Source organism: Cobetia sp. 2AS (genome assembly GCF_029846355.1).
Classification (GTDB): domain Bacteria; phylum Pseudomonadota; class Gammaproteobacteria; order Pseudomonadales; family Halomonadaceae; genus Cobetia; species Cobetia amphilecti.
This window is the reverse complement of the sequence record NZ_JARWKQ010000003.1, coordinates 1-114,100: the sequence shown is the minus strand read 5'-3', so window position 1 is coordinate 114,100 and position 114,100 is coordinate 1. Positions and strand designations below refer to the sequence as shown.

The window sequence follows — 114,100 nt, the reverse complement described above, 5'->3', positions numbered from 1 at the left end:
TCTACCGCCACTACAAGGGCGCGCAGTACGAAGTGATCGGCACCAGTCGCCACAGCGAGACCGAAGAGCTGCTGGTGGTCTATCGTGCTCTTTATGGTGAATGCGGGCTGTGGGTGCGTCCGCTGAGCATGTTCATGGAGAACGTCGAGATCCAGGGCGAGCCGGTGCCACGCTTCGCGCTGGTCTCGGCGTGGTCCTGCTGATCCGCGGCCTTGCCGCACCCACATCCTGACCGACCAGACAGGTACATGCCGCCTGTCGGTCGCGGTGCTATACTGCGCCGCTTGTTTTTCCAGACATACGCATTGAGCCGCTTGCGGGCATGATCTGCCCGCACGGCTCGGCCACGCCCACACAGCGCACTGCCCGGCACGTCTGGCAGGCACTGTGAGCTGGTTCATACCACGTCAAGAGCGGAGGAAGCATGAGCGCACTGGTTGGTGTCATCATGGGATCAAAATCGGATTGGGCGACCATGTGCCATACGGTCGAAACCCTGGAAGCGCTGGGGATCGAACACGAGGTCAAGGTCGTCTCTGCCCATCGCACGCCCGACCTGCTGTTCGACTATGCCGATACCGCTGCCGAGCGTGGCCTTGAGGTCATCATCGCCGGTGCCGGCGGCGCGGCGCATCTGCCGGGCATGTGTGCCGCCAAGACCTGGCTGCCGGTGCTGGGCGTGCCGGTGCAGTCCAGCATGCTGTCAGGTGTCGATTCCCTGCTCTCCATCGTGCAGATGCCCGCCGGCATCCCCACCGGCACGCTGGCCATCGGCCGCGCCGGTGCCGTGAATGCCGCGCTGCTGGCCGCCAGCCAGCTGGCCAACAAGTACCCGGCCATCCGCACCGCGCTGATCAACTTCCGTGCCGAGCAGACCGACCGTGTGCTTGACAATCCGGACCCGCGCCCCGACGCACCCAGCCTGTCCCACGGAGGCGAGTAAGCCATGAGCCAGCCGTTCCGCTTCGGTATCGTCGGCGGCGGTCAGCTGGGCCGCATGTTGGCTCAGGCCGGCGCCGCCCTGAATGCCCGCTTCACCTTCCTTGATCCTTCGGATTCGCCCTGCGGTCGCGTCCACGGCCATCATCTCTGCGCCGATTGGCAGGATGATGCGGCCCTGACGCAGCTGGTAGCGGCGTCTGACGCCATCACCTTCGAGTTCGAGAACGTGCCGGCGGACGCCGTCGCGCGTCTGGCAGCCGAGCGCCCGACCTTCCCGCCGGCTGGCGCCCTGGATACCGCGCGTGACCGCTGGAGCGAGAAGTCGCTGTTCATGCGTCTGGGCATCGAGGTACCGCCGCTGGCGCTGGTCGACAGCCAGGCGGACCTTGAAGCGGGCGTCGCGACCATCGGTCTGCCCGCCGTGCTCAAGACACGTACGCTGGGCTATGACGGCAAGGGCCAGAAGGTGCTGCGCGAAATGGCCGACGTCGCCGACACCTTCACCGAACTCGGCAGCGTGCCGCTGATCCTGGAAGGCTTCATCGCCTTCGATCACGAAGTCTCGGTGATCGCGGTACGCGGTCGCGATGGCGAGACACGCGCCTGGCCGCTGTCGCGCAATGAACATCGCAGCGGCATCCTGCATTGCTCCACGCCGCTCGACTCCCACGGCCTGCAGGCCGAAGCCGAGGCGGCTGCCTTCAAGGTGATGCACGAGCTCGACTATGTCGGCGTGATGGCCTTCGAATTCTTCGTCGTCAAGGACGCCGATGGCAGCGAGCGCCTGCTGGCCAACGAGATCGCACCGCGCGTGCACAACTCGGGTCACTGGAGCATCGAAGGCGCTGTCACCAGCCAGTTCGAGAATCACCTGCGTGCCGTCGCCGGCATGCCGCTGGGCGAGACCGCACTGCTCACGCCCTGCGCGATGCTCAACATCATCGGCCGCATGCCGGAACGTGACGCCGTGCTCGCCATCCCCGGCGCGCGTCTGCACGACTACGGCAAGGCGCCGCGTGCGGGGCGCAAGATCGGCCACATCACGCTGCTGGCCGCCGACAAGGCGAGCCTCGACGCCCGCATCGCGGCTGTCGAAGCGCTGCTGGTCAATGAACTGGGCAAGTAAGCCGGTTCTGCGCCACTGAAGACGAAACGCCCCCGCTGCCATCGGCAGCGGGGGCGTTTTCGTTTCGGCACGGCTCAGCGAGCCGCCACGGAATCAGTCGATCTCGTGGTGGATCTGCTTCTGCAGGTAGAGCTCGATGCCGACCTTCTCGATCAGACCCAGCTCGGTCTCCAGGTGATCGATGTGCTCTTCCTCGTCGTCGAGGATCTTGCGGAACAGATCACGCGAGGTGTAATCGCGAACCTGTTCGGCGTAGGCGATCGCTTCCTTCAGATCGCCATGTGCCTGGTGCTCCAGCGCCAGATCGCACTCGAGCATTTCCTTGGTGTTCTCGCCGATGCGCAGCTTGCCGAGGTCCTGCAGGTTGGGCAGACCTTCCAGGAACAGGATGCGCTCGATCAGGGTGTCGGCGTGACGCATCTCTTCGATGGACTCGTCGTATTCCCACTTGGCCAGGCGCTTGAGGCCCCAGTCCTTATACATGCGTGCATGCAGGAAGTACTGATTGATAGCGACCAGTTCGTTGGCCAGTATGGTGTTGAGATGCTCGATGATCTTGGGATCGCCTTTCATGTCGCCATTCCTCTCTTGTCAGGGTTGCTGCTTGCGTCAGGTTCTCTGCTGCGCCTGATGACGGCATGCATCAGCCGCAGCGCGGGCACGTCAGGCACGCCCTATCGATCAGGTGCGGCAAGTATGGCGCAAAAACATGAATTTTTCGAGATATACCAACAAGTTATCGACTTTTAGGCGCAAATGGGAAGGATTGGTATCCGCGTTGTCATGTGGCGACCGGTACCGGATTGCCTGGCGCCCATACGAAAACGCCCGCCACCCGGTCTTGAGACCAGGTGGCGGGCGTCAGGCAAGCGAGCACTTGCCGGGAGTCAACGGGAACGGATCACGCAACAATGGACGGCGCGGCGACTGGAATGTCAGTCGCCGGCAGGCGAGCCTCGGCTCGAGCCTGCATCACACCGCGTAGGCGAGATCCTCTGCCGGCATCATTTCACGCGCGACCGCTTCGCGAGTGATGGTCTTGGCCATGCAGGCACATTTGCCGCACTGGGTCGCGCAGCCGGTCTGCTCACGGACTTCGCGGAAGCTGCGCGCTCCCTGTTCCACGACTTCGCGGATCTTGTGGTCTGACACACCTTTGCACAGACAGACGTACATGGCTCACCTCGCTCACTCCAAGTGAGACAAATGTAAATGATTCGCAGAAACATGCGCAACACCTGACTGCAAAAAATTCTCATTCACACGTTATATCAAATACTTGGCGAGGCGATTTCTGGCCGGTTTGCGGTTGCGGAACACACGATGTCATAAGCAGGCCACATCAGCCTCACAAAGCGATTGCCGTAGGGAAAGCCAGCGCCGTATAAAGAATGATGGCCCGTGGCTGACAGAAAGGTAGGGTTGCGATTTCACACGAGGCCGCTAGTATGTATAACGATTTTTTATGTAATTCGAAAAACAATCGCACCAAAACATAATGAGTCATCGCTAGCCGATCACTCAGGCGGGTCACTCGAACGCAGCCCAGCTCCTCGCTCACGGGAAGCGCCGCGTCACGATGAAGGCAAATGACTGCCACGCCCCGCCAGGCAATCAGGAAAGAACATGAACAGGACACTGCAAGAGATTCCGTCGCTACGCCTCCTCATGGTCATGACCCGCATCGGCATGCCGATGATGGGCGCCATGCTGAAGCCGTGACCGGCCTGAATCCGTCTGCTGTTGCCCTATCTGCCGATTTCCGAACGCCAATCCGCAAGGAGCCCGATATCATGTCAGTACAACTCGCCACCGCCGATCATCACGCCACGTCCCACCTGCCACTTGATCTGGACGCCGTCCGCGACGCCGGCAGCTGCTTCGGTGACCACCACCGTCTGCCGCTGACCCCGCTGCTGCGCAATCTCTATCGTGAAGCCCGCCGTGAAGGCCTGGTGGATGAGCATTGCAACGCACGTGAACTGATGAGCCATATCGCTCTGCCCCATGACCACGTGGTCACCCAGGAAATTTCCGACCGCGTCTGGCGCTACAACGTCGGTTACTCCAACACCGGCGAGAGCGCGGAACAGGGCGACCTGAGCGCGGCGCTGGACTCCCTCAACGAGCGCACCCTGGATGAGCCGCTGCCGGGCGCCCTGCAGCGCCTGACCGAATCCTGGCTGTACCTGCCGGGCGAGCTGGAAAGCCCGCGTCAGGCCAGCGCCGACGTGCTGTGGCTCGACAAGCAGGGCCGTGCTCGCTACCGCCTGGATCAGGCACGCCACTGGTTCGCCACCCTGCGCGATGAAGCCGTTGACATTGATGGCTGGCTGGCATGGCGCCTGACACACCTGCCGCTGACCAGCGCGCCGGTGCTCGATACCGTCAGCGCCTTCACGCGTCTGGCGCGCCTCGATCACGATGGCCAGCGTCCGATCGGTCAGCTGTCCTTCGTGCGCTACCGTGAAGGCGTGCGCCTGGAAGGCATGGGCACCGCGGTGATCGACTTGCCGCGCGAGCTGCCCGAGACGGCGGCGCAGGAAGACAGCCTGGTGGTGTCACGCGCCAGCGTGGAACGCATCATCACGCGCCTGGATGGCCTGCTGGGCGTCTGATCACGCCCTGTACTCGCGGAAACACAACGCCCTGCCAGTCGATGACTGGCGGGGCGTTTTCTTGTCTGGCTGAGATCACTTCTGGCTGAGCTCACGTCTGGCTGAGATGACTTCTGGATGAGCTCACTGCTTTCCTGCATGGCGCACGCGCCAGAGGCTCCCTATTGGTGCCTCACTCGCGCCGCGGCTTGGGCAGCACCACCACGCGAGTGCCGGAGGCGATGTCCTGCCAGCTGCGCTGCTCAGGGTCCCACAGCTGCCAGACGTACCCCAGCCCGCAGGCGCCCAATGACAGCCCGGCAACCACGAAGCGTATCAGGCACTGCTGCAGCGTCGGGACATGACCCTGTGGCGTCTCGATGCGCAGCCGCCAGGCCTGCATGCCCAGCGTCATGCCACTGCGGCTCCAGCAGCCGCCGAAGAAGGCGAACATCGCCACCAGCAACAGACTGCGGAACAGCGGCGACTGATTGGCCTCACCGCCATTGACGGCAACCCCGATGAAGCCCAGCACGATCAACAACGCCATCACGAGGAAGGCGTCATAGACCACGCCGCCCAGACGCCGCATCAGACCCGCAGGGCGTGCTCCCTGCGGGTCGAGACGGCGGCGAGAGTGCGGGGCGCCCCTAGCCACTGCGCCGGATCAGCAGCAGGCCGATCACGTAACAGGCCAGCATCGGCGCCAGCACCGCCCAGATGGGCGCGAAGCCGAACACCACCGAGGCCGGGGCGAGCAGGTCCTGCAGATACTTGAACAGCAGGCCGACCACGATGCCGTAGAAGACCCGCGTCCCCGCCGCCACCGTGCGCAAGGGCCCGAACACGAAGGAGGCGGCCACCAGCACCAGCGCCGCCAGCGTCAGCGGCTGCAGAATCTTCTGCCAGAAGTAGAGCAGTGGCTGGTTGGCCGACAGCCCCTGGTCCTGCAGATAGCGGGAATAGCGCCACAGGTCGGAGGCTGACTGCTGCTTGGGGTCGCTGATGACCAGCTTGAGCAGGTCCGGCGTCAGCTGGGTGTCCCACTCGCGGGTCTCCTGCTGAGCCACCGTGGTGGCGCTCGGCTCACCATCCTGGGACTCGAAGGTGGTGGTCTGCACCGCCTCCAGCGTCCAGCCATCGCTCTCCCAGACGGCGCGCTTGGCGTAGAGCGCCTGGGTCAGGTGGCGCTCGTCATCGAAGCGATAGCGGGTGACGTTGAGCACCACATCATCGCTGCGAATCGAGCCGAATCGGTAGTAGTCGTTGCCCTCGCGCTGCCAGCCGCCACCCTCGGCATAGACGGCGCCTGCGCCCTGCTGCTTCTCGGCGCGCCAGGCGTCAGCCTGCAGTTCGGTGACAGGGGCGACGTATTCACCGACCGCCATGGTGATGGCGATGACCAGCCCCAGCGGCTTCATCACGCCCCACAGAATGCGCGTCAGTGAGCGACCGGCGGCGCGCATGATGGTCAGCTCATTGCTCGAGGCCATGCTGCCCAGCCCGATCAGGGCGCCCAGCAGTACGCCGACCGGCACGAATTCGTAGAAGCGCGACGGCAGACGCATCAGCAGATAGAGGAGCACTTCAAAGGCGCCGTAGTCGCCTTTCACATCCCCCAGATCATTGATGTAAGTGATCATCAGGTCGAGCCCGAGAATCAGTATCTGCACCACCAGCATGGCCACCAGCACATTGCGGGCGATGTAACGGTCGAGACGATCAAGCAGCATCAGCGGCCACCTCCGCGGTTGTCGCGCCAGCTCAGCCAGATGCCGAGCGCCAGATAGACGCCGTGAATGGGCCACAGGCCGATGGCGGCCGGGTACTTCTCGGATGCGACGGCATTCTGCGCCGCGATCAACAGGCTGAGATAGGTGATATGCACGAAGATGGCCGGCAGCAGGCGCGCGAAACGCCCCTGACGCGGATTGACGCGTGCCAGCGGCAGGCCGATCAGCATCAGGATCGGCACCATCAACGGCAGCGAGATGCGCCACTGCAGCTGGGCCTTGGCCTCCGGAAGATCGGAAGCCCAGAGCTGTGCCGTGGTCGCAAGCTCGATGTCCTCCTTGAGAGCCGCAGCGTCCTGGCCCTCGGTGATGCGCACGCCGTAGCGATCAAAGCCCAGTCGCTGGGCGATCGCCTTGCCGGGCTCCACCCCGTAGCGCGTGCCGTCGCTCAACACCAGATAACGACTGCCGGTCTCGGGGCTGACTTCCTGGAAGGCACGCTCGGCGCGCACCACCGATTGGCTCGGTTCGCTGTCGGGCGTGCTGGCGGCATTGCTGTCACCTGCCTCGGCAATGAAGACGTTTTCCAGCTCGCTGTTGTCATCGCTCATGCTCTCGGCATAGACGGTGCGATTGCCGATCTCCTGGAAGCGTCCCGCGCCGAGAATCGAGAAGTCGGTCTTCTGCTTCTGCTGCTCGAGCAACAGCTCATTCTTGAGCGCGCCGGCAGGCGTAAGATAGAGGCTGCAGGCCGCGACCAGCGCCGTGATCAACAGCGCCGGCAGCAGGGTGACACGCAGCAGGCGCTCCGGGCCGACACCACAGGCGACCAGCACGGTGATCTCGCTGTTCATGTACAGCTGACCGAAGGCCAGCAACACGGCGAGGAAGAAGGACAGCGGCAGCAGCAGTTCGAAGAAACCCGGCAGGTGATAGAGCATCAGGCTGCCGAGAATCGACGCCGGGAAATCCCCCTCCGCCGCATCACTGAAATAGCGGATGAATCGGCTGCCCATGATGACAAGCATCAGCACCCCGGCCACGGCGGCCATGGTGGTGAGTATCTCGCGTGTCAGGTAGCGGAAGATGATCAAGTGGAACTCCTGTTTCCCGCTCGCAAGCGAGCGTGTTGACCAGATCGATGATAGCCGGTGGAGGAATGGTCGTGATCACATGAAGGCATCATCCCCCTCATGCATGGTGCGCAGCCTTTGCGTACACTGGCGGCACGGGTCTGAAGACTGGACGGGAGCGGCCCCCCTCATGCAGCAGCATTATCCAGAAAGGATGCTGCCTTGTCGCGGCTGCAGGCATTGCACGTGGACAGCCTGACATGATGGACTGCCCTCACTCGTGCATGCCAGCTCAGCTTGTCATGAGCGGTCTGCGCCCCCATCCAGACCATGACCCCGATGTCGTCGCGAGCCGGGCACGCCTGGCCTGACGACATCCTTCATCCTTGTACTGTTCATCTTCGTACCCTCACTCGCGCGCGTGGAGTTGCCATGGAATTTCCTGTAGTCACTGCCAATCCGGCCCAGCTTGAAACCGCCTGCATCGTGGTACCTGTCATCGAGGGCGACCTCACCGGTGCTGCGGCACGACTCGACGATGCCAGCGAGAAGCTGATTTCCCAGCTGATCGAGCGCGGCGACTTCAAGCCCGAGCTCGGCAATACCCTGCTGGTGCCCTTCGCTCCGGGCCTCGGCGCTCAGCGCCTACTGCTGGCCGGTTTCGGCAGTGAGGAAAAGCTCGACGAAAGCCGTTACAAGCGTGGCCTCGACGCCGCCATGACCGCTCTGCTCAAGCTGCCCATCGAAGACGCGGCCTTCGCTGGCCTCGAGCTGAATCTCGAGCTGCGTGAGGCTGACTGGATGGCGCGCATGATCGCCGAGAGCGCACTGCGCACTGCCTATCGCTTCACCGAGATGAAGAGCAAGCCGGGCGAGCCCGTCTCTCTGACCCGCCTGAGCGTGGTTAGTGCCGACAAGCAGCGTCAGGCCGAACTGGAAGCCGGCCTGCGCGTCGGTGCCGCCATCGGCATGGGCGTCAATGAAGCGCGCACGCTGGGTAATCTGCCGGGCAACATCTGCACGCCGCGCTACCTGGGCGAGCGTGCCGAGCAACTGGGTGCCGCTTCGGATGGCGCCCTAAAAGTGACCGTGCTCGGCGAGGAAGAGCTCGAGGAGCTCGGCGCCCTGTCCCTGCTGTCGGTCGGCCGCGGCAGTGAAGAGCCGAGCCGCCTGATCGTGATGGAATACCGCGGTGCGGAAGACGAGAACGAAGCCCCGCACGTGCTGGTCGGCAAGGGCATCACCTTCGATACCGGCGGCATCTCGCTCAAGCCGGGCGCCGGCATGGACGAGATGAAGTACGACATGGGCGGCGCGGCCAGCGTGTTCGGCACCATGCGCACCGTGCTGGAACTCAAGCCCAAGCTCAACGTGGTGGCCATCGTGGCCAGCGCCGAGAACATGCCGGACGGCCGCGCCACCAAGCCGGGCGACATCATCAAGACCCTGAAGGGGCTGACCGTCGAAGTCCTCAACACTGACGCCGAAGGCCGTCTGGTGCTGTGTGATGCGCTGACCTACGCCGAGCGCTTCGAGCCGGCCAGCGTCGTCGACATCGCCACCCTGACCGGCGCCTGCGTCATCGCGCTGGGCAATCACGCCACCGGTCTGATCTCCAACGATGATGACCTGGCGCTCGACCTGCTCGACGCCGGCGAAGAAGCCTGGGACCGCGCCTGGCACATGCCGCTGTGGGACGAGTATCAGACGCAGCTGGATTCCAACTTCGCCGACATCGCCAACATCGGCGGTCGCGAAGCCGGCATGATCACCGCAGGTTGCTTCCTGTCCCGCTTCGCGGACACCTTCCCGTGGGCGCATCTGGACATCGCCGGCACCGCCTGGATGTCCGGCAAGCAGAAAGGCGCCAGCGGCCGCCCGGTGGGCCTTCTGACCCAATACCTGCTGGATCGCGAAGCGGAACTCAGCGCCCCGCAGGAAGAGACCGTCTGAGGCTTCGCATGCTCTCGATAGCGTGCTAGCGTTGAGACACGCGGGTCGCGACGCCACTCGGCACCGCTGACCCGAGAGGTCCTATAAAAATGATTCGACCCCCGGCGTTCCGCGTCGGGGGTCTCGCTGCTACGGAGACACCCACGTGACCAAAGGCTTCGACGTCCGCGCGTCCACGCAACCGGCGGATGCTGCCGTTCGTGACACCATTCTGGCCAATCCCGGCTTCGGCCGTCACTTCAGCGATCACATGGCCCATGTACGCTGGACCGCCGACGGCGGCTGGCACGGCCATGAAGTCCGCCCCTACGGCCCGCTGAGCCTCGACCCCGCCGCCTCGGTACTGCACTACGCCCAGGAAATCTTCGAAGGCATCAAGGCCTACCGTCATGAAGACGGCTCGGTGTGGACCTTCCGCCCCGAGAAGAACGCCGCACGTTTCCGTAACTCCGCCCGCCGTCTGGCACTGCCGGAGCTGTCCGACGAGGACTTCGTCGGCTCGCTCAAGGCCCTGCTCGCGCAGGACAGCGCCTGGGTGCCGACTCCGGCCAGCGTCAGTGACGAATGCAGCCTCTATCTGCGTCCGTTCATGATCGCCAGCGAAGCCTTCCTCGGCGTGCGTCCGTCGCGTGAAGTCGATTACTACGTGATCGCCTCACCGGTGGCGGCCTACTTCAAGGGCGGCATCAAGCCGGTCTCCATCTGGCTGTCCTCGCATTACAACCGTGCGGCCGCCGGCGGTACCGGTTTCGCCAAGTGCGGCGGCAACTACGCGGGTTCACTGGCCGCGCAGAGCGAAGCTTCCGCCAATGGCTGTGACCAGGTCGTGTTCCTGGACGCCGCCGAGAACAAGTGGGTCGAGGAACTGGGTGGCATGAACCTGTTCTTCGTCTTCAAGGATGGCCGCCTGGTCACGCCGCGTCTGACCGGCACCATTCTGGAAGGTGTCACCCGTGACTCCATCCTGACCCTGGCGACCGATCTGGGTCTGACGCCGGAAGAACGCCCGATCAGCATCGACGAGTGGCGTGAAGGCATCGCCTCCGGCGAGATCACCGAGGTGTTCGCCTGCGGCACCGCCGCCGTCATCACCCCGGTGGGCGAGCTGGTCAGTGAAGAAGGTCGCCTCGACCTGACCGCCAACGCCGGTGATGTCGCCATGCGTCTGCGCAGCCAGCTGCTGGATCTGCAATACGGTCGCGCCGAAGACACGCGTGGCTGGATGACGCGTCTGGCTTAAGTGCACTGACATGAGTGCGCTGACATGAGTGCACGGCAACAAGCCCTCGAGCCCGCCCCTGTGGCTTGAAGGATGACCGAAACCCCAAGGCCCGCCTCGAAAGAGGCGGGCCTTGGGGTTTCTGGCGCACGGATATCTGACTGCGGAAAGACGTCACGGGAGGCAGGCTGCATCGAAGCCGCGCGGCGAGTGCGGTATCCTGAGCGCTCGAGAATTCCTTGCCCGAGCGGTGCCCATGACCCAGATCGACTTCTACATCCTGCCCGACACCACGCTGGAAGCCCGGCTGGAATTCGCCTGCCGGCTGGCCGAGACCATACACGCCAAGGGCTTTCGCCTGCATGTGCATGTCGAGGACGAGGCGATGGCGCGTCAGTTCGATGAGCATCTGTGGCAGTTCCGCCCGGAAAGCTTCGTGCCCCATGCGCTGGATATCGATCTCGACATGGCCGCCCGCGAGGCCGAACACGCTGATGACGTGCCGCGCCCACCGGTCACCATCGGCTGGCAGGACGCCCCGGCGCCGGGTATCGAGGCGCTGCTCAACCTGCACCCCGAGATCCCCGAGTGGTTCTCACGCTTCGAGCGCGTCGCCGAGATCATCAATCAGCATCAGGATGTGCTGGTGACCAAGCGCGAATGCTGGCGCACCTACAAGTCACGCGGTTATGCCGTGCGCTCGCATCAGCTCAAGGGCGTCAGCTGAGCGACACGCCATGCGTCAGCGGTCCGTATCGCAGGCACGCTGGAAGCTGACCATCAGATGCGTCATCCAGCGCTCGATATCGTCCATGCCGGGCGGACTTTCACCACTGTCGAAGAAGGCCTCGGGCAGGCCGCCTGCGGCCTCGCTGGCGTCACGCTCCCCGATACGCACGGCCCACAACGGCAGTTCGCGCGGCATGCGCTGGATCTCGGCGAACAGCGCCGCCACGTTCATGTCCGGCACATCGCCGAAGATGACCAGACACGGGCTGACATCTCGCACCAGGCGCAACGCCTGGGCCGCACTGCTGGCGATGATGATCTCCAGATTGGCGACGTGACTGCCGATCACCTCGAGGCGCAGACGGTCCTGCGCCCGCGTGCTGATCACCAGCCAGCGACAGGGTACCGGCAGCACCTTCTCCGCCGACCACGCCGCCTGAACGACGCGCTCATGGGCGCTGACATCCGCCAGCGGCAACCAGACCCGGAAGCTGGCGCCCTCGCCCAGCTCGCCCCGCGCCGTGATGTCACCGCCCATGCGGCGGGCGAGCTCCCGCGACAGCGCCAGCCCGAGCCCGGTGCCCTCGATGCCTGAATCTTCACGCCCCAGACGCGAGAACGGCTGGAACAGCTGGACCGCCTGCGCGGAATCAAAGCCGAAGCCGCCATCGGTGATTTCCACCCAGCCCATCTCCACTCCGCTGGCATTGCGCTCCTGGCCGATGGCCAGACGAATCCAGCCCCCCTCGCGGTTGTACTTGATGGCGTTGCCCATCAGGTTGCCGAGAATCTGATCCAGACGACGCTGGTCGGCATTCAGCCACAGTGACTCGCCTTCCAGTGTCAGTGATAGCGTCAGATTGGCACTCTCCAGGCGCGGCTGATATTGACCCGCCAGCCGGATCAGCTTCTGACCCACCGAGAGGGGCTGGCAATCCAGCGGCAGATCACCGGCTTCCAGACTCGACATCTGTAGCACGTCCTCGATCAGCGCCGACAGCTGCGCCGCCGCATGACTGGCCTCATCCACGTAGCGGCGCTGCTCGCGGGTCAGGTCGGCTTCCTCGCAGAGCAGATCCGTGAAGCCCATGATGGCGTTGAGCGGGGTGCGAATCTCGTGACTGAAACTCGAGAAGAAACGCGACTTGGACTGGCTGGCCTCGGTGGCACTGTCGCGGGCCGCCTCCAGCAGCTTGAGTGACTGCTTGTGGCGCTGGATATCCAGCGCCAGCCCGGTGGCGCGCTGTGGCCGGCCCTCATGATCACGCCGGGTGATCTGGCCGCGAATCTGCACCCAGACCCAGTGACCACGCGCATGCCGATAGCGCACGTCACGTGCCTCGGCCCAGCTCTCACCGTGCATGACCCGCCAGCGCGCCTCGAGCAGATCGACGAGGTCTTCCGGGTGCGTCATGGCGTCAAGGTCCGCCAGATGCATGCTGGCGCGGACCGGAAGCCCCAGCATCAGGAAGAAATTCTCGTGCAGGTAGAGATCGTCCTGATCGAAGTCATAGCGCCAGGTGGCATCGCCGGAGGCTGCCATCACCATCTCGACGTGCCGCGCACCTTCGGCGCGTTCAAGCTCGATCTGGTCGCGCCGCTGGGCCGCTTCGCGCAGCGCCTCACCGGCCTGATCCAGCTCCTGCAGCTGGAAGCGCTCGCGTACCACGGGCTGGCCGCGACCGATGCGCAGCGCCATGTCGCTGAGGCGTGCCAGTGATTCGGACAGGGTGGCCGCCATGGCCTCGGCCCGCCAACGCATCACCACCAGCAGAGCGAAGAAGAACAGGATCAGCCCCACCAGCATCACGTAGCCCAGCTGATTGAAGCGTTCATTCCAGATATCGATGTCGCTGTTCACCTGCTGCGCATCCACCACCGCCAACAACCGCCAGTCGGTGCCCGGCACCGATTGCCAGCCGACCAGCCGCTCACCGGCGAGCAAGGAAACGCTGCGCACGCCCTGCGCCTCATCCGAGATGCTGCGCAGCAGGTGCGCCATGGCCGGGGAGTTCTCGACATCATGCGCCGTAGCGAGGAAGCGATCGTGCAGCAGCGGCATCGGCACCACTTCAGGGGCGGGCTGGGGGCCGAAATCCTGCTCGCCGACACTCGGCATGGCCATGACGACATCGTCACTCACCAGAATCAGATAGGCACCCCAGGGCAGCTCGGCATTCTCGAGCCGCTCGACCAGAGAATCGAGGGTGACGTCGATCCCGACCACGCCTTCGAGGAAGTCGCCGCGATGGACCGGCATCAGCGTCGAGACCAGCCAACCACTGCCGACCGGGTCCTGGTAGGGCGGCGTGATGACGGCGCCACGGCTCGGGTTGTTGCGGTCATCCGCCAGGTAGTAGAAGCCATAGCTGGTGAGGTCGACGCCGGGCGTGAAGATGTTGCGGGTATCGGTCCACGGCAACATGCGGAAGTAGCCGTCGTAGCCGGAGAACCAGATCTGGCGCAGATCGGGTTGCGTGGCGAGCATGTCCGACACCTGGGCGTCCATTGTCGAGAGGCGCACCACCTTGTCGTGGTCCTGCAGATAGCTGGGCACCAGCGAGGAGTAATAGGAGCCGGCGCCACCATCATTCTCGGCGACGTACAGGGTGCCGTCGCCCGCACTCATGTGGCGCTTTAGCTCCTGCTCGCGCTGGCGGGACGTCACGGGGGTGTCCATGTGACGCAGAGTGCTGCGCGCCAGCTGGCGGGCATCGCTGCGCCAGTCGTCCGCCAGCAGACTGATGTGCTCTGCCTCGTAATGGGTCAGCTGCTCGAGCTGGGTATTCACCAGCTCACTGCGCGTGGAGTCCTGCTGCCCGGAGACCAGCCAGTGCAACACCAGATAGCAGCCCAGCAGCGCCACCTCGAGCACCAGCAATGGCACCAGCGCATGACGCAGCAGTTCATGCCAGACCCAACGACGTGTCGGACGAGGGGCACCGTCCGTGGGGCGAGGCTTGGACATTGCGGCTCCGCGAGCGTGAGAGAATGGGAAGTGTGCGAGGCGGCAAGCCTCGGCTCATGAGGTCGCAACAGGATACGGCATCAGTGCGTGGATGTTGCCTGCTTTGTGAAAACAGGGTCTGCCAGACGCCACGAGGGCCTGCCCGCCAAGACCGAATGACGCCCGTCATCAGCGGCGCTATAATCGAGCCCATTTTCTGCCTGCGCTGACCGCTCCTTGAGCCGGCGCGGGACGCCCCGCCCAACCGGATCAATGCAGACCCATGGACAAGACCTACCAACCGAACGCCATCGAGACGCGCTGGTACGAGCGCTGGGAATCCGACAACCGCTTTGCGCCGTCAGGCCAGGGCGAGAGCTTCTCACTTGTCATCCCGCCGCCCAACGTCACCGGCTCCCTGCACATGGGCCACGCCTTCCAGGATTCCATCATGGACACCCTGGTCCGCTGGCGCCGCATGCAGGGTCGCAACACCCTGTGGCAGGTAGGCACCGACCATGCCGGTATCGCTACCCAGATGCTGGTCGAGCGCAAGGTCGCCGCCGAAGAAGGCAAGACCCGCCATGATCTCGGCCGCGAAGCCTTCACCGACAAGATCTGGGAGTGGAAGGAAGAGTCCGGCGGCAACATCACCCGCCAGCTGCGTCGCATGGGCACCAGCATCGACTGGAAGCGCGAGCGCTTCACCATGGATGACGGCTTCTACAAGGCGGTACAGGAAGTCTTCGTGCGCCTGCACAAGGAAGACCTGATCTACCGCGGCAAGCGTCTGGTCAACTGGGACCCGACCCTGCACACCGCGATTTCCGATCTCGAAGTCGAGAACCGCGATCAGCAGGGCAGCTTCTGGCACTTCCGCTATCCGCTGGCCGATGGCGTCAAGACCGCCGATGGCAAGGACTACGTCATCGTCGCCACCACGCGCCCGGAAACCCTGCTGGGTGACACCGGCGTGGCCGTCAATCCCAAGGATGAGCGCTACGCAAGCCTGGTCGGCAAGTTCATCGAGCTGCCGCTGGTCGGCCGTCGCATCCCCATCGTCGCCGATGAACACGCCGACATGGAAAAGGGCTCCGGTTGCGTCAAGATCACCCCGGCCCACGACTTCAATGACTACGAAGTCGGCAAGCGTCAGGGCCATCTGCTGATCAACGTGATGAGCCAGGATGCCACCATCCTGGAGCGCGCCGAGATCTATGACCTCCAGGGCCGTCCGCAGCCCCAGGAAGACGCCAGCCTGCCGGCCGCCTACGCCGGTCTGGATCGCTTCGTCGCGCGCGAGAAGCTGGTCGCCGACATGGACGCTCTGGGCCTGCTGGAGCAGGTCGAGGCCGTCAACAACACCCTGCCGCACGGTGACCGCTCCGGCGATGTCATCGAGCCGCTGCTGACGGACCAGTGGTTCGTGGCCGTCGAGGAGCTGGCGCGTCCGGCCATCGAAGCGGTCGAGAACGGCGACATCGAGTTCGTGCCCAAGAACTACGAGAACATGTATTTCGCGTGGATGCGTGACCTGCAGGACTGGTGCATCTCGCGTCAGCTGTGGTGGGGCCACCGCATTCCGGCCTGGTACGACAACGACGGCAACGTCTATGTCGGCCGCAATGAAGAGGAAGTCCGCGCCGAGAACAATCTGGGTGCCGACGTCGAACTGCGTCAGGACGAAGACGTCCTCGACACCTGGTTCAGCTCCGCGCTGTGGACCTTCGGCACCCTCGGCTGGCCGGCGGATACGGAAGAACTCAAGACCTTCCACTCCACCGACGTGCTGGTCACCGGCTTCGACATCATCTTCTTCTGGGTGGCGCGGATGATCATGTTCACCCTGAAGTTCAAGGGTGAAGTGCCGTTCCGCAAGGTCTACGTGCATGGTCTGGTGCGTGACAGCCTCGGTCAGAAGATGTCCAAGTCCAAGGGCAACGTGCTCGATCCCATCGACCTGATCGACGGCATCGGCATCGAGGAGCTGGTCGAGAAGCGTACCGGCAACATGATGCAGCCGAAGAAGGCTAAGGCGATCGCCAAGGCCACGCGCAACGAGTTCCCGGAAGGCATCGAGCCTCACGGTACCGATGCGCTGCGCTACACCCTGCTGTCACTCGCCTCCACCGGGCGTGACGTGAAGTTCGACATGGGCCGTCTCGATGGCTATCGCAACTTCTGCAACAAGCTGTGGAATGCGGCGCGCTACGTGCTGATGAATGCCGAGGACCAGGATTGCGGCATCAACGGCGAAGCCGTCGAACTGTCGCTGGCCGATCGCTGGATCATCGCGCGCCTGCAGCAGACCGAGCAGCAGGTCACCCGCGCGCTGGAAGAGTTCCGCTTCGACCACGCCTCCCAGGCGCTCTACGAGTTCATCTGGAACGAGTACTGCGACTGGTATCTGGAGCTGTCCAAGCCGGTTCTGTGGGACGACAACGCCAGCATCGAGGCCAAGCGCGGCACGCGTCGCACCCTGGTGCGCGCCCTCGAGACCATCCTGCGCCTGATCCACCCGATGATGCCGTTCATCTCCGAGGAGATCTGGCAGCGTATCGCACCGCACGCCGGCAAGCCGGTGGAAGGCGAGAGCATCATGAGCCAGGCGTGGCCGCAGGCCGAAGCCGACCGGATCGATGAGCAGGCCATCCGCGATATCGAGTGGCTGAAAGGCATCATCATCGCCATCCGCAACGTGCGCGGCGAGCTCAACCTGTCACCGGCCAAGCCGCTGGAAGTCTTCCTGCAGAACGGCGCGGCTGGCGATGCCGAGCGCCTGGAAGCCAACCGCCTGTTCCTCTCCAAGCTGGCACGTCTGGAAAGCATCACCTTCCTAGCGGCAGGCGACGAAGCCCCGATGTCCGCCATCCAGCGCGTCGGTGAGCTGGAAGTGCTGGTGCCGATGGCAGGCCTGATCGACAAGGAAGCCGAGCTCAAGCGCATCGACAAGGAGCACGAGAAGCAGCAGAAGGTCATCACCGGCCTCGAGAACAAGCTCGGCAACGAGAAGTTCGTCGGTCGTGCACCGGCTGATGTGGTCGAGAAGGAGCGCGCCAAGCTGGCCGACGCCCAGGCGGAACTTGCGCTGCTGGAAAGCCAGCGCGTCAAGATCGAAGCGCTGTAAGTCACGCTCGCGCTTCACGCAAGCAAAAGCCCCCTGCACCGAACGGTGCAGGGGGCTTTCTCGTTTCTGGCAGCCCGCTCGCGAATCGCCCTCACAAGCGCGCCGAGCAATTATTCGGCGGGGCCTGCCAGCGGCATGAAGGTCGCCAGCAGATAGCCGGTGTCATCCATCACGCGCAGCCGAGCACTCTCACCGCTGCCGATGATCTGGTAACTGGCCACGTCCTCGAGCATGCGATTGAAGGCGTTGGACTGCTCGGGGTTGGGGCACATCTTCATGGTCGAGGCCAGCGGACCGATGTCCAGCGTCTGACGCGACTCATCCAGCACCACCGGCCCCATCAGGCGATTGCAACCATTGCTGCCGACCAGGCGCAGACGGTCATCCTCCTCGTCTGCCAGCTGCTGCTGGCTGGGGGGCTGCAACAGGAAGTTGGCAGCCTCTTCACTGGCATCCGTGGCGGAGAAACTCCATTGGGTGCCCACCAGGACAGGAGCAGCGGCACCCGATGAGTCACTGCCCTGCGGAGGCTGTGTCATGGCCGCGCAGCCAGCCAGCAAGGAAATAGCGAACCCCACGGAGGTATAACGCGATAGACGACGCACGGTAACGGACATGGATGACTCCTGTGGCGCCCGCCAGTGGCATTGCCGGCAACGGCAGTCACCCGGCAGACGGAAAGAACGGTGGGTAAGGAACGGACATGACAGCAAGGGTAGCGATCATGCGCACGGCTGTCATGAACGACAGGCCCTCACGCCATGCGCCTGAATGTCACCTGCCGGACTGCCGCCAGCTTACCAGCAGCGCGATGGACGCAACCATCTGTCCACCTCGCCAACTTTGAAAACAGTGTTTTCAAAGCAAAGCCTGCACTAGAATTTCGACCAGATCGCCACTCAGCGTCGCCTGTCTCGAGCCCTCTGGCCACCGAGCCAACGAGCTACCGGCCTGAGTGCGCCTGTCCCGACATGAGCCCTGCAGAGCTGACACGACATGACTCCCGCCGCCCTCGATAGTCCTTCCATACATGCCGCTGATACTGCGTCTTCACAGCGAGTCATTGGTTCGCAGCAGGCCCCGCACGTGCAACCCTCGCCCCCGCTCCGCCCGCGCAGGGCGCAGACAGGATTCAACCTGCGACGACTGGTGCTCCTGAATGCGCTGGGTGTGGCGCTGCTGGCGTGCTGGTGGATACCGGCGCTGGATTTCTGGCCCACCCTCGACAGCGAGGTCTTCTGGGACTTCAACCAGTTCATCACACCGCTCAATCCGCACTGGGACACGCTGCTCGGCATTCTGAACACGCGCGCCTTCGACGCCGTGGCCTTCGCCATGATGGGGGTATTGTTCTGCTGGGCGATGCTCAATGATCAGCAGCCTGCCCGCTATCGCCGCTGGACCAGCATCGGCATCACCATGCTGCTGACGGCGGGCCTGCTCTCGCTGTTCGTGCTGCGCGCCATCAGCTATGGCCATGCCAGCCCGACGCGCTTCTTCAGCCACGCACAGCATCTCTCCGAGCTGGTGTCCTTCAAGACCAAGGATTCAGCGTCGAACAGCTTCCCGGGGGATCACGGCCTGATGCTGATGGTATTCGCGAGTTTCATGCTGGCCTTCGCACCGCGCCGCATCGCGCTGTGCAGCCTGGCGTTCGTGGTACTGCTGAGCGCTCCGCGGATCATGGTCGGCGCTCACTGGTTCAGCGATGTCTATCTGGGCTCGCTCAGCATTGCACTGATCGTGTTACCCTGGGTGCTGTGCACACCACTGGCGACCACCGTTGCCCGTGGCATGGAAAACGCGCTGGCCCGATTGAAGCAGCGCTCCTGAAGCAGCATTCGTGAACCTGCACTCAAGAACCTGAACTCAGGTCAGCCGACGAGGGGTGTCCGCGAGAAAGGGCTGGAGTCCTTGTGGTGCCGCTTTTCCTGGCGGTCATCCTCCTTGTCGCGAGCGCCCTCCTCCACGGCCTCTGCCTTGCCAAGTCCGCCGCCGTCATTGCCGGGGGGCGGAGGGCTGACATCGGGCGTGGCAAAGCCTGTCATCTCGTGTTCCCCACCGGCCACCACCTGATCACGCCCATTATGCTTGGCGTGATACAGCCGCCTGTCGGCCAGCTGCATCAGCTCATCCAGCGAATCGACCTCATGACTGATGGCAACGCCGATGGAAACCGTGACCGGCACCGGCGTGCCGGCGAAGACCGGAGGAGACTTGGCCAGCAGGGAGCGCATGCGTCCCGCCACGGAAATGGCCTCGGTGCGCCCGATACGTGGCAGCAGCACCAGGAACTCCTCGCCACCGACGCGTCCGGCGCGATCGCCCTGACGCAATGTGGCCGTCAGCAGTCGGCCCAGATGACGCAGCACTTCATCTCCGACGGCATGGCCATGCAGGTCATTGACGCGCTTGAAGTTGTCCGCATCCAGCATCAAGACCGCACAGGGCACTCCGTCACGCCACCAGTCCTCGGCGTGGCGCAATATCTGGCGGCGATTGAGCAATTCGGTCAACTCATCACGACTGGCATCCTTCAGATACTGGCGCTCGAAGTGTTCGGTAAGTGCCAGCATGCGCCACAGGAAGGTGACCATCATCAGGAAGACCGCGAACAGATTGGTCGATTGCAGCACCCAGGCCGACAGGACGCCGTCCTCTTGCAGGACTGGCGAGACCATCAGTGCCGAGACAGCTGCCATGAACAGCATCAGGGTCGTCACCACTCGAACACGCGCCGCCAGCGGGGCCAGGTGAATACCGGCCATCACGATGAAGAAATAGTACTCATAGCCCGCAGAGAGCCCGAAACAGAAAACCGAGAGCCAGGCCATCAGCGTCAAGGCGCTCATCATCAGGGCCAGCCCCAAGGTCAGCTGATGCGCCCGGTGCAGCATCACGCCCAGCACGGACACAAGCGCCATGATGCCGCTGACGAATGCCAGCCGCGGCTCGTTGAAGAGAGTGAAGAAGGGAACCCACACCACGAAGAGGCCCATCAGCATCAGATAGACCCAAAGATAGGCATGGTAGAAACGACGATGCTCCACGGCGAGCAATCGTGGTTCATGACGTAGCCAGGCGCTTATGACTCTCGGCATCAGGCAGTCCTTGCCAGCTAGGCAGTGTCCGCGTGGCGGTCCCTCACGCGACTCCAGAAGGTGCAACATCGCGGCAGGCGGGCAGCAAGAGAAAGGAAGAAGGTGTAGCTGCCTGCCGCGATGACACTCCACAAAGGCCGAGCACGACATGTCACACATCATGCTACGGGGCTTATGAACTTCATTACATCATAAGCCCTGCTGGGCGATGCACCAGTCATAATTCGGCTATTGCGTTGCCTGGATGCGACGCTTACGCACACGTCAACATGCGGCCTTGCTTGCTTACCAGCTGCCCGTGTTGCTCATGGAGGCCCAGGGTTCCTGCGGCGCAAGGGCGTCACCGGCCTGCAGCAGCTCCAGCGAAATCCCATCCGGGCTCTTCACGAATGCCATGTGGCCGTCACGCGGCGGGCGATTGATGGTCACGCCGTTGTCCATCAGATGCTGACAGGTAGCGTAGATATCCTCGACGCGATAGGCCAGATGGCCGAAGTTGCGCCCACCTTCGTATTCTTCCGGGTCCCAGTTATGGGTCAGTTCCAGCATCGGCGCCTGCATCTCGCGGGCACGTTCGGCATCCTGTGGGGCTGCCAGGAAGATCAGCGTGAAGCGGCCCTTCTCGGAATCCTTGCGCGAGATCTCGACCATGCCGAGCAGGTCACGGAAGAAATGCAGTGAAGCGTCGACATCACGGATACGCAGCATGGTGTGCAGATATTGCATGGATCACTCTCTTGAACGGTGGTTGGGGCAGCACTGAGGACGGAAAAGACGTGCGCCGAGCGTAGCTGGCTCGGCGCACGGGAATATTCTAGACACACGACTGCCGCGCGACGAGTCTCCTCGCGGCACGGCAGTGTGGTGATGCATGCACCCTGCTGCTGGCGTCTCGCGCCATCAGGCGATGCGTGAACTGCGCTCCAGACGCACGGGCACCGCCTTGGAGGATGGCGTACCGGTATCAGCGCCGTGGCTTTCCAACGCGACCAGCACGTTGGTTTCCGGATAGTAGGCCCCGATGCAACCGGCCGGGATGTCGTACTCGACCAGACGGAACTGTGGCGCACGTCGCTCGCTGCCGTCCGGACGCGGCTCGCCGAGCATGTCGACCCAATCACCATCGGCCAGCCCCAGCCGCGCCAGGTCTTCACCATTGATGAAGATCACCCGCCGCTGACCGGACACGCCACGATAGCGGTCGTTGTAGCCGTAGACAGTGGTGTTGTACTGATCGTGGCTGCGCATGGTCTGCAGCGTCAGCCAGCCGTCACGCCGCGCCAGCTGTTGATGCATCACCGACTCTGGCAGCGGCATGTGCGAGAACTCGGCCAGGCCGCTGGAGGTCGGGAAGGCAAGCTCGCGTACCGGATTGGCGAGGTGGAATCCGCGCTTGTGTGCCAGCCGTGAATTGAAGTCCGCGAAGCCGGGGATGACCGCCGCGATCTCGTCACGGATCAGATCATAGTTCTCGCTCAGTGCCTGCCAATCGACCGGATCACTGAAACCTCGCGCCGGCAGCACGCGCGCCAGGGTGGCACGCGCGATCGCCGCGATGATGCCGGGCTCGGAGCGCAATTCAGGGCTGGCCGGTGCCTTGATGCCGGCGCTGGAGTGCACCATCGACATCGAGTCCTCGACGCTGATGTGCTGGGAAGCCACCTGTGAGGAGCGATCGATCTCGCTGCGACCGAGACACGGCAGAATCAGCGCATCGGTCTGCTTGCCCATCACCAGATGACTGCGGTTGAGCTTGGTGCTGATCTGGACGTTGAGCTCGAGGTTGCGCATCGCGGCCTCGGTCCGCTCGCTGTCCGGCGTGGCGCGCGTGAAGTTGCCGCCCAGCGCGATGAAAGTCTTCGCCTTGCCCTGCTCCAGCGCCGCCAGGCTCTCCACGGTGTTGTAGCCCTGCGCACGCGGCATGCTGACGCCGTAGCGCGCTTCCAGCGCATCGATCAGCCAGGTGGGCGCCTTCTCGTCGATACCCATGGTGCGATCGCCCTGGACGTTGGAATGGCCACGCACCGGACAGGCACCGGCACCGGGACGGCCGAAGTGCCCGCCGAGCAACAGCAGATTGACGATCTCGCGCACACTCTCGACGGCATGCAGATGCTGGGTGATGCCCATCGCCCAGGTGCAGATGACGTTGCCGGCACCCGCGAAGATGGTCGCCGCCTCCTCGAGCTGAGCGCGCGTCAGGCCGGACTGGTCCTCGAGGGTTGCCCACTCGGTCGCCTCGACCAGCGCCTGCCAGGCCTCGACGCCCCGGGTATGCGCTTCGATGAAGCTGGCGGCGCGCATGAATTCGCCCCGCGCCTCCATCGCGAACAGCGCCTTGGCCATGCCGCGCACCGCCGCCATGTCGCCGCCCATGCGTGGCTGGTAATAGCGATGGCTGATGGGCTGGCTGGAGAGGGTCATCATCTCCAGCGGCGACTGCGGGTCGGCAAAGCGCTCCAGCCCCCGCTCACGCAGCGGATTGAAGCTGACGATGCGCGCGCCACGCCGTGAGGCACGCCGCAGATCACCCAGCATGCGCGGGTGATTGGTGCCGGGGTTCTGACCGAACACGAAGATGGCATCGGCGTGCTCGAAGTCCTCCAGCAGCACCGTGCCCTTGCCGACGCCGAGGCTCGCCTTCATGCCGACACCGCTGGCCTCGTGGCACATGTTGGAGCAATCGGGGAAGTTGTTGGTGCCGAACAGACGCACGAACAGCTGGTAGAGATAGGCCGCCTCGTTGCTGGCACGCCCCGAGGTATAGAACAGCGCCTCATCCGGCGATGTCAGCGCGCTGAGGTGCTCGGCGACAAGCTCGAAGGCCGCGTCCCAGCTGATCGGCATATAGCGATCACTGGCCGCGTCGTAGCGCATCGGCTCGGTCAGACGCCCCTGATCCTCGAGCATGAAGTCGTCCCAGCCCAGCAGCTCCGTGACGGTGTGCTGAGCGAAGAAGCGCGGCGTGACCCGCTTGGCGGTCACTTCCCAGGCCACCGCCTTGGCGCCGTTCTCGCAGAATTCGAAGGAGGAGCCGTGTTCCGGGTCCCCCCAGGCACAGCCGGGGCAGTCGAAGCCCTTGTCCTGATTGGCCTTGAGCAGGGAGCGCACGCTCTTCCACGGCGCCTTGGAGTGACTGACATGCTGACCGACGCTCTTGAGTGCGCCCCAGCCACCCGCCGGCCCGGAATAGGCGGCAATGCGCGGATGACGCGTCTGTTGCGCATCCTCGCGGGGCAGGCTGGCAGACGCAGGCGTCTCGATCTCGGGGGCAGCAATGTCGGTCATGTCAGGATCCACTGGCTAGGATGAACGGGGGCGATCAGCGTGACCGCTGAGCAATTCGAGTCGACGCCCGCGGTGGGCACAGATCAGATTGAGATCGCAGGCGCGGGCGGTCTCGACGGCGAGTCGCGAGGGCACCGCGAGGGTGATCAGGGTCGGAATGCGCGCACGGATGGTCTTCTGCACCAGCTCCAGGCTGCAGCGGCTCGACACCAGCAACGCCTCGGGCCACACACCACTGTCGAGGCTCATGCCGATCACGCGGTCCAGCGCATTGTGGCGACCGATATCGGCGCCCTGCGAGATCAGACCGCCTTCGGCGTCCAGCCCCAGCGCCAGATGCATGCCGCGGCGCGTGGCGCTCTCCAGGCGTTCCAGCCCACGCATCAGCGCATCGGGCGCCAGCGCTGTCCGTGGCGGCAGACGCATGAGTCCCGCCATCAGCTCCGCTTCGTCCTGCACGCCACAGGCGCCGCAACTCGAGACACTGCTCTCACGCCGCTGATGACGCTCAGCCTTGCGCGCCAGCGAGTCACTGACCTCGAGACGCACCGCCAGCCCATGACGCAGCCGCGAGAGATGGATCGCCGAGACCTCGTCACGCCGCGTGATCCAGCCCGCGGTGAAGGCATGCCCCAGCGCCAGCGGCTCAAGGGCCTCTGGGCTGGCCAGCAAGGTGCCCATCGCGGTGTCATTGAGCGCCAGGCTCACCGGTAGCTCCGATGGGCCATCCAGCTCGCGCAGCGGCACCTCGCGGGCATCCGCATAGCCTGCAGCGCCTGGCGCTTGTTGATAGAGCGAATCTTTCATTACGGCTCTCCGTGGCGCAGATGCGTGGCGAGAACGGTGCGCGCAACCCTCACCCGACCTCTGCGCAATATGGGAATATCCTACCGGCATGCCGTGAGGGCGACCAATTGAGCCGAGTCGCCAATTGATAGACACCGCCAATGAAGATGGCGTCCTGCCGGTGACAGGCATGCGGGCCATCGTGGTGGGCGAGAAATTCGCGCGCGAGTCGCGTAAAATGCGTCGCCGACCCTTGAGGGTGCTCCTGCTGTCGCGCTATCACCCGTCCGCCGGCCGCTCTCATCTCTCGATCATCCTGCTCCGGATTTACGTTCCGGCCCGCATGAGGACCCTTCGCATGACCGACACTCCCGACCTGACTGCCGCGTCTGATCAGGCCAGCGCCCCGCAGCTGACCAGCACGTCTGCCTCCGCCCGTCCCAGCCCGCTGGCGCCGCAGCATGTGGTCTGTGCGCTCTACAAGTTCGTCACCCTCGAGGACTTCGAGGCGCTACGCGACCCGCTGCTGGCGGTGATGAACGAGCACGCCATCCGCGGCACCCTGCTGCTGGCCCGCGAAGGCATCAACGGCACCGTGTCCGGCTCACGCGCCGGCATCGATGCGCTGCTCGCCTGGCTGACCAGCGACCCGCGCCTGGCCGAGCTCGACACCAAGCAGTCACTGGCCGAGCAGGCGCCCTTCCTGCGCGCCAAGGTCAAGCTCAAGCGCGAGATCGTCACCATGGGCGTCGAGGGCATCGACCCGCGTCACACCGTCGGGACCTATGTGGAGCCGAAGGACTGGAATGCGCTGATCTCCGATCCTGAGGTGCTGCTGATCGACACGCGCAATGACTATGAAGTGGAAGTGGGGACCTTCGCCGGTGCCGTCAACCCGAACACCACTGCCTTCCGTGATTTCCCGGACTACGTCTCGCGTGAGCTGGACCCGACACAGCATCGCAAGGTGGCGATGTTCTGCACCGGCGGCATCCGCTGCGAGAAGTCCACGGCCTATCTCAAGGAGCAGGGCTTCGATGAGGTCTATCACCTCAAGGGCGGCATCCTGAAGTACCTGGAAGAGGTGCCAGAGGAAGAGACCCTGTGGCAGGGCGAGTGCTTCGTGTTCGATGAGCGCGTCACCGTCGACCACCAGCTGCGTCCCGGCCAGTACGATCAGTGCCATGCCTGCCGCCTGCCGATCACCGAGGAAGACAAGCAGAGCGAGCGCTACCAGAAAGGCGTCAGCTGCCCGCGCTGCTACGACAAGCTGAGCGATGCCCAGAAGGCGCGCTTCGCCGAGCGCGAGAACCAGATCCGCCTCGCCAGAGAACGTGGCGAAGCTCATCTGGGCATGGATGCCGTCGCCCAGATGCAGGCACGGCGCGATGCCAAGCAGCAGCAGCGTGAAGCCGCCCGTCGTGCCGCGCTGGAGGCCAGCAAGAAGTCCAGCGAGAAGAGCTGATAGCGGCCAACGTCGCTTTCGCTACCCGAACACCCCGTCTCGACGGGGTGTTCTGCGTTGCAGGCTCACTCAATCGGCCACACCCGCCGAGTGAGGCAACGAACGCAGCAGTTCCAGTACGGCATTCAGGCGTCGGCTACGCTGCTGACCACTGCGCCACAACAGCCCGACCGTCTCGCCCTCGCCGGGCAGCCGACGCGCGATCAGCCCTTCACCAAGCCGCGAATCGGCCAGGTTCTCCGCCAGCACGCTGACTCCCAGGCCAGCCTCCAGCATCACGCCGAGACCGGAAATCGAATTGGCCTCCAACAAGGGCGAGGGCTGCAGCCCCAGCAGCTCGAACTGCTGATTGAGGCGTCGCCGCTGCTGCATCTCCGGCGTCAGCAACACCAGCGGATAGTCACGCAGACACTCCCACTGCGGCGCGTCGGGCAGGCGGAAATGCGTCTGACTGGCGATCAGCGCCGAATGCTCCTGATAGAGCGGCCGACAGGCAAAGCCGCTCATGGCCGGCGCCGCGGGGTAGCCGACCGCGAGATCCAGCTCGCCATCCTCGAGCCCCTGGGCCAGCGATGAGGTCGACAGCTCACGCAGGCGCAGCGAGAGCTGCGGAAAGGCCTCCCGCAGCAGCGGCAGAAACTCGCCGACCGCCGCCAGCGCCGACGGCACCACGCCCAATGACAGGCGGCCGGTCAGCACCGCGTCCGGCGACAGGTCTCCCTTCAGCTCATCCAGCTCGGCGAGAATGCGCCGTGCGTGGGTCAGCACGCGCTCCCCTTCCGGCGTGAAGCCCTCGAAGCGATGGCCGCGCAGTATCAGCGCCGTGCCCAGCTCCTCCTCGAGCTGCTTGAGGCGCGCCGACAGCGTCGGCTGGGTGACATGACAGACCCGTGCGGCGCGACCGAAATGGCGCTCACTGGCCAGCGCGACCAGAAAACTCAACTGTCGATGATCCATGTCGGGCCCTTGGCTCGCGGTGGCGGGAGTGACGCACGCTGGGGGCGCATGCCGTCAGCGCTATGATGACGCAAGGCGGCCCGTCAGTCAGCACGCCTGCATGTCTGGCGATCAGACACGAAAACGCCCGGCGCGATGGCCGGGCGTTGGATATCACCACTATCCGGGGCGTCGCTTATTGAGCGGCGTCTTGGACAGCTTCGCCAGCATGCTCGACATCCTGGCCGGCACCGTCAACGGTGTTGCAGCCGGAAAGCGCGGCCAGAGTGAAGAAAGAGGCGAAGATGAGTGCAATGGTGCGGGACATGGTCATGCTCCTTGCGGTAGTGAATATCGAGAAATCTCGTAAAGACGCCAGTTCCTGCGCCTCTACCCTCATACCTTGGGCCGCCCCATGGGCTTTCAAGGGGTGAGATTCATGTTTTGTTCACTCGCCGCCCATGCCATGGACAGTGCCATCAACTGGCCGATTCCTCGATGGAACCCCCAAGGTGTTCGAGATCTTCCCCGAAACCTTCCACGGTATTGCAGCCACCCAACAGCAGGCCGAACAGCAGCGCGGTGCCAGTCATCATCATGAATCGTCGCATGGGCATTCCTCTCTCTCGGGCAATCAGCTGGCGGCGTTGTCGATCGAACCGCCCAGATGCTCCAGGTCCTTGCCGAAACCGGCCACGGTATTGCAGCCGGCCAGACTCACACTGGCCACCAACAGGGCAGCCACCATCAAACGCGTCATTCTCATCACTTCTCTTCCTGATCAACGGCCAATGAAGGTAAGACACCCTCACTGACCGAAGGTGCCAATACTCAACGATTTACCAGCAGAATCTTGCCCAGCGCCTCGCCGGACTCCAGCAACTCATGCGCCTTGGCGACGTCACGGAAGCTGAACTGGTGCTCGTCGAGCAGCGGACGTACCGCGCCGGCCTCCAGCATCTCGCTCAGGGCGTTGAGCAGTTCCGGCTGGTCGTCCATGCCGATACCGGTCAGCAGCGGTACCGAGCGGAAGATGACGTGCAGCGACAGGTTCTTGGAGTGCAGCTGGGTCAGGTCGTGGGTCGAGCGGGTATTGATGGAGCACAGACGACCGGAGGTCGCGGTGGCCTCGATGGAGCGATCCAGATTGTCGCCACCGACGGTGTCGAAGACCAGATCGAAGCCACGCCCGGAGGTCAAGCGCGTCACGTAGTCCGCGACCGCTTCCTCGCGGTAGTTGATGATCTCGTCGGCGCCCAGCTGGCGCGCCAGGTCCGCCTTGGCTTCGCTGGACACGGTGGTGGTGACATGCGCGCCGAGATACTTGGCGATCTGAACCGCGACATGGCCGACGCCGCCGGTGCCGGCGTGGATCAGCACGTGCTCGCCTTCCTTGATCTGACCGCGCGAGACCAGTGCCGTCCAGGCTGTCAGGAACACCAGCGGCAAGGCCGCGCACTCTTCCAGCGTCAGCGCCGCCAGGCTCGGGCGCTTCACGATCACACGGGTGTCGGCGATCATGTAGTCCGCCAGAGCACCCTGCCAGCCCTTCACGCCACCGGCACAGCCCAGCACTTCATCCCCGACGGAGAAGTCCGACACGCCTTCGCCGACGGCATCGATCACCCCGGAGACATCGCCATTGAGAATGGCCGGGAATTCCGGGTGCGACTTGACCAGCCCACTGCGCAGCTTGGTCTCGATGGGGTTGATGCTGGAAGCCGTCACCTTGATACGCACCTGCCCCCGCGCCGGTGTCGGGGTCTCCAGTTCGCGCTCGACGAACACTTCGGGACCGCCGTACTGCTCGATGACCATGGCTTGCATGAGGAAAGACTCCTGAACGATGAAGGAAGAGACGCCATAGCCGGGCTCGGCGCCATCATGAATAGGGGGTGAGCGGCGTGCCGGAGTGTCGACTGGACAGACTGGCATTTCGCTCAGATTACCGCGAGCTTACTCCGTGTCTAACATAAGGTCAGCAACAGCTCAGCATCAGACCAGCATCAGGTCAGCGCCAGCTTGAGCACGATGATGAAGATGACCGCGACCGTCAGCCACTTGACCCACCGCGCGCCCGCGGGACTCATGTTGACCCGTGCGCCGAGGAAGGCGCCGCTCATGTTGCCGACCGCCAGCACCAGACCGTAGGCCCAGCGCACCTGACCATCGAACACGAACACCGCCAGCGCCGGCAGGGTATACATCAACACGATGAAGACCTTGAAGACGTTGACCTGGGTCAGGTCGATCTTGAGCAGCCGGTAGAGCACCACGATGAACAGCACGCCGACACCGACCTGAATGAAGCCACCATAAATGCCGATGCCGAACATCGCCAGCAACACCACGGGCGTGATGCGCTCCGGCGTCAGTTCACGGGTGTCGATGCGCGGCGTCGGCAGCAGCATCATGATCGAACACACCACCATCACCACGATCAGGACGCTCTCGAAGGCCTCGGCACTGATGCGGGTCGCCAGCCAGGCGCCCAGCATGGCGCCTGCCACGGCAGGCACGGCCAGTCGCCAGGCCACCCCCATGTTGTGCGCGCCCGCCTTGAGGAAGGTGCTGGTCGCGGTCGCACTCTGCAACGCGATCGCCACGCGGTTGGTGGCATTGGCCTGCGCAGGCGGCAGGCCGAGAAACATCAGCAATGGCAGCGTCAGCATCGAGCCACCCGCCGACAGCACATTGATGAAACCGGCCACGCCACCCAGTGCGATCAGCGCCACTACGCTGATCAGATCAAGGCCGCTGGTCAGCCCTGCAACATCCGACATCATGTCGACATTCCTTGTCCCGCCATCCCGTTGAGTGAAGACGCCCAAGGCGGACAGGCCCCAGAGCGCGCGATGCCCGACACACCACCCTCGCGTGACTGAGCGGGGGAAAGTGATGCCGGGCATCGTTCATAGCATATCGCGTCGCGTCACGCCTGCTTCAGCCACATCGGCTGACGCGTCTGGCGCTCATCCGACACGCCTGGCTCAGTGCGCCAGCGCTTCCTGCCGGCCACTCTGACGCACGCTGTAGGTCAGCACGCCCAGGAAGATGACCAGACCCGCGAGGTCGTAGGTCAGCTGACCATGCGGCCACAGCATCAGCGCACCCAGCGGGAACATCGCCAGACGCAGCCACCAGGGCAGCTCGTGCTCCAGATAGCCTTCCAGGCCCGCGACGATGGCGTAGATCCCGAACAGCGCGAACACGAACACCGTCAGCATCTCGCCGATGTCACCGGAGATCAGCGGGCTCCAGGCGAACAGCAGCGGCACGATGTAGAGGCCCTTGGCGATCTTCCAGGCCATCAGGCCGGTCTTCATCGGCGGTGTGCGGGCGATCGCGGCTGCCGCGAAGGCGGTCAGGCAGACCGGCGGTGTGACGTTGGAATCCTGGGACAGCCAGAAGATGATCATGTGGGCACTCACCAGCGCCATGGTCAGCACGTGCGGCGACAGCGCCTGCTCATACAGCTGGCTCTGGAAGGTATCCGGCACCAGCGCCAGCAGTTCGCGGGCGGCGTCCATGCTCATCGGCGCGCCCAGCAGGTCCAGCTTGTCCGGCGCTGCCAGCATGAAGATGGCCTTGGCCTGCTCCGGCAGGTTGCCCGCCGCCAGCAGATCCACCAGCTGGGAATGGGCGATCAGGTTGTAGAGCGCCGGAGCGGACAGCGTGCCCAGCACGATATAGGACGCCGTCACCGGCAGTCCCATGCCCAGAATCAATGAGGCCAGCGCGATCAGGATGATGGTGATCAGCAGGCTGCCACCCGCCCAGTCGGTGATCATCAGCGAGAAGGTGTTGCCGATACCGGTGGTGGAGACGACGTTGACGATCAGGCCGACGGTGATCAGCAGGATCGCCGTGGTGGTCATGTTGCGCACCCCGGCCAGCATCGCCTCGATGATGTCGCCGAGCTTCATCGGATTCTTCGACAGCCACGAGGCCGCGATGACGGACAGGATCGCGATGCCGGCGGCGTAGGTCGGCGTGAAACCGTAGATCAGCGCGCCGACCAGCACGAACAGCGGTGCCAGATAGTGCCAACCATCCTTGAGCACGTCCTTGAGGCGTGGACCCTGCGGGTCATCCAGCGCCGTGGCGTCGGAGCGCTTGGCCTCGATGCGCACGAACATGGCCACCGACAGGAAGTAGAGCAGCGCCGGCAAGGCGGCCACGCCGACGATGGTCAGGTACGGCACCTGAGTGTAGGACGCCATGATGAAGGCGCCCGCGCCCATCACCGGCGGCATCAGCTGGCCACCGGTCGAGGCGGCGGCCTCGACGCCTGCCGCGAAGCGCGCCGGGAAGCCGGCCCGTCGCATCAGCGGAATCGTGATCACGCCGGTGGAGACGGTGTTGGCGACACTCGAGCCGGACACCGAGCCCATCAGACCGGAGGCGAACACCGCCACGAAGCCCGGGCCACCCTTGAAGCGACCCGCCGCGCAGCGCGCCAGATCGATGATGAAGTCACCCGCGCCGGACTTGACCAGAAAGGCCCCGAACAGGATGAACATGAATACGTAGGACCAGGAGATGCGTGCGATGGAGCCCAGCATCCCTTCGCCGCCGATGAAGCTTCTGAACAGCACCGTCTCCCAGGTCAGGCCCGGGAAGTTGAACACGCCACCGACATACTTGCCCCACCAGGCCACGTAGGTCAGCGCGATCAGACACAGCACCGGGATGAACCAGCCGGTGGTGCGACGCGCGAACTCGAGGATCAGGCCGACCGCGACGATGGAGACCACCCAGTCCGCGGTGGAGAACACCACGCCGCGGTCATAGAGCGCATCCTCGAAGCCGATCAGGTAGAGGCCGCAACCCAGTGCCGCCAGCCCCAGCATGACATCCACGCCCAGCACCCAGCGCTTGGCACCATCACTGGCCGGCGTCAGCATCGGAATGGTCAGCGCGCACAGCAGACCGAACAGGCCGTAGTGCAAGGCGCTCACCCACAGCTCCGACAGGGTCGAGACGGTATTGAAGTACAGGTGCGCCAGACAGATGACGATGGAGATCACGAAGACGGCACGCCCCAGCCAGGGCAGCTCCATGCGCCACGGCGCAGCTTCGGCGGATTCGTCGCGCACACCGGAGAGATCCGGCTCCTGCGCTTCGCTATCAGTGGGACGAGAGGGCTCTGGCGAGCGGGAATCATGCATGGCGTTGCCTCAAAACGGGATCAGACAGCGATGGCGCAGCGGCGACTTGCGTCACCATGCGCCCGGGCTTGCGAGGAGAATACGGGCTTCTACCGCGATCATTCGTGGGCACTGCTCTGGTCCTGCCACTTTGCCCACGCGGGGCAGTGTCATGGCGCCGGACCGGCGGTGGTTTATTGGTCTGGGAAACTGCGCTGCCCTCACCGCCGCCAGAGGCGAGCGATGAGGGCAGCGGGAACATCAGATGTGGATCACTCGGCGATCAGGCGCGCCGGAATCTCGATGCCCTGCTCCTTGAAGTAACGTGCGGCACCCGGGTGCAGCGGCAGCGGCAGGCCCGCGATGGCCTTGTCGATGGCCATGGCCTTGGTGGCCGGGTGAATGTTGTTCAGGAACGGCAGGTTCTCGTACATGGTCTTGGTGATCTGATAGACGTCTTCTTCGGAGACATCGTCACGCACCACCAGGATGTTCGGCTGGGCGATGGTGTTGATCGCCTCGTCCTGACCCGGGTAGGTGCCAGCGGCGATTTCGTACGGAGTCCACAGCTCGAACTGGGAGTTGACCTTGGCCAGCTGCTCTTCGGTGAAGTCCAGCGTGGTGATCTCGCCGCCCAGGTTGGCGTAGGCACGGGTCACGGCGGAGGCCGGTGCGCCTGCCGGAATGTTCATGCCGTCGATGTTGCCGTTCTGCATCGCGTCGGCGCTCGGGCCATAGCCCATGTAGGCCAGATCCATCTTGTCGGCATCGATGCCCAGCTGCTCGAGGATGAAGCGACCCGAGCCTTCGGTACCGGAGTTCTTCTTGCCGATGGAGAAGCTCTTGCCGTAGAAGTTGGTCATGTCCTCGATGGTGCCGGACTTGACCTCATCATTGCGGGCCACGAAGTGCTCGACGTTCTGCCACAGCATCGAGATGCTGCGCAGGTTCTTGTGCGCCTTGTTGACCGGCGGGGTGCCATTCCATGCCCAGGCGCCGTAGAGGCCCTGGATGATGCCGAACTGGGCCTGGTCCTCTTCCATCAGCTTGAGGTTCTCGCCGGAACCGGCCGAGGAAATCGCGGACACGGAGATGCCGGCGGTCGGCTCGAGCTTGACCTTGATCAGCGTGGAGAGTGCCACGCCGACCGGGTAGAAGGTGCCACCGGTGGTGGCGGTACCCATGATGTACTTGCCTTCCGCCTGAGCCACGGCACTGAGACCAAGAGAGGCTGCGATGGCGAGACCGAGACCGGCCTTGAGGAACTGGCGCTTTTGCATGGAGTGACTCCTTGGCGAACCTGCCGGGCGCAGGTTGAGCATTCTTGTAATGTGGTTAGGCAGACGGACATTGCGGCTGAGCAGGCTCTGGCCCTGGACGGTGCTGGCCATGTCGCGACCGACAATGCGCAAGGTAGCCCTCTTTTGCGTGGGGCGTTCGTTGCGAGCCTCTGCTTCAGCGTAGGAAGAAGGTTAGCAACTGTCCGCGCGGCGCGGTATTTGGCGATGGGGGCATTGCGCAGCCTCCACAGCGCGCACGGGCAATCCGCAAAGTGGCAGGATTCTGCCGATCTGGTCACACTGAGGGCATCCGCGGGCGTTCACGCCAGGGAGTCCGCCACGATTCGGGTTACCCTTTGCCCTCGACTCCCGCCCGCCCTGCTCCATCCGATCAAGGAGAGACGATGACCCCCTTCAGCCTTCACCCGCAGCTGGACGCCGACACCCACTTCGTGGCCGACCTGCCGCTGTGCACCGTGCGTCTGATGAACGATGCGCGCTATCCGTGGCTGGTACTGATTCCGCGCCGCGATGCCGTCCGCGAGATCTACGAGCTGGACAGCAGCGCCCAGCAGCAGCTGTGGCAGGAAACCACGCAACTGGGCGAGCTGCTGATGACGGTAAGCGGCGGCGAGAAGCTCAATATCGGCGCACTGGGCAACATGGTGCCGCAGCTGCACATGCACGTGATCGCCCGCCGCAGCGATGATGCAGCCTGGCCAGGGCCGGTGTGGGGCGTCGGCACGGCAGAGCCCCACGACAGCGAAGCGCTGACGGTGCTGGTCGACACCCTGCGCATGAAGATCGCCGAGCTGCCGAGCTACTCCTACTGACTCAGCCTCCTGCCAGCTGCGGCGAATCAGCTGTCACCGATGCCGTCACCTGCACTCTCACAGACACTGTCATCTACAAGAACGGGGCCCAATGGGGCCCGTTCTTGTAACTTGCAGGTAGTGTGTAGCAGGTAATTAGCGGCGACGCCGCAGACCTCACTTGTCGCCTGAGCTCTGCCCTGATGACCTCGGGCCCAGAGGGCTCTGGAGGGAGGTGCCCGGCGCCGAGCGATCAAACGGCGAAGCACCGCGACCGGTGGGAGAGTCCAGCGCCTTGAGACTGCTGGCGACCAGCAAAGCGCCAAAGACCGTGATGATGATGCCGCCGAGCAGACCGACCAGGGCCGCCCACGGCCACTGACGACGCGCGCGGCTGCCCGGGTGCGACCCACCCAGGCGCGAGCCGGCCGCCGCCAGGCGTCCACTGGCCTTCATGATCAAGGTGGCCATCGCCACGCTACCCACCGTCAGCGCGGTGCCCAATGACATCGCCAGCACCGCCAGTACCCCACTGCCGACCATGTTCAGCGCCAGCGCGGCCAGCAAGACCAGAATCGCGCCGGAACACGGGCGCAGGCCGATCGCCAGCACCGCCATGCCCATGGTGCGCCAGTCGCCACTGGCCTGCTCCGCCGTCACGCCATGCGCATGGCCGCAACCACAGTCATGCCCGTGTGAATGAGCGTGGCCGTGAGAATGAGAGTGAGGGTGAGAGTGAGAGTGAGAGTGAGAATGTGAGTGGTCGCGGCCAGGCGACGGCTCGAACGCTAGCCCCTGCATCGCTGGCGCCTGCGGCGCTCCCACGCTAGAGACAGGCTGTGCCCTGACAACACGCCATAGCGTGCGAGCGGCGCGCCACAGTAGCAACAGCCCCAGCACCAGCACCCCGAGATGACTGAGCAGGGTGACCTTCTCGACCTGTCCGAGCACATCGCGCCCCGCCCAGTCGAGCAGCCCCGCCCCGAGGCCGACCAGCACCAGCGCACTGACGCCCTGCAGCAAGGCCGCCAGCAACGACAGCCACAGTGCACGGCGCCGAACGATGGGCTGGCTGACCAGCAGCGTACTGATGACGACCTTGCCATGCCCGGGGCCCGCGGCATGCAGCACGCCATAGGCGAAGGACAGCCCGATCAGCGCCCAGGGCGTGCCGGGATGCGCGGCAAGCTCACTCATGGCGCGCCCCAGCGAGCGCTGGAAACGCGATTGCTCGGCGAAGATCCATCCCAGCGCCTCGCCCCAGCCCTGCACCAGGCCTGGCCAGAGCGCCATGCCCAGCACGAGCAGCCCGCAGCCGACCGCCAGCCAGCCGGCCAGGCGCCGCCCCCGCGAGGAGGCGGGTTTGAGCAAGCCATCGCGCATGCCCTTGAGGCTCTTGATATCACCAAGCCCGCTGGTGTCCTTCGGCTCACTGCTCATCAGCCACCTCACAGCTGACACTGCCGACCTCGGCGAAGTACTGGCCGAGATCCATCGGTGCGGTGGCGTTGATATCCAGCATCGAGGCCTCGGCGACCTTGGACGGGTCCGGGTCGGCCGGCGTGATGCCCGGCGTGCAGCTCAGCGCCGAGTCCTGCCCTTCCAGCCCGCTCACCACCAGCCCTTGCTGCACGGCGATGGCATCCGGGTCATGCAGAATCTCGATGTAATAGGTGGGGTCGTAGATACGATAACTGAGGGTATGGCCAGCCATCGCCACCGGCTCGGCCAGCGGCAGCTCCATCTGGAAGGCGACACGCTCGCCCTTGAGCCAGGTGGTCTGGCGCGTCGCCTTGCCAAGCGCCACGGGCTCACCGTCCAGCGTGACATGGGTGTAGTAATCGAACTGCGACAGATTGGCCAGAATCTCGCTGCCCAGCACATCGAGGCGCTGCTCCATGCTGGTATCGTCCTCGAGCGCGGCCAGCTCCTGACGCAGCGTCAGGCTGTAGAAGGGGTCGAGCAGCCAATACTGGCGCATCGCGACGGCCCGCCCCTGGTCATCGAGGCGCAGCGTCACCCGCAGATCGACCCAGCCGTGCGGGTGCGCGGCGGCGGGCTGACTGGCCACCAGGGTGCCCAGCATCAGCAACGGCGTCAGCCAGGCTACAGAGCGCAGGCTGTGACGAGATGGGAAACGCGCCAGCGCGGACGACAGCGCCGCCACCAGGCGATGAACAGCAACAGACATCGGGAAACTCCGGCAGAACGTCACGGGGACGACAGGAAGGGATTGGCAGGATGTTACTTCATGACAAAACGGGCGGCATCCCGACGCGGCCCGAGGACACCTTCGACAGGCAACGGTGACGGTCAGTTCGCCGAATCATCATGGCCATGGCGAAAGTCTTCACGGCGCAGCCCGTATTTGTGCATCTTGAGATTGAGCGTACGCCGCGGCAGCGCTAACTCCTCCAGCACCTGGGCGATGTTGCCGCGTGCGCGAGTCAGGGCGGCGCGAATCAAGGTCGACTCGAACATCGCCACCTGTGCCGCCAGCCCATGCTCTTCGCTGCTTGCCAGCGCCTCGTCGCTCGCGCCATTGCCGATCTCGCCTGCGCCCTGCTCCGCTGAGGCGCTGACCGGCGCGGATGACTGCCGGCTCGCGGGCAATTCCCCAAGCACTACGCGGCGACTGGCGGCCTGGCGCAGCTGCCACAGATTGCCCGGCCAGTCCGCCGCCATCAACGCGGCCAGCTCACCGCTGGCGAAGGGTTGCGCCTCCACCTCATGCACCTCGGCGGCCTGACGGCTGAAATGCGCCATCAGCAACGGGATGTCCTCGCGCCGCTCGCGCAGGGCGGGTGTCGTCAGTTCGATCTCGGCCAGTGCATGCCCGAGAGTACGCGTCAGCGGCCCACTTGCCATCACGTCGCCCACGCTGCACTGCGCGCTGCACACCAGCCGTGGCGCCTGTCGGGCGCCGTCCTCACGCGCGGCGATCCAGCCATCCAGCCACTGCCATTGCGCGCCACTCAGGTGGTCCACCTCATGCAGCAGCAAGGTATTGGCCGCAGGACATGCCGCGAGTGCATCCTCGATCGCGCTAGCCAGTGCCTCCGCGCCCTCTGCCCTGGCTTGCGACAGGGGCGCGCATTCCACTCGCGCCAGCAAGGCCGTCGCCGCCGTCGGCATGGCGGCAGTTGAGGGCAATGCGTCGGCAGGTGGCGCATGCTCGGCCAGTGCCAGTGCCAGAGTGCTGCGCCCGCTGCCCGCCTCGCCGCTGATCCAGACCCGCGCCGGGTGCCCGCGCAATTCAAGCAGTCGCTCACGCAGCTGGCGAATCTGACGGCTCTCGCCCCGCAGCAGACCACTGAGGCCACGCACGCTCAAGCGGCGGCGCAGGCGTTGGTTTTCATCACTCAGACGCCGCCCCGCCAGCGCCTGACGCAGCTTCAGCTCCAGCGCTTCGGGGTCAAACGGCTTCTCGATGAAATCGCGCGCGCCGCCCTGCATCGCGGCAACGGCCGTGGCGACATCGCCGTGACCGGTCATCATCAGCACCGGCAGCTCCGGCGCCTTTAGTGCAAGCCGCGCCAGCAGCGTCAGGCCATCCATGCCCGGCATGCGGATATCGCTGATCACCACGCTGACCGGCTCGGCGGCGGCCAGGGCTTCCAGCAGCGCCTCGGCGCGCGAGAAGCAGCGCAGATGGATCTCGGCCAGCTCCAGCCACTGGGCGAGGGATTCGCGCACCGCCGGATCATCATCCACCAGCCATACCGGCGCCTCGCGGGTCAGATCGCTGTCCTGCTGCAGGCGGAGCTCTGCCGGGTCCAGGCCCGTGGCGGCAAACTCCTCTGTGCCCTCGAAGCCATCGCTGTCATGCGTATAGCCTGTCATTCGTGCGTATACCCCGTCATGTCACGGATTGCTGCCCGCTGCCTTGTTGTTCGGTGCCGTCGGCTGCATGCGTTGCCTCCGACGCCGGCGTGCGTAGCCACAATTCGAAGCAGGCGCCGCCCAGCGCAGAGCCCTCAGCCGGTTCAAACACAGAAGCGCCATCGGCCAGACGCAGCTGACCACCGAGGTCGCGCGCCAGGCCATAACTCAGAAACAGCCCCATCCCCATGCCTTCGCCGACCTCGCGTGTGGTGGTGAAAGGATCAAACAGCGTGGCACGCAGCGCAGGGTCGATGCCGGGGCCGTTGTCCTCGATGCGCAGACATCCGCCTGGCTGCCCCTCGAGACTGGCCACTGCCGGCCAGGCCTGCCAACTGAGGCGCAGTCGCGGGGCCGCGCGCTTGTCGTCCGGCTCGTCGCTCTGCTGATCGGTCTGTTGATCGACCTGCTGTGCTTTCTGCTCCCCTTCCAGCGCATCGAGCGCATTGCGGATCAGGTTGGTCAGCAACTGCTCGAGACGCACCTGTTCGCCCATCACGATGATGTCCCGGGGCAGCGCGTCCTGCTCCACCGTCAGGTCGAGGGCGGTGACTCGCTCGGCGAGCAGTTCCAGCGCGAAGTCGATGCGCGGCGCCAGCGCCAGGGCAACGGGCGCCTGCTGACTGGCCGGACGCACGAAGACGCGCAGCTGGCGAATCATGTCGGCCAGGCGCTCGGACAGCTCACTGATGCGCGTGAAGTTGCTGGCGGCGGATTCGGCGGCACGCGCGGTCAGCTCGGGGCGCGTTGCGGCAGAGGCGATGCCCCGCGCCAGCAGCTTGCCGCCGCTGGCGGCGTAGGTGCGAATGCCGACCAGCGGCTGATTGAGCTCATGGGCGATACCGGCCGCCATGGTGCCCAGCGCGGCCAGCTTGCCGGCCTGCACCAGCTCGTCACGCGTGGCCTCGAGTTCGCGAGAGCGCTGGGCGACCCGCTCCTCGAGGCGCTCGTTGATCTCGCGCATCATCACCGCTTCACGCCGAATCAGCCCCAGGCGCGCCTGACGCTCGCGCATCCACAGCGCCATCATCGCCAGTCCCAGGATCACGGCGAGCCCGACCAGCACCACATTGCGCGCCTGGATATAGAGTGGCCGCAGCGGCATCAGAAAATGCAGCTGCCAGCCCAACGGCCCGCTGGCCAGCGACTCATCCAGATAGCGCTGGCCCATCGCCGCCGTCGGCAGCCGCGCGATCTCCGATGCCGACAGTTCGTGGTTGTCGCCCAGCACCAGACTGCCGTCCTCCAGCTCCCGCGACAGCGGTGTCAGCGGCGCCCCGCGAAACTGCTGCTGTGCCCGAATGCTGTCCAGCGCCTGCGGCTCGATCGCCTCCAGCGCGCGATATTTCCAGTTGCGCCGCGAGGCCAGCAGCACGATGCGATTGGCATCGGCGAGCAGCACCGTCTCCCCCGCCTGGCGCCAGGTATCCTCCAGCGCTTCCAGCGAGACCTTGACCACCATGACGCCCAGCGGCTCGCCCTCGGCCCCGAGTACCGGCGCCGAGACGAAATAGCCGGGGCGCCCGGTGGTATTGCCGACGGCGAAGAACTCGCCGCGCCCGCGCGCCAGGGCATCGATGAAGTAGGGGCGGTAGTCGTAGCGATAGCCGACGAAGCTGTCGGGCTCATCGAAGTTGCTCGCGGCCACGGTCATGCCGTCGCGGTCGGTCAGGAAGATGGCCGCCGCGCCGGAGGCACGCGCGACACGCCGCAGATGCTGGTTGAGATCACTGCTCGAACCGAGGGGAGCGGCGGCATTGGCGGCGTCGCGTTCGTCTGAGGGGATAACAGGCGGCGTTGCCGCAGGCGGAACGCCCTGCTCGCCAAGGATGATACGCACACGGGCCTGGCGCGCCAGCAATTCCGGCAGCCACTGGAAGCGCGACAACTCGGCATTCAGGGTGCTGGCGTAGAAATTCAGACGAGTCGCCGCGTGCTGGCGAGCATCACGCTCGCCACGCGCCAGCTCCCAGTGCCAGAGAGCAAACAAGGCCATCAGCCCGGCCAGCAGACTGGCCGAGAGCGCCAGCCAGGCCAGACGCCGACGGCGCAGCGCACTCAGCGTCATGGGCCATCACACCGCGCGAGCGCGGGCTCGCCCGGGCTCCGGTACTGCCCGCCTGCAAAGTGGTGGACAAGGCCAGAGAGGCGACGCTGAGGGCCGCCTCGTGGGGTTGCCATGCGTGGGGTTGGCATGCGCGAGGCGGTCACGGCGCGCCGATCACCGGCACGGTGCGCGCATCCAGGGCCACGGCGACCTCCACCAGCAGGTTGTCGAGGCGGCCCGGCGCGATATCGGCACCATTGCTGTCACCGCTCACACTGAGACGAATCTGGCCGTTGACCTCGCTCACCCAGGCTTCCAGCGCCAGCGGCGGCCGGGCAGCGTAGCTGGCATCGAGGCGCTCGAGATCCGGGTCTGCGCGCTCGATGATGAAGCCACGCTCCGCCAGCGTCGTCAGCAGGGTGACGAAGACCTGCTGGGAGGTCAGGGTGCCGCTGTTGGGGGCGATCACCGCGGTGCGCGAGTCCGGCGCATGGGTCGGCTGGTTCATGCAGCCACCCAGTACCAGCAGACCGGCGAGCAGCGTCGCGAGCCCCAGACGTTGCCACAGCGAGCGTGGAGATGCCTTGCGCATGTTCATCAGCGAACCTCCCGTGGATCACGACCCGCCAGCGCGGCCTGAAGCTGACGCTCGATCTGGCGGCAGCTTTCGCTGTCATTGTGAGGGCGGGCATCGATGACGTAGCCGCCCTGATTGATGACCTGCTCATCGCGGATCACGCGCACGCGCTCATCCGGCGCGACCAGCGAGATGCGCTCGAAGCTGATCGGGTCATCCCGGAAGGTGTCGTTGCCGACGCCCACGCCGAAATCGTTGCCCGCCGCGACGCCATAGCCCACCGAGAAGCCGATGCGCGAGCCGAAGGGCCCATCGATCGCCCCCAGCCCCGGCTGGTCCACCTTGCGCTCACCCGTCACCACGCCCAGCGCCTGTTCGCTCTCGCGGATCTTGTAGCCACGGGCCTCGACGACCTGCGCCGCGGCACGCAACCACTGATTGGCATCGCCCTCACGCGGGAAGATGCAGGCTTCGGGCAGGCCAGCGCTGTCATTCGCGGCCAGCGGGTCCTTGCCGGACAAGGCCGAGCAGCCGCTCAGCAGCACCAGCCCCACTGCGAGCAGTGTCATGCGCGGCAGGCGTGAGCGCGCTGACGTGTCAGCCACGCTCGGCCGTGCGGGAAATTCGGGAAGTCGATGGAGCATGCGAACGTCTCCGGTCAGTCACTTGAGCCGGCGCTGCATCACGATTTTCACACCATGAGACACACCAGAGGCACTAGACTGACACATAAGTCTTGTAGGGTTTCTGCATAATTATGGTATCGAGACAGCGGAATACCCTGGATGCAGGAAGCCTCATCTTAGCGCCCAGCCATGCCAGCGCCTACCGTATCCAGCCCCCGACAATGCAAGCCAAGACCGTATCGCCATTGCCATTTCGCACGATGAACACGCAACGCCAGCGCTGCCAGGGCCGCTCGCTCGGCGCGCAAACCGCCGGTCAGCGCGCGCAACACTGGTTACATATGGAAACGATATCGCGCGGACAACTCACGACGCTACAGGTTCAATAAGTTACCATTATCGACGAATAGGCAATCAGGGAGAGAAATTTATGTCAGAAAATGCCGACCAGCCCACGGTCGCCAAGATCAATCCGCCAGTCTTCTTCGGCTCCGCCGTCGTGATTCTGGCGTTCGTGATCTTTACAGTCGCCATGCCGGATACCGCGCAGACCGCCTTCGGTCATGTCCAGACCTGGATCATCGACACAGTCGGCTGGTTCTACCTGCTGGCCATGGGCGTGTTCGTGATCTTCACGCTGGGTCTCGCCTTCTCGAGCTATGGCGACATCAAGCTGGGGCCAGACCATTCCGAGCCTGATTTCAGCTACGGCTCCTGGTTCGCGATGCTGTTTTCCGCGGGCATGGGCATCGGCCTGATGTTCTACGGCGTCGCCGAGCCTGTCTTCCACTTCACTGCGCCTCCGGTCGGCGATGCCGGCACCGTCGAGGCCGCGCGTGAAGCCATGAAGACCACCTTCTTCCACTGGGGCATCCACGCCTGGGGCGTCTATGCCGTGGTGGCGCTGGCGCTGGCCTACTTCAGCTTCCGCCACAACCTGCCGCTGCGCATCAGCTCTGCGCTGTATCCGCTGATCGGCAAGCGCATCCATGGCCCGATCGGCCATGCCGTCGATATCTTCGCCGTCTTCGGCACCATGTTCGGGGTCGCGACCTCGCTGGGTCTGGGCGTGCTGCAGGTCAGCTCCGGTCTGCATTATCTGTTCGATATCGACAACGACCTGACCACCCAGATCATCCTGATCGCCATCATCACCTGTCTGGCGACCATTTCCGTGGTCATGGGCCTGGACGGCGGCATCCGTCGTCTCTCCGAGCTGAACCTTGGTCTGGCACTGGCGCTGATGCTGTTCGTGCTATGCGTGGGTCCGACCATCTTCCTGCTGCAGACGTTGATCCAGAACATCGGTGGCTACCTCAGCGAAGTGGTCGACAAGACCTTCAACATGTTCGCCTATATCCCGGAAGATGGCCCGTCCAAGTGGCTGGGTGGCTGGACCCTGTTCTACTGGGGCTGGTGGATCGCGTGGTCCCCGTTCGTGGGCATGTTCATCGCACGCGTCTCGCGTGGCCGCACCATCCGTGAATTCGTCTACGGCGTGCTGTTCGTGCCGATGGGCTTCACCTTCCTGTGGCTGACCTTCTTCGGCGACAGCGCCCTGCACATGCTGCTGACCGATACCGCGGGCAACCTGGCAGAAGCGGTCTCCGCCGATGCGTCCGTGGCGCTGTTCAAGTTCCTGGAGCTGTTCCCGTTCGGTAGCATCACCTCCATGCTGGCCACCCTGCTGGTCGTGACCTTCTTCGTCACTTCCTCGGATTCCGGCTCGCTGGTCATCGACATGCTGACCTCCAAGGAAGGCGACGAATCTCCGGTCTGGCAGCGTGTCTTCTGGGCCTTCTCCGAAGGTTTCGTCGCCGTGGCGCTGCTGATGGCGGGTGGCTTGGGCGCTCTGCAGACCGCCTCGCTGGCCTCTGCCCTGCCGTTCGCGATCATCCTGATGTTCGTCTGCTATGGCCTGCTCAAGGCACTGCGTCTCGAGGGCGTCAAGCAACGCTCCATGCAGCACCTGAGCAACACGCCGGGCCACACCGCCGGTGGCGCACGCAGCTGGCAGAAGCGCGTCCAGACCCTGGTCGAGACGCCGCGCCAGAAGAACGTCGAGCAGTACCTGATCAACACCGTCACGCCGGCACTGGCGGATGTCGCGAAGGAATTCGAGGCCCAGGGCCTGGATACTCGCGTCAATGACGAGGAAGACCGCAGCTATCTGCAGGTCAGCCACGGCGAGGAAGTCGACTTCGTCTACGGTGTGCGGGTGCGCGAATATGCAGCACCGGCCTTCGCGCTGCGCAACGTCAAGCGCAAGGGCACCAGCGACGTGGAACGTCAGTACCGCGCCGAGGTCTTCCTTCGTGAAGGTGGCCAGACCTATGACGTCATGGGTTACACCAAGGAGCAGGTGATCGGCGACGTGCTGGACCAGTACGAGAAGCACATGCACTTCCTGCACATGGCGCGCAACTGACGCCTGAGCGTTGCAGAAGTGATGACAGCTGATGACATGGCTGTCGCAAAGGCCCCGCCCCGTGCGGGGCCTTTGCGTATGTGGCCGAAATCAGAATGTCCGAGCCGACGACATTGGCTGCAATATCCATGTGCGACCTTGAAAACCGCGTGCGCGCACCACATCTCTTACCAGGCATTCATCTACGGCTTGAGGGTGGTGCGCCGGCGACGATAGGGGTGGCCGATGAGAGCGATACAGTGAATTCGTTACCCTGCATCCCGCCCAGCCTCTACACTGGTGGCATACTGGCAGCACGGCTCGCCACCTGCATCTCCACTTTCCCCACAATGCCGTTCACTTCACATTTTTCAGGAGAGTCTTCATGTCCAACGATACCAATGCCATCGGCCTGCACACTGCCAGCGCCACTCAGCTGGCCGAGCACCTCAACATCCTGCTGGCCAACTACCAGACCTTCTACATGAATGCCCGTGGTTACCACTGGAACGTGAAGGGCAACCAGTTCTTCGAGCTGCACGTGAAGTTCGAGGAAACCTACACCGACCTGCTGACCAAGGTCGACGAGATCGCCGAGCGTATCCTGACTCTGGGTCACGAGCCGCTGCACGCCTACAGTGACTACGCGCGTGTCGCCACCATCAAGGAAGACACCCACGTCAGCGACGGCACGGCTTGCGTCAAGGGTCTGCTGACCGGTTACAAGTCCCTGATCGAACTGCAGCGCGAGATCATGTCCGTCGCGTCTGACGCCGACGATGAAGGTACCGCTTCACTGGTCGGTGACTACATCCGCGAGCAGGAAAAGACCGTGTGGATGCTGTCCGCCTACCTGGGCGAGTAAGCGCTCAAGCCAATGCAGCGCCAGGGCATGGCAGCGCGGATCTCTGATGCTGCTGTCTGACGCTGTACTTGACTGACACTGGGCCGCGAGGCATTCGCGCAGTGTGAACGCCGCCTTTCGACCCTGCACACGCGGGACTCGAAAGGCGGCGTTGTCATGTGGCCATGAAGGCCCGCCAGATACCGACCAGGAGGGTTGCATGTCACTGCCGCTGACACGTCTGCTACGCAAGCTGCTGCATGTGGCTGCCAAGCCCATGCGCCACGCCCAGGGCAAGGATGGCTACGTCATTCACGCCTATCGTGGCTACGGCTCGCACAGCGAAGCCTTTCTGATGGGGCGCATCTTCCGCCAGCCCGGCTCACGCAGCCAGCTGGCCCCCGGCGCCGGGCGCGACCTGATGGATGTCGGTCGTCGCATGCTGCGCTGGGGCAAGAGCGGCGTCGAGGTAGAGGTCGCGCTGGGGGACAACCGCACCACCGCCATCACCGACCGCGATGGCTACTTCAGCGTACATCTGCCGCTCGATGAGCCGCTGGAGCACCAGGGCCAGTGGCATACCGCCCGCATCACCGCGTGTCCGCCGAAGCAGCCCCCGGTGGAAGGCGAGGCGCAGGTCTATCTGCCGCCCATCAGCACACGCCTCGGGGTAATCAGCGATATCGACGACACCGTGATGTACACCGGCGTCGCCAACAAGCTCAAGATGCTTTACCGCCTGTTCATCGAGTCCGCCGAGCGCCGCACCGCCTTCCCCGGCGTGGCCGCGCTCTATCAGGCGCTGCATGAGGGTGATGACGGCCAGCAGCAGCGCCCGCTGCTCTATGTGTCGCGTGGCCCGTGGAGCATCTACGAGATGCTGGAGGTCTTCTTCCAGCACAACCGCATTCCGGTCGGGCCAATCCTGTTTCTGCGCGAGTGGGGCCTGACGCTGCAACGCCCGCTGCCCAGACGCTCCGAAGACCACAAGCAGGCGCTGATCGAGAAGATGCTCGGCCTGTATGACGAGATGCAGTTCCTGCTCATCGGCGACAGCGGCCAGCATGACCCGGAAGTCTACGCCGAGGTCGTGCGCCGCTATCCCGGTCGCATCTGCGCGATCTACATTCGCCAGATAGGCGATTCGGACTCGCGCAAGGCCGAGCTGGACCAGCTCGGCGAGGAGCTGGCCGCCCTCGGCTGCGTGATGCTGTTGAGCACCGACAGTCTCGACATGGCGCACCACGCGCATGCCAACGGCTACATCGATGCCGCCAGCGTCGAGATGGTACGTGCCGAGATCGAGCATCAACTCGCCGACGAGCCGGCCTGAGCGTCTCGATAGTCAGCGGATAGATAGCGGCACTATCGTGGTACTACAACGCAAGACGGAGACCCCAGGGTCTCCGTCTTGCGTTGTGCGCGACTGACATCTGCCTCACCGAACGACTCAGCCGAATGACGGCCTCAGGCGATGCGTGAGCGAATCAGCTGATCGAGCGACAGGCGTCCCGGGCCTTGCAGTACCAGCACCAGCAGGCTGGACAGCCACAAGCCGTGGGTCACCCAAGCATGGGGATAGACGAACAGCTGGATGGTCAGCGTCATGACGGCAAGCCCCAGCGCCGCGAAGCGCGTCCCCAGCCCCAGCCACAGCATCACCGGGAAGAGGTGCTCGGCGATGGTCGCCAGCCAGGCGGCCAGTATCGGCGAGACCAGCGGCAAGGCGTATTCGTGCTCGAACAGGAAGAAGGTGCTGTCCTTGATCGAGAAGCCGTCGACCTTGGTCTGCGCCGACATGAAGAATACCGCGCCGACGATGATGCGCATCAGGATCAGTACCGCATCCATGCGCAGGTTTTCCAGCCAGACGAACACTTTCAGGACCTGCCCCGCCACACCGGCACGAACCGCAGGCGTCGTTGATGATTCAAGGCTCATGATGAGGCCTCCTCAAGGGTGCGCCAGGGCGCTAAAAAGGGAATGATTGGCTTGTAATGACCTGCTTGATGCGCGACTAGTCCAGCGCCAGGAACACACCGCTTGCCAGCAGGGGGGCCAGCAGCGGCCCCAGCTCCTGCTCGGGGTGCGCGTCCGCGAGCCGCGCTGCCGCGTCCGCCAACGTCTGCCCCGCCAGCAGCAGTTCGAGCAGCAAGGCAGCGGCCTCGCACAGCACCGTGACCTGCATCTCCAGCGCCGGGCGCGTGATCAACACCCGCTCCGGCCGCGCGATAGCCAGCCCTTCAAGCGTCGCACCGGCATGCTGATGGCGCTGCCAGATCTCGAGCACCGCATGCTCCAGGTGCAGCAGACAAGCCGCGGGGTGCGCCGAGAACCTGAGCTCCATCACCGCCGCGGGCGGCAACCCCGCCAGCTGGGTCGGCACCAGGGCTCCGGCGTCCGCCGCGTGATAGGCCACCAGACGAGCGGCCTCGAAGCGGGCCAGGTCCACCGCATAGAACGGCAGCTGAGCGGCCGACACCTGACGCGTCTCGACCAGCGTGGTCAGGGTCGCGTGCAGGGTCTCGGCAAGCCCGGCCCCGTACTCCATCATCAGCGGTGAGCGCGGCAGATGCTGGCGGGAATGATCGTGGGCCAGGGCCGCAAAGAAGCGCTCGCCCACCACCTGACGGGTCACCGGATAGGCCTCTTCCAGCGCACTGATCAGGCTGGCCCAGACATTGTTGCGATAGACATCGAGGCGCTGCTGATGGCCTGCCTCGATACCCAGAAGCGCGGCATCGGGCTGGGTGAGTGCCTCGATGAAGGCGCGCTGCCAGTCGGGCTGGCGCTCAGCGCTGGCATGCCGCTCGAGAGAGGTCATCGGTCGCCCTCCATACCGGAGCGCGTCAGCTGCTGCGCCCGTGTGCTGTGCAGCAACGCCTGAGCGCGCGTGGTCTGCCCCAGCAATACCTCCAGCGCCGGCACCTGGGTATCCCACTCAATCAGCGTCGGACGCGGCCCGATGCGATTGATGAAGTCGGCATACAGCGCCCAGACCTCATCGCAGACCGGCGCGCCATGGTTGTCGATCAGCAGGCCTTCACGCGTGTCCTCGCCATGCCCCGCCAGATGGATTTCCCCGACGGCGTGGCCCGGAATTGACTCCAGCCAGGCCGCGGGATCGATCCCGATGTTGTGCGCCGAGACGAAGACATTGTTGACGTCGATCAACAGTCCGCAGCCACTGCGCTCGACCAGGCGAGTGAGGAAATGCGTCTCGGGAATCAGTTCCGCCCCCAGCTCGCGCGCATCGAAACGCAGATAGTGGGCGGGATTCTCGATCAATACCTGACGGCCCAGGGTGTCCTGCAACTGCATCAGGTTATCGCTGACCCGTGCCAGCATCGCGTCCGTCAGCGGTACCGGCAGCAGGTCGTTGTAGAAGTGGCCGCTATGGCCGGCCCAGGCCAGGTGTTCTGATACGCTGGTGGGCGGATGACGCTCGCAGAGCGTTCTGAGGCGCGCCAGATGCGTGGCATCCAGCGGGCGCTCCGATGCCAGCGACAGGCCGACACCATGAATCGAGAGCGGGTACTCCTGCAGCGCATCCAGCCGGGCATGGGGTGCCCCGCCGGCGCCCATGTAGTTCTCGGCATGAATCTCGAGAAACCCCAGCGCCGGGCGCGACGACATCAGCTCACGCACATGCTGCGCCTTGAGGCTGATACCGACGGCCATCTCGTCGAGGGACGGATAGGCCGTACCGAAATCCGGACTGCCGGAGGAAGGGGATGGCTGGTGCATGAAGACCTCTCGAGGCGGCGAACGTCCGGTGGCGGCGTGGCGCCAGGCCACCGGACGTTAAGTTCGGGGGGATGCCCGGGGAAGTCCGAGCCAGCCCCGAGGCGTGATGCTTACTTGATCTCTTCCAGGCTGCCGGTGCCATTCGGCGTCTCGATGGAGGTGCAGGTGCCTTCCGGAACCAGCTTCCAGGCATTGCCCTGATAATCGACGGTGGAAGTCCCGGCACACGAAGTGCCCGGGCCAGCGGCGCAGTCATTCTCACCGGCCAGCGACACGCCGTAGCACTTTTCCATGCCCGCCGCGTGGGCCGGGAGGGAGACGACAGCGGTAGACAGAGCGACAGCGGTTCCGAGTGCGGAGGCCAGGGCAAAAGCGGTCTTGGCGGACTTGTTCGTCTTGGTAGACATGGGCACATCTCCTGAGAAAATGCTCTTTAATGAGCCAAACGTTATTTATCTATCACTTTCACCCCTGCGCTGCGGGCTCAATCCAACTTACGGGGGGCTTGGGGAGATGGATGCAGAAAAGATCGAAATTCTTGCCGCGACTCGACAATATCGCGCTGACCGCACTCCCCTCATCGCATGCGGAAACGATACCCCGCGCTTGCGTTGACCTCTCCATGCAAACGCCAGCGGCCCCATATAGGGGCCGCTGGCGTCGACTGTCATCTGCTGTCTGAGGGCATGTCGCAACGTTTTCGTAACGTCAGTCGCAACGGCTGCCTGCAGTGCTGCAGGCGATGAGGCCGATCAGCTATCGCCCTGCCACTTGCGCTCCATGAGCTCCCAACGCGAGAGCGACGCAGGCGCCTGCCCTGACTCGGTGTCCAGTGTCTCTGTGTCCAATGCCTCGGCGCCCGGCGCTCCGGTGACATCCTGGCCTTCGCTGGCTGCCGATTCTTCACTGGCCGCCGCCTCTTCACTGGCAGGCGGCTCGGGCGCGGGCTGGCGATCAAGCGTCGGCGGCGCGGATGCCGGATGCTGATCCAGCGCCTGCTCGGGTTGATGCAGGGTGTCGCGCGACTGGCGCACCAGCGCTTCCGGCAGTGGCTTCTTCATACGCGCGCCGAGTTCCAGCAGCTCCTCGGCACGGCTGATCAGGTTGCCGCGCCCGCTGGCCAGCCGCTTCATGGCGGTATCATGCGCCTCGCGCGTGCGCCCCAGCTGAGTGCCCAGCTCCTCGAGGGATTCGGCGAGGCCGCGGAACTTGTCGAGCAGCGCTCCCGCGCGCTCCCCGATCACGCGCGCATTGTCGTTCTGGCGCTCCAGACTCCACAGACTCGCCACGGTGCGCAGGCTGGCCAGCAAGGTGGTCGGCGTCACCATCACCACGCCCTGGGTGAAAGCGTCCTGGAACAGGCTGTCATCGTGTTCGAAGGCCAGCGCGAAGGCCGGCTCCATCGGCAGAAACAGGAACACGAAGTCCGGTGAGCCCAGCCCCTCAATGGCGGGATAGTTGCGCCGCGCCAGTCCGGTGACATGGCCGCGCACCGAGGTCAGATGCGCGCGCAGTGCGCGTGCTCGCGTCACGTCATCCTCGGCATTGACGTACTCGGTGTAGGCGGCCAGCGAGACCTTGGCATCGATGATCAGATGCTTGTTGTCCGGCAGGTAGACGATGGCATCCGGACGCTGGCGTCCGCCCTCACCGGTGAACGACACCTCGCGCTTGAACTCGATGCCATCACGCAGACCGGAGCGCTCCAGCACGGTCTCCAGAATCATCTCGCCCCAGTTGCCCTGCATCTTGCTGTCGCCCTTGAGCGCCCGCGACAGGTTGGCTGCCTCCTCGGTGATCTGGCGGTTGAGCCCCGCCAGCTGGTCGAGCTGACTCTTGAGACTGGTGCGCTCACGCACCTCCTCGCCATGCAGCTGCTCGAGGCGCTGACGGAAGTCGCCGACCTGCTCACGAAACGGCTTGAGCAGCTGCTCGAGCTGGGCGCCACTGGCGGCGGTGAAGCGTTGCTGGCGCTCCTCGAACACCTTGCCCGCCAGCTGCTCGAATTCCTGACTCAGGCGCTCGCGCGACTCGTTGAGCAATGCCAGCTGCTGCTCGTGATGGCTGGCCTCCTGACGCTGACGCGTCACCAGCGAGGCATGCGTCTCGCGCAGCTCGGCGTAGCGCTCGGTCAGTGTCTCGAGACGCTCTTCACGCTCCAGCAGCTGCGCCTCCAGCACTTCCTGCTGGCGGGTCAGGCTGCGCGCCAGCGTCTGCTGCTCACTCAGGGCGCGTGACTGTTCATCCAGGCGCCCCTGCAGCGATTCGCGCAGCGTGGCGAGCTGCTCCGTCAGCGCATCGCGCGCCTGGCGCGCCTCCTCCAGCGACTGGCTCAGATAGCGTTGCTGCTGCTCCGCCTGCTGCTCATCCAGTGCGGCACGTTGCTCGATCAGGGCCGCCCGCTGATCGGCCTGTTGCTGGCGCTCACGCGACTCGTCCAGCGAGGCCTGCCACGTCTGCTGCATCGACTGTTGCTCCTCCTCACGGCTTTCCTGCAGCGCATGGAGCTGCTCGCGGGTTCGCCGCCAGCCCAGCCCCAGAGCCAACGACAGCATCAACAGCACGCCGACCAGCAACCACATCACGGCGGAAGATTCAGAAAGCAGCGACATCGGGCACTCCATGGCCTGTGAAAACGCAGCGGGGTCACCCCCCTTGAAAGTCAGTATCGCGCATCCATGTCTTGAGTGTCAGGGCACGAAAGGAAGGGAATTGCCTGCCATCAGCGTGCAGTGCTCACTGCGGTGAGTGACGCACACCGAGAGCAGAATTCTCCCCCACTCTGCCCAACACGCTCGCAAGAGCCGAAGCACGGAAAGGAGATTCGCATGACACAGCAGACCGATCAGCAGACACGTCAACAACTGCAAGGTAAGCGCGTGGCCATTCTCGCGACCCATGGCTTCGAGGAATCCGAGCTCGCGGTGCCGCGTGCCGCACTGCAGGAGGCGGGCGTCGAGGTAGACATCGTCTCGCCGGAGAAAGACGGCATTCGCGCCTGGGCCGAAACCGACTGGGGCGAGAAGTATCAGGTCGACACCCCGCTCAGCGATGCCAGCGAACACGACTATCACGGCCTGGTGCTACCGGGTGGCCTGTTCAATCCGGACACCCTGCGTCAGGACGAGAGCGCACTGAGCTTCGTGCGCAGCTTCTTCCAGGCCCACAAGCCGGTCGCCGCCATCTGTCACGCGCCGTGGATCCTGATCGATGCCGGCGTCGTCGAAGGCCGTCAGATGACCTCCTTCCCCTCCGTCGCACAGGACCTGAAGAATGCCGGTGCCGAGTGGCAGGACAGCGAAGTGGTGTGTGACAGCGCGCTGGTCACCAGCCGCAAGCCAGCAGACCTTGATGCATTCAATGCCAAGCTGCTCGAGGAACTGGCCGAAGGCAAGCACCAGCATCAGCACGCCTGAGGCCGCAAGCCAGAGAGCCGCAAGCCAGACAGCCGCAAGCCAGAGATCCGCAAGCTCTGAAGCTTGAACAGACAGACGCCCCTGCCACTTCGGCAGGGGCGTTTTCGTTGTCTCAAGGGCGCAAACCGGTGCCTTGGCGGCAGAAGTGAAGTGTCCTCGCAGCACTGGCTGAACCCCTCATCTCCGAGGTTCGTTGGCCATTCTGCAGCCGTGCGTTGTAGAACCTCATTGCGAGCAACCACTTACGCTACAGGCAACGCAATCTGGACAACTCAGTTCCACAACAACACGACAAGCGACTCACGGAGACATTAGCGAACGCCTTTCGTAAAAGGCGCTGCGACACGATATTCTGACGACAAGGATCCTCTTGGGTGACTGACCGACCATACGGGAGACCGCCCCATGCATATCTCTACCTTGAACACAGCCCTTACGTCTCTGCTGCCATCCCTGCTGCTGGGACTGACGCTGATGCTCGCCACGCCGACGCTGGTCGCCGCGGATGATCGCCATCGCGCACAGGGCCAGCACGGCGAGCGCCACAGCACGCCGCACAGTCGCCACGAGGCGATCAAGCGCCGCCATCTCAGGATGTTCGACGAGCCGCGCGTGGAGCGCCATCACTCGCGTCATGACATCCGCCGCCATGTCCCCAAGCGCCGCTACCATCAGCATGGGCGTCTTGAACACGACCGCTACCGCCCGTACTACTACCAGAACCATGACTCCGGTCGGCATGGCATCCGCCGCTACCATAACGGCGTGAGCATCGGCATTCCGGCGATCCGCATCAATATCAACTGAGCTTGCGCACTCTCATCAGGCCACGCCAGCGCCTGATGCCCAGAGATAACGACACCCAGAGATGACGACGCCCAGAGATGACGACGCCCCCGCAGGCTGACCTGCGGGGGCGTCGTTCGTCTACGTGACGAGTCTTGCCTGAGAGTTGATCAAGCGGCCTTGGCAGGCTCGGCAAGTTCCGTGATCAGGCCCTTGAGCACCTGCCAGAATTCACCGACCGACTCGATCTCGACCCGCTCGCTGGGCGAGTGGGCGCCGCGAATCAGCGGCCCGAAGGAGATCATCTCGAGCTGGGGATACTTGGCCCCCAGAATGCCGCACTCGAGTCCGGCATGGATGACCTTGATCTCCGGCGCACGGCCGGTGACGCTCTCGTGCAGGCTGCAGAAGCGCGCCAGCAGCTGCGCATCCGGCGCCGGCTGCCAGCCCGGATAGGCATTCTCGGCCACGGTGGTCGCGCCGATCAGCGCAAAGAGCCCACGAATGCGTTGCTCCATCATGGTCACGGCATCATCGCGCAGCGAGCGCACCAGCGCGCAGAGATGGAAGCGCCCCTCGCGCAGCTGCACCACGCCGAGGTTGTTGGAGGTTTCCACCACGCCTTCCACCGCCGCGCTCATGCGCTCGACCCCGTAGGGCGCGGCATCCAGCACCGCGACCAGCCGCTGGGTGTCCTCGACGGACAGCGCGTTCTCGGCGTTGCCACGGGTCACGCTGAGCGAGACATCCGGGTCCGTCTCGCGCAGCTCGTCGCGAATCTGGGCCTCGAAGTCCGCGAGGCGCTGGCGCGCGGCGGCGACGCGCTCGTCATAGATCACCACGCCGACCGTGGCCTCACGCGGCAAGGCATTGCGCAGCGTACCGCCAGACCAGCTGACCAGACGCGGCTTGAACTCGGCCAGCGCGACCAGCGCGCGTGACATCAGGCGATTGGCATTGCCACGCCCACGGTGGATATCGAGTCCGGAATGGCCACCGACCAGGCCGCCGATGGTCAGCTCCAGCTCCGCTTCGGCATCCTTCAGGGACGAGGTGGCAAACTCGTGGGCGACATTGATGTCCGCGCCGCCGGCACAGCCGATATAGACCTGTCCGCGATCTTCCGAATCCAGATTGAGCAGGTAGCGCCCTTCCAGCCAGTTCTCGGCCAGATTCAGCGCGCCGCCCATCGAGGTTTCCTCCTCGAGGGTGAACAGCGCTTCCAGCGGACCGTGCACGAGGCTGTCGTCTTCGAGAACGGCCAGCGCCGCCGCGACGCCGAGACCGTTGTCGGCCCCCAGAGTAGTGCCGCGCGCCTTGAGCCAGCCGTCTTCCAGATAGGTGTCGAGGGAATCACGGGTGAAGTCGTGATCACTGTCGCTGGCCGCCTGGGCGACCATGTCGAGATGGCCCTGCAGCACGATGCCCGCTGCGCTCTCGTGGCCGGGGGTGGCGGGCTTGCGCAGACGCAGGTTGCCGAAAGCGTCGCGATCATGGGCGAGACCACGCGCTTCGGCCCAGTCGATCAGATAGGCCACCAGCGCGGCTTCATGCCCGGACGGGCGCGGGATATTGCACAGAGTGCGGAAATGACGCCAGAGGATGGCGGGGTCCAACGTATCGATATGCTCATTCATGGCGAAGATTCCTGTTCTTGTCATCAATGAGCATACGGAACAGCGGACGGGCGTGGCTAGTGGTTGTCGACACCTATCGATCAGTGACTTCGAATATGCAAGGATGACAATCACGACCCTGCTGACAGCTGCATGCCATTCCCCACCTTCATCGGAGCCTTTTATGCCTCGTCGACTACTGCTGCTGACCGCCATCTCCGCCACTGCCGGCCTGCTGATGCTGAGTGGCTGCTCGCCGATTCCTGACATGCCCGGCCCGATCGGCATTCCGGGCCTCTGAGCCGCGAACGGCCGCTCTGCTCTTGTCTGACAGGCTTGACCGATGCTCATGTCAGATGAGCTTGTCAGACGGCCTTGTCATTCGCTCTGTTCGATCAGGCGCCCGGCGGCCGCTCGGCACCAGCGATCGCGCGCCTTGCGGCCCACGATGCCCTGCCCCTCGGCCCAGCTGACGAAGGCAGGCGCATCCTGTCCGCCCAGCGCCAGCACCAGCCCGTGACGTGACGCCTCATCGAGTCGTGCAGGCTCACAGGCCTCGAGTGCTGTCTCGAGCCACGGCCGCACCAGCGCCAGCCCCCCGCCACCACGCCGATACCAGTCCAGTCGCTGCGCGCATGCGGCTGGCGTCAGCGTGGCCAGGTCAGTTTCACTTCCCCGCTGCCTCAGCCTGTCGGCCAAGGCGGGCGGCAAGCCGTGCAGCTCATGCTTCAGCAGGCTGGGCAGCAGGCGCTGGAAGTCCTGCTGCAGCGCGCCGAGCAAGGCATCCTGCGCCAACTGCCCGCGCGGCGCAGATTCACCACTCCCGCTCTCGCCGATGGCCTTGCCCATCATCACTGCGTGCTCGCCACTGGCGGCATCGCGCTTGAGGCCCATGCGCAGCGGCACGAAACCCTGCGCCAGCCAGAAGGCGACCAGATCGGCCTCGGCCCCGAAGCTGGTGCCGAGCCGCGTGACGCCTGCCGCCAGCGCCTGCTGCTCCAGCGCCTGGAGCAAGCGCGCGCCCTGACCACGCCGCCACAGCTCGGGATGCACCGCGATACGCAGCACCCGCCACCAGCGGGCTTCGGCGGCGCCCTGGTGGCCTGCATGCGCCGCCAGCGACTGTGCCAGCAGATGCCCGCGCGGACGCCGCTTGCCGCACCAGATGTCATGCGCCAGGGGCGTCGGGAAGCCGCCCTCCTCGACGGCGGCCACCACCCCCAGCCAGGCATCACGCCCAGTCGTGACGTCGCGCTGACGAATCGCCATCAGCGTGAGCCCCGGCATGTCGAGCAGCTGGCGCAGGTCCGCCGGTGTGGTGCGGTAATGCGCCTGCACCAGCAGGCCGAACAGCTGCCGCAACGCCGCCTCGTCACGCGCCAATTCATCACGCTCCAGTACGACAATGTCGCAGCCCTCCAGCCACTGCTGAGCATTCTTCGCGCATGGCTCAGGCAGCTCAGGCGGCTGCGCCGAGAGCAGCAGCAGGTCATCGGTCAATGCTTCCAGCGGGTCGCCGGGCGCCCAGCGCACGGGCGTCGTCATCTCCAGCGCCTGCCAGCCGGGACACTGGCGCTCGAGGTGATGGCGAAACCGCAACTGAAAGCCGCGACCGGTGCCTTCATAGCCATGCACGGTGGTGGCGAAGGCGATGCGCGGGAAATGCGCCAGATAGCCTTTCAGCAAGGGCGTGGGGATGGCCGCGGCCTCATCGACGAACAGCCGCGGCAGCACCTCATCGTGGCAGGCGAGGCGAGCCGCCTCGATGGCATCCGGCGCCAGAAAGCGCAGTTCGCTGCCGGAAGCCGTGTCGCCCTCCGCCTGTCCAGCCGGCAAGCGAAAGACATTGCCCTCGCGCTGTCCCCGGGGCAGCAGGGCCGCCAGGCGTTCGAAGATCGCGCTGACCGCCGCAGGGCGTGGCGCCGTCAGCCAGACATCCTCCCCCGCCGCCAGACAGCGCGCCGCCGCGATGCCCAGCGCGCCACTCTTGCCACGCCCGCGATCGGCGCTGATCACCACGGGTCGCGCAGGCGCCAGTGCCTCCAGCGCAGCCACGCTGGCGGCCTGGTCCTGCGTCAGGCAGTCGCTGTCGGCGATGGCGTCTGCTCGCGCCGCCTGATTGCCGCCATCCAGCGATGGCGCAGGCAAGTGTCCTCCCTGTGGCCAGTGCAGCACACTGGCATGCGATGAGAGACGCCGCGCCAGCCGCGCCAGATAGCGTGCCGTCAGCTGCTGCCGCTCGAAGGGCCAGTGAGCCAGCCGCGCGTGATCGCCATCCGGCACTGGCGCAGGGTCTCCCGCGGTCCAGGCGGCAGGCGTCATCAGCACCAACAGCCCCCCCGCCTTCAGGGTGCCGACCACGGCGCCGAAGGCATCGGGGTCGAAGCCCGTCGCCGGCTGCGCTGCATCGAAGATGACCAGTGACTGCTCACCGCCCAGCTGGGTGGCGGCCTTGGCCATCGCCAACGCACGCACCGGCGTCGCGCCCTGTGTCGACAAGGCTTCACCTGTGCCCAGCCACAGCGGGGCAGGCTCAGGCGCTGGCCAACGCTCACAGATCGCCTGCGCGGCGCCAGTAGGGTCATCGCCGCTGATCCACAGGCAGGCACGCTGACGCCGCGCGAGCAGATGTTGATGCAGCGTTCGGCACCACGCCTCGAGGGCGGGCAGATCAATGCGAGAAGGAGAATCTGAAGGAGGAGTCGTCATGTCGCGCAGCATGCCGCATGGCAGCGTGCCAGACCAGATGAGCAGACCAGATGGCGCGAGAAAGTCGCGAGGCAGCCGTGTGGCAATCGTGAGGCCGTTGCAAGAAAACCGCGTTCTGCTCGGCGCGGCCGCCAGGCCTGCCACCCGCGCCTTTTACTTGAGAAGAAGCTCATGCTCATACAACGCCCCGTTGCAAGATGAGCAACGCAAGCGGCGCAGGGATGAGAATGGTTATATTTAGGCTTATCGGGATAATGAAGCTCCACTTCCCATCATTGCGAGCCCCCCCGATGCCACAGCGTCACTCCCTCACCACTGCTCTGCCCCGCGCGCTCAAGCCTTGCCTGCTCGCCCTGAGCCTGGCGGCAACATTCGTGGCGGGTCAGGCCTCGGCACTGGAATACCCGATCGGCACGCCGGTCAAGGAAGGCGGCATGGAAATCGCTGCGGTCTACCTGCAGCCGGTGGTGATGGCCCCGGCCGGCAAGCTGCCTGCCAATCAGGCCGATATCCACCTGGAAGCCGATATCCACGCGCTGATGGAAAACGACAACGGCTTCGCGCCGGGCGACTGGATTCCCTATCTCGGCATTCACTACACCCTGACCAAACAGGGTGGCGAGGCGCCGATCGAAGGCGAGCTGGTGCCGATGATCGCCAATGACGGCACCCACTACGGCAAGAACGTCAAGCTGGATGGCCCGGGCAAGTACCACCTGACCTTCGAGATCCAGCATCCGGACATGCCGCGTCATATCGACAAGGAAACCGGCGTCGCCGAGTGGCCGCAGACCATCACCACCGACTACGACTTCGTCTATGCCGGCGTCGGCAAGAAAGGCGGCTACTGAGCGCCGCTCTGCCCTTGCTGCATGACCCTGAATGTCTGCATCCCGTGAGGCGGCCATTGCCGCTTGCTCCTTCGATGGCCGCCTGTGCTGACCTGCACTCGCGGCCATTGGTCGCTCTACCACCAGCGCCTTGCGCTGGTGTCAGTGTGCGCTTTCCCTCATCGTCCGGAGTGTCCCATGCGCCAGACCTCTTTCTTGCCCTCCCTCTTGCCCTCACTCTTGCCCTCTCGCCCGCCCTGTCACCTGCCCCGTCGAGCAAGCGCCCAGCTGCCCGCGCTCGCCATGTTGCTCCTCGCCCTGCTGCCTCGGCCGGCGGCTGCCAGCGACATGCCGTCCTACGACCTGACCCTCGACAACGGCAAGCTCATCCCTGAGGTCCTTGAGGTGAAGGCGGGCGAGAAATTCGTCATCCAGCTGCACAACGCGGGCAATACGCCGGCCGAATTCGAGAGCAACTCCCTGCGCAAGGAGAAGGTGCTGGCGCCGGGCGTGAAGTCGTTCGTCGTCATCCATCCGCTGCGCGCGGGGAGCTATGACTTCTTCGATGATTTCCACCTGCCGGACGCGCGTGGCAAGGTCGTCGCCGAATAAGCTCGGCCACCCTGTGCCAATGACGCCTTTTTCGTCATCGATGGCGCGCACCGAACGTCAGTAGAAGAGAGTCCGCATGTTTGATCAGATCCTGTTTATCGTCTGGCGTGAAAGCGTCGAAGCCATTCTCGTCATCGGCATCATGCACGCCTGGCTGGTGCAGTCCGGCACCCGCGCGGGCCTGCGCTACCTGTGGGGTGGGGTCGTCGCCGGCCTGGTGCTGGCCGGCCTGATGGGGGCGGCGCTGATGGGCGCCAACACCTGGCTGACCGGCACCGCGCAGGAGGTCTTCCAGGCCGTACTGGTACTGACCGCTTGCCTGTTGATCACCCAGATGGTGCTGTGGATGCGCACCAAGGGCCGCACGCTCAAGGCAGAACTCGAGAGCGGCTTGGCCAGCGCCGTCTCCTCCGGCAGCTACTGGGGCGTGGCGACGCTGGTCGCCATCGCCGTGGCGCGCGAAGGCGCGGAAACCGTCGTCTTCCTCTATGGCATGGGCGCCGCCAGCCTGCAGTCCGGCGGCATCGCCAGCTTCGCGCTCGCCGCAGGCCTCGGCTTCGCCCTCGCGGTGGCGACCTTCATGGCGCTGCAGCTCGGTTCACGCCTGTTCTCGTGGAAGCTGTTCTTCCGCGTGACCGAAATCCTGCTATTGCTGCTGGCGGCGTCGCTGCTGATGTCGGGCCTCGAACAGCTGATCGGCCTCGGCTATCTGCCGGCGGGCCTCGACCCGCTGTGGGATTCCAGCTGGCTGCTCGATGATGGCAGCGGCCTCGGCGGACTGCTGGCGACCTTCGCCGGCTATCGCGCCTGGCCTGCCACGACAATGGTGGTCGGCTATCTCGGCTACTGGGTCATCGTCGCAAGCCTCATGAAGCGTCAGCGCAAGAGGGAGCGCGTCGACCAGCGCCGTCAGCTCACTGCCCGCGCGCGCAGCTGAGTCTTGTTCACGCGATCTGCCAGTCAGGAGAAACGATAGTCATGGCCAATTGCGGCTCCAGCCCCCACGGTGACATCGCCAACCTCATCGCCAGTGATGGCGGCACCTCGCCGGGCCGTCAGGCCACGCGCATCGCGCGCTTCGGACAGGCGATGCAGCAGCGGCGTGGTCTGATCCAGCTGGTGCAATGGCTGGTGGTCGGCATCTATGCCTTCCTGCTGGTAGTGCCGGCCCTGTTGCCGCTGCCGGATTACCAGGCGCATATCCTCACCAATCTGACGGTGTTCGCCGAGTTCGTGTTCTGGGGGCTGTGGTGGCCCTTCGTGCTGATCAGCATGGTGCTGATGGGCCGCGTGTGGTGCGGTGTCTTCTGCCCCGAAGGCACCCTGACCGAAGCCGCCAGTCGCATCGGCCTCGGTCGCCCGATTCCCGGCTGGATGCGCTGGGGCGGCTGGCCCTTCGTGGCCTTCCTCGGCACCACGCTGTATGGCCAGCTGGCCAGCGTCTATCAGTACCCGCTGGGCGCACTGGTGGTACTGGGAGGCTCGACGGTGGCCGCGATCATCGTCGGGCTGATCTACGGCAAGGGCACGCGCGTCTGGTGCCGTCAGCTATGTCCGGTGAATGGGGTCTTCAATCTGCTGGCGCGCCTGTCACCGACCCACTTCCGTACCGATCAGGCCCGCTGGAACGCCCATAATCAGGCCGTCCGTCAGGGCGACGCCGTACGCATGCACGCCCCTGACTGCGCGCCGCTGATTCCGCTCAAGCAGCTCGACAGCGCCGGTGACTGCCATGTCTGCGGACGCTGCAGCGGCTACAAGGACGCGATGCAGCTGGAGTGGCGTGCGCCGGGCGTGGAGCTGGTCGAGCCGCCGCAGCCGGTGCGCTTCACCCACTACTCGGTGCTGGTGTTCGGCCTGCTCGGCATCGCCATCGGCGCCTTCAGCTGGAGCGCCAGCCCGTGGTTCGTCGCCCTCAAGCAGCAGCTGGCCTTCTGGCTGATCGATCACGACCTGATGTGGCCGCTGACCACCACCCTGCCGACCTGGATTCTGACCAACTACCCCGAGCACAACGATGTCTTCAACCTGCTCGATGGCAGCCTGATCACGCTGTGGATCGTGGTCGGTGGCGGCCTGCTGGGCGCGCTCACCAGCCTGCCGCTGCTGCTGGGCAACTGGCTGATGGGTGGCAAGGCGACGCTGTCACGCCTGTGGCACCTCTCGCTGAGTCTGATTCCGCTGGGCGGGCTGGGCGTGTTTCTCGGCCTCTCCGCCACCACCATGACGCTGCTGCGCGGTGATGGCATCAATCTCACCTGGGCCAATGATCTGCGCGCCACCCTGCTGGCACTGGCCTGCCTGTGGGGGCTGCGGCTGGCCTGGCGCATTACCGGTGAGCAGCGCAACGGCGAGCAGCACAACGGTGAGCAGCGCAACGGCGGCCTGCTCGCCGGCAACGCTGCACGGCTGATCGGTACCGCGAGTGTCGCGCTGGCCTGCCTGCCCGCACTGGGCGTCTGGTATCTGATGTTCTGGGGCTGGTGACGCCCTGCTGGCTGGATGCTGACTGACTGACAGAGGCTCAAGGCCTGACACACCAAGGCTTGAAAGACAAAGACCCGCCGACTGGCGGGTCTTTGTCTTTCAGCGACATGTGACTTTTTCTCAAAGTACGCTCAAGGAGCCTTCAAGGCGCCATCAGTGCGCTGGGCTCTGTTCGCCACTTTCGCTGGCATCCGCCTTGTTGGCCGGGTCTTGCGGGCGACGGAACAGGAAGGCCGCCACGCTGCCGACTACATAGACCGCGCCCAGCCACAGGAAGATATTGTCGAAGGCCAGCACCTCGGCCTGGATACTGATGCGCTGGGCGATCATCTGCACACCGGCCTGCCACGGATCAGCCAGCCCCGCGAAGGTCGACTGATAGCTTGCCAGCTGATCGATCACCACCTGGCGGCTCTGGTCGATGGCCCCGATCATCTGGTTCCAGTGATAGTCCTCACGCAGCTCGCGGATGGTGTCGATCAGCGCCAGCCCAACCGCGCCGCCCAGGTTGCGCATCACGTTGAACAGGCCACTGCCGTTGCCTATCTCGTGGGGCGCCAGACGCCCCATCGCCAGCCGGGAGACCGACAGCAGCACCATGATCTGGCCCGCGCCGCGGATCACCTGCGGCCAGAAGAAGTCATCGAAGCCCGAGTCCGAGGTCAGGTGCACGTTCATGCCGGTGCCGAGGCCGGTCAGCACCAGGCCGATGCACAGCATCAGGCGCAGGTCGATGCGGTCGGAAAGCTTGCCCGCCACCGGCGCCATCAGGAACATCACCACGCCGCTGACGAACATCACCTGCCCGATCTGCACGCTGGAGAAGCCGGAAATCGAGCCGAGAAACAGCGGCACCAGATAGACCAGCCCATAGAGCACCACGCCGATCCAGAAGCCGATGATAGCCCCCAGCGCGAAGTTGCGGTCCCTGAACACCCGCAGGTCGACGATGGGGTTGCTGGTCGTCAGCACGCGCCAGAAGAAGCCGACCGCCGCGACCGCGCACACCACGCTCCAGAACAGGATCAGCGAACTGGCGAACCAGTCATCGCCGGGCCCCTCCTCGAGCACGAATTCGAGGCTGCCGAGAAAGACCGCCATCAGCGCCAGGCCCAGCGTATCCAGACGACTGAGCAGGCCGCGGTCGCCGCTGTCGATCTCCAGATTGCGCCACACCAGCGCCGCCACGATGATGCCCGGCACCAGATTGACCAGAAACAGCCAATGCCAGCTCATGTATTCGGTGATGTAGCCGCCGACGGACGGCCCGATGGAGGGCGCCATGGTCGCCACCAGGCCGATCACCGCCTGGATGCTGCCCATCATGCGGCGCGGGAAGATCGAGAAACTGGCCGCCTGGGTCAGCGGAATCATCGCCCCGCCCATGAAGCCCTGGACCGCACGCAGTACGATCAGGGCTTCCAGCGAGGTCGAGAGCGCACAGCCCAGACTCGCCAGCGTGAAGCCCAGCGCCGAGACGGTCAGCACCAGCCGCGTCGAGAAGATGCGCGCCAGCATGCCGGAGAGCGGAATCATCACGATCTCGGCGATCAGGTAGCTGGTCTGTACCCAGGAGATCTGGTCCTGACTGGCGGCCAGGCCCGCCTGCAGCTCGTTGAGCGAGCTGGACACGATCTGGATATCCAGAATCGCCATGAACATGCCGAACACCGCGGCCACGAAGCCGATCTGCTGGCGGCGCGTCGGCATGTCACTGGCGGTGCCCGCGGGGGGCTGGCTCGGGGTCTGGCTCGGGGGCTGAGCCGAGGACTGGGTCGTCTCGGCCATGCTTACTGCGCTCCGCGATCAGCGCTGGCGACCTGCGCGGCATCGGGCGCGATGACGTCCCTGGAGAGGCTATCGACGGCATAGGTGCCGGTGTCCGAAAGCTCTCGTGTATCGACGCTGGGGATGACCGACAGGCCGGCGCGCAGACGCGGCAGCGCATCCACTGGGCCGGTCAGGCGAATGCGCACCGGCACACGCTGGACGATCTTGTTGAAGTTGCCGGTGGCGTTGTCGGTCGGCAGCAGGCTGAACTCGGTGCCGGTCGCCGGCGCCAGGCTGTCCACCACGCCCTCAAACTCGATGTCCGGGTAGGCATCCACCTCGAGACTGACCGGCTGGCCGACGCGCATGCGCTCGGTCTGGGTTTCCTTGTAGTTGGCCACCACATAGGCGCTCTTCACCGGCACCAGCTGCATCAGGGTCAACGAGGCGCTGGCCATGGTGCCCACCTCGACACTGCGATTGCCGACCACGCCATCCTGCGGCGCGTAGATCGAGGTCTTCTCCAGCTGGTGGCGCGCGTAGGCGAGATCCGCCGCCGCTGACACCACCTGGGCACGCGCCGACTCCAGCTGCGCCTTGTAGACCTCAAGCTGCTGCCGGGCAGACACCAGCGCGGCCTGCTTCTGGGCAACGCTCGCCTCGGCGGTTCGCATGGTCACCTGATCATCCTCATAGGACTGACGCGAGGCGTAGCTGCGGCTCTCCAGACTTCTGGAGCGCTTGAGGTGCAACGCCGCCTGATCGCGTTCGGCCTTGGCCGAGGCCAGCGCGGCCTTGGCCTCGTCGATCTTCGCGTCTTGCAGGTCCAGCTGACGCTCGGCCTGGACTTCCCCGGTACGGGCGTTGTCCAGCGCGGCACTGGCCTGGTCCAGATTGGCCCTGGCATCTTCGTCATCCAGCTGCACCAGCAACTGCCCCTTCTTCACCGGCTGGTTGTCATGCACCAGCATGCGCGTCACCCGCGCGGTGATCTCGGAACGCACCGCGACGCTGTCGGTACGCACATAGGCGTTGTCGGTCTCCTGCATGAAGCGCCCGACCTGCCACCATTCGACCCCCATCACTCCGCCAGCGATCACGCCCGCCACCACGATGAGTGCCACGACACCCTTGCCTGCCTTGTTCATTCGGCGACTCTCTCTTGCTGCCTGTCGGTGACAGGCGTGTAATCTGTCTGACGCTGCGGATGAGGCGGCCACGGCGCTTGCGAGCGCTCAGGCCACGGCTGTCATCTTGCATCGCCACAAAGTGTAATGAATACTACACTTCATTGAGGCAGCCCCGACAGTTTCGACAGACAGCGTCTCTCGTTCGCAATATCGCAACCTTGCCTGTTTCAGGCGGTTCCCGGATCACAGACAGGACACTCACATGACTGATTCGCCCTCATCAGAGACTGCCCCTGACTCGGGAAGCACCACGACTCGCGCCTCACCGCGCGGGCAAGCACGCCGCAAACGCCAACTGGAAGTCGCCCGCGAACATTTCCTCGAACACGGCTTCGCCGCGACCAGCATCAATGAGATCGCCCGGCAGGCCGGCGGATCACTGGCAACGCTGTATCGTAATTTCGGCAACAAGGACGGCCTGTTTCTGGCCGTGATGCAGCAGGAGGCGCAGACGGTGTGGTCGGTGATGGACCACGAAGCCAACGAGACACGCAGCGTCGAGGAAGCGCTGGAAGACTTCGGCATGGCGATGCTGGCGCTGGCCCTCGCGCCGGAACTGATCCGCCTGTTCCGTGGCCTCGCCTTCGAGAGCGGCCGCAACCCGCAGCTCGGCAAGCTGTTCCTCGACAACGGCCCCAAGCTGACCCGACAACGCCTGGCAGGCTACCTGTCGCGTCAGATCGCCCAGGGCCACCTGCCGTCCACCGGCCTCGGCCAGGAACCGCTGGCCGCCGCCAACCTGCTCACCGGCATGCTGCTCAACCCGCTGCATGTCGACGCCCTGCTCGGCTGCCCACCCGATACCGCAAGTCCCGAACAACTCCGCCCACATGTCAGACGCTGTGTGCGCGTATTCCTGGCAGGTTTCGGTGCCAGTTAGAAAGCTTGCTGGCTTCGGGGGCAGTTAGAGAGCTTGCTGGCTTCGGAGCAAGTTAGAAAGCTTGCTGGCTTCGGAGCAAGTTAGAAAGCTTGCTGGCTGAGGTGCCTGATCATCGGCCCACAGACACAAAGACGCCGAGTCGACTGACTCGGCGTCTTTGTGTGCTTTCTGCGGGAAATCAGCGATGGCCGCCAGGCGAGTGGCCTCAGGCGGGCCTTGGCTGGCGCAGGCGCGCCAACCACCCGCCGCTGCGTGCCTGGGCGCGTACGCCGGGGAAGTTGAGTTCGACCTGACGCAGGCACAGGGTCAGCAGGATGGTCAGCACGAGGTAGATGGCGCCGATGAACAGCAGCGGCTCATAGGTGAGGAAGTTCTCGTCGCGGATGATGTTGGCGACCTGCAGCAGGTCCATCATGGCGATCGTCGAGACCAGCGGCACCGACTTGAGCAGCAGGATCATCTCGCCGGTCAGGGTCGGCAGGCACAGCTGGATGGCGCGCGGCAGCCACAGGCGACTGAAGACCTGAAACGGCCCCATGCCGAAGGCGCGCCCCGCTTCCCGCTCGCCCGGCGGCACGCTGAGCAGTGCCCCGCGCAGGACTTCACCGGAGTAGGCGCCCACCGAGAGGGTGAAGGTCAGGGTGGCGTAGAAGAACGGATCACGCAGGATGCCCCAGAACATGCTCTCGCGGATGCCGGGAATGCCTTCCAGCAGGCGGCCGATGCCGTAATAGAAGAAGAACAGCTGCACCAGCAGGGGCGTGCCACGCATCACGATGGAGACGCCGCTGGCCAGCCAGGCGAGCGGCCTGGGGCCCTTGATGCGCGCCATCGCCATGCCGACCGCCAGCGTGAAGCCGAGCACGGCCGATACCACCAGCAGCACCAGGGTGTTGATCAACCCTGTCCACAGCGATTCCTGATAATAGGGGTCCGATAACCAGCTGAAATCCATGTCACGCCTCCTGGGCTGAAATATCGGGTTCGCCGCGGCGCACGTAGCGCTCCAGACGACTGAACGCGGCGCTCGAGGTCAGGGTCATCAGCAGATAGAGCAGCCCCGCCACGCTGTAGAACAGGAAGTAGGCGCGCGAACTGGCGGCTGCCTGCTGCACGGTGAAGAACAGCTCGCTGAAGCCGATGACGCTGATCAGGGCGGTGTCCTTGATCAGGATCAGCCACAGGTTGGACATGCCCGGCAGTGCGTTGGGCAACATGCCCGGCAGCGTGATGTAGCGAAAGCGCGCCATGGGCGAGAAGCCGTAGGCATCGGCCGCTTCCAGCTGGCCCTTGGGAATGGCCAGGATGGCGCCACGGAAGACCTCGGTCATGTAGGCGCCCTGCACGAAGGCCAGCACGCCGACGGCGGTGACGAAGCCGCTGATCTCGACCTTGCCCGCGACACCCAACGCATTCATCAGGGCGGTGAGCGCCTGGGAGCCGCCGTAGTACAGCAGGATGATCAGCAGCAGTTCCGGTACCGCGCGCACGGCCGTCGAATAGCTGGTGGCCAGCGCGCGCAGCGGCGCCCAGGGGCTGAGTCGTGACGCCGCCCCCACCAGCCCGAGCAGCAAGCCGATGGCATAGGCGGCGAAGGCGATCTGCAGGGTGGTGACGGCACCGGCGAGTATCGGGGCCGCCCAATCGGCGAGCCCTTCCTGGGCGAACTGGGACATGAGCAGCGTCCTTCTCGTATCAGTAGGAAATGGCGGATGCGATACGCGAGGCGTGCTGACCAGACGGCCTCAGCCGTCCGGCCAGCACGCGCAGGATCAGCCCAGGCAGACGTCGGTATCGAAGTACTTGTTCGAGAGCACCGTGCAGGTGCCGTCCGCATAGACCTGGTGGATGGCGCCATCGAGCGCCTCTTTCAGCGCGCCATCTTCCTTGCGTACCCCGACACCGGCACCGATGCCGTAGGCCTCGTGCTGTGGCGTGGTCGCCTTGATCTCGAAGTTGCTGGCCTCATCACGCTTGACCAGTGCGCTCATGGCGATCTCGTCGGCCAGAATCACGTCCACGCGCCCGGACAGCAGGTCACTGTTGACCTGCTCCTGCTGGTCATAGAGGCGCACATCGACGCCAGTGCTGCGCAGCGCTCGACGCGCGAAGTTGGCGTGGGTGGTCGCCGCCTGGGTGCCGAGAATCTTGCCGTCGAGGCCGTCCGGAATCTCGAGCTCGAGATCCTTGGCGGCCACATAGGCGCCGGGCGAGTTGTAGTAGGGGATGCTGAAGTCGATGACCTTCTCGCGGGCCTTGGTGATGGTCATCGAATTCATGATCATGTCGATGCGGCCGGCCTTCAGCGAAGGGATGATGCCGCTCCAGCCGGTCGGTGTGATCTCGCACTCACGCTGCATGGCGTCACAGATCGCCTCGGCCAGTTCGACCTCGAAGCCGGTCCACTCGCCGCTGGCGGAGGTGTAGGTAAAGGGCGGGTAAGGTTCCGCGGAGATGCCGATCTTGAGGGTGTCGGCGGCATGCACCTGAGCGGCGCCCAGCGTCAGTCCACCCACCGCCAGTCCCCCCATCATCAGGGCGCCGGCCAGCTTGCGCAGCGCAGAGGTGGGAGCAGAGGTGAAAAGAGCAGAGGTGAAAAGAGCAGAGGTGGAAGTGGAATCAGAGGCAGGCGTTCCGCGCGCGGTCAGTGAAGGTGTCTTGGCAGCGAATCCAGCATCGTTCATCAAGGTCATCAGGCCATCTCCTGGCTGTTGTTGTGGGTCCATCTACGTCATGGCGGGGAGGTCCATGCCGGGGTGATACAGGCGGAGCTCAGGCGGCCGGTGCGATGAAGCGGCGGCAGCGCTCGTGCTCGGTCTGCTCGAAGACCTCCGTCGGGCTTCCGGCCACGCCTACCCTGCCCTCATCGAGGAACACGATCTGATCGGAGACTTCTCTGGCGAAGGCCATCTCGTGGGTCACCATCAGCATGGTGCGGCCCTCATCGGCGAGGCTGCGGATGACGCCGAGCACTTCACTGACCCGCTCCGGGTCCAGCGCCGAGGTCGGCTCATCGAAGAGCAGCACGCGCGGCTCCATCGCCAGCGCACGCGCGATCGCGACCCGCTGCTGCTGGCCGCCGGAGAGAAAGGCCGGATAGCTGTCGGCGCGCTCCAGCATGCCGACACGTTCCAGATAGTGCTCCGCGATGCGTGTCGCCTCGCGGCGTGACATGCCCTTCACGCGCATCGGCGCCTCGGTGACATTGCCGAGCACGGTCAGGTGCGGCCACAGATTGAACTGCTGGAAGACCATGGTGACCTTGGAGCGCAGGCGCTGGATCTGACGACGATCCAGCCCGATGAGGCCGCCACGGCTGTCGCGGTCGAAGCGCACATGCTCATCGGCGATCGACAGCTCGCCCCGGTCGGGGCGCTCGAGCAGGTTCATGCAGCGCAGCAAGGTGCTCTTGCCGGAGCCACTGGCGCCGATGATGGTGGTGACGGTGCCTTCCTTCACGCGCAAGGACACGTCGTGCAGCACCGCCAGATCACCGTAGTGCTTGACGATGTTGCTGGCTTCGACGACGACCCGATTCGAGGCAGCGCGTGCGGGTCTTGCCTGGGCGTCCGGGCGCGCCTGCGGAGGCTGGGAGATGCCGTCACTGTCTGCATTCTTCGAGCGGGTCATGGGAGATACGTTCGAGGGCGAGATAGTCATGAGCGACTCACAAGTGGGTGGCTGTGGCTGGCGTGAAATGGGCGATCGTGCAGCCGCTAGCGGCGTGACGCACCCTGCTGGTGCGGCGTGATGCTGCCGGTCCTGACGGGCGATGCGCGGATGAGGCCTGTCTTGCCGCGGCGGGCTGCGCAATCGGCGATCGAGCTGCAATCGAGCGAACGACTATTGATACACTTGTATAGCAAGAGGCGTTCCACATTGCGACTTTCCACGCCAGAGGCATGGCAAGCAGGGTCGTGGTTCACGGATTGCGCGTCCTGGACGCGACGTGGCCTGGGCGCTACGAGGCTCAAGCAATACGAGGCCATGGGCGGGAGCCATCCCTCGGCGCCCGCCCACGCCGTCAAGGCGGCAGCAAGGCTAGGTCAGCCTCACAGGCTGGCCTTCACGGCGGCCAGGGCATCCTCGCCATCGCGTGTGGTCACGTCGGCGAGAAATTCCGCCAGCCGGTCTGGATTGGCGGCCAGCCAGTCGTGAGCCACCTCATCGAGGTCACGCTCCTTGAGGCTGTAGTCGAGGATGAAGCCGCTCTGCTCTTCGGAGCTGAAGACCAGCTGATCGAGGAAGCGGGCGAGGTTGGGATTGGCTTCGGCGTAGGCGGTGCGCACGACGGTCTTGACGTCACTGGCGCCATTGTCGGGACCGAACACTGACTCCGGGTCTGCCAGGATATGGGTGTCGAATTCCGGCACCATCCAGTGCGGTGTCCAGCCGTAGAAGGCGATCCAGCGTTGCTCGCGCTGGGCGGCACGCACCTCGCTGAGCATGCCGGGCGTCGAGGACTCCATCGCATCCCAGTCGCCCAGGCCATAGACATCATTGTCGATGGCGCCATTGAGCATGTCGCTGACGGTAGAGCCGCTTTCGATGGAGTAGACGGTCTCGTCGAATTGCTCGGCGTGGGCGGCAAGGTCCGCGGCGCTGTGGATGCCGGCCTCGTAGACATAGCCCGGCACCGCGAAGCCCATGCGGGCGCCGGTGACGTTGTTGCCGAGATCGGTGATCGCACCGGCGGCCATGGCCGCGTCATAACTGTCTTTCTGGGCAGGCAGCCAGCCAGCGAGGAAGGCGTCGCTGTCGCCGGTGGTCAGGGTGTTGTAGCCGACGGTGGAGCTGACTTCCTGTCGCTCCACGTCGTAACCCAGCGGGGCGAGAATCTGGGCGACGATCTCGCTCTTGACGGTGACGCCGGGCCACGGCGGCACGATCAGCGTCAGCTCGTCATCCTTGTCCTGGGCCGAGGCTGCCAGGCTAGCCGTGCCGAGCAGCAGCGTCGCGAGGGCAAGCAGGCCACGGCGGGCGCCGTGCTTCGTCGTAGGTGTCAGGGGGTACGGGGTGGTGGTCATCGTGTCTTTCCTTGTCGGTTCCGGTCGCGCCGGGCCTTGTTGTTGTCGGGGCTGAAAGGCTTCGTATATGGCGGTCGTCGTGCGTGTCCGTCGCTCACGGCGCTGATGTTGTCGGTGCTTGTGTCTTCTCCGCCCTGCTGCGTCGCTGAATTCGCCGCAAGCAATTGATTCGTTGGAACTTTACCCTCCAGAGGAGTGCGTCTTCAGCGAGCACTGGCCTGCCTGTCCATGCCCTTCTCAAGCTCTGGCTCCATTTCTGCCTCAATTTCTGGCTCCGGCACCAGATCCGGCAAGCCGCCGAAGGGCGCGCGCGCCATCACCCGCTCCAGCATCGGGATGAAATGCTCGAGCGGCAGGGTGTCGTATTCGGGGTCGAAGCTGGTCTGGTCCCACTCGTCACAGAAGCGCACGGTGCGCTCATAGGCGGGATGCCCGGCATGTGCCTCGCGGGCGTGGCGGTCCTGACCGAAGAATTCGCGGTAGTGATAGCCCTGGAACAGCTCGTGATGACGAATCATCCAGGTGTTCAGCGGGTCGATGAACGGCTCGAGGATACCGGCGGCGATCTCGGCATGATTGGCCGGTGCCAGGTCATCGCCGATGTCATGCAGCAGCGCGCAGACCACCATCTCCTCATCGGCGCCGGCGCGCAGCGCGCGGGTGGCGGTCTGCAGGCAGTGTTCGTAGCGATCGACCGGATAGCCGTGGTGATCGCCCTTGAGGCGCCCCAGATGTTCAAGCACACGCCGGCAGGCATCGGACTGATATTCCCGGAAGCGCGCATCGATCAGCGCCCACTCGGCATGCGTGCTTTCCTCGAAACTGCGGAAGCGGGCCTGCTCGCTCATGCGCTGGCCTCCTCATTGGCGAACTGACCGGCGAGCTGATCGGCCAGCAGCAGACGGCGGCTGGCGGTGGAGTCGCGGTCCACGTAGCCCTGGCGCATATGGCGGATGCCGCCCTCCAGCTGGAAGGCGCTGCGACCATGGAACAGGCGATAGTTGTCCATGATCAGCATCTGGCCCGGTGCCAGCTTGAGGTGCAGCGTGAAGTCGTCACCGGAGATCAGGCGATAGAACGCCTGGCGGGCAGCGTAGTAGCGACGCAGCGTCGCGCCGGGCAGCGCCGGCACCCGCTCGGTGCGGTTGGAGAAACGTACTCGGGCGACCTGACCACGGCTGTCCAGCTCGATCAGCGGGCCTTCGCTCTCCAGGCGCGTGGTGGCGTCGTGATAACGGAAGCCGGGGCTGACGTCTGTCAGGCAGGCGAAGGCCTCGGGGTCTTCACGGCGCAGGTGCTCCGCCGCGCTGAAGCCATCCACCAGCATGCTGTCGCCGCCCTGGGCCGCGTTGCGCAGACAGTGCAGCCAGATGTAGCCCGGAATCGGGTCGCGGTAGGGATTGTCGGTATGCGGCTCCAGCCCGCGCTGGGTCATGGTGAGGTCATAGGCATTGGCGACGGATTTCACGTCGGCGATACCGCCCCAGTTGGTGCGCCGCAGCGGCCCGATACGGTGGATCAGCCCCTGCATGCCGTCCTCCGTGTCCGGCACGCCGCTGACCCGCACGAAGCCGAAGCGCTGCAACTGCTCGAGCATGTCCAGCAAGGCCGCGTCATCGTCCAGCGCCGCCGCGAAGTCGGCCTCGGGCAGCTGGGCGAGACTCCCCTGCCAGAAGGTCATGCCCTGATAGGCCTCACACGGCTGACACTCCGCCAGCAGGGCCGCCAGCGAGAAGCTCGCCGCATGGCCATCACTGAAGGCCAGCGACAGCGTATCGCCATCCAGCTGCGCCTGAGTCAGGCTCAGGTCCAGCGGCAGGTCCGCCGCCTCGATCAGGCGCTGACCGGTGAGGGAATCGAGCGTCGTTTCATCGGGACTCCGCTCACGCAGCCAGAGCGCCTCGAGGGTCAGATCGCCCTCGGCGTGGCTCAGATGCAGTTGTTGTCCATGGTCTTTCAGGCTGAGGGAATGCGGTCTGCTGGGCACTCGATGATCTCCACGGCTGAGGGAGCGGCACTGTTGTTTTACTGGTCAGGTACCTGCTCGCGGATGCTGGTGCGACGCTGAGTCTCCTTCTACCTTAATCACTTCAGCCAGAGCGGATTGATATAATTGGACGTATATTTGATCAAATTGGCCATATGTCAGACCAGCAGACACCAACAAGCGGCCGTGGCAATGCCACGGCCGCTTGTGTTGTCAAACGTCTGTCGGGAGATCAGTCGCTCAGGTGCAGCACCTGACCATTGAGGGAGCGCCCGGCGCCACCGGCCAGAAAGCGCGCGCATTCCGCCACGGCGTCCGGTCGGCTGCCCTCGGGGCACAACAGATTGGCGCGCACCTTGTCCGGCGCGCGTGATGCCAGTCGCTGGATCAACTCACTCAGCGCCGCCTGTGCCATGGCAGTGCCGTGATGCTCCTGCGATGATAGCTGCGAGGACAGCGACGAGGACGGCTGCGAAGGCAGCGGTGGCGCTACGGCCAGCAGGCGTCCGCCGTGGCGCAACATGCGCGCACAGGCCGCCTTGAGCAAGGCGCCGGGGCCGGCGACCTGCGCGACCAGGCAGGCTTCCAGCGACTGCCCGGCCATGGCCTGCGGCGGCATGCAGACCAGCACATCGAGGCGTCCGAGGCGCGCCACCAGTGTCTCGAAGCAGCCCTCGCCGACCACCTGGCCGAAGCGGTCCGACTGCTCGCCGCCCAGTGCATCCAGCACGCGTTCGAGGTCCGCCGACGCGGTGCCCATCAGGGCGATGATGGCGCCATCTTCCAGGAAGGTGCGCGCCATGGCCTCCAGCCACTCCCCCTGCCCCGCAATCAATACCCTGCGTCGTGGCAGCATCTCATTCTCCCTGATAGAACCCCCGAAGGGTCACCCCTGCGGACCTCACGCCGTATAGCGCTGCTCAGCTCTCTGCTCAGCTCTCTGCTCAGCTCTCTGCTTACCCAGACATCACCTCCCTGTGATGCCCCGAGTGGCGCGTGTCAGGGCATCAGCCCCGGCAGCCACAGCACCAGCGCCGGGAACAGCATGCACAGGATCAGACCCGCCAGCTGCAGGCCGACGAAGGGCAGAATCGAGCGATAGATGGTGCCGATGGACACCTGCCCGGCGGTGATGCCCTTGAGATAGAACAACGCATAGCCGAAGGGTGGCGTCAGGAAACTCGTCTGCAGGTTGATGGCGACCAGAATCGCGAACCACACCAGCAGCCCCTGGCCGGAAAGCCCTAGCCCGAAGTCCAGCGCCTCGACCACCGGCGCCACCAGCGGCAGCACCACGAAGCTGATCTCGATCCACTCGAGGAAGAAGCCGAGCACGAAGATCAGCCCCATCAGCAGCAACAGCAGGCCGTAGGGGCCAAGGCCGGTGCCGGTGATGACATCCTCGATCAGGTAGTCACCGCCGAGGCGCTTGAAGACCACCGAGAAGCAGGTCGCGCCGATGACGACGAACAGGATCATCGCGCTGGTCCGCGAGGTATCGCGCAGCGTGTTGCGCAGGGTGGAGAAGGACAGTCCGCCCATCACCAGCGCCAGCAGCAGGCTGCCACCCGCGCCAATGGCCGCGGCCTCGGTGGGCGTGGCGATACCGGTCATGATCGACCCCAGCACCGCGACGATCAGCACCATCGGGCCGAGCAGGTCACGCAGCAGTGCCAGCGGCAGCGGTGTCTTGTCGGTGCCGAGCAGCGACTGGTCCGGCAGCGGTGCCCAGTCCGGGCGCAGCTTGGCGGTGATCAGCAGATAGGCGACGTAGAGCGCGCCGAGCATCAGCCCCGGAATCAGCGCCGCCTTGAACAGCGCCCCCACCGAGATCTGCAGGATGGAGCCCATCAGCACCAGCATGATCGAGGGCGGAATCAGGATGCCCAGGGTGCCGGAGGCCGCGATGACCCCGCAGGCCATCTCGGCCTTGTAGCCCTGCCCCAGCATCACCGGCAACGCCAGCAGCCCCAGCATGACCACCGAGGCACCAATGATGCCGGTACTGGCGGCCATCACTACGCCCAGCAGCGCCACCGAGACGGCCAGACCGCCATGCACGCGACCGAACAGCCGCTGCAGTGTCATCAGCAGATTGCGCGCCACGCCGGAGCTTTCCAGCATCAGCCCCATGAACACGAACAGCGGAATCGCGATCAGCAGCCAGTTCTCGATCACGCCGCCGAAGATGCGCGAGCCGACGGTGCCGAGAAACGGCAGCGGGATGTCGCCGATGAAGGCGAACAGGATGCCCAGCCCGCCGAGCAGAAAGGCCACCGGGTAGCCGGAGAAGATACCGATCAGAAGTGCCACCACCATGGTGATGGGCAAGGCGTATTCAGCGAGCATTGTCATGGCTCCCGTCTGCATGATTCTGGGGTGCCGTGGCGTCGGTGGTCGCTTGCGCAGCATTCTGCTGATCCGCAAGGCCGGCCAGACTGGCAATCTCGTGGTCTTTCAGGCGCTCGGGGGTGCGCGCCGGGTCGAACAGGCAGGCCAGATTCTCGAAGATCTGCCCCAGCGCACCGAGGGCGAGGAACACCAGCCCCGTCGGCAGCATCGCCTTGATCAGATAACGGTCCACCAGGCCGCCATAGTTGGACTTCTCGCCGGACATGTAGGACATGGTGACGAAGTGCTTGGACAGCCAGGCGATCAGCAGGCAGAAGGGAATCAGCATGATGATGTGGCCGAGGATATCGACCACGGCGCGTCCGCGCGGCGAGAGGCGCTGATAGAACAGGTCGACCCGCACATGCGTATCGCTGTGCAGGGCGTAGGTGCCACCGAAGAGCGTCAGCAGACCGAACAGGTGCCACTGCAACTCGGTGACGGAATTGATGGTGATCGCGGTGCCGAACAGCAGCACGTCGGGCGACCCCCAGTTGGCGATTTCATTGATGCCCAGGGCGTTGAGCGTGACGGTGGTGAGCACGGCCAGGATGATCGCCAGACCCAACCAGCTGGTCAGGCGACCCACCCACAGCCCCAGGCCGACCAGCGGTCGGCCCAGGGCGTCACACACCGCCCCGCCCTGTGCCCGCCAGGGCGCAAGGCGGGGGTCGGTCATTGGGCGCTACCCTCGTCAGCGTTGTCTGCCTGCTTCATGGCCATCGGCTGCGGCATGGCCTGCAGCTCGTACCATTCGTCGATCAGTGCGGCGTGCTTCATCAGCGAATCGTAGGCCTTGGCGAAGTCAGGATTGGTCTGCTTCTCTTCGGCCAGCACTTCACCCCAGGCTTCCTGCAGCGCGGTCATTACCGGCTCCGGGAAGCGCTTGACCTCGACGCCCTTCTCCTCGAGCTCGTGGATCGCACGCACCTGAGCCGGCGGCGCTTCGGCCATCGCCCACTGCAGGGTCGCGCGGCAGGCAGTCTGGAACTGCGCCTTGCGCTCATCGCTGTAGCTGTCCCATACCTGCTGGTTGATCAGCAGCGAGAACCAGCTGGCGCTCTGGTGCCAACCCGGGAAGTAGTAGTACTTGGCGACTTCATTGAAGCCCATCGCCTGATCGACCTGCGGCACCGAGAACTCGGTGGCATCGACACGGCCACGCTCCAGCGCGAGGTAGATCTCGCTGCCCGGCACCAGCTGGGTGGAAGCGCCCAGCTTGTTGAGCACCTTGGCGCCAAGGCCGGAGATGCGCATCGACAGGCCCTTGAAGTCCTCCGGCGAGTTGATTTCCTTGTTGTACCAGCCGCCGGTTTCCTGCGGCGAGATGAAGCACGGCAGCACCTTCACGCCGTAGGGGTCGTAGGCGGCCTGCACAAGCTCGGTACCCTCACCGGCCCACATCCAGGACATGAAGGCTTCCGGGCTCGGGCCGAACGGCAGTGCGCCGTAGAGGTTGGTGATCGGCACCGTGCCGGCCCAGTAGCCCATCCAGTCCCAACCGGCCTGCACCGCACCGGAGGAGACGGAGTTGAAGACTTCGAAGGCCGGCACCAGGTCGCCCGGCTCGTGCACGCGCAGGCCGACTTCGCCGCCGGTGGCGCTCTTGAGTTCCTCTGACAGGCGCACGGCACCGGCACCGAGGAAGTTCTTGGTCGAGAAGGTACTGGCGACGTCGAGCTGTTTCGGCCCTTCCGCCTGGGCTGGCGCGGCGGCCATCAAGGTGGTGGTGGCCACGGCCGCCGCAATGGCAGCTCCGAGGCGCAGGCGGCGGGTCGGCGTCGATTGATACGGCGTGGCGTGTTGCGACATGGTGCGGCTCCCTGATTTGTTGTTGTGCTCGCTGGTCGTACGGCTTGTGGCTTGCTGGACATGAGCCACGTTGCAAGATGACGCTTACGTCAACTTACCCGATGACAACGCAAGCGGCTGACCACGCCACAACAACGTCAATGATTTCAGAGAGCTACGAGAGCAAGGCCCGCGCGAGGCGACTCACCGCGCCCCGCGCGGCAATATCGGCTTACGACAGCGTCCGGAAAGCCGGACACTCAAGCTGCCGAGGCTGCGACCAAGGTCGCGCGCTTTCATGAATTCTGTCTACGACTCCAGTCGAATATGCCGATAGAGGAATACAGACCCCATGCGGGTATGCAGGCCGTGGGGTGGCGAGAAACGCAAAGCGTCCGGAATTCCGGTCACTGACCGAGATTCCGGACGCTTTGGCCACACGTTGGTGGCGGGGAGGTGAAATGCCGGTCAATCAGGGCGTTTCGGCCAACAGCCCATGCCGATTGAGCTTTTCGTAGAGCGAGGACTTGGCGATGCCGAGCTGACGGGCGGCGCGGGTGCGATTGCCCTCGGCGGCGCGCAGCGCGTCCTCGATCAATTGGCGCTCCGCCTGGGCCATCGCCTCACGCAGCGTGGTCGGCGTCGTGTACAACTCCCGGGCGGTTGTGGACGACTCGGCCGCTGAAGCGGGTGTGGACAAGTCGCTTTGATGGGTAGCGGCGTGCCGGGCATCGCCATGCCGCGCATCGCCATGCCGGGCGCCGATGGCATCCGGCAAGTCGGTCGGTTGGATATGGCTGCCGCCCAGATAGAAGGCAGCTTCGAGCACGTTTTCCAGCTCGCGTACGTTGCCGGGCCAGTGATGCGCGCACAGGCGTTCGAGAGCGGCTTCGGAGAGAATCGGTGGGCGGCGACCACTGCGTCGCGCCAGACGTGACAGCAGGTGCGTGGCCAGGGTCGGCAGGTCGTCGCGGCGCTCGCGCAGCGGCGGCACCTTCAGGGGCACCACATTGATGCGATAGAAGAGGTCTTCGCGGAATTCGCCGCTCTCGACCAGCGCTTCCAGCGGGCGGTGAGTCGCGGCGATGACACGCACATCGACGCTGACCAGACGGGTCGCGCCGACTGCCTCGACCTCGCGGTCCTGCAGCACGCGCAGCAGCTTGGCCTGCATCGCCAGCGGCATGTCGCCGACCTCATCGAGAAACAGCGTGCCGCCATCCGCGAGCTGGAACTTGCCGGGCTTGCCGCCACGCTTGGCGCCGGTGAAGGCGCCTTCTTCATAGCCGAACAGCTCCGCTTCCAGCAGCGCTTCGGGAATCGCCGCACAGTTGAGCTTGATGAAGGGGCCCTTGGCACGCGCCGAGCTGCGGTGCAGCGCATGGGCATACAGCTCCTTGCCGGTGCCGGACTCGCCACGGATCAACACCGAGGCACCGCCGGGGGCGATCTTGCGCACCTTGCAGGCAAGTTCCCGCATGGCGGGCGAATCGCCGATGATGTCACTCAGCTGCCAGCGCGCGCCGGTGGGGGTTTCCAGCGCCTGGCGGTAGTAGTCCACCTCTGCTTCCAGCGCCTGAACCTGAGCATTCACCTGCCGCCATTCCCAGGTGTCGTGGTAGAGCACCGAGCCGATGGCGCCGATCAGCTCGCCATCGCGGAAGATGGGGTAACGGTGGGCAATCATGTGGTGGCCACGAATCAACTGCAGCTGGGCCAGCTCCGCACGTCCGCTCTCCAGCACCTCGTGCATGCGGGTGTTCTCGATCACCTCGCTGACATCGCGCCCCAGCACCTCGCTGGCCTCGACGCCGAGAAACTCGGCATAGGGCGCATTCAGAAACTGGATACCACCCTGGGCATCCACCACCACGACCCACTCCTCCACCGCATCCATCGCGGCACGCAGCAACTCGCGGCGCGCCCGCTCCAGATGAATCGAGGTGGCAGGTAGATCATCGCGCAGCGGGGCAGCCATCTTCTCCCCGCCCACCGCGCCTGACACAGGCATCTGCTGAGCCATCACCGCTCTCCCTTGGCGTGTCCGGTCATCGTGGGTAGCCGTATCCCTCTGCCACCACACCCGCCGGATCTGATTGTTATGGGCCGCGCCATCACGCAGCCAGCGTCCGGAAAACCGGACACCCCCCACAGCATCGGCCTACCGCCGCCAAGGATCAACGTAGCCAGTGGTCGTAGAACTCCAAATTTAGATATAAAGATAAAAAAAGGCTAATCTACAGGAACTAGAGCATAGAAAGACCAGTCAACCGATAAATCTTTTAAAGTATAAGATATCGCTCAGCATCATCCAGACATATATCCTAAATAAAAATCAAGAGGGAGAGAAAGGAATGGGTATTTTAGAAGGCGAACGATTACTGCACTGGAATTATTTTCTTGCCCTAGAATCTGACATTGAGAATCTAGCAAGATATATAGAATTCACAAAAGACAATTATAAAACTTATTCCACAGAGCTAACGAATATACTTTTAGCGTGCTGTTCAGAAGTTGATGTCTTATCCAAGCTAATTTGCCAAATAAGAAACTCAAACTCCAAAGCAGGAAACATCGGAGACTATAGGTCAGAATTAAGAGAGAATTATCCATTTCTCGAAAGCATGGAAATTACAATACCACGATACTCGCTCACATTAGCCCCTTGGGAAAACTGGAGCAATAACAAATCACCTAACTGGTGGTCATGCCATAACAAAGTAAAGCATGAAAGGAACAACCATTATCAAGAAGCAAATCTACAAAACACATTAAATTCTGCAGCGGCACTATTTTGTCTAGAGCTAATTTTTCACAAAGAGATAACCGTGAGCAACAGAATTGAACCACCGCCGACATTATTTAAACCACCAGAAGATTTTGCGACGATAAGCCCTACGATTGGAGGACCAATGACATTAATCTTTAAGTAGCGATTCTAAAACACAAGCATCTCATCGTTTGGCGACAAGATGCTTGTTTTATTTTTCATAGCCACTTAATGCAGCATTCTGGTATAGCTTAAAATGCTTGAACCATTAATGCGCTTCTTCCCAGTTGTCGCCTTGCTCGACTTCGACGAGCAGCGGGACGTCGAGGGAGGCGGCGTTCTGCATGCGCTGGGCGACGTCTTTCATGAAGTCTTCGACCTGCGCTTCGGCGACTTCGAAGACGAGTTCATCGTGTACCTGCATGACCATCATGGCGTCGTATCTGTCGGCACCGTCGCTGCCCGCCAGCCAGGCGTCCACGTCGATCATGGCGCGCTTGATGATGTCGGCGGCGCTGCCCTGCATCGGGGCGTTGATGGCAGTGCGCTCGGCGGCGCTGCGACGCGCGTGATTGCGCGAGCCGATTTCCGGCAGGTAGAGACGACGGCCGAAGATGGTCTCGACGTAGCCCTGCTCGGCGGCGAGCTGACGCGTGTCTTCCATGTAGGTGGCGACGCCAGGATAACGCTCGAAGTAGCGCTCGATGTAGGTCTTGGCCTGGCCGGGTTCGATATCCAGCTGGCGCGAGAGACCCCAGGCGGACATGCCGTAGATCAGCCCGAAGTTGATGGCCTTGGCGCTGCGACGCTGGTCACTGCTGACACGCGATTCCTCGGTGCCGAAGACTTCAGCGGCGGTGGCGGCGTGCACGTCGCGGTTGTCGGCAAAGGCCGAGAGCAGACCCTTGTCACCGGAGAGGTGCGCCATGATGCGCAGCTCGATCTGCGAGTAATCCGCCGCGACGATGCGATAGCCAGGGCGCGCGATGAAGGCCTGACGGATACGACGGCCCTCGTCACTGCGCACCGGGATGTTCTGCAGGTTCGGATCAGACGACGATAGACGCCCCGTGGCGGTGACGGCCTGATGGTAGCTGGTGTGCAGGCGACGCGTGGTCGGGTTGACCAGCTGCGGCAGCTTGTCGGTGTAGGTGCTCTTGAGCTTGGTCATGCCGCGATGGCGCATGATCAGCTTGGGCAGCGGGTAGTCCAGCGCCAGCTCCTCAAGCACTGCTTCGGCGGTGGACGGCGCGCCCTTGGGCGTCTTCTTCTTGACCGGCAGCTTCTGCTCCTCGAAGAGGATCTCGCCCAGCTGCTTGGGGGAAGAGAGGTTGAACTCGCGGCCCGCAAGCTCAAAGGCCTGCTTCTCGATGTCGTGGATCTGCTCGGTCAGCTCGCGGGTCTGGACGTGCAGGCGCTCGGGGTCGATCGCGACGCCGTTGCGCTCGATGCGCGCCAGCACCGGAATCAGCGGATATTCGAACTGACGCAGCACTTCATCCAGACGTCCCAGCTTCTCGATGCGCGGCATCAGCAGCGCGGCGAGGCGCAGGGTGATGTCGACATCCTCGCAGGCATACGGCATCGCCTCTTCCAGTGCGATCTGATCAAACGTCAGCTGCTTGGCGCCCTTGCCGGCGATGTCGGTGAAGCTGATGGTGCTCTCGCCCAGATACTTGAGCGCCAGCGAGTCCATGTCGTGACGGGTCGCGGTGGAATTGAGCACGTAGGACATCAGCATGGTGTCGGCCAGCGGGCCGGCCACCGCGATGTCGTAGCGCGCCAGCACCTCGATGTCGTACTTGAGGTTCTGGCCGATCTTGGTGATGGCGGTATCGGCGAGAATCGGCGTCAGCGCTTCCAGCACGGCCTGGCGCTCCAGCTGCGCGGGGGCATCCAGATAGCTGTGAGCGACGGGAATGTAGACGGCCTCGCCGACTTCCAGCGCCATGCCGATACCGACGATCTCGGCTTCCATGTAGTTGAGGCTGGTGGTCTCGAGATCGAAGCACAGCGAGGTGGCGTTGCGCACGCGCTCGAGCCACGCATCCAGCTCGGCCTGCTCGGTGATGGCGCGGTAGTTGCGCTCCTCACGCGGCGGCAGCGCATCGGGCATCTCGTCGCCCTCTTCCGCCGCTTCCAGATCAGGGGTTGGTGCAGCGGCGGTCTTGCCCTTGCCTGAGGCCTTTTCAGCGACCGGCGCAATGCTGTCACCGAACAGGTCACTGCCGGCGACCCCGCTGTCCTTCTCGTCGGCATGTGGCGTGGCCGCCATGTCGCCGCCTTCCAGCAGCTCCTTCAGCCAGGCGCGGAATTCCATCTCCTTGTAGAGCTCGACCAGCGCGGCGGTGTCCGGTGCGGCGATCGCGAGGTCATCCAGGCCATATTCCAGCTCGCAGTCCAGCTTGATGGTGGCGAGACGGTAGGAGAGATAGGCATCTTCGCGATGCGCTTCCATCTTCTTGGCCAGGGTCTTGGCGCCGCGGAAGCTGAGCGTCTTGATGCGATCGAGATCGCCGTAGATGGTGTCGAGGCCGCCTTCCATGCCCTGCAGCAGGCCCAGCGCGGTCTTCTCGCCCACGCCCGGCACGCCGGGAATGTTGTCGACCTTGTCGCCCATCAGCGCGAGGAAGTCGATGATCAGGTTCGGCGGAATGCCGAACTTCTCGGTGACGCCGTCCACGTCCAGCGTCTCGTTCTTCATGGTGTTGACCAGGGTAATGTGCTCGTTCACCAGCTGGGCCATGTCCTTGTCGCCGGTAGAGATGACGGCGTCACGCCCAGCCTCGGTCGCCATGCGCGCCAGGGTGCCGATGACGTCATCGGCCTCGACGCCTTCCACGCACAGCAGGGGCAGGCCAAGGGCACGCACGCAGGCATGCAGCGGCTCGACCTGCAGGCGCAGGTCATCCGGCATCGGCGGACGCTGGGCCTTGTACTCGGGGTACATGTCGTCGCGGAAGGTCTTGCCCTTGGCATCGAAGACCACCGCCATGGGGCTGTCCGGGTACTGGCGGATCAGGCTCTTGAGCATGTTGATCACGCCCTTCACCGCGCCGGTGGGCAGGCCCTTGGAGGTGGTCAGCGGCGGCAGAGCATGAAAGGCACGATAGAGATAGGAAGATCCATCGACGAGAACGATCGGCGTGGCGGCCATGAGCAGTCGCATCCGTAGGCTGAAGGGTGAGCTTGGGGCAAGCAGAGTCGGGGCCGAAAACCTCTCGGCAGCTATGGCTGCCATGATACGCAAGGGCTGCGGCGAGGCACAGTCGCCACCCTCGGCGCGTGTGTCTTCTGCGCCGGGCATTGATGGCGGGAAGTCGTGCACACTGCCAACAAGGGACGTAAACTGCGCCCATCAGGCAAGGTTTCAGGCCAGCGCCGATTCGCTTGTCTTCTGCACGGGTACGCACCGGGTGCTTGCTCGCAGGCACCCTGCCTGCAGGCCCCTTGCTCACAGAACTTTCGCACGCGGAACCTGATACAGGCTGCGCTTGTGTAAAGGAGGATTGTCATGCGCTCGACTGCTTCCATTGCTCCGCATTCCCTGCTGCGCCTGCCCACGCTGCTGGCCACCGGGCTGCTGCTGGCCGTCACCGCCCTGAGTGCGCCGCTGGCCGTCGCCGAGAGCGAGGCCCCCAAGCCGCAGATCACCAGCCGTCAGCAGGATGACCGCCAGCTGCGCGAATACCGCGTCAATGGCCATCTGTATGCCATCGAGATCATCCCCAAGGGCGGCGCGCCCTTCTTCCTGCTCGACAGTGACGGCAACGGCAACTTCATCAAGTCCAGCGTCACCAGTGCCAGCCAGCTCAAGGTACCCGGCTGGGCACTGAAAAAGTGATAAGCTCGGCATCTGGTTCACGCGACAGCTGAGCCAGCAGCGACAGGCGTCACGCCCGCGGCACATCTCTTGCCCCCGGGCGTGGCGGCATCCTTCCTGCATACCTACAACAACTCCTGTCAGCGCATTGCCGCCGCTTCGCTCCGGCGGCGCGCCACTGGCGGGGCGGACACATTTCGGCGAGAAGAGTCACCCATGGCAGTCTTTACCCCCCTGAGCGACGCTCAGGTCGCAGAATTTCTGGCAGAGTACGACGCAGGCACGCTGACATCGCTTGAGGATGTCGCGCACGGCACCGAGAACTCGACCTTCTTCGTCACCACCGATCGCCGCGAGATGGTGCTGACCTTGTTCGAGCAGGGCGAGCATGCGGAACTGCCCTTCTTCGTCGAGCTGCTCGACTTCCTCGCCAGCCACAAGCTACCGGTGCCGGGCCCGCTGCACGACCGCGACGGCCAGGCACTCAAGGTGCTGGCAGGCAAGCCGGCGCTGCTGTTCCCGCGTATGCCGGGCAACTGGCCGGTCTCGCCCAACGTGGCCCAGTGCCGCGAGATCGGCGCGGCGCTGGGGCGCATGCATGCCGTTTCGCAGCACTTCACCGGCCACCGCCCCAATACCCGTGACCTGCACTGGATCAAGCCGATGCACCACAAGGTGCTGGCGTATCTGAGCCCGGAAGACCAGGCGCTGATGGCCGACGAGATCGATGTCTGCGAAGACGTCTTCAGCGGTGTCGAGCTGCCGCAGGGCGCGCTGCACGGTGACCTGTTCCGCGACAACACTCTGTTCGACGGCGACCGCCTCGGCGGTATCATCGACTTCTACAACGGCTGCACCGGCGACCTGATCTTCGATCTGTCGATTCTGGTCAATGACTGGTGCTCCAATGACGATGGCCGTCTGGACCAGGCGCGTTATGACGCCCTGCTCAGTGCCTATCAGGCCGAGCGCCCGATGAACGCCGACGAACGCCGCCTGTGGCCGAGCATGCTGCGCATGACCGCGCTGCGCTATTGGCTGTCGCGCCTGCTGGTGGTCTACGTGGACCCGCCCGCCCACAGCCTGACGCCGAAGGACCCGGCACAGTATCGCCAGCTGCTGGGTCGGCGCATCGAGGAAGGCGCTCTGCCGCTGCCCGAGGCCACGCAACCGGCCTGATCGGTACCTTCCGTACTGACCGAGTCGTCAAAGCAATTGCCTGCTGGCCCCCAGCAGGCATAATGCGCCCTCTGAGCGCCCGCATTCCTGCGGGCGTCATTGTCTTCTCCGACGCTGCCCACACCTGTTGAGCACCGCCGGGCTTGCCTTCACGCCGTCCATCTCCGGAGACCGCGATGACCTCCTTTGCAGCCGAAGCACGCCGCACCTACAACATCGACCAGTGGGGCAGCGGCTATTTCGACGTGGGCCAGGATGGCCTGACACTGGTGCGCCCGCATGGCGAGCCGGGCACGCCTGCGCTGCCGCTGATCTCGCTGATCGACAAGGCACGCGCCCAGGGCCTGCGCCTGCCGCTGCTGGTTCGCTTCGCCGATATCCTGCATGACCGCGTCGAGCAGCTGTGTGCCGCCTTCGATGCCGCCATCAGCTCGCGCGGCTATGGCGCCAGCTACACCGCCGTCTACCCGATCAAGGTCAATCAGCAGCGTCGCGTGGTCGAGGAACTGCTGGCGACCAGCGAGCGCTCACGCGGGCGTGTCGGGCTGGAAGCCGGCAGCAAGCCGGAACTGCTCGCCGTGCTGGCGCTGTCGGACAGCGGCCCGTCGGTGATCGTCTGCAATGGCTACAAGGACCGCGAATACGTGCGTCTGGCGCTGATGGGCGAGAAGCTTGGCCACCGCGTGCATCTGGTGGTCGAGAAGGCCAGCGAGCTGGAACTGGTACTGGAAGAGGCACAGCGCCTCGGCGTGCGTCCGCGCATCGGCCTGCGCGCGCGCCTGGCTACCATCGGCAAGGGCAACTGGCAGAACACCGGCGGCGAGAAGTCCAAGTTCGGCCTGACCGCCAGCCAGATCGTCGCGCTGGTCGAACGTCTGCGCGAGGTGGATGCGCTGGACTGCCTCAAGCTGGTCCACTTTCATCTTGGCTCCCAGATCGCGGACATCAGCGATATCCAGCGCGGCCTGGCCGAGTGCGCGCGCTTCTATCAGGGTCTGCACGAAGCTGGCGCCGGCGTGGAAATCGTCGATGTCGGCGGCGGCCTTGGGGTGGACTATGAAGGCACGCGCTCGGAAAGCGCCTGCTCGCTCAACTACTCGATGCGCGAATACGCCGACTATGTGGTCGGCGCCTTCCACGCCGTCTGTGATGCCCATGACCTGCCGCATCCGCACATCATCTCCGAATCCGGCCGCGCCCTGACCGCTCATCACGCGGTGCTGGTCACGGACGTGATCGGCGAGGAGCGCGTGAACCTGCCGCTGCCCGCACGCCGCGAGGACGATGCCCAGATCGCCGCGCTGTGGGCGCAGGCTGCTCGGCTGGAAGGTCAGCTGGAGCCGCGTGAGCTGGTGGAGATCTACCACGCCGTGGTGCATGCCCAGCATCAGGTGCAGGAGCGCTTCGTGATGGGGCTGGCGAGCATCGCCATCCGCGCCGAGGCCGAAGCCATCTATACCAACGTGTGTCGCAGCCTGGCCGGGCGTCTCGATGCACGTCAGCGTTCGCACCGTGCGGTGCTCGATGAGCTCAACGAGAAACTGGCCGACAAGCTGTTCGTCAACTTCTCGCTGTTCCAGTCGCTGCCGGACATCTGGGGCATCGAGCAGATCTTCCCGATCCTGCCGCTGACCGGTCTCGACCGCGCGCCGACACGACGTGGCGTGATTCAGGACATCACCTGCGACAGCGATGGCCGCATCGACACCTATGTGGATGACCAGGGCCTGGACGCCACCCTGCCGCTGCCGGAATGGCATGCCGATGAAGAGAAGCTGCTCGGCTTCTTCATGGTCGGCGCCTATCAGGAAATCCTCGGCGACCTGCACAACCTGTTCGGCGATACCGATTCCGTGGATGCCAGCCTCGACGACGATGGCCAGTGGCAGCTTTCCCATGCGATTCAGGGTGATAGCGTGGCGCAGGTGCTGCGTTACGTGAACTTCGACCCGGAGCAGCTGGCCGCACGCCTCGCGCGTCAGCTCAAGTCATCCAACCTGAATGCGCTGGAACAGGCAGACCTGCTCGAAGACCTGAAGGCCGGTCTCGACGGCTATACCTACCTGGAGAGCTGAAACACTGCCGAGGCTCGGGCCCTGGCTCAATGAACCGAGTTTGGAAGGATCAGCTTCAAAAGCTAAAACCCAGACAGCAAAAGCCCCTGCCGGTGGCCCGGCAGGGGCTTTTCTTTTTCAGAACTCGCTCAGGGCTGGCTCAGCCCCAGACGTCATGCCACGCCGCGCGTGCGTGTCTCGATGCGCAGCAGCTCGCCGCTGCCATCCGGGGCATCCAGCGCCAGTGCCAGCGCCTGATCCGGATTCAACTCGCCGACGCCTTCCGGCGTGCCGGTCAGCACCACATCGCCGGGCAGCAGGGTGAAGCTGTGGCTGATCTCACTGAGCAGACGCGCGACGGGGAACAGCATCAGGCTGGTATCCGCCTGCTGGCGCTGCTCGCCATCGATGGCAAAGCGATAGTGCAGCGCCTGGAAATCCACGCTGTGCAGCTCGCCATCGGCATCACGCCAACGCGACCCTTCCAGCGCCACGAAGGAAGACAACGGACAGCTGCCATCGAAGGCCTTGGCCAGCTCCCACGGCTGGCCCTTGGCCTTGAGCTTGCTCTGGCGCTCACGCAGGGTCAGGTCCAGTGCCAGCCCCATGCCGGCCAGTACTTCCAGCGCCTCTGCTTCGCTGGCTTCACACAGCGGCTTGCCGATCAGCAGCGCCAGCTCGGCCTCATAGTGGTACTGGCCGCGACGCCGCGAGATCGCCAATGGCTTGTCCATCGGCGTCACGCTGGTGGCGGGCTTGATGAACAGCAACGGCTCGCTGGGCACTTCATTGCCGAGCTCCGCGGCGTGGGCTGCGTAGTTGCGGCCGACACAGACCACCTTGCCGAGGTCATGAGCGAAGACGCGACCATCGCTGAAACGCGGGGTGAAACGCTGAGCAAGCGGCATGCAGAACTCCTGTCGGGGCGTGATGGAGGATCAATGAAAGACGATCAATGAGAGATATCGCAATGATACGTCGCCCCGACAGCCTGCCACTACCACACCAACGTCCGAGATTTCGCCGCCTGAGCGCAACCCGGCGTTGTGCAGTTCAGTTCACTTCGATCTTCAAAGCTCAGCTTTCAAGCTCGGTCTTCCACTTCAGTCTTCAAGCTCGGTCTTCAACTTCAGTCTTCAAGTTCGTCCCAGCCACCATCGAGACGGTGCGCGAGAAATTCCGGGCGCGGACGCGCGGCGGCAAAGGGCGCCTGCATCGCGTTATCGACACGGTTGTAGACGAAGAAGGCGTTGCTGCGCGGGTCCGGCGACATGTTGGCGTTGGAGCCATGCAGCGTATTGCAGTCGAACATCAACAGGCCGCCGGCGGCACCGGTCGGGGCTTCGATACCACGCTCGGCGATCAGCTCGCTCAGTGCTTCACGCGAGGGCACACCGACCTTCTGGGTCTGCAGGGATGACTTGTGGTTGTCATCCGGCGTCTCGCCCAGGCAATGCACGAAGACTTCATGCGAGCCGGGGATCAGCATCAGCGGACCATTGAAGTGGTGATTGTCGGTCAGGATGATCGAGGCGCTGACCGCGCGCATCTCCGGCATGCCATCCTCGGCGTGCCAGGTCTCGAAGTCCGAGTGCCAGTTGAAGCCCTTGCCCTCGAAGCCCGGCTTGTAGTTGATGCGCGACTGGTGGAGATAGACATCGCCCCCCAGGATCTGGCGCGCGCGATCGACCAGGCGCGGGTCTTCTGCCAGCTGGCGGAAGCGCTCGGACAGGAAATGCACGGCGAAGATGGAACGAATCTCGCGGCTCTTGGGCTCGGTGATGGTGAAATCACGCCCCTGCCACTCTTCGTTGTCGAGCAGCGCTGCCAGCTCGGTCTTCAGCGCCTCGACTTCCTCCGGCGCCAGGAATTCCGGCTCGAACAGGAAGCCGTCACTCTTGAAACGCTTGAGCTGCTCGGCGCCCAGCGGACCCTCATCGGCACGCGAGTGCACGACGGGCTCGCGGCGCTTCTGCCACAGATGCTCCGGCGGCTGGCTCAGGCGCGTCGGATAGGCGTCTCGCGAGTGATCGGAGCCTCGGTCGCTGCCCGACTTGTCGAGATAGGCTTCCGGCGCCTGATCACGATCGGCATTGGTCTGACGGGCGTCCAGCTGCTGGTTGGAGGCTTCTGCAGCGGCGCTGACGTTGCCACCATCGGTCTGCTCATGCTGGCGTTGCTTGGATGAAAGAGCAGAAGTGGCGTTGTACGAGGTCATATGGCGTGAAGCTGTCATCATGCTCTCCTTAAGGCATCAATGTCTTGCATTGAGGAAAGTGGAATCTGGCGTTCTAGCATGCGGCTTGCCCGCACTGTCCCACCTATGGGCCATACAACAGACTTCAACCCCGAGATTCATGAAATAAGCACAGAGATCTGATCCACAAGATCGTTAAAAGACCATCCAATCTCACACCACACCCGCCATCACCCTTCTCAAGAAAACATGAGGCTGCCTGTGCCTCGCGGATGACAAATTCCTTCAGTCATCCCCTCTCGCCAGTCCCGACTCATCCTGTTGCCACGAATTCTCATCTTCCGTGAGACAAGCAGCTTAATCAGCGACTCATCACTGGCACCACGCCCGTGGTATTTCCCCTCACTTCGCTTCGCCATTTGCAAAACGCATCGCACGCAACATTGCGCATTAATGCGTAAGTGTCTGTGAAATATTGTGAAATTGTTTGGCACGCTTCGTGCCCTTTAGAAAACACGGCAGAACAACTGATAGAGACATATCAGAGAAAAAATAACGGCGCAGGATCATGCGTCACACCAGGGGAACTTCCAGCATGTTTAAGCCACGGATATGCATGGCCGCTTGCATGGCCACAGTGCTGGGGGGCTGCGCAGCTGTCGAACCGAAATTCGACAATGTCGAACCGGTCGTAGGGCCACCAGTCACCTCAAACAACACGCCATATAGTGAATGCCTCGTATCACTCAGCCGGGTGCAAGGCGCCACCAACCTGCCTGTGATTGCAGTGGGTCAGGTGACGGACAAGACCGGTCAACGCAGCTACTCCACCGTGACAGAGAGCGCTGCCGTGACCCAGGGCGTATCCGAGATGCTGATAAGTGCCCTCTACAAGACTCGCAAGGTACATCTTACCGAGCGTCTCGATGTACGAGTCCCGCTGGCAGAGCAGCAACTTTTCGAGCAGAAGGCATTGGCTTATACCCCCCGGAACCTCGCGGTACTTCCTTCGCATTTCGTGGTTCTCGGTGCACTGACAGAGCTCAATTACAACATTTCAAGCGGCGGTGCCCGCCTGTTCGTCAGCGGAATCGGGGCTGGACTGCGCACTGCAGTCATCAACGTCGGCCTGGACCTGCGCATGGTCGATATCCGCACCTTCCGCACCGTCTATGTCACCAGCCTGCAGAAGCAGGTGGTCGGTTACGAAGTCGAAGCCGGTATCTACCGCTTCTTCGGCAATCAGTTGATCGAGTTTGATTCCGGCGCAGTGCGCAATGAGCCACTGCAGCTGGGCGTGAGATCAGTCGTGGAGATGGGCGCGTATCAGCTTCTGACTGAAGGCCTGGGACTTCCTGTACCTGCGGGACAGGAATGTGCATTGCACCCGGGACAGCATGTTGCAGATGACGATAGCAACACGCAGCAAGTGGCCGCAGCCAATACCAGCAGCAATGCAGCAAGTGGCAATGAAGCAGTCGCAACACCGTTGCAAGCAACACCCGCATCAGAAGTACCGGCAGCATCAAGCGCAGCACAATAAGTCAACATTCATGAGGAACATGACAATGACTACCTATAATAAGCTCGCAGTCGCCATCGGTCTCGTAAGCGGCATGATGATGGCAAGCCAGGCGCAGGCCTTCGATAACGTGAAGTGGAACTGGCACGGCAAGGTCGAGAGCAAGATCAAGGTAAAAGCCGATATCGACCCGAAGATCAAGGATCCGGGCGGCCTGGTGATGGTCGAGAACCTCCAGAAGCAGATCGGTGACGTCAGCTCGGAAGCCATCGTCAAGGATGTCACCTATGGCACGACTGCCGGGGAGACTACCGTCGAGACAGGTAGCTTCGCGGGTGCCGCTGCCGGAGCAGCCGCAGGCGCAGTCGCAACAGGCGGCAAGCATGGTGGCAGTGCCGCTGGGGCCGTTGCTGGCGCTGGTGCCATCGCTGGTACCTACACCATCACCACTGATACTGACGGCATCGTGAACGAGGATATCGTCAATCTGGAAAGCCTGGAAAATGCGGCGACATCAGTGGGCAACAACGCCTCCATCGAGAGCGATGCCATGGTCAACCTGCATAATGAGCAGTACCTGGCAGGCAGCGGCATGGGCAGTGACCGTCGTCATTCCTTCAGCCCGTCGAGTGCCGAGATCGATTCACTGGCCAAGGTCGAGAACATTCTCAACCTGAGTGTGGATAATGCCGCGACCTCCGTGGGCAACAACCTGTCGGTCACCCAGGACACTTATGGCATTGATACCGCCCTGATTGCCGACAATACCCAGACCAGCTACGCCACCATCACCGCTACCGCCAAGGTCAAGGACATTACCCTGGGTCTGGCACCGGCAGAAGGCTTCGATGGCCCGGTCATCAGCAATACGGCCACCTCTGTGGGTAACAACATGTCCGTCTCCGTCGGTCCCGTTACTCCGTAAATCCTCAGCAGGCAACCAACACACGCGGGGCGACCCGCGTGTGTTTCAGTACCTGCCGGCATAAGAGTCTTCACGCATCAGACACTGCATCTTTCACAGAGCGAAAGGAGCAAGACATGAATGCTTTTACACGTATCAGCCTGGGGGTCGTCAGCGCGGGATGCCTGCTGGCCACGACGGTCAGCGCCAACTCGCTGATGGGGCCCTTCCCCTACGACTTTCCGGCACGTAGCGCAGAAACCGCCCTGATCCTCTACGAGAGCAAGAAGGCCGGCAGCCTGGGGGAAGGGTCCGATACCAATATCGGGGAATATACCCTCAATACCGGCAGCAGCACCTCGATCGGCAACTGGCAACAGATCGAACAGACGCTGAGTGATGGCTCCACCGGCACCATCGACAGCACTGCGGATCAGTCCGCGGATGGCAGCTCTCAGACGTCGTCGACTGACTTCACCATTACCCACAACAACGAAGATGAGGAGGAAGACGCCCAGTGATGCACTGCTCGGGACAGGCATCCGCGGGAAGACAGACCGTCAGATACCAGAACTCACCCTTTCAGCGTGAGTAGAGAGTTGGTCAGCCAGGCAAGCGTCGAGACTGAGAAGTCTGCCACTCAGGGGGAGCGGAAAAAACGCACTAAAAGCCGCCATGATCATCTCGCACAAGTCATTAACCTCTATATGGGTACTCGATAACCCCCCAAGACGAACACTCAACGCTGGAGAATCCAGACTCTCCGGTGAGGCTGTCACCAGAAGCAGCCCGACAATTATTCTTTCGCAGCCCGCTTGCACGAAGCGCAGGCAATGCAGAAAGACCAGCAGCAAGGGAACAACACTCATGACCGCACTGAAAGCTCATCAGGCTGCATCATCGGCTACTGCATTGAATCTGGCTGACGATATCTCCACTACCTCGCGGGTAAGGGAACTACCGGTAAAGCGACCTCGCGGTTTTGGGGAGTTTATCGGAGACTCATCGGCCATGCAGACGCTCTATCGCACTCTCATCCAGGTCGCCCACTCGGACGCTCCCATCTTCATCACCGGCGAAAGCGGCAGCGGCAAGGAATTGTGTGCCACTGCCATTCACCGCCATAGCCCGGTACGTGACGGCCCGTTCATCGCCGTCAATTGTGCCGCCATTCCGGCAGAGCTGCTGGAGTCGCAATTGTTCGGACATGTGCGCGGGGCTTTCACGGGGGCCGTGAGCGCCCAGCAGGGGCTCGCCGTGGCGGCAGATGGGGGGACGCTGTTTCTCGATGAGATCGCGGAGCTGCCGCTCCCCTTGCAGAGCAAGCTGCTGCGCTTTCTGCAGACAGGACAGGTCATGCCGGTGGGTGCCACGCGCACGGTAGAGGTCAATTGCCGCATCGTGTGCGCCACGCATCAGAACCCGCGGGTACTGGTCGATACTCACCGCTTCAGGGAAGACCTCTTCTATCGTCTGCACGTCATCCCGCTCAAGGTGCCGCCGCTGCGCGAGCGCGGTCAGGATATCCTGGAGATCGCCACCGGGCTGTTGGGGCGCATGGCAGGCCACGAAGGCAAACGCTTCACACGACTCAGTGCGTGCGCCGAGCGTCAGCTGCTGGCCCATGACTGGCCCGGCAACGTCCGGGAGCTGGAAAACACGCTACGGCGCGCCATCATCCTCAATGATGGTGAGGTGCTGACGGCCGACATGCTGGACCTGCCCAGCAGCACGGCGTATCGCACGCCTCTCAGCCACAACGCGCCGGAGGACAGCGAGACCACGTTGCGCCCGTTGTGGATGGTCGAACGCGAGGCGATCGAGAGCGTCATCAGCGCCTGTGATGGCAGTATCCCCCGCGCTGCGGCGATACTGGAGATCGCGCCCTCCACCATCTATCGCAAGCGCCTGAGCTGGCTGGCGATGCACCCGGACGAGCCCACCTCGCACTGAGATGAGCGCCGGCCGAGGCATGCCCTTCGCCCTCCTGACCTATACTCCAGACGCAAAAAAGCCACCCCGAGGGGTGGCTTTTCTGTTGGCTGCCGAATTCATCCTGCGACTTCATCAGCTAGCCAGAATTGGCTGGGGTACCAGGACTCGAACCTGGGAATGCCGATACCAAAAACCGGTGCCTTACCACTTGGCTATACCCCAATTTGGTGGCCAGAGACGGAATCGAACCGCCGACACGGGGATTTTCAATCCCCTGCTCTACCAACTGAGCTATCTGGCCAACCTGAAGACACAAAAAAAGCCGCCAAGGCGACCTCTATATCGTGTGTTCTTCGCTCATCTACAGAAGCCTGAAGATGGTGCCGGCTAAAGGAGTCGAACCCTCGACCTACTGATTACAAGTCAGTTGCTCTACCAACTGAGCTAAGCCGGCACAAAGAACTCATGATATGAGTCTTCTTACTACGTTACTGCATGTCAGCTGGCTGGGGTACCAGGACTCGAACCTGGGAATGCCGATACCAAAAACCGGTGCCTTACCACTTGGCTATACCCCAACACTTGGTGGCCAGAGACGGAATCGAACCGCCGACACGGGGATTTTCAATCCCCTGCTCTACCAACTGAGCTATCTGGCCCTTGCCAACGAGGACGTATTAAATAGAAAACCTTTCCCGACGTCAACCCTTGCTTATCAAGAATTTGGCGTCGTAATTCGCCTTCCGCCGTCCTCGCCGTCCACTCAGACTTCGTAGCCCTGTCCGCCCTGCGATTCACCCTTGGCGGCGGCATCCGTCGGCACGAAACCTTCGGCCTGGTCCGTCTCTTGGTTGTTGAAGAAGCGATCCATCTGCTCCATCAGATAGCGACGGCTGTCGGCATCCATCATGTTGAGGTGTTTCTCGTTGATCAGACGCGTCTGCAGCGCCTGCCACTCTTCCCATGCCTGCTTCGAGACGTTGGACCAGATGTCCTGGCCCTTCTCGCCCGGCAGCGGCGGAAAATCGAGACCCGGCAGGTCCTGGTCATACTTGCGGCAATGTACGGTGCGCATGGGTAACTCCGTAAGAGAACTGGATGTCAGTGCGGATGAGCGCCGAGCCTTCGCCAGACGCCCTTACTGTTGCCTCATTCTCGCACGCTTGAGCCGCTTTGCCCCAGACGTGCGGCCGATGCCGACGCCAGCAAGGCCTCACAGGCCGAACAGATCATCCGTGCAGCGCGCCAGCAGCGCCTTGACCGGCGCCGGCAGGCCCACGGCGTCCGGCGCGGCAGGGTCGACGAAGCGGCGGTCGGCGGCTGACTCGTTGACGCTCCCGGCCGCTTGAGCTGGCGCAAGCCCTGCCTCCCCCAGCTGTATCGGCTGTGGCGTGATGGTCAGCCGGAAGTGGCTGAAGACATGCTCGAAACTTGCCAGTGGCGCCTCCAGATGGGCGCCGCGGGCCTCGCGAGCGACCCATTCCCGCGCGGCCTCGCGGTCCTCGACCAGTGGCGGCGCCCACAGACCGCCCCAGATGCCCGTCGGCGGACGGCGCTCCAGCAGGATCTTCCCCGCCGCATCACTGACCAGCAACATCAGCGTCTGACGCGTCGGAATGGTCTTCTTGGGCTTGCTCTCGGGGAAGCGCTTCTCTTCGCCACGCGCATGCGCCACGCATACCTCCTCGAAGGGGCAACGTGCGCAATCCGGCTTGCTGCCGCGCGTGCACAGGGTGGCTCCGAGATCCATCATCGCCTGGGTCCAGTCCGCCAGCCGCACCTGCGGCGTGTAGCGCTCCGCCAGCGTCCACAGCTTACGCTCCACCGCCGGACGGCCCGGCCAGCCCTCCACGGCATGCAGGCGTGCCAGCACGCGCTTGACGTTGCCATCGAGAATCGGCGCCCTCTGTCCGGTGCTGATGCTGATGATCGCCCCGGCGGTCGAACGCCCGATACCCGGCAAGGCCGACAGTGCCTCGACACTCTCGACCGGGAAGGCACCGTCGTGCTCATTCACGACCTGCTGCGCGGCCTTGTGCAGATTGCGCGCCCGCGCGTAGTAGCCAAGGCCCGTCCACAGGTGCAGCACGTCGTCGATATCCGCCGCCGCCAGCGCCGCGACATCCGGGAAGCGCTCCATGAAGCGGGCATAGTACGGCAACACCGTCGCGACCTGGGTCTGCTGGAGCATGATCTCCGAGACCCACACGCGATACGGCGTGGTGTTCTCCTGCCAGGGCAGATGCTTGCGGCCATGCTCATCGAACCAGTCGAACACGCGCGCCTGAAACGCCTCGGGGCTCAGGGCGATGTCTTCGAAGCCGGGTGTGGCGTGGCTCTCGGGAGCTGTCACGTCTGGCGTGGTAGCAGTGTCAGGTCGCGCCATCAAAACTTCCTCTGCTCGTGCCATGGTCGACGCCATGGCCTGGGCTCAAACGGCAGCACGCCAGCCCCGAGGAGCTGGCGTGCCGGTCTTGCTGCGAAGGGAGCGCGTGATCAGTTGAACAGCCCCTGAATCGCGCCCTTCAGCTTGTCGCTGGCGCCTTCGCCCAGCTTGTCGTCGATCTTCTTGCGGGTATCTTCGTCGAGCTTCTCATCCAGCTTCTCGCTGACCTTCTCGCCCGCCTTGCGCTTGGCTTCATCCTTGGCCAGTTCCGCTGCGGCACTCTGGAAGCCTTTCTGATCGAAGCCACACCACTCGCCCGGCTCACCGCTCAGGTTGCCCTGACACTGGACCGGGAAGCGCAGCTTGATCAGACGCGGATTGACCTCACAGGCCGCGTCATCCGCGCCCTCGATGAAGCGCGCCGCCACGTTGTAGTCGAAGGCCTCGGTCGGCAGGTTGAGCTGGCCCTTGCCGTCCAGCGCGATGCCCGGAATCGCCAGGGCGAGATCCTGATTGCTGATCACGCCATTGGTGACCGTGAAGCTGCCCTGCGCGCGCTCCAGCGGCGTATTGGCCTTCCACTCGCGCGAGGAGGTCTTGCCACTCAGCGTCGCCACGGCAGTGCACATCTCCCTGGAGATATTGACGTCGAGCACCTCGCCATTGCGAATCTCGAAGTTGCCCTTGCCGTTCAGATTGCGCTTGATGCTGTCGATCTGATTGGTGCTGGTGGTGTAGTCACCATTGAGCGTCAGGCGACCGCGCAGGATGTCCTTCTGCTCCGGCGCCAGCGCCTTGAGGAACGGCGCGATATCCAGATTGGTCAGCTTCTCGCCGAAGCTCATGCTCAGCGGTGTCTTGCGGCTGTCGATGCGTGCATTGGCCGCCAGCGAGCCGCCATAGAGGCTGGCCGTCAGGCTATCGAGCTGCTGCACACCCGGCTGACCGGACAGCTTGGCGGTCACCTTGCTCATCTCGAGACCCGAGGCGATCAGCGTGCCGATATCCAGCTGCCCCTGAAGGCCCAGCGTCTTGAGCAATGCCACCGGCAGTAGCTCCGCGTCACCATCGGCCGCATAGACCGGCGCGATCACGCCCGCCGTGAGCGCTTCCCCCAGGCTTGCCGTCTTCTCGTCTGCGCCCGCCGGTGCCAGGTAGTCATCGAGATTGAGCGCGTCGACATCCAGATCGAAGGTGATCTGCGAGGCATCGAAGGACGAGCCGAGGCGCCCATTGATGGTGGTGTCATCCAGCGCCATCACCAGGTTGGTCAGCTGCACCTGCGACATGTCGCCCTTGAACGGGCTGGAGAAGGCCAGCGAGGTCAGCGCGCTGCTCTTGGCGGTCTGCGGCGCCTCCATGCCGACACGCGTCATCCACGCCTTGGGCGACAGCGGTGCCAGCTTGAACTGGCCGCTATAGCTGAGCGCATCGCCGGTGATGTCCTTGGCCTTGAGCGCCCCGCTGAGGCGCAGGTCACTGCCGGAGGTCAGCAGCAGGTTCTCGAGATTCGCCGTGCCCGCCGCCAGATCCGCTTCGGCACCGAAGGTGGCTTTCAGCGGCAGGGCCTTGTCACCCAGCGCGGCCTGATGGAGCGTCGCGTCCAGCTCGGCGCCATCGGCCAGATACAGCTGCTTTTCCGTATCCAGCGTCAGGGTGTCGATGTCCAGCGCCACGCTCTGGTCCTTGTCACCCAGCGACGGCATGCGCGTGGTGGTATCCAGGCTCACGCCGGTCAGCACATGACGGCCGCCCTGCAGGTCCAGCGCCACCTTGCCATCGAGGCTGACGGTGCTCTGAAGCTCCGGCTCACGCCCATCGGCCACGAACGACAGCTCGACCGGGAAGGCCTTGTCGGGGCTGACGTTGGAGGACGTCAACGCCACGTCGTTGAGCGTCATGTCGAGCCCGCTGGCCGCGTCCTGATAGGCGATCTGACCATTGGTGACCTGCACCGAGGCGATATCGAGATTGACCGCCATGCTGCCGGCGCCATTCTGCACCGACGGCGTCGTGTCATCCGCCAGCGCCACACCGGCGCTCTTGGCCGGCGGCAGCGCTTCATCCGCCGCGCCACTGTCGGCGGCCGTCGCCGCATGCTCGAGCAGGCTTTCCCAGTTGCCACGCCCCTGTGCATCACGCTCGAGCGCCAGCTTGAGGCCGTCGAGGAAGACGCCTTCGACTTCGACCTCACCGCTCAGCAGTGGCGTGAAGGACACGCCGACTTCCGCGCGGGTAAAGGAGGCGAACGGTGACTGGTCACGCTCCTGCTCCGGCAGCCAGGCTTCGGCGTCCTCGACGCTGACGCCGAGACGCGGATAGAAGGACCAGTCCAGCGGGCCGTTCAGGGCCAGTTCCAGCCCCGCCTGGTCCTTGACCGCCTTGACCAGTCGCGGCTTGAGATCATTCGGATCGAGGAAGGTAGTGACATAGATCACCCCTGCCACGACCACCAACGCCAGTACTCCGACGATGGCCAGCAAGGCTCTGAACAGTGCTTTCATCTGCGTCCTCCCTTTGACACGATGAGAATTGCTACGGTGCCCTCACTCCAGAGGGCAGCACATGGAATGGCGCTGGGGACTCATGGCATCAGGCGATGCCCTTTCTCCCGCTCATCATCTAGCTCGAGCGCTGCGCGCCATCCTCCCGCACAGCGAGACAGCCTCAAGACAACATCGATGATGACACAGCCGGTGGACAGGTCGCGTTGACGTCAGTTCCGCATCCGGCAACGACCGGGTTCACTCCTGCGCCAGCACGAAGCCGTCGCGGGCGGGGTCTCGCACATAGCCCAGACGTGATACCAGCAGCTCGTCGGCCAGGGTCAATCCCTGACTCGGCACGACCAGCAGACGCTGGGCACTGGCCGCTTCCAGCGACAGCAGCGCCATCAGGCGCGTACCGACACCGCGTCGACGCGTGCTCTTGCGCACGCAGCAATGGCTGATCTTCCAGGCATCGCCTTCATCCTCGCAGAGTAGCGCGCCGATATGACGATCGTTGAAGAAGGCGCTGCAGAAGCGGTGTCCCGCGGCGAGATTGGCCTGAATGAAGTCATCCGGGGCGAGCGGGAGACGCTCACTGGGGGCTTCGTGATAGATGCGTGACAGGTCGATGCGCACTTGCTCATCGGCCTGCCAGCGTGCGTGATCGATCATCTGAAGAGTGACCGGCATGGTGAGATCCTCGCCCGCGATATGAATGCCCGCCATTGTAGCGGATGCCGTTGTCCTTTCTCTATAATGACGGGCTGGGCAGGCAAGGACGACGCGTCTGCCATCGATCAGTGACCCGCAACCTCGACAACGTCACTGGATCACGCTTTCACTTGCGACATCACATGACAACAACCACATGATGCGCACTTCCCGGCCGGACTGGACATACGCCTCTCACACCCAGGCCCCAGACTGCGCCAGACCTCATCAGCCCCGAAGCCGCGGTGAGGTCACCGACCGCTGGAGAGACATCATGGCAGAGCGTATCGCCGAGGTTCATCGCAACACCTCGGAAACCAAGATTCGGGTTCGCATCAATCTGGACGGCGAAGGCAAGCTGAGCGCCAACACCGGCGTGCCCTTCCTCGAACACATGATGGACCAGATCGCCCGTCACGGCGTGATCGACATCGACGTCGACTGCGACGGTGATCTGCACATCGACGACCACCATACCGTCGAGGACATCGGCATCACTCTCGGCCAGGCCTTCGCGCAGGCGCTCGGCAACAAGGCCGGCATCCGCCGCTACGGCCATGCCTACGTGCCGCTGGACGAAGCCCTGTCACGCGTGGTGATCGACTTCTCCGGTCGCCCGGGCCTGTTCATGCAGTGCGAGTTCACGCGCGGCAACATCGGGCGTTTCGATACGCAGCTGTTCTGGGAATTCTTCCAGGGCTTCGTCAACCATGCCGGCGCCACGCTGCACATCGACAACCTCAAGGGCTTCAATGCCCACCACCAGGCGGAGACCATCTTCAAGGCCTTCGGCCGTGCCGTGCGCATGGCGGTGGAAGAGGACGAGCGCATGGGAGGCCGCATCGCCTCCACCAAGGGCTCGCTGTAAGCGTCGTGACGCGCGGCCAGAGGATGTGTCGCCAGCCATTGCCGCTTGCCGGGCACCGGGTGGCACTTCCTCTGCATGAACATCCAATGCCGGAGTCCCCTCCGGCCTGCGGGAGAAAGACATGACGATTGCCGTCATCGACTATGGCATGGGCAACCTGCACTCCGTCGCCAAGGCACTTGAGCATGTGGCTGACGAGAATGTCGTGATCACCAGTGACCCGCGAGCCATCCGTGGTGCGACCCGCGTGGTGCTGCCCGGTCAGGGCGCCATCCGCGATTGCATGGGCGAGCTTGAGCGCGCCGAACTGCGCGGGCTGGTCGGCGAACTGCTGAGCAACCACAGCAAGCCGCTGCTGGGCGTGTGTGTCGGTCAGCAGATGCTGATGGAGCGCAGTGAAGAGAACGGTGGCATCGATTGCCTCGCCTACTTCAAGGGCGACGTGAAACGCTTTGATGACAAGCAGCTGGACGAACACGGCCAGCGTCTCAAGGTGCCGCACATGGGCTGGAACCACGTCGCCCACACCCAGGGCCATGCGCTGTGGGAAGGCATCGAGGACAACTCGCGCTTCTACTTCGTGCACAGCTTCTATGTCTCGGCTGCCGAGCGCTCACAGGTCTTCGGCGCGACGCATTACGCCGGTGCCGAGGCGCACGTCGCCATCGGTGAGGGCAGCCTGTTCGCGGTGCAGTTCCACCCGGAGAAGAGTGCGGCCGCCGGCCTCAAGCTGCTCGAGAATTTCGTCCGCTGGCAGCCCTGAGGGCTCACCTGCGTGACCGTCGGTGCCTGCCTTGCGAGTCGGGCACCGATTCATCCGCCTTCGATATACCGACGACAATTCAGGCGTGCCAAGACACGCCGAGAGGACACCCGACATGCTGGTAATCCCCGCGATCGATCTCAAGGACGGTCAGTGCGTACGCCTGAAGCAAGGCCGCATGGAAGACTCCACCAACTACGGCGATGACCCGCTGGCCATGGCCGCGCGCTGGGTCGAGGCCGGTGGTCGCCGCCTGCATCTGGTCGATCTCAACGGTGCCTTCGAAGGCAAGCCGGTCAATGGTGACGCGGTGACACGCATCGCCCGCGCCTACCCGGAGTTGCCGATCCAGATCGGCGGTGGCATCCGGGATGCCGCGACCATCGAGCACTATCTGGAAGCCGGCGTCGGTCAGGTCATCATCGGCACCAAGGCCGTGAAGGAACCGGCCTTCGTCGCCGAGATGTGCCGCGCCTTCCCGGGCCGCATCATCGTCGGTCTCGATGCGCGTGACGGCTTCGTGGCCACCGATGGCTGGGCCGAAGTCTCCACCATCAAGGCCACCGAGCTGGCCAAGCGCTTCGCCAACGACGGCGTGTCCTCCATCGTCTACACCGACATCGCCCGCGACGGCATGATGCAGGGCGTCAACATCGAAGCCACCGTGGCACTGGCCCGCGAAGGCGGTATCCCGGTGATCGCGTCCGGCGGCGTGACCAACCTGGATGACATCCGTGGCCTGGCCGAAGTGGCCGATCAGGGCATCCTCGGCGCCATCACCGGCCGCGCCATCTATGAAGGCAGCCTGGACATCGCCGAAGCGCAGGCGCTGTCCGACTCCATCACCGGCCGCAAGGCCTGAGGGGAGCGATCATGGCACTCGCCAAACGCATCATCCCGTGTCTGGACGTCGACGCCGGTCGTGTCGTGAAAGGCGTCAACTTCGTCGGTATCCGCGATGCCGGTGACCCGGTCGAGGTCGCCAAGCGCTACAACGAGCAAGGCGCCGACGAGATCACCTTCCTCGACATCACCGCCAGCGTCGACAACCGTGGCACCACGGTCGACATGGTGTCGCGCATCGCCGGTGAGGTGTTCATCCCGCTGACGGTGGGGGGCGGCATCCGCACCTGTGAAGACATTCGCACCATGCTGAATGCCGGCGCGGACAAGGTCTCGATCAACACCGCGGCCGTGTTCAACCCGGACTTCGTGCGTGAAGCCGCGGAACGCTTCGGCAGCCAGTGCATCGTGGTCGCCATCGACGCCAAGCGCGTCAGCCAGGACGGCGAGACACCGCGCTGGGAGATCTTCACCCACGGTGGCCGCAAGCCGACCGGACTCGATGCCGTCGAGTGGGCGAAGAAGATGGTCGAGCTGGGCGCCGGTGAACTGCTGCTGACCAGCATGGACCGCGATGGCACCAAGGCCGGTTTCGATCTCGGCGTGACACGCGCCATCTCCGACGCCGTCAGCGTGCCGGTGATCGCCTCCGGCGGTGTCGGCACCCTCGACCATCTGGTGGATGGCGTGCTCGAAGGCGGTGCGGATGCGGTGCTGGCCGCCAGCATCTTCCACTTCGCCGAGTACACGATTCCCCAGGCCAAGGCGCATATGGCCGCGCGCGGTATCGAGATGCGCCTGTAAGCGCAGCCGCAGGGTAGTTCAGGCAGAAACGCGAACGCCGCCATCTCCTCAGGGGATGGCGGCGTTCGTGTCTTCAGAAAAGCAACTTCGGTTCAGGCGAGAACAGCGCTCAGACGTAGCCCAGCTTCTTCAGCGGCTTGAGCGCCTGCGCGAGTCGCTGGTCGGCAAGCGTCATGATGTCCGCGACCAGGTGCTTCTCGGCGGCAGGCAGCATCACGCGCTCCCCGACCCACAGCGCCAGCTCCGCCAGGTCATGCTGATTGCCCAGCCGCGCGGCCGCCTTGTCGAGCAGTTCCGGCTCGCGGCGCCGCCCGTGACTCGGTGACTCGAGCTCCCGCGCGGCTGCCTCACCCAGCGCCTCGTGCGCCAGTGCCAGCTGGAACATGCGGTACTTGACCCACTTGCGCAGCCGGTGAGACGCCTCGATCTCACGCTTGCTGGCCACCTGCGCCGCAAGCTTGCTGATGCGATGACGACTGAATTCCAGCCCGATATTGAGCTCCTCCACCGTCAGCGGTGCCACCTGCCAGGCCGCCCGCTCTTCGCTCAGCAGCGTCTCGAGCGGCGCGTGATCCAGCTCGCCTTCGGGCTCGCTGAGCGAGGCACTGGTCAGCCCCGGACGCAGCGCATCCAGCAGACGCTGACTGCGCTCATCCACCCAGGCGTAGGCGCGACCATGGGTCTTGCGCAGCATGTGCGCCTCGCGCGGCCCGGCCAATGCCTTGGCGACGGCGCGCGGACGCGCCTGATGCTCACTCACCGCCGACTTGCCCAGCGACTCGCGCCGCAGTTGCCACCAGCCGCGCAGCTGCTTGCAGTCGACGCGCAGCGCATGCACATCCGCCGCGTTCAGCGTCGGCTGCGCGAGACGCTCACGCATGGCGTCCAGACGCGTCTGAATCACGCCATTCAGCGCTGCGTTCATCGGAGAAGAATCCTGCTGACGGGTGTCGCTCATCTGTCTCTCCAACAACGGCTGGCCAGTCTTCACTGGCACCAGGATGGCCCGAATCGGGCCGCTCAGTCCTGCAAGGATAGCCCGAGATTGCTGACATCTTCATTGCGGCCCAATTGCTTGAGCGCGCGCCAGTCATCGCGGGACAGCTGCGGGGCTTCGACGCTCTCGAGCACGGCGTCCTGGAAATCACGCTCATCGATCATCAACGGATGCTCGCGAATCATGGCTTCCAGCGCTTCCTGCTCGATGCCCTCACCGGCCTGCAGGTCGATCAGCGCGCGCACGCCATCGGCGGACAGACGGCTGATCTTGAGCGCGGCTTCCGGCTCTTCACTGATCAGCACATCGATGCAGGCGGTCAGCGCCATCACGGCTTCCAGGGCGCGGCGCGCGCCGAAGCTGTCATCGTCCTCGGCGGGCTCGAAGGCGGTGACCTTCTCGGCCTGCAGCGAGAAATCGATCTTGGCATCGCGCACGCGCAGCTGCTCCCAGACGAGGTCCAGCAGCTTGCGCAGCTCACGCGTGGTGTCCAGCGCGCTGGCCGTGCCGTTGGCTTCGGCGTAGAAGCCGGCATTGGGCAGGAGTCGCTCGGTCAGCGCCGCCATGAAGGCAGTACGGCGCACGGGGGCCAGCGCATCAAGGCGCGCACGGAAACCGGATACAGGCTGAGTCATGACGGCTCTATTCTCACTTCATTATTCAATATGCGGCGTTCACGCTGGCGTCTTGGCTCCGCCAGCCGCGATGTCACCGGAGGTCGCTATAGGGTATGCGATAGGATAGGCGAAAGGGTAGCGCCCGCGCGTGGCCGGAGGAACACGCTCCCGCTCGAGCGCTGCCGTGCTGCTGCATACCTCAGGGCCACAGGCACTCCGTCGGCACGCGGCCGGCACCATCGAACAGGATGCCTTCGCTGCGCAGCTTTTCCCGCTGGCGCACCGCCCCGCCGTGCTCGGTGACCTTGAGCGAGGCGTTGATCACGCGATGCCACGGCAACTGATGGCCATCCGGCAGGTGACGCATCGCCGAGCCGACCATGCGCGCGCTGGCGCCATCGGTCATCTTGGCGATACGCCCGTAGGTGGTGATGCGGCCTTCGGGAATCTGCGCCACCACGGTATAGATCTGTTCGAGCAGTTCGGCCCGCATGCGGTTCTCTCCTTGTCGTGTCGCGGCTAGTTCGCCCGGTGCAGGTACTGAGATGTAGATACTGACTATGCAAGTAATGAGATGCAGGCACTGAGAAGCAAGTACTGGGGCCTTTACGCTGACATGGCGCTCACGCATGATGAAGCCATGCATCTTTACTTCATACATCAGGGGCAACTCCCTGACACTGAACCAGATTCAGCCGCCGATACCGCAACGCTAGCGCATGACTGGCAGAGTCCGCTACGCCTCAAGGACTGGCTTACCGGCATGGGGCACAGCTTCAACACCAGCTTCCCGCTGGCAGGCGAAGCCTTGCCGGGCATCGATGACTTCCATGCGCTGGTGGTGCTGGATGGCCCGCAACGCCTGTCGAGCGCCGCACAGCCCGCCTCGCCCGCCGAACAGCAGTCGCTGCGCCTGCAGCGCAAGTTGATTCGGCGCACGCTGAACAGCAATCGCCCGCTGCTGGGGATTGGCCTGGGGGCGCGACTGATCGCCGAGCAGATGGGGGCGATCGTCTCGTCCGCCGTGGTGCCACAGCGTCGCTGGGCCACGCTGACGCGCAGCAACGAGTGCCCGCTGGGGCTACCCGCCGAGTTCGAGGCCTTGATGTGGCATGAGGAGATCTGCGGCCTGCCGGAAGACTGCGAGCTGCTGGCCAGCAGCGAGCATACGCCAGTGGCCGGCTTCAGCTGGGATGAGGGCCGCGTGGTGGCGCTCAACTTCCATCCGCACATGGATGCGGCGGCCACGCAGGACCGCCTGGCCCACCATCCCGCGCCCCTGGAGGGCAATGGCGTGCAGTCACGCGAGGCGTTGCTGGAGGACCCGAAGCGCTTTGATCGTCAGGCGGCCCTGCTGGACCGCCTGCTGGTGGACTGGCTGAATGCGTGAGCGCTGACCGGCGCCCGTGAGGGATGTCAGCGCTGCCAGCGGTGATTGGCGCTCCACTCACGCGCGAAGGCAAGGCTGTTGTCCCAGTCGCCGACGTGCAGGAAGGTGCGCTCGTGCTTCTCGAGCTGATAGCGGTACATCGGGTCGTAATACTCGCTGAGCAGCGGCGCCAGCCAGCCTTCATGGGCAATGGGATTGCCGCGCTTGTGCTCCTGGAAGGCGATGTCCTGCATGCGCACCAGACGAGCAAGGCGCGCACTGCCCAGGCGCTTGCGCAGACGCAGCAGTGCCTGACGCAGCTGGCGCTGCATCAGGGTCCAGCCGAGGAAGTCACCATAGTGACGACTGTAGGTGGACCACAGCCCCTCGATATAGTCCTTCTGAATCTGCACGACTCGCCAATCCAGCGGCATCTCGACGCGGATCAACGGCGCCTGCTCCATCGCGCGCCAGGTGGCGAGCGGAATGTTGACGCTGCCGATGAAACGCGACTCGTCTTCCATGATGGTCGGCGCTTCATCCTCAAGCGTGAGCATCTCGGCGGCGATGCGGTGCTCGAAGTCGATCTGGCTCGGCGCCGGGAAGGGATGGCGGCCGAAGGCCGAACCCTTGTGGCGTGCACAGCCTTCCAGGTCGATGCCATTGTCCAGCGCATGGATCAGCTCGGTCTTGGCGCAGCCGGTCAGCCCGCCGATCAACAGCATCGGGGCCTGCTCGGCACGCTCATCGATATGCTGACAGAGCTGCTGACGCATGGCCTTCCAGCCGCCCTCGATGCGCGGACGCTCGATCCCCGCTTCCTGCAGCCACTGCTGACTGAGCTGGGAACGCATGCCGCCGCGGAAGCAATAGAGAATCGCGTCAGGGTGCCGCTCGACGTGCTCGACCCAGGCGCGGATACGTGCGCGCTTGATCCCGCCGCTGACCAGTTGATGGCCAAGATGTACCGCCGATTCCGGGCCGACCTGCTTGTACTGCACCCCGACGCGATGACGCTCCTCATCATCCATCAGCGGCAGATTGACGGCACCCGGCAAGGCACCAGCGGCGAATTCGACCGGCGCGCGCACATCGATCAACGGACGGCCGTCGCGAATCAGGTCGCAGCTGGCCGCCACGGTGGGCAAACTCATGGGCATCTCTCGGCAGACAGAACAGGATTGAGGCAATGGGCGGCGACTGGCTGACTGGCCGCACCATCAAGGGGCCATATTCTATCGCAAGCGTGCAGCCGCCCCCAGCCTTGTGCTTTCACGCCAACGGTGGCGTCAGGCGCACCCCCTGCCCCGGCCCGATCCCGGCCGGGCCGAACAGCTGACAATCGGGGCAGGCAGCGGGTTGATCACCGTGGGCGCGATGCGCTTCGGCGACCGAGTCGCGCAACGAGGCAATCGCCGCCTCAGCGGTATGGAAGTAGTTCTCACGCCCCATGCGCTCGAGGAAGCCACCGCGCTCCATCACTTCCAGCGCGTACATGCGAAAGCCGCACATGCTGAGACTGCCGCCGGCATCGCGCAGGCGACGTTGCTCGATCTCGAGCATCTCGGCGCCCGCGATATCGATGAAGTTGCAGCCGGTGCCCAGCAGGATGACGTGCTTGCCGGTATAGCGCGCCAGCTTGCGCTGGACGTGGTCGACCGCCCCGAAGAACAGCGAACCATCCACACGCAGAATCACCACTTCCCGGCACTGGGCCAGCTGATAACGCTCGGCATTGCGCACGCCAAGCTCCGGATGCTCCGGGTCTGGGGCCATCTCGACCAGCCGTGGCCGTGAGGTGCGGTTCAGATACAGCACCAGCGAGACCAGCACCCCGGCGAAGATGGCGAACTCCAGCGGCAACAGCAAGGTGGCGAGGAAGGTGATCACCAGCACCACCGCCTCTTCACGGCTGACGGCCAGAATCTGGCGGATATGAGCGACTTCGATCAGGTTGGCGGCGATCACCATGATCAGGCCCGCCATCGCAGGCAACGGCAGCCAGGCGGTCACGTCAGGCACCAGCAGCAGCACCGCCAGCACGATCAGCGCCGCCACCACCACCGACAGCGGGGTGCGGGCGCCGGCATCATAGTTGGCGCCGGAGCGCGTGAAGGAGCCGGAACCGGCAAAGCACGAGAAGAAACTGCCTGCCAGATTCGACAATCCCTGACCGATGAACTCCTGGTTGCCGTCGATACGCTGATGCGAGCGCACGCCGATGGCGCGCGCGATGGAGATCGCCTCGATCAAGCCGAGCACCGCCAGCGCGAAGGCCGCCCCGCCCAGCGAGCGCAGGGTGTCAAAGCCCAGCGGCGGCAGGGTAAACGGCGGCAGACTGCCGGACAGGGCGCCGACCATCGGGATACCTGCCGCGCTGCCACCGAGCAATGCCGCGACACCGCAGCCGACGGCCATCGCCACCAGCATCCACGGCAGCTTGCGATTCAGCCGCCGAACCAGCACGGCCGTGAGCAAGGTGCTGAGTCCCGTGATCAACGTGGCCCACGAGGTATCGCCCAGATGCCCGAGCAGCGCCCACCAGGTGCCGAGAAAGCTCGAGGCATCGCCAAGCGCGATGCCGAACAGATGCTTGAGCTGACTGGTGGCGATCAAGACCCCGGCGCCGGCGGTGAAGCCGATCACCACCGTATGCGAGATGAGATTGACCAGCGCCCCCATGCGCATCAGCCCCAACGACAGCTGGATGATGCCGACCATGCAGGTCAACGCCAGCACCAGCGGCAGGTATTCGGGACTGCCCGGCGCGGCCAGGGTCGAGACGGTGCCGAACACCACCATCGAGATCGCCGCGGCCGGGCCACTGACCATATGCCGCGAACTGCCGAACAGGCCGGCGATGATCGCCACCACGATGGCGGCATACAGCCCATGCGCCGGTGGCAGGCCGGCGATCAACGCATAGGCCACCCCCTGGGGCAGCACCAGCACCGCGCCACTCAGGCCCGCGATCAGATCAGAACGCGCATCCCCGGGCGACAGCTGACGCATCCAGCCAAGAAAGGGCAACAGTCGCGACAGTCGATAGGCCGCGGCACTGGTGTGCTCGGGCCCCTCTGCCGTCTCGGTAGATTCGGGAGGTTCGGGGGGCGGCGAGGAAGGAGGCGGAGTATCAGCGGACAAGAAGTATCTCCGTGGCGAGGCAGGAAAGAAGTCGTCAGCCGGTAGCCGCAATGTCCCTGAGCGTATTCGCGGCAGGCTTGAAACCAGCGGTGATAAGTCTATCGCTGAAATCACTAATGAAACAGGGCCGCCACATACCCGACAACGACCTGTGACCCTGCGGTCCTCCCACTATAAAGACATACGCTGAAGAGACATGATCAAGAAACACGGCGACGAGACACGATAACGAGAAACGAAGAGAGACGAGAAGACACGGCGCTGGCCATGCCGCGCCCGAGCAGTGACAATACCCGTTCCTGACACCGCTGCGGACCCTGACGCCATGACCACCGACGCTACGCCGACCGATACCACGACTCCCGAGACGGCGGGTGGCTACACCCCGCCGCTGGATGCCAGCGAAGCCGAGGCCATCGACGCCACGCGCCAGTGGGTCGAGACGCACATCATCGCCGACAATCTGTGCCCGTTCGCCGCGCGCGAGATGGCACGCAACAGCATCCAGTATGCCGTGGTGCCCGGTGCAGGCCTCGAGCGCAGCCTGCAGGCACTCGGCGATGAGCTGCTGAACCTGGACGCCAATCGCGACGCCGAGACGACGCTGGTGATCTTCAAGGACGGCTTCCGCGACTTCGATACCTACCTCGAGCTGCTCGACTATGCCGAGGCGCTGCTGGAAATGCAGGGCTACGAAGGCATCTATCAGCTGGCCAGCTTCCACCCGGAATACGTGTTCGAGGATACCGAGGAAGACGACGCGGCCAACTACACCAACCGCTCGCCCTACCCGATGCTGCACCTGCTGCGCGAGAGCTCGGTCGAAGCCGCCATCAATGCCTACGCAGGCGATGTCGAAGAGGTGCCGGGGCGCAATGAAGAACTCATGCGAGAGCGCGGTGTCGAGCGTCTGGTCTCACGCCTCAAGGCCTGTGCTCATGCCGCCCGTCAGGCTGACAAGCAGGACTGACAAGACAGACTGAGCTTCGTGCTCGGAGAAAACTCCATACGAACAAGGCCAGCCGCGAGGCTGGCCTTGTTCGTTGTATGCAGCATCACACCACGATGTCCCCGTGCGGCAGGCTCATGCGCCAGGCGCAGATATCACAGGGCTTCCAGTGCCTGGGACAGCTTGTCGACCGCCACGATGGTCATGCCCTTGGGCGGATTCTTGGGGGCATTGCCCTTGGGCACGATGGCGCGCGTAAAGCCATGCTTGGCGGCCTCGACGATGCGCTCCTGGCCACTCGGCACCGGACGGATCTCGCCGGACAGCCCCACCTCGCCGAATACCACCAGCTCACGCGGCAGCGGACGGTTCTGCAGGCTAGAGACCACCGCACACAGCACCGCGAGGTCGGCGCTGGTCTCGAGCACCTTGACCCCGCCGACCACGTTCAGGAAGACATCCTGATCGCCGGTGAACAGGCCGCCATGCTTGTTGAGCACTGCCAGCAACATCGACAGGCGATTGCCGTCCAGGCCGACGGCGACACGGCGTGGATTGCCCAACGGCGAGTCATCCAGCAAGGCCTGCACTTCGATCAGGATCGGTCGCGTGCCCTCCCACACCACCATCACCAGGCTGCCGGAGGACTGCTCCTCGCTGCGCGACAGGAAGATCGCGCTGGGGTTCTTCACCTCCTTCAGACCCAGCTCGACCATGGCGAACACGCCCAGCTCGTTGACCGCGCCGAAGCGGTTCTTCTGGCCACGCAGCGTGCGGAAGCGCGAATCGCCATCGCCTTCCAGCAGCAGGGAGGCGTCGATCATGTGCTCCAGCACCTTGGGGCCGGCCAGCGAGCCGTCCTTGGTCACGTGGCCGACCAGCAGCAGCACGGTATTGGTTCGCTTGGCGAAGCGGGTCAGCGCGGCGGCAGACTCACGCACCTGCGAGACACCACCCGGCGCGGATGACAGATCCTCCAGATGCATGGTCTGGATGGAGTCGATGATCAGCACCTCGGGCTTCTCGCGCTCGGCGGTGGCCAGAATCGTCTCGACGCTGGTCTCGGCCAGCATCTTGAGCCCCTGGGTCGGCAGCTGCAGACGATGGGCGCGCATCGCCACCTGCGACAGCGATTCCTCGCCAGTGACATAGAGTGAGCGCTTCTGCTGGGCGAGCTTGCAGGCGGTCTGCAGCAGCAGCGTCGACTTGCCGGCCCCCGGGTGGCCACCGAGCAGCACGGCGGAACCCGGCACCAGCCCGCCGCCCAGCACGCGGTCGAACTCGCCGAAGGTCGAGGAGAAGCGCGGCACTTCGGCCAGCGAGACATTGGAAAGATCGGTCACGTTGTCGCTGAGCGTGCCGGCGTACCCGCCCCGCCCATTGCTGGCGCTACGCGCGGCACCACCGGCGACGGCCCCCGCAGCGGGGGCAGCGCCGGGCAATACCGTGGCGCCGACGCGGATTTCCTGCAGGGTGTTCCATTCGCGGCAGCCGCTGCACTGGCCCTGCCACTTAGAGAATTCGCTACCGCATTCGGTACATACGAAGGCGCTCTTTGCTTTCGCCATCAGACAATCCTGTCGGGAAGAAATGATTCTCGGCGCCGCGGCGGGGTGTCGTCAGCCGCGGATTTCCAACGGCCAGACACAAGGAAGGCGGCTTGCGCCGCCTTCCTTGTGCTCACGATCGCCTTGTGGCGCACGGCACGCTTACTGGCGCTTGAGGCGCAGTGTCTCACCGTTCTGGAAGCGACGCTTCTGCGGGTCGACCAGCTCCAGGGTCTGGGCATCCAGACGTAGGAAGTAGTAGGTCTGGCCTTCGCCGTCCGGCGTCAGCTCATAGACGGTCGCGTTCGGGTCCGTCACGGTGCCGGACAGCACGTCCCACTGGCCTTCGTAATGCTCCGGGTCCGGCTGCTGCGGATGATCACGATAGGTGGCATCGAGACTGAAGGTACGCTCATCCTGGGCTGCCTCTTCGGCACCCTTGAGGCGTACATCGAGGTCAATGCCCGTGCAACGACGACACGGCAGGGTGCCCTTGTAGACGGCAACCTGCTCGCTGGCTGTCTCGGTGGCGCTGTTGTCAGCGGCACCGTCATTGGTCTGGGCCGTTGATGCGCACCCGGCGAGACCGACCATCAGCGCGGCTCCCACCATCAGAGTCCTGATCTGCATTGAATCCTCCTTAAGGCGATGACTCGATAGCAGCATCAGCGCTATCGACGGCGAGCGGTCTACCCGCTTTGGCAGGCAGACCGCTCACAAGCTTCCACGCTCAAGAATAGCGGGTATCCGCCCCGAGAGGCCACCCCCGATGGCGTTTATCGAACACCATTCGCTAAATCGTGTCGGCCTCAGCCCCGGCGATCATGGCCATTGTCGAGAAACGGATAGTCGGTGTAACCCTTGGCGCCACCACCGTAGAAGGTGTCCGGGTCCTGCTCATTGAGCTCAGCGCCGAGGCGAATGCGCTCGACCAGGTCCGGGTTGGCGATATACGGGCGCCCGATGGCGACGGCATCCGCGATGCCCTCATCGATGATGCGTGCCGCGCTCTCACCGTCGTAGTGGCCGCAGAAGATCAGCGCGCCCGTGACGCGCTCGCGCAGGGCACGACGGAAGTCATCGCTGAACTTGATGTCGCCACCGGCCCAGTCCGGCTCGTTGACGTGCACATAGGCGATGCCACGTCTGGAGAGCTGCTCGGCCATGTAGAAGGCCATCTCTTCCGGCTCGTCATCGGTCAGACCGAAGATCTCGATGAAGGGCGTCAGGCGGATGCCGGTACGCTCAGGGCCGAAGACTTCGGCGACGGCATCGACGACTTCCAGCGTCAGGCGCGCACGGTTCTCGACCGAGCCACCGTACTGGTCAGTGCGCTGATTGGTGCCGGTGGCCATGAACTGGTTGAGCAGGTAGGCGTTGGCGGCATGCACCTCGATCATGTCGAAGCCGGCACGCTTGGCACGCACGGCGGCCTGACGATAGTCCTCGATCAGCTGGGGGATCTCGTCCGTCTCCAGGGCGCGCGGCGTACTGGTGGGATGACGTCCGCTGGTGCCGTCCTCGAACTCGACGAAGCACTGGGCGCCTTCACCACGCAGGGCGCTCGGCGCGACCGGCTGCTGGCCGTCCGGCTGCACCATCTCATGCGAGACACGCCCGACGTGCCACAGCTGCAGCGCCATGCGTCCGCCCTTGGCGTGCACCGCCTGGACGACGCCCTTCCAGCCCGCTTCCTGCTCATCGGTCCAGATGCCCGGCGTGTAGACATAGCCACGTGCGGTGGGCGAGATGTTGGTCGCCTCGCTGATGATCAGGCCGGCACCGGCACGCTGACCGTAATAGGCCTGCTGAAGCTCACCGGGCACGCTGTCGGGGGTACGAGCACGTGTCAGCGGTGCCATCAGGATGCGGTTGGGCAGGGTCAGATCACCGAGCTTGACCGGATCGAGCAGGGTGTCAGCGTACGGGGCATTGGTGTTGGCAGTCATCGGGACTCCTTGAATTGCAGGTCTTCGCCCAGCGTCCTCATCGTGCAAGGTCGCACGAGCTAGGCAAGCATGCCTGTGACATGCGGCACACCACGCGCTGCTTCAAGCACGCGCATCGCACGAGAATAATGCTGGCATGGCAACAATGGGCGAGGACCGCCGTGCGGCTACTCCTGGGCTTCTTTCAACACCCCCTCTCGGCAGCCCTTCACAACACCCTCTCCCGACAGTTCTTCGCAACAGTCTCTCGACAATCCTTCGCGACAGACCTTCGAACAGCCTTCAATCACCGCTCCAATGCCCCTCATGACTCACTCAGAGCGCATGCCGATGCTTGTACCGCGACGATCCAGCGGGCAACATGAAAAGCATCCATGACACGGGTCATGCACTGTCACCAGCGGCGAGAAATCATGAGCAAGTACTGGAGCCCACAGGTCCACGACCTGACCCCCTACGTCCCCGGCGAACAACCGCGTGAGCAGCTGATCAAGCTGAACACCAACGAGAACCCCTACCCGCCGGCGCCCGCCGTGGAGCAGACGCTGCGCGAGTTCAATGCCTCTGATCTGCGCCGCTACCCGGACCCGAGCTCCAGCTCGCTGCGCGCCGCCCTGGCCGATACCTTCCATGTGGCCGCCGAGGAAGTCTTCGTCGGCAATGGCTCCGATGAGGTACTGGCGCTGGCCTTCCAGGCATTCTTCCGCCAGGACAAGCCGCTGCTGCTGCCGTCCATCAGCTACAGCTTCTATCCGGTCTACTGCCGCATGTATGGCATCGAGTCGCGCAGCATCGCACTGACCGACAACTGGGAAGTCGACCTGGAAGCCTTCGGCAACGACAATGGCGGCATCATCTTCGCCAACCCCAACGCCCCGACAGGGCATGGCCATGGCCGCAAGGCGATTGCCGCGCTGCTGGAGCGCAATCCGCAGAGCGTGGTGCTGGTCGACGAAGCCTACGTGGACTTCGGTGGCGAAAGCGCCATCCCGCTGATTCATCAGTATCCGAATCTGGTCGTGACAGGCACTTTCTCGAAGTCACGCAGCCTGGCGGGCATTCGTCTTGGCTATGCCGTGGCCTCGCGTGAGCTGATCGAAGGTCTGGAGCGCGTGAAGGACTCCTTCAACTCCTACCCCATCGACCGCCTGGCCGAACAGGTCGGCGTCGCCGCGCTCAGTGATCCCGACTATTTCGATGAGTGCCGCACACGCGTCATCACCACCCGCGAGCAGACGCGCGATCGCATGGCCGCGCTGGGCTTCGAGATCCTGCCCTCGCAGACCAACTTCGTGCTGGCGACTCACCCGACCCACGATGCCGGCAAGCTGTTCATCGGCCTGCGCGAACAGGGCATCCTGGTGCGCCACTTCAACACCGACGCACTGCGTGACTATCTGCGCATCAGCATCGGTACCGATGCCGAGATGGACAGCCTGATCGAAGCCCTGGAAACCCTGTGTCGCTGAGATAGCGCACGGCCTGGCCAGTGATTGCTCCAATCAAAGAAGGCGCCCACGGGCGCCTTCTTTCATCAGGATGTCACTCAGGAGTTCACCGCACGGCCCATCCACACAGCTCGTCACACAGCTCGTCGTGCCGTTCATCGCACCGAACACTCTGCAGGAGCACAACATGACAACGGACAGTCTCGCCAAGGCTTCGGATTCATCCTCGACACCCCACCTGCCTCTGACGCGAGTGCATCACGTGGCGCTCATCACCGCTGATTACCCACGCGCCAGGCGCTTCTATCTCGAGGTCATGGATGCGCAGGTGATCAACGAGGCCTATCGTGAGGCCCGCGACAGCTACAAGCTCGACCTGCGCCTGCCGGGCGGGATCCAGCTGGAGCTGTTCTCCTTCCCCTCGCCGCCTGAACGCCCCAGCTATCCGGAAGCCTGTGGCCTTCGTCACCTGGCGCTGGCGACGGAAGACATCGATACCTGTGTCGAGCTGCTGATCGCGCGTGGCGCCACGCCAGAGCCGATACGTGTCGATGAATACACCGGCGCCCGCTTCACCTTCCTGGCAGACCCCGACGGCACGCCCATCGAACTCTACGAAGTCGCGCCCTGATGTGATGGCGCACTGAAATTGCACTGGCCCTGAAGATAAAAGGCCCCGAAGACAAAAGGCCCCGAAGACAAAAGGCCCCTGTCGATATCTCGACAGGGGCCTTCTTGTGTCATTTGCACGTTGCTTGGGCAAAGCTTTTCTCTCGCCCACAGCTGATTCGCATGCAGGACTCTCTGCACCACTTTTCCTCACCACAAAGAGAACCGCCCCTGCAGCAAGGCTGCAGGGGCGGTTCGGGATAAGTGCCTGACGATGACCTACTCTCACATGGAGAAACTCCACACTACCATCGGCGCTAAGCGGTTTCACTTCCGA

Annotated in this window: 99 protein-coding genes and 5 tRNA genes (1 of these 104 cut by a window edge); 38 read left to right on the top strand and 66 right to left on the bottom strand. The window is 64.2% G+C overall.

Features of this window, described 5'->3' with window-relative positions:
- From QD356_RS10360 to QD356_RS10350, 3 genes are all read left to right on the top strand, one after another.
- On the top strand, positions 1-203 hold the 3' portion of the coding sequence (locus QD356_RS10360; RefSeq protein WP_225996526.1) for a DUF1653 domain-containing protein. Its footprint begins 55 nt before the window's first position; only the last 203 of its 258 coding nucleotides appear in the window; the start codon falls outside the window, past its left edge; it ends in the stop codon at positions 201-203.
- Positions 204-424: 221 nt separating this feature from the next.
- Positions 425-943, top strand: a complete 519-nt coding sequence (gene purE / locus QD356_RS10355) for a 5-(carboxyamino)imidazole ribonucleotide mutase (RefSeq protein WP_043333193.1) — start codon at positions 425-427, stop codon at positions 941-943.
- 3 nt (positions 944-946) lie between these two features.
- Positions 947-2,068 (top strand): 5-(carboxyamino)imidazole ribonucleotide synthase, encoded by a 1,122-nt coding sequence (locus QD356_RS10350; RefSeq protein WP_192838657.1) that lies wholly within the window; start codon positions 947-949, stop codon positions 2,066-2,068.
- A gap of 93 nt (positions 2,069-2,161) precedes the next feature.
- Here QD356_RS10350 and bfr read toward each other — a convergent pair whose 3' ends face one another.
- Positions 2,162-2,641: a bacterioferritin gene (gene bfr / locus QD356_RS10345; RefSeq protein WP_043333195.1), complete on the bottom strand. Its 480-nt coding sequence runs from the start codon at positions 2,639-2,641 to the stop codon at positions 2,162-2,164.
- Between bfr and QD356_RS10340 the strand changes: the two genes are divergently transcribed.
- Positions 2,612-2,818, top strand: a complete 207-nt coding sequence (locus QD356_RS10340) for a hypothetical protein (protein ID WP_225996527.1) — start codon at positions 2,612-2,614, stop codon at positions 2,816-2,818. The genes bfr and QD356_RS10340 overlap by 30 nt on opposite strands.
- A 222-nt stretch (positions 2,819-3,040) precedes the next feature.
- On the opposite strand, the gene QD356_RS10335 is transcribed toward QD356_RS10340, so the two are convergent.
- Positions 3,041-3,244, bottom strand: a complete 204-nt coding sequence (locus QD356_RS10335; RefSeq protein WP_043333196.1) for a bacterioferritin-associated ferredoxin — start codon at positions 3,242-3,244, stop codon at positions 3,041-3,043.
- 617 nt (positions 3,245-3,861) lie between these two features.
- Between QD356_RS10335 and QD356_RS10330 the strand changes: the two genes are divergently transcribed.
- Positions 3,862-4,686 (top strand): hypothetical protein, encoded by an 825-nt coding sequence (locus QD356_RS10330; protein ID WP_107335632.1) that lies wholly within the window; start codon positions 3,862-3,864, stop codon positions 4,684-4,686.
- A gap of 172 nt (positions 4,687-4,858) precedes the next feature.
- Here QD356_RS10330 and QD356_RS10325 read toward each other — a convergent pair whose 3' ends face one another.
- From QD356_RS10325 to lptF, 3 genes are read right to left on the bottom strand one after another with little or no spacing between them, the layout of a single operon-like run.
- The gene (locus tag QD356_RS10325) at positions 4,859-5,257 is read right to left on the bottom strand and encodes an RDD family protein (protein WP_054555258.1); all 399 of its coding nucleotides are present in this window, start codon (positions 5,255-5,257) and stop codon (positions 4,859-4,861) included.
- A gap of 58 nt (positions 5,258-5,315) precedes the next feature.
- Complete coding sequence (gene lptG / locus QD356_RS10320) at positions 5,316-6,398, bottom strand: LPS export ABC transporter permease LptG (protein WP_192838658.1); 1,083 nt, start codon at positions 6,396-6,398, stop codon at positions 5,316-5,318.
- Positions 6,398-7,492, bottom strand: a complete 1,095-nt coding sequence (gene lptF / locus QD356_RS10315; protein WP_082388186.1) for an LPS export ABC transporter permease LptF — start codon at positions 7,490-7,492, stop codon at positions 6,398-6,400. The genes lptG and lptF overlap by 1 nt, the downstream gene beginning before the upstream one ends.
- A gap of 411 nt (positions 7,493-7,903) precedes the next feature.
- On the opposite strand from lptF, the gene QD356_RS10310 reads away from it, so the two are divergent.
- The 3 genes from QD356_RS10310 to QD356_RS10300 all read left to right on the top strand — a co-directional run bounded on the left by QD356_RS10310 (position 7,904) and on the right by QD356_RS10300 (position 11,370).
- Positions 7,904-9,424, top strand: a complete 1,521-nt coding sequence (locus QD356_RS10310; RefSeq protein ID WP_043333204.1) for a leucyl aminopeptidase — start codon at positions 7,904-7,906, stop codon at positions 9,422-9,424.
- A 145-nt stretch (positions 9,425-9,569) separates the two neighbouring features.
- Positions 9,570-10,664, top strand: a complete 1,095-nt coding sequence (locus QD356_RS10305) for a branched-chain amino acid aminotransferase (RefSeq protein WP_192838659.1) — start codon at positions 9,570-9,572, stop codon at positions 10,662-10,664.
- A 235-nt stretch (positions 10,665-10,899) separates the two neighbouring features.
- Complete coding sequence (locus QD356_RS10300) at positions 10,900-11,370, top strand: DNA polymerase III subunit chi (RefSeq protein ID WP_043333207.1); 471 nt, start codon at positions 10,900-10,902, stop codon at positions 11,368-11,370.
- Between the two features lie 15 nt (positions 11,371-11,385).
- On the opposite strand, the gene QD356_RS10295 is transcribed toward QD356_RS10300, so the two are convergent.
- Positions 11,386-14,340, bottom strand: coding sequence for an ATP-binding protein (locus tag QD356_RS10295; protein WP_192838660.1), 2,955 nt, complete (start codon positions 14,338-14,340; stop codon positions 11,386-11,388).
- 262 nt (positions 14,341-14,602) lie between these two features.
- On the opposite strand from QD356_RS10295, the gene QD356_RS10290 reads away from it, so the two are divergent.
- Positions 14,603-17,446, top strand: a complete 2,844-nt coding sequence (locus tag QD356_RS10290) for a valine--tRNA ligase (RefSeq protein WP_192838661.1) — start codon at positions 14,603-14,605, stop codon at positions 17,444-17,446.
- 110 nt (positions 17,447-17,556) lie between these two features.
- Here QD356_RS10290 and QD356_RS10285 read toward each other — a convergent pair whose 3' ends face one another.
- Positions 17,557-18,063, bottom strand: coding sequence for an META domain-containing protein (locus QD356_RS10285; RefSeq protein ID WP_192838662.1), 507 nt, complete (start codon positions 18,061-18,063; stop codon positions 17,557-17,559).
- 532 nt (positions 18,064-18,595) lie between these two features.
- On the opposite strand from QD356_RS10285, the gene QD356_RS10280 reads away from it, so the two are divergent.
- Positions 18,596-19,279, top strand: a complete 684-nt coding sequence (locus tag QD356_RS10280) for a phosphatase PAP2 family protein (RefSeq protein ID WP_279877750.1) — start codon at positions 18,596-18,598, stop codon at positions 19,277-19,279.
- Positions 19,280-19,320: 41 nt separating this feature from the next.
- Here QD356_RS10280 and QD356_RS10275 read toward each other — a convergent pair whose 3' ends face one another.
- The 4 genes from QD356_RS10275 to QD356_RS10260 all read right to left on the bottom strand — a co-directional run bounded on the left by QD356_RS10275 (position 19,321) and on the right by QD356_RS10260 (position 24,642).
- The gene (locus QD356_RS10275) at positions 19,321-20,547 is read right to left on the bottom strand and encodes a diguanylate cyclase (protein ID WP_192838664.1); all 1,227 of its coding nucleotides are present in this window, start codon (positions 20,545-20,547) and stop codon (positions 19,321-19,323) included.
- 285 nt (positions 20,548-20,832) lie between these two features.
- Positions 20,833-21,273, bottom strand: a complete 441-nt coding sequence (locus QD356_RS10270) for a VOC family protein (RefSeq protein ID WP_043333215.1) — start codon at positions 21,271-21,273, stop codon at positions 20,833-20,835.
- A 174-nt stretch (positions 21,274-21,447) separates the two neighbouring features.
- Positions 21,448-23,835 (bottom strand): FdhF/YdeP family oxidoreductase, encoded by a 2,388-nt coding sequence (locus QD356_RS10265; RefSeq protein WP_192838665.1) that lies wholly within the window; start codon positions 23,833-23,835, stop codon positions 21,448-21,450.
- Between the two features lie 15 nt (positions 23,836-23,850).
- On the bottom strand, positions 23,851-24,642 hold the full coding sequence (locus QD356_RS10260) for a formate dehydrogenase accessory sulfurtransferase FdhD (RefSeq protein ID WP_192838666.1): 792 nt from the start codon (positions 24,640-24,642) through the stop codon (positions 23,851-23,853).
- A 337-nt stretch (positions 24,643-24,979) separates the two neighbouring features.
- Between QD356_RS10260 and QD356_RS10255 the strand changes: the two genes are divergently transcribed.
- On the top strand, positions 24,980-26,086 hold the full coding sequence (locus QD356_RS10255) for a rhodanese-related sulfurtransferase (protein ID WP_192838667.1): 1,107 nt from the start codon (positions 24,980-24,982) through the stop codon (positions 26,084-26,086).
- A 69-nt stretch (positions 26,087-26,155) separates the two neighbouring features.
- Here QD356_RS10255 and QD356_RS10250 read toward each other — a convergent pair whose 3' ends face one another.
- From QD356_RS10250 to QD356_RS10215, 8 genes are all read right to left on the bottom strand, one after another.
- A complete protein-coding gene (locus QD356_RS10250; RefSeq protein ID WP_192838668.1) occupies positions 26,156-27,043 on the bottom strand; it encodes a LysR family transcriptional regulator in 888 nt (295 codons plus the stop codon).
- Between the two features lie 175 nt (positions 27,044-27,218).
- A complete protein-coding gene (locus tag QD356_RS10245) occupies positions 27,219-27,350 on the bottom strand; it encodes an entericidin A/B family lipoprotein (protein WP_043333217.1) in 132 nt (43 codons plus the stop codon).
- 151 nt (positions 27,351-27,501) lie between these two features.
- Positions 27,502-27,633 carry an entericidin A/B family lipoprotein gene (locus tag QD356_RS10240; protein ID WP_107335644.1) on the bottom strand — a complete coding sequence of 44 codons (132 nt, stop codon included), beginning with the start codon at positions 27,631-27,633 and terminating at the stop codon, positions 27,502-27,504.
- Positions 27,634-27,656: 23 nt separating this feature from the next.
- Positions 27,657-27,788 (bottom strand): entericidin A/B family lipoprotein, encoded by a 132-nt coding sequence (locus QD356_RS10235; RefSeq protein ID WP_084589348.1) that lies wholly within the window; start codon positions 27,786-27,788, stop codon positions 27,657-27,659.
- A gap of 65 nt (positions 27,789-27,853) precedes the next feature.
- Positions 27,854-28,849 (bottom strand): zinc-dependent alcohol dehydrogenase family protein, encoded by a 996-nt coding sequence (locus QD356_RS10230; RefSeq protein ID WP_054555249.1) that lies wholly within the window; start codon positions 28,847-28,849, stop codon positions 27,854-27,856.
- A 179-nt stretch (positions 28,850-29,028) separates the two neighbouring features.
- Positions 29,029-29,808 carry a TSUP family transporter gene (locus QD356_RS10225; protein WP_225347489.1) on the bottom strand — a complete coding sequence of 260 codons (780 nt, stop codon included), beginning with the start codon at positions 29,806-29,808 and terminating at the stop codon, positions 29,029-29,031.
- A 204-nt stretch (positions 29,809-30,012) separates the two neighbouring features.
- Complete coding sequence (locus tag QD356_RS10220; protein WP_152965327.1) at positions 30,013-32,085, bottom strand: TRAP transporter permease; 2,073 nt, start codon at positions 32,083-32,085, stop codon at positions 30,013-30,015.
- A gap of 359 nt (positions 32,086-32,444) precedes the next feature.
- Positions 32,445-33,452 (bottom strand): TAXI family TRAP transporter solute-binding subunit, encoded by a 1,008-nt coding sequence (locus QD356_RS10215; protein ID WP_043333219.1) that lies wholly within the window; start codon positions 33,450-33,452, stop codon positions 32,445-32,447.
- Between the two features lie 404 nt (positions 33,453-33,856).
- On the opposite strand from QD356_RS10215, the gene QD356_RS10210 reads away from it, so the two are divergent.
- Complete coding sequence (locus QD356_RS10210) at positions 33,857-34,285, top strand: HIT family protein (protein WP_192838669.1); 429 nt, start codon at positions 33,857-33,859, stop codon at positions 34,283-34,285.
- A 156-nt stretch (positions 34,286-34,441) separates the two neighbouring features.
- Here QD356_RS10210 and QD356_RS10205 read toward each other — a convergent pair whose 3' ends face one another.
- The 6 genes from QD356_RS10205 to QD356_RS10180 all read right to left on the bottom strand — a co-directional run bounded on the left by QD356_RS10205 (position 34,442) and on the right by QD356_RS10180 (position 41,414).
- Positions 34,442-35,704 (bottom strand): nickel transporter, encoded by a 1,263-nt coding sequence (locus tag QD356_RS10205; protein WP_192838670.1) that lies wholly within the window; start codon positions 35,702-35,704, stop codon positions 34,442-34,444.
- Complete coding sequence (locus QD356_RS10200) at positions 35,694-36,455, bottom strand: DUF1007 family protein (RefSeq protein ID WP_192838671.1); 762 nt, start codon at positions 36,453-36,455, stop codon at positions 35,694-35,696. The genes QD356_RS10205 and QD356_RS10200 overlap by 11 nt, the downstream gene beginning before the upstream one ends.
- A gap of 122 nt (positions 36,456-36,577) precedes the next feature.
- Positions 36,578-38,107, bottom strand: a complete 1,530-nt coding sequence (locus QD356_RS10195) for a response regulator (protein WP_192838672.1) — start codon at positions 38,105-38,107, stop codon at positions 36,578-36,580.
- Positions 38,108-38,123: 16 nt separating this feature from the next.
- Positions 38,124-40,214, bottom strand: a complete 2,091-nt coding sequence (locus QD356_RS10190; protein WP_192838673.1) for an ATP-binding protein — start codon at positions 40,212-40,214, stop codon at positions 38,124-38,126.
- A gap of 139 nt (positions 40,215-40,353) precedes the next feature.
- Positions 40,354-40,791: a hypothetical protein gene (locus tag QD356_RS10185; RefSeq protein WP_043333222.1), complete on the bottom strand. Its 438-nt coding sequence runs from the start codon at positions 40,789-40,791 to the stop codon at positions 40,354-40,356.
- Positions 40,791-41,414 (bottom strand): hypothetical protein, encoded by a 624-nt coding sequence (locus QD356_RS10180; RefSeq protein ID WP_192838674.1) that lies wholly within the window; start codon positions 41,412-41,414, stop codon positions 40,791-40,793. The genes QD356_RS10185 and QD356_RS10180 overlap by 1 nt, the downstream gene beginning before the upstream one ends.
- Positions 41,415-41,826: 412 nt before the next feature.
- Here QD356_RS10180 and betT point away from each other — a divergent pair, with 412 nt between their 5' ends.
- The 3 genes from betT to QD356_RS10165 all read left to right on the top strand — a co-directional run bounded on the left by betT (position 41,827) and on the right by QD356_RS10165 (position 45,980).
- The gene (betT, locus tag QD356_RS10175; protein WP_192838675.1) at positions 41,827-43,824 is read left to right on the top strand and encodes a choline BCCT transporter BetT; all 1,998 of its coding nucleotides are present in this window, start codon (positions 41,827-41,829) and stop codon (positions 43,822-43,824) included.
- A gap of 364 nt (positions 43,825-44,188) precedes the next feature.
- Positions 44,189-44,668 carry a Dps family protein gene (locus tag QD356_RS10170; protein ID WP_043333228.1) on the top strand — a complete coding sequence of 160 codons (480 nt, stop codon included), beginning with the start codon at positions 44,189-44,191 and terminating at the stop codon, positions 44,666-44,668.
- 199 nt (positions 44,669-44,867) lie between these two features.
- Positions 44,868-45,980 (top strand): phosphatase domain-containing protein, encoded by a 1,113-nt coding sequence (locus tag QD356_RS10165; protein WP_192838676.1) that lies wholly within the window; start codon positions 44,868-44,870, stop codon positions 45,978-45,980.
- A gap of 134 nt (positions 45,981-46,114) precedes the next feature.
- Here the strand turns inward: QD356_RS10165 and QD356_RS10160 are convergent, their stop codons facing one another.
- The 5 genes from QD356_RS10160 to rmuC form a co-directional block, all read right to left on the bottom strand.
- Positions 46,115-46,588 (bottom strand): DoxX family protein, encoded by a 474-nt coding sequence (locus QD356_RS10160; protein WP_192838677.1) that lies wholly within the window; start codon positions 46,586-46,588, stop codon positions 46,115-46,117.
- Between the two features lie 76 nt (positions 46,589-46,664).
- Positions 46,665-47,471, bottom strand: coding sequence for a DNA-binding domain-containing protein (locus tag QD356_RS10155; protein WP_192838678.1), 807 nt, complete (start codon positions 47,469-47,471; stop codon positions 46,665-46,667).
- Entirely contained in the window at positions 47,468-48,394 is a 927-nt protein-coding gene (locus QD356_RS10150) for a DUF692 domain-containing protein (RefSeq protein ID WP_225996528.1), read from the bottom strand. The genes QD356_RS10155 and QD356_RS10150 overlap by 4 nt, the downstream gene beginning before the upstream one ends.
- A 110-nt stretch (positions 48,395-48,504) precedes the next feature.
- Positions 48,505-48,801: a DUF2282 domain-containing protein gene (locus QD356_RS10145; RefSeq protein ID WP_043333233.1), complete on the bottom strand. Its 297-nt coding sequence runs from the start codon at positions 48,799-48,801 to the stop codon at positions 48,505-48,507.
- 345 nt (positions 48,802-49,146) lie between these two features.
- Positions 49,147-51,006 (bottom strand): DNA recombination protein RmuC, encoded by a 1,860-nt coding sequence (gene rmuC / locus QD356_RS10140; protein ID WP_225996529.1) that lies wholly within the window; start codon positions 51,004-51,006, stop codon positions 49,147-49,149.
- A gap of 216 nt (positions 51,007-51,222) precedes the next feature.
- Here rmuC and QD356_RS10135 point away from each other — a divergent pair, with 216 nt between their 5' ends.
- Together QD356_RS10135 and QD356_RS10130 are read left to right on the top strand one after the other, a co-directional pair.
- Positions 51,223-51,810 carry a type 1 glutamine amidotransferase domain-containing protein gene (locus tag QD356_RS10135; RefSeq protein ID WP_043333235.1) on the top strand — a complete coding sequence of 196 codons (588 nt, stop codon included), beginning with the start codon at positions 51,223-51,225 and terminating at the stop codon, positions 51,808-51,810.
- A 405-nt stretch (positions 51,811-52,215) separates the two neighbouring features.
- Positions 52,216-52,617, top strand: coding sequence for a hypothetical protein (locus QD356_RS10130; protein ID WP_192838679.1), 402 nt, complete (start codon positions 52,216-52,218; stop codon positions 52,615-52,617).
- 149 nt (positions 52,618-52,766) lie between these two features.
- Here QD356_RS10130 and QD356_RS10125 read toward each other — a convergent pair whose 3' ends face one another.
- The gene (locus QD356_RS10125; RefSeq protein WP_192838680.1) at positions 52,767-54,233 is read right to left on the bottom strand and encodes an aminoacyl-histidine dipeptidase; all 1,467 of its coding nucleotides are present in this window, start codon (positions 54,231-54,233) and stop codon (positions 52,767-52,769) included.
- Positions 54,234-54,590: 357 nt separating this feature from the next.
- A complete protein-coding gene (locus tag QD356_RS10120; protein WP_192838681.1) occupies positions 54,591-56,921 on the bottom strand; it encodes a GNAT family N-acetyltransferase in 2,331 nt (776 codons plus the stop codon).
- A 290-nt stretch (positions 56,922-57,211) separates the two neighbouring features.
- On the opposite strand from QD356_RS10120, the gene QD356_RS10115 reads away from it, so the two are divergent.
- From QD356_RS10115 to QD356_RS10100, 4 genes are all read left to right on the top strand, one after another.
- Complete coding sequence (locus tag QD356_RS10115) at positions 57,212-57,772, top strand: iron transporter (RefSeq protein WP_192838682.1); 561 nt, start codon at positions 57,212-57,214, stop codon at positions 57,770-57,772.
- Between the two features lie 282 nt (positions 57,773-58,054).
- Positions 58,055-58,363 carry a cupredoxin domain-containing protein gene (locus QD356_RS10110; protein ID WP_192838683.1) on the top strand — a complete coding sequence of 103 codons (309 nt, stop codon included), beginning with the start codon at positions 58,055-58,057 and terminating at the stop codon, positions 58,361-58,363.
- Positions 58,364-58,439: 76 nt separating this feature from the next.
- The gene (locus QD356_RS10105; protein ID WP_043333240.1) at positions 58,440-59,300 is read left to right on the top strand and encodes an FTR1 family protein; all 861 of its coding nucleotides are present in this window, start codon (positions 58,440-58,442) and stop codon (positions 59,298-59,300) included.
- Positions 59,301-59,341: 41 nt separating this feature from the next.
- The gene (locus QD356_RS10100) at positions 59,342-60,850 is read left to right on the top strand and encodes a 4Fe-4S binding protein (protein WP_192838684.1); all 1,509 of its coding nucleotides are present in this window, start codon (positions 59,342-59,344) and stop codon (positions 60,848-60,850) included.
- Between the two features lie 153 nt (positions 60,851-61,003).
- On the opposite strand, the gene QD356_RS10095 is transcribed toward QD356_RS10100, so the two are convergent.
- Together QD356_RS10095 and QD356_RS10090 are read right to left on the bottom strand one after the other, a co-directional pair.
- Positions 61,004-62,638 (bottom strand): DHA2 family efflux MFS transporter permease subunit, encoded by a 1,635-nt coding sequence (locus QD356_RS10095; protein WP_225996530.1) that lies wholly within the window; start codon positions 62,636-62,638, stop codon positions 61,004-61,006.
- Positions 62,639-62,640: 2 nt separating this feature from the next.
- On the bottom strand, positions 62,641-63,768 hold the full coding sequence (locus QD356_RS10090) for an HlyD family secretion protein (RefSeq protein ID WP_192838685.1): 1,128 nt from the start codon (positions 63,766-63,768) through the stop codon (positions 62,641-62,643).
- 244 nt (positions 63,769-64,012) lie between these two features.
- On the opposite strand from QD356_RS10090, the gene QD356_RS10085 reads away from it, so the two are divergent.
- Positions 64,013-64,690: a TetR/AcrR family transcriptional regulator gene (locus QD356_RS10085; protein ID WP_192838686.1), complete on the top strand. Its 678-nt coding sequence runs from the start codon at positions 64,013-64,015 to the stop codon at positions 64,688-64,690.
- Between the two features lie 205 nt (positions 64,691-64,895).
- On the opposite strand, the gene QD356_RS10080 is transcribed toward QD356_RS10085, so the two are convergent.
- From QD356_RS10080 to QD356_RS10025, 12 genes are all read right to left on the bottom strand, one after another.
- Positions 64,896-65,645 (bottom strand): ABC transporter permease subunit, encoded by a 750-nt coding sequence (locus QD356_RS10080; protein ID WP_192838687.1) that lies wholly within the window; start codon positions 65,643-65,645, stop codon positions 64,896-64,898.
- Position 65,646: 1 nt separating this feature from the next.
- Positions 65,647-66,366, bottom strand: coding sequence for an ABC transporter permease subunit (locus tag QD356_RS10075; RefSeq protein WP_043333243.1), 720 nt, complete (start codon positions 66,364-66,366; stop codon positions 65,647-65,649).
- A gap of 96 nt (positions 66,367-66,462) precedes the next feature.
- A complete protein-coding gene (locus QD356_RS10070) occupies positions 66,463-67,383 on the bottom strand; it encodes a transporter substrate-binding domain-containing protein (protein WP_225996531.1) in 921 nt (306 codons plus the stop codon).
- A gap of 79 nt (positions 67,384-67,462) precedes the next feature.
- Positions 67,463-68,320: an amino acid ABC transporter ATP-binding protein gene (locus QD356_RS10065; RefSeq protein WP_192838688.1), complete on the bottom strand. Its 858-nt coding sequence runs from the start codon at positions 68,318-68,320 to the stop codon at positions 67,463-67,465.
- A 422-nt stretch (positions 68,321-68,742) separates the two neighbouring features.
- On the bottom strand, positions 68,743-69,717 hold the full coding sequence (locus tag QD356_RS10060; RefSeq protein WP_192838689.1) for an ABC transporter substrate-binding protein: 975 nt from the start codon (positions 69,715-69,717) through the stop codon (positions 68,743-68,745).
- 203 nt (positions 69,718-69,920) lie between these two features.
- Complete coding sequence (locus QD356_RS10055; protein ID WP_192838690.1) at positions 69,921-70,565, bottom strand: HD domain-containing protein; 645 nt, start codon at positions 70,563-70,565, stop codon at positions 69,921-69,923.
- On the bottom strand, positions 70,562-71,677 hold the full coding sequence (locus tag QD356_RS10050) for a TauD/TfdA family dioxygenase (RefSeq protein WP_192838740.1): 1,116 nt from the start codon (positions 71,675-71,677) through the stop codon (positions 70,562-70,564). The genes QD356_RS10055 and QD356_RS10050 overlap by 4 nt, the downstream gene beginning before the upstream one ends.
- 259 nt (positions 71,678-71,936) lie before the next feature.
- Complete coding sequence (locus tag QD356_RS10045) at positions 71,937-72,560, bottom strand: hypothetical protein (protein ID WP_192838691.1); 624 nt, start codon at positions 72,558-72,560, stop codon at positions 71,937-71,939.
- Between the two features lie 143 nt (positions 72,561-72,703).
- On the bottom strand, positions 72,704-74,053 hold the full coding sequence (locus QD356_RS10040; protein WP_054555227.1) for a TRAP transporter large permease subunit: 1,350 nt from the start codon (positions 74,051-74,053) through the stop codon (positions 72,704-72,706).
- Entirely contained in the window at positions 74,043-74,774 is a 732-nt protein-coding gene (locus tag QD356_RS10035) for a TRAP transporter small permease subunit (protein WP_082388172.1), read from the bottom strand. Before QD356_RS10035 ends, QD356_RS10040 begins: the two co-directional genes overlap by 11 nt.
- The gene (locus tag QD356_RS10030) at positions 74,771-75,907 is read right to left on the bottom strand and encodes a TRAP transporter substrate-binding protein (RefSeq protein ID WP_225996532.1); all 1,137 of its coding nucleotides are present in this window, start codon (positions 75,905-75,907) and stop codon (positions 74,771-74,773) included. Before QD356_RS10030 ends, QD356_RS10035 begins: the two co-directional genes overlap by 4 nt.
- A gap of 451 nt (positions 75,908-76,358) precedes the next feature.
- Complete coding sequence (locus QD356_RS10025) at positions 76,359-77,909, bottom strand: sigma 54-interacting transcriptional regulator (protein WP_225996533.1); 1,551 nt, start codon at positions 77,907-77,909, stop codon at positions 76,359-76,361.
- A 331-nt stretch (positions 77,910-78,240) separates the two neighbouring features.
- Here QD356_RS10025 and QD356_RS10020 point away from each other — a divergent pair, with 331 nt between their 5' ends.
- Positions 78,241-78,819: a hypothetical protein gene (locus QD356_RS10020; protein ID WP_192838692.1), complete on the top strand. Its 579-nt coding sequence runs from the start codon at positions 78,241-78,243 to the stop codon at positions 78,817-78,819.
- A gap of 105 nt (positions 78,820-78,924) precedes the next feature.
- On the opposite strand, the gene polA is transcribed toward QD356_RS10020, so the two are convergent.
- Positions 78,925-81,813, bottom strand: a complete 2,889-nt coding sequence (gene polA, locus QD356_RS10015) for a DNA polymerase I (protein WP_192838693.1) — start codon at positions 81,811-81,813, stop codon at positions 78,925-78,927.
- A 357-nt stretch (positions 81,814-82,170) separates the two neighbouring features.
- Here polA and QD356_RS10010 point away from each other — a divergent pair, with 357 nt between their 5' ends.
- The 3 genes from QD356_RS10010 to speA all read left to right on the top strand — a co-directional run bounded on the left by QD356_RS10010 (position 82,171) and on the right by speA (position 85,733).
- Complete coding sequence (locus tag QD356_RS10010) at positions 82,171-82,500, top strand: DUF2782 domain-containing protein (protein ID WP_082388170.1); 330 nt, start codon at positions 82,171-82,173, stop codon at positions 82,498-82,500.
- Between the two features lie 195 nt (positions 82,501-82,695).
- Positions 82,696-83,658, top strand: a complete 963-nt coding sequence (locus QD356_RS10005; protein WP_192838694.1) for a homoserine kinase — start codon at positions 82,696-82,698, stop codon at positions 83,656-83,658.
- 176 nt (positions 83,659-83,834) lie between these two features.
- On the top strand, positions 83,835-85,733 hold the full coding sequence (speA, locus tag QD356_RS10000; RefSeq protein WP_054555224.1) for a biosynthetic arginine decarboxylase: 1,899 nt from the start codon (positions 83,835-83,837) through the stop codon (positions 85,731-85,733).
- Positions 85,734-85,885: 152 nt separating this feature from the next.
- On the opposite strand, the gene QD356_RS09995 is transcribed toward speA, so the two are convergent.
- Positions 85,886-86,620 (bottom strand): fumarylacetoacetate hydrolase family protein, encoded by a 735-nt coding sequence (locus tag QD356_RS09995; RefSeq protein WP_192838695.1) that lies wholly within the window; start codon positions 86,618-86,620, stop codon positions 85,886-85,888.
- Positions 86,621-86,841: 221 nt separating this feature from the next.
- A complete protein-coding gene (gene thpD / locus QD356_RS09990) occupies positions 86,842-87,948 on the bottom strand; it encodes an ectoine hydroxylase (RefSeq protein ID WP_318833289.1) in 1,107 nt (368 codons plus the stop codon).
- Positions 87,949-88,537: 589 nt separating this feature from the next.
- Here thpD and QD356_RS09985 point away from each other — a divergent pair.
- The 4 genes from QD356_RS09985 (at position 88,538) to QD356_RS09970 (ending at position 92,288) form a co-directional block, all read left to right on the top strand.
- A complete protein-coding gene (locus QD356_RS09985) occupies positions 88,538-89,452 on the top strand; it encodes a CsgG/HfaB family protein (RefSeq protein ID WP_225996534.1) in 915 nt (304 codons plus the stop codon).
- Between the two features lie 25 nt (positions 89,453-89,477).
- Entirely contained in the window at positions 89,478-90,356 is an 879-nt protein-coding gene (locus QD356_RS09980) for a hypothetical protein (protein ID WP_192838696.1), read from the top strand.
- Positions 90,357-90,472: 116 nt separating this feature from the next.
- On the top strand, positions 90,473-90,856 hold the full coding sequence (locus tag QD356_RS09975) for a hypothetical protein (protein WP_192838697.1): 384 nt from the start codon (positions 90,473-90,475) through the stop codon (positions 90,854-90,856).
- Between the two features lie 154 nt (positions 90,857-91,010).
- Positions 91,011-92,288, top strand: coding sequence for a sigma-54 dependent transcriptional regulator (locus tag QD356_RS09970; protein WP_347882117.1), 1,278 nt, complete (start codon positions 91,011-91,013; stop codon positions 92,286-92,288).
- A 129-nt stretch (positions 92,289-92,417) separates the two neighbouring features.
- Here the strand turns inward: QD356_RS09970 and QD356_RS09965 are convergent.
- From QD356_RS09965 to QD356_RS09925, 9 genes are all read right to left on the bottom strand, one after another.
- Positions 92,418-92,492, bottom strand: a tRNA-Gln gene (locus QD356_RS09965).
- Between the two features lie 3 nt (positions 92,493-92,495).
- Positions 92,496-92,571, bottom strand: a tRNA-Phe gene (locus tag QD356_RS09960).
- 77 nt (positions 92,572-92,648) lie between these two features.
- Positions 92,649-92,724 (bottom strand) — tRNA-Thr (locus QD356_RS09955).
- A gap of 49 nt (positions 92,725-92,773) precedes the next feature.
- Positions 92,774-92,848, bottom strand: a tRNA-Gln gene (locus QD356_RS09950).
- Positions 92,849-92,853: 5 nt separating this feature from the next.
- Positions 92,854-92,929, bottom strand: a tRNA-Phe gene (locus tag QD356_RS09945).
- 104 nt (positions 92,930-93,033) lie between these two features.
- Positions 93,034-93,345, bottom strand: coding sequence for an oxidative damage protection protein (locus QD356_RS09940; RefSeq protein WP_052384882.1), 312 nt, complete (start codon positions 93,343-93,345; stop codon positions 93,034-93,036).
- A gap of 138 nt (positions 93,346-93,483) precedes the next feature.
- Positions 93,484-94,656, bottom strand: coding sequence for an A/G-specific adenine glycosylase (mutY, locus tag QD356_RS09935; RefSeq protein ID WP_192838699.1), 1,173 nt, complete (start codon positions 94,654-94,656; stop codon positions 93,484-93,486).
- 110 nt (positions 94,657-94,766) lie between these two features.
- On the bottom strand, positions 94,767-97,160 hold the full coding sequence (locus QD356_RS09930) for an AsmA family protein (RefSeq protein ID WP_192838700.1): 2,394 nt from the start codon (positions 97,158-97,160) through the stop codon (positions 94,767-94,769).
- A gap of 240 nt (positions 97,161-97,400) precedes the next feature.
- Positions 97,401-97,835 (bottom strand): acetyl-CoA sensor PanZ family protein, encoded by a 435-nt coding sequence (locus tag QD356_RS09925; protein WP_192838701.1) that lies wholly within the window; start codon positions 97,833-97,835, stop codon positions 97,401-97,403.
- A 295-nt stretch (positions 97,836-98,130) separates the two neighbouring features.
- Between QD356_RS09925 and hisB the strand changes: the two genes are divergently transcribed.
- From hisB to hisF, 4 genes are all read left to right on the top strand, one after another.
- Complete coding sequence (gene hisB / locus QD356_RS09920; RefSeq protein WP_077378545.1) at positions 98,131-98,724, top strand: imidazoleglycerol-phosphate dehydratase HisB; 594 nt, start codon at positions 98,131-98,133, stop codon at positions 98,722-98,724.
- 121 nt (positions 98,725-98,845) lie between these two features.
- Entirely contained in the window at positions 98,846-99,487 is a 642-nt protein-coding gene (gene hisH / locus QD356_RS09915) for an imidazole glycerol phosphate synthase subunit HisH (protein WP_077378543.1), read from the top strand.
- A 115-nt stretch (positions 99,488-99,602) separates the two neighbouring features.
- Positions 99,603-100,349 carry a 1-(5-phosphoribosyl)-5-[(5-phosphoribosylamino)methylideneamino]imidazole-4-carboxamide isomerase gene (gene hisA, locus QD356_RS09910; RefSeq protein WP_043336722.1) on the top strand — a complete coding sequence of 249 codons (747 nt, stop codon included), beginning with the start codon at positions 99,603-99,605 and terminating at the stop codon, positions 100,347-100,349.
- Positions 100,350-100,360: 11 nt separating this feature from the next.
- Positions 100,361-101,134, top strand: a complete 774-nt coding sequence (hisF, locus tag QD356_RS09905; protein WP_043336726.1) for an imidazole glycerol phosphate synthase subunit HisF — start codon at positions 100,361-100,363, stop codon at positions 101,132-101,134.
- A 109-nt stretch (positions 101,135-101,243) separates the two neighbouring features.
- Here the strand turns inward: hisF and QD356_RS09900 are convergent, their stop codons facing one another.
- From QD356_RS09900 to QD356_RS09890, 3 genes are all read right to left on the bottom strand, one after another.
- Positions 101,244-102,092 (bottom strand): CHAD domain-containing protein, encoded by an 849-nt coding sequence (locus QD356_RS09900; RefSeq protein WP_192838702.1) that lies wholly within the window; start codon positions 102,090-102,092, stop codon positions 101,244-101,246.
- Between the two features lie 62 nt (positions 102,093-102,154).
- Positions 102,155-102,766 (bottom strand): DUF416 family protein, encoded by a 612-nt coding sequence (locus QD356_RS09895; RefSeq protein WP_043336733.1) that lies wholly within the window; start codon positions 102,764-102,766, stop codon positions 102,155-102,157.
- A 181-nt stretch (positions 102,767-102,947) separates the two neighbouring features.
- Positions 102,948-103,241 carry an MGMT family protein gene (locus QD356_RS09890; protein WP_043336737.1) on the bottom strand — a complete coding sequence of 98 codons (294 nt, stop codon included), beginning with the start codon at positions 103,239-103,241 and terminating at the stop codon, positions 102,948-102,950.
- Between the two features lie 147 nt (positions 103,242-103,388).
- On the opposite strand from QD356_RS09890, the gene QD356_RS09885 reads away from it, so the two are divergent.
- Complete coding sequence (locus QD356_RS09885) at positions 103,389-104,138, top strand: type 1 glutamine amidotransferase (RefSeq protein ID WP_192838703.1); 750 nt, start codon at positions 103,389-103,391, stop codon at positions 104,136-104,138.
- A 26-nt stretch (positions 104,139-104,164) separates the two neighbouring features.
- Here QD356_RS09885 and mnmH read toward each other — a convergent pair whose 3' ends face one another.
- Both mnmH and QD356_RS09875 read right to left on the bottom strand, forming a co-directional pair.
- On the bottom strand, positions 104,165-105,271 hold the full coding sequence (gene mnmH, locus QD356_RS09880; protein ID WP_043336739.1) for a tRNA 2-selenouridine(34) synthase MnmH: 1,107 nt from the start codon (positions 105,269-105,271) through the stop codon (positions 104,165-104,167).
- 118 nt (positions 105,272-105,389) lie between these two features.
- On the bottom strand, positions 105,390-107,261 hold the full coding sequence (locus QD356_RS09875) for a SulP family inorganic anion transporter (protein ID WP_192838704.1): 1,872 nt from the start codon (positions 107,259-107,261) through the stop codon (positions 105,390-105,392).
- A 325-nt stretch (positions 107,262-107,586) separates the two neighbouring features.
- On the opposite strand from QD356_RS09875, the gene QD356_RS09870 reads away from it, so the two are divergent.
- Positions 107,587-108,231: a DUF1415 domain-containing protein gene (locus tag QD356_RS09870; protein WP_192838705.1), complete on the top strand. Its 645-nt coding sequence runs from the start codon at positions 107,587-107,589 to the stop codon at positions 108,229-108,231.
- Positions 108,232-108,365: 134 nt separating this feature from the next.
- Here QD356_RS09870 and radA read toward each other — a convergent pair whose 3' ends face one another.
- The 3 genes from radA to QD356_RS09855 form a co-directional block, all read right to left on the bottom strand.
- Positions 108,366-109,778 (bottom strand): DNA repair protein RadA, encoded by a 1,413-nt coding sequence (radA, locus tag QD356_RS09865; protein ID WP_054555212.1) that lies wholly within the window; start codon positions 109,776-109,778, stop codon positions 108,366-108,368.
- A 141-nt stretch (positions 109,779-109,919) separates the two neighbouring features.
- Positions 109,920-110,387, bottom strand: a complete 468-nt coding sequence (locus QD356_RS09860; protein WP_043336742.1) for a copper resistance protein NlpE N-terminal domain-containing protein — start codon at positions 110,385-110,387, stop codon at positions 109,920-109,922.
- A 179-nt stretch (positions 110,388-110,566) separates the two neighbouring features.
- A complete protein-coding gene (locus QD356_RS09855; protein ID WP_176675955.1) occupies positions 110,567-111,706 on the bottom strand; it encodes an alkene reductase in 1,140 nt (379 codons plus the stop codon).
- Positions 111,707-112,119: 413 nt separating this feature from the next.
- On the opposite strand from QD356_RS09855, the gene hisC reads away from it, so the two are divergent.
- Positions 112,120-113,175, top strand: a complete 1,056-nt coding sequence (gene hisC / locus QD356_RS09850) for a histidinol-phosphate transaminase (protein WP_107336700.1) — start codon at positions 112,120-112,122, stop codon at positions 113,173-113,175.
- Between the two features lie 166 nt (positions 113,176-113,341).
- The gene (locus QD356_RS09845; protein ID WP_225996536.1) at positions 113,342-113,785 is read left to right on the top strand and encodes a VOC family protein; all 444 of its coding nucleotides are present in this window, start codon (positions 113,342-113,344) and stop codon (positions 113,783-113,785) included.
- The last annotated feature ends 315 nt before the right edge of the window (positions 113,786-114,100 follow it).

What these genes read in the sequence shown, in the direction of transcription:
- hisC (WP_107336700.1), top strand. Translation starts at nt 112,120, where the DNA reads ATGAGCAAGTACTGGAGCCCACAGGTCCACGACCTGACCCCCTACGTC.
- QD356_RS10335 (WP_043333196.1), bottom strand. Translation starts at nt 3,244, where the DNA reads ATGTACGTCTGTCTGTGCAAAGGTGTGTCAGACCACAAGATCCGCGAA.
- QD356_RS10075 (WP_043333243.1), bottom strand. Translation starts at nt 66,366, where the DNA reads ATGTCCCAGTTCGCCCAGGAAGGGCTCGCCGATTGGGCGGCCCCGATA.
- QD356_RS10150 (WP_225996528.1), bottom strand. Translation starts at nt 48,394, where the DNA reads ATGCACCAGCCATCCCCTTCCTCCGGCAGTCCGGATTTCGGTACGGCC.
- QD356_RS09900 (WP_192838702.1), bottom strand. Translation starts at nt 102,092, where the DNA reads ATGAGCGACACCCGTCAGCAGGATTCTTCTCCGATGAACGCAGCGCTG.
- QD356_RS09975 (WP_192838697.1), top strand. Translation starts at nt 90,473, where the DNA reads ATGAATGCTTTTACACGTATCAGCCTGGGGGTCGTCAGCGCGGGATGC.
- QD356_RS10070 (WP_225996531.1), bottom strand. Translation starts at nt 67,383, where the DNA reads ATGACCTTGATGAACGATGCTGGATTCGCTGCCAAGACACCTTCACTG.
- QD356_RS10210 (WP_192838669.1), top strand. Translation starts at nt 33,857, where the DNA reads ATGACCCCCTTCAGCCTTCACCCGCAGCTGGACGCCGACACCCACTTC.
- QD356_RS10325 (WP_054555258.1), bottom strand. Translation starts at nt 5,257, where the DNA reads ATGCGGCGTCTGGGCGGCGTGGTCTATGACGCCTTCCTCGTGATGGCG.
- hisB (WP_077378545.1), top strand. Translation starts at nt 98,131, where the DNA reads ATGGCAGAGCGTATCGCCGAGGTTCATCGCAACACCTCGGAAACCAAG.
- QD356_RS10235 (WP_084589348.1), bottom strand. Translation starts at nt 27,788, where the DNA reads ATGAGAATGACGCGTTTGATGGTGGCTGCCCTGTTGGTGGCCAGTGTG.
- QD356_RS10240 (WP_107335644.1), bottom strand. Translation starts at nt 27,633, where the DNA reads ATGCGACGATTCATGATGATGACTGGCACCGCGCTGCTGTTCGGCCTG.
- QD356_RS10255 (WP_192838667.1), top strand. Translation starts at nt 24,980, where the DNA reads ATGACCGACACTCCCGACCTGACTGCCGCGTCTGATCAGGCCAGCGCC.
- QD356_RS10080 (WP_192838687.1), bottom strand. Translation starts at nt 65,645, where the DNA reads ATGGATTTCAGCTGGTTATCGGACCCCTATTATCAGGAATCGCTGTGG.
- QD356_RS10330 (WP_107335632.1), top strand. Translation starts at nt 3,862, where the DNA reads ATGTCAGTACAACTCGCCACCGCCGATCATCACGCCACGTCCCACCTG.
- hisH (WP_077378543.1), top strand. Translation starts at nt 98,846, where the DNA reads ATGACGATTGCCGTCATCGACTATGGCATGGGCAACCTGCACTCCGTC.
- QD356_RS10035 (WP_082388172.1), bottom strand. Translation starts at nt 74,774, where the DNA reads ATGACCGACCCCCGCCTTGCGCCCTGGCGGGCACAGGGCGGGGCGGTG.
- lptG (WP_192838658.1), bottom strand. Translation starts at nt 6,398, where the DNA reads ATGCTGCTTGATCGTCTCGACCGTTACATCGCCCGCAATGTGCTGGTG.
- thpD (WP_318833289.1), bottom strand. Translation starts at nt 87,948, where the DNA reads ATGACAGCTTCACGCCATATGACCTCGTACAACGCCACTTCTGCTCTT.
- radA (WP_054555212.1), bottom strand. Translation starts at nt 109,778, where the DNA reads ATGGCGAAAGCAAAGAGCGCCTTCGTATGTACCGAATGCGGTAGCGAA.
- QD356_RS10135 (WP_043333235.1), top strand. Translation starts at nt 51,223, where the DNA reads ATGACACAGCAGACCGATCAGCAGACACGTCAACAACTGCAAGGTAAG.
- QD356_RS09860 (WP_043336742.1), bottom strand. Translation starts at nt 110,387, where the DNA reads ATGCAGATCAGGACTCTGATGGTGGGAGCCGCGCTGATGGTCGGTCTC.
- QD356_RS10250 (WP_192838668.1), bottom strand. Translation starts at nt 27,043, where the DNA reads ATGGATCATCGACAGTTGAGTTTTCTGGTCGCGCTGGCCAGTGAGCGC.
- QD356_RS10100 (WP_192838684.1), top strand. Translation starts at nt 59,342, where the DNA reads ATGGCCAATTGCGGCTCCAGCCCCCACGGTGACATCGCCAACCTCATC.
- QD356_RS09985 (WP_225996534.1), top strand. Translation starts at nt 88,538, where the DNA reads ATGGCCACAGTGCTGGGGGGCTGCGCAGCTGTCGAACCGAAATTCGAC.
- purE (WP_043333193.1), top strand. Translation starts at nt 425, where the DNA reads ATGAGCGCACTGGTTGGTGTCATCATGGGATCAAAATCGGATTGGGCG.
- QD356_RS10270 (WP_043333215.1), bottom strand. Translation starts at nt 21,273, where the DNA reads ATGCAATATCTGCACACCATGCTGCGTATCCGTGATGTCGACGCTTCA.
- QD356_RS10290 (WP_192838661.1), top strand. Translation starts at nt 14,603, where the DNA reads ATGGACAAGACCTACCAACCGAACGCCATCGAGACGCGCTGGTACGAG.
- polA (WP_192838693.1), bottom strand. Translation starts at nt 81,813, where the DNA reads ATGGCCGCCACGCCGATCGTTCTCGTCGATGGATCTTCCTATCTCTAT.
- QD356_RS10260 (WP_192838666.1), bottom strand. Translation starts at nt 24,642, where the DNA reads ATGAAAGATTCGCTCTATCAACAAGCGCCAGGCGCTGCAGGCTATGCG.
- QD356_RS10160 (WP_192838677.1), bottom strand. Translation starts at nt 46,588, where the DNA reads ATGAGCCTTGAATCATCAACGACGCCTGCGGTTCGTGCCGGTGTGGCG.
- QD356_RS10230 (WP_054555249.1), bottom strand. Translation starts at nt 28,849, where the DNA reads ATGCAAGCCATGGTCATCGAGCAGTACGGCGGTCCCGAAGTGTTCGTC.
- QD356_RS09995 (WP_192838695.1), bottom strand. Translation starts at nt 86,620, where the DNA reads ATGCCGCTTGCTCAGCGTTTCACCCCGCGTTTCAGCGATGGTCGCGTC.
- speA (WP_054555224.1), top strand. Translation starts at nt 83,835, where the DNA reads ATGACCTCCTTTGCAGCCGAAGCACGCCGCACCTACAACATCGACCAG.
- bfr (WP_043333195.1), bottom strand. Translation starts at nt 2,641, where the DNA reads ATGAAAGGCGATCCCAAGATCATCGAGCATCTCAACACCATACTGGCC.
- QD356_RS09895 (WP_043336733.1), bottom strand. Translation starts at nt 102,766, where the DNA reads ATGACTCAGCCTGTATCCGGTTTCCGTGCGCGCCTTGATGCGCTGGCC.
- QD356_RS10200 (WP_192838671.1), bottom strand. Translation starts at nt 36,455, where the DNA reads ATGTCTGTTGCTGTTCATCGCCTGGTGGCGGCGCTGTCGTCCGCGCTG.
- QD356_RS10155 (WP_192838678.1), bottom strand. Translation starts at nt 47,471, where the DNA reads ATGACCTCTCTCGAGCGGCATGCCAGCGCTGAGCGCCAGCCCGACTGG.
- QD356_RS10095 (WP_225996530.1), bottom strand. Translation starts at nt 62,638, where the DNA reads ATGGCCGAGACGACCCAGTCCTCGGCTCAGCCCCCGAGCCAGACCCCG.
- QD356_RS09845 (WP_225996536.1), top strand. Translation starts at nt 113,342, where the DNA reads ATGACAACGGACAGTCTCGCCAAGGCTTCGGATTCATCCTCGACACCC.
- QD356_RS10220 (WP_152965327.1), bottom strand. Translation starts at nt 32,085, where the DNA reads ATGGAGCTGCCCTGGCTGGGGCGTGCCGTCTTCGTGATCTCCATCGTC.
- QD356_RS10265 (WP_192838665.1), bottom strand. Translation starts at nt 23,835, where the DNA reads ATGACCGACATTGCTGCCCCCGAGATCGAGACGCCTGCGTCTGCCAGC.
- QD356_RS10275 (WP_192838664.1), bottom strand. Translation starts at nt 20,547, where the DNA reads ATGCCGAGAGTCATAAGCGCCTGGCTACGTCATGAACCACGATTGCTC.
- QD356_RS10010 (WP_082388170.1), top strand. Translation starts at nt 82,171, where the DNA reads ATGCGCTCGACTGCTTCCATTGCTCCGCATTCCCTGCTGCGCCTGCCC.
- QD356_RS10090 (WP_192838685.1), bottom strand. Translation starts at nt 63,768, where the DNA reads ATGAACAAGGCAGGCAAGGGTGTCGTGGCACTCATCGTGGTGGCGGGC.
- QD356_RS09885 (WP_192838703.1), top strand. Translation starts at nt 103,389, where the DNA reads ATGCATCTTTACTTCATACATCAGGGGCAACTCCCTGACACTGAACCA.
- QD356_RS10060 (WP_192838689.1), bottom strand. Translation starts at nt 69,717, where the DNA reads ATGACCACCACCCCGTACCCCCTGACACCTACGACGAAGCACGGCGCC.
- QD356_RS09890 (WP_043336737.1), bottom strand. Translation starts at nt 103,241, where the DNA reads ATGCGGGCCGAACTGCTCGAACAGATCTATACCGTGGTGGCGCAGATT.
- betT (WP_192838675.1), top strand. Translation starts at nt 41,827, where the DNA reads ATGTCAGAAAATGCCGACCAGCCCACGGTCGCCAAGATCAATCCGCCA.
- QD356_RS10285 (WP_192838662.1), bottom strand. Translation starts at nt 18,063, where the DNA reads ATGTCCGTTACCGTGCGTCGTCTATCGCGTTATACCTCCGTGGGGTTC.
- QD356_RS10310 (WP_043333204.1), top strand. Translation starts at nt 7,904, where the DNA reads ATGGAATTTCCTGTAGTCACTGCCAATCCGGCCCAGCTTGAAACCGCC.
- QD356_RS10145 (WP_043333233.1), bottom strand. Translation starts at nt 48,801, where the DNA reads ATGTCTACCAAGACGAACAAGTCCGCCAAGACCGCTTTTGCCCTGGCC.
- QD356_RS10045 (WP_192838691.1), bottom strand. Translation starts at nt 72,560, where the DNA reads ATGCTGCCACGACGCAGGGTATTGATTGCGGGGCAGGGGGAGTGGCTG.
- QD356_RS10105 (WP_043333240.1), top strand. Translation starts at nt 58,440, where the DNA reads ATGTTTGATCAGATCCTGTTTATCGTCTGGCGTGAAAGCGTCGAAGCC.
- QD356_RS09870 (WP_192838705.1), top strand. Translation starts at nt 107,587, where the DNA reads ATGACCACCGACGCTACGCCGACCGATACCACGACTCCCGAGACGGCG.
- QD356_RS10115 (WP_192838682.1), top strand. Translation starts at nt 57,212, where the DNA reads ATGCCACAGCGTCACTCCCTCACCACTGCTCTGCCCCGCGCGCTCAAG.
- QD356_RS10295 (WP_192838660.1), bottom strand. Translation starts at nt 14,340, where the DNA reads ATGTCCAAGCCTCGCCCCACGGACGGTGCCCCTCGTCCGACACGTCGT.
- QD356_RS10110 (WP_192838683.1), top strand. Translation starts at nt 58,055, where the DNA reads ATGTTGCTCCTCGCCCTGCTGCCTCGGCCGGCGGCTGCCAGCGACATG.
- QD356_RS10040 (WP_054555227.1), bottom strand. Translation starts at nt 74,053, where the DNA reads ATGCTCGCTGAATACGCCTTGCCCATCACCATGGTGGTGGCACTTCTG.
- QD356_RS10055 (WP_192838690.1), bottom strand. Translation starts at nt 70,565, where the DNA reads ATGAGCGAGCAGGCCCGCTTCCGCAGTTTCGAGGAAAGCACGCATGCC.
- QD356_RS09925 (WP_192838701.1), bottom strand. Translation starts at nt 97,835, where the DNA reads ATGCCGGTCACTCTTCAGATGATCGATCACGCACGCTGGCAGGCCGAT.
- mutY (WP_192838699.1), bottom strand. Translation starts at nt 94,656, where the DNA reads ATGGCGCGACCTGACACTGCTACCACGCCAGACGTGACAGCTCCCGAG.
- QD356_RS10190 (WP_192838673.1), bottom strand. Translation starts at nt 40,214, where the DNA reads ATGACGCTGAGTGCGCTGCGCCGTCGGCGTCTGGCCTGGCTGGCGCTC.
- QD356_RS09980 (WP_192838696.1), top strand. Translation starts at nt 89,478, where the DNA reads ATGACTACCTATAATAAGCTCGCAGTCGCCATCGGTCTCGTAAGCGGC.
- hisA (WP_043336722.1), top strand. Translation starts at nt 99,603, where the DNA reads ATGCTGGTAATCCCCGCGATCGATCTCAAGGACGGTCAGTGCGTACGC.
- QD356_RS10350 (WP_192838657.1), top strand. Translation starts at nt 947, where the DNA reads ATGAGCCAGCCGTTCCGCTTCGGTATCGTCGGCGGCGGTCAGCTGGGC.
- QD356_RS10215 (WP_043333219.1), bottom strand. Translation starts at nt 33,452, where the DNA reads ATGCAAAAGCGCCAGTTCCTCAAGGCCGGTCTCGGTCTCGCCATCGCA.
- QD356_RS10125 (WP_192838680.1), bottom strand. Translation starts at nt 54,233, where the DNA reads ATGAATGAGCATATCGATACGTTGGACCCCGCCATCCTCTGGCGTCAT.
- QD356_RS10300 (WP_043333207.1), top strand. Translation starts at nt 10,900, where the DNA reads ATGACCCAGATCGACTTCTACATCCTGCCCGACACCACGCTGGAAGCC.
- QD356_RS10205 (WP_192838670.1), bottom strand. Translation starts at nt 35,704, where the DNA reads ATGAGCAGTGAGCCGAAGGACACCAGCGGGCTTGGTGATATCAAGAGC.
- QD356_RS10245 (WP_043333217.1), bottom strand. Translation starts at nt 27,350, where the DNA reads ATGTCCCGCACCATTGCACTCATCTTCGCCTCTTTCTTCACTCTGGCC.
- QD356_RS10170 (WP_043333228.1), top strand. Translation starts at nt 44,189, where the DNA reads ATGTCCAACGATACCAATGCCATCGGCCTGCACACTGCCAGCGCCACT.
- QD356_RS10180 (WP_192838674.1), bottom strand. Translation starts at nt 41,414, where the DNA reads ATGCTCCATCGACTTCCCGAATTTCCCGCACGGCCGAGCGTGGCTGAC.
- QD356_RS10340 (WP_225996527.1), top strand. Translation starts at nt 2,612, where the DNA reads ATGCTCGATGATCTTGGGATCGCCTTTCATGTCGCCATTCCTCTCTTG.
- QD356_RS09970 (WP_347882117.1), top strand. Translation starts at nt 91,011, where the DNA reads ATGATCATCTCGCACAAGTCATTAACCTCTATATGGGTACTCGATAAC.
- QD356_RS09930 (WP_192838700.1), bottom strand. Translation starts at nt 97,160, where the DNA reads ATGAAAGCACTGTTCAGAGCCTTGCTGGCCATCGTCGGAGTACTGGCG.
- QD356_RS09855 (WP_176675955.1), bottom strand. Translation starts at nt 111,706, where the DNA reads ATGACTGCCAACACCAATGCCCCGTACGCTGACACCCTGCTCGATCCG.
- QD356_RS09940 (WP_052384882.1), bottom strand. Translation starts at nt 93,345, where the DNA reads ATGCGCACCGTACATTGCCGCAAGTATGACCAGGACCTGCCGGGTCTC.
- QD356_RS10195 (WP_192838672.1), bottom strand. Translation starts at nt 38,107, where the DNA reads ATGACAGGCTATACGCATGACAGCGATGGCTTCGAGGGCACAGAGGAG.
- QD356_RS10130 (WP_192838679.1), top strand. Translation starts at nt 52,216, where the DNA reads ATGCATATCTCTACCTTGAACACAGCCCTTACGTCTCTGCTGCCATCC.
- rmuC (WP_225996529.1), bottom strand. Translation starts at nt 51,006, where the DNA reads ATGTCGCTGCTTTCTGAATCTTCCGCCGTGATGTGGTTGCTGGTCGGC.
- QD356_RS10185 (WP_043333222.1), bottom strand. Translation starts at nt 40,791, where the DNA reads ATGAACATGCGCAAGGCATCTCCACGCTCGCTGTGGCAACGTCTGGGG.
- QD356_RS10065 (WP_192838688.1), bottom strand. Translation starts at nt 68,320, where the DNA reads ATGACCCGCTCGAAGAATGCAGACAGTGACGGCATCTCCCAGCCTCCG.
- hisF (WP_043336726.1), top strand. Translation starts at nt 100,361, where the DNA reads ATGGCACTCGCCAAACGCATCATCCCGTGTCTGGACGTCGACGCCGGT.
- QD356_RS10120 (WP_192838681.1), bottom strand. Translation starts at nt 56,921, where the DNA reads ATGACGACTCCTCCTTCAGATTCTCCTTCTCGCATTGATCTGCCCGCC.
- QD356_RS10085 (WP_192838686.1), top strand. Translation starts at nt 64,013, where the DNA reads ATGACTGATTCGCCCTCATCAGAGACTGCCCCTGACTCGGGAAGCACC.
- QD356_RS10030 (WP_225996532.1), bottom strand. Translation starts at nt 75,907, where the DNA reads ATGTCGCAACACGCCACGCCGTATCAATCGACGCCGACCCGCCGCCTG.
- QD356_RS10020 (WP_192838692.1), top strand. Translation starts at nt 78,241, where the DNA reads ATGGGTATTTTAGAAGGCGAACGATTACTGCACTGGAATTATTTTCTT.
- QD356_RS10005 (WP_192838694.1), top strand. Translation starts at nt 82,696, where the DNA reads ATGGCAGTCTTTACCCCCCTGAGCGACGCTCAGGTCGCAGAATTTCTG.
- QD356_RS10225 (WP_225347489.1), bottom strand. Translation starts at nt 29,808, where the DNA reads ATGATGTCGGATGTTGCAGGGCTGACCAGCGGCCTTGATCTGATCAGC.
- QD356_RS10165 (WP_192838676.1), top strand. Translation starts at nt 44,868, where the DNA reads ATGTCACTGCCGCTGACACGTCTGCTACGCAAGCTGCTGCATGTGGCT.
- QD356_RS10025 (WP_225996533.1), bottom strand. Translation starts at nt 77,909, where the DNA reads ATGGCTCAGCAGATGCCTGTGTCAGGCGCGGTGGGCGGGGAGAAGATG.
- mnmH (WP_043336739.1), bottom strand. Translation starts at nt 105,271, where the DNA reads ATGAGTTTGCCCACCGTGGCGGCCAGCTGCGACCTGATTCGCGACGGC.